Origin of the sequence: Rhodoferax sp., assembly GCF_025354435.1 — a bacterium.
GTDB lineage: Bacteria > Pseudomonadota > Gammaproteobacteria > Burkholderiales > Burkholderiaceae_C > Rhodoferax_B.
In genome coordinates this window covers 57,051-168,418 of record NZ_JANXMU010000060.1, presented here as the reverse complement: position 1 = coordinate 168,418, position 111,368 = coordinate 57,051, and the positions used below count along the sequence as shown (strand labels likewise).

The following is a 111,368-nucleotide window of genomic DNA, read 5'->3' as shown; positions in this document are numbered from 1 at the left end:
TTGCGGTGCTGGGCGAATCCCGCTTCTTGGTCGGCGGCCAGGGCCAGGGTGTGTTGCTTCATCTTTGTCGCCTTGTGAGGGATGACAATACCAATGCAAGTCACGCGCCAGGTCGGGACTTATTCAGCGTTGCCTTAATGTGAACCGCTAGATGCCCCGGTATGCGATTTTGTATGTAAAGCTGCAGGCAGGCTGTGCCGTACGGCGGGTCCGGCAAGCCCGTGTTGCTGGGTGCTTATCTTTGGCGCGACTTCATGGCCCGCTCGACTTCGCGCTTGCCTTCGCGGTCCTTGATGGTGTCGCGCTTATCGTGCTCGGCCTTGCCCTTGGCCAGAGCGATTTCGCACTTGATCTTGCCCGCCTTCCAGTGCAGATTCAGCGGCACCAGGGTGTAGCCCTTTTGCTCCACCTTAACGATCATTTTCTTGATCTGCTCTTTGTGCAGCAGCAGCTTTTTGGTACGGACCTTGTCGGGGCTGATGTGCGTGGAGGCCGAATTCAGCGGGTGGATCTGGCAGCCGATCAGAAATAATTCGCCCGCGCGCACCACCACGTAGCCGTCGGTGAGCTGCACCTTGCCTTCGCGCAGCGACTTGACCTCCCAGCCTTCCAGCACCAGACCGCACTCGATGCGTTCCTCGAAGAAATAGTTGAAAGCGGCCTTTTTGTTGTCGGCAATGCGGGCGGTAGGATCGGGTTTTTTGGCCATTAGGTACTAGAGGAGAAGAGGGCGGGAGCAGGTTCTACAATCCCGCGTAGCCTTCCATTCTATGAAAAACGTCCACAAGTCCGTCCTCATCTGGTACAGCGCCGAAGAAATGTACGCCCTGGTCACCCAGGTCGCGCTGTATCCGCAGTTTTTACCCTGGTGCGACCAAGCCGCCGTGCTCAGCGAAGAAGCCAACGGCATGACTGCCGAAGTGGGTATTGCCTTTGGCGGCATCCACCAAAAATTTGTCACCCAAAACACCCACGTGACCGGCCCGGTAGGCCGCCAAGTGCTGATGAAGCTCATCAAGGGCCCATTTTCCAACCTGGATGGCACCTGGAGCTTTACCCCCGTGGGCGACGGTAGCCAACGGGCTTGCCGTGTCGATTTGCAATTGAACTACGGTTTTGACAATATTGCGCTGTCAGCTCTGGTGGGTCCGGTGTTCGACCGCATTGCGGGCAGTCTGGTCGATGCCTTTGTAAAGCGCGCCGAGCAGATCTATGGCTGATACCGCCTTGCACATCAGCGTGGTGTGCGCCGTAGCGGCGGGACAGGTGGTCGAAGTCACGGTGGATTTGCCCCAGGGTGCCTGTGTTGCCGATGCCCTGCATGCCTGCAGTGCGCTGCCCGCTTTTGCCGGTGTGGATATGCTGGCCTTGGACAGTGGGGTGTGGGGCAAGCTAGCGGCACACACCCAGCCGTTGGCAGATGGCGACCGGGTCGAGTTGTACCGCCCACTCACCGTAGACCCCAAAGTTGCCCGCCGTACGCGCTTCACCCGCCAAGGCGCAGGCCGGGCCGGCCTGTTTACCAAGAAGCGCGCTGGGGCGAAGGCGGGGTACTAGAAGCTAATCACGGGTGCTATTTGCATTCAGAGGCGATGACATCCTGTGTGCGCTTGGTTTCTGACGCGCGGGTAGCGTCGTCCAATATCTCACGCTCGCCTTTGTCATTGATACGGGCGATCCGAATACCGGAATCAAAAGTCGCTTTCGATTGCTTTGCGCGTGCACAGTTCTCGGCGCGGGCAGCAGCAGTTTTTTCAGACTCGATTTTCTTTTTAGCTGCTTCGGCATCTTCAGCCAGCTTTTTCTTTTCTTCCAGCGCCTTGTCTACGCCACTGATCTTGGGTGCCAAAGCGGCCGATGCCGATACTGTGGGAGCCGCAACTGGCGTATTTTTGGGTGCGCCGCCAGGTTGGCGCAAAATATTTTTAGCCGGAATATCGGGCGGCGGTCCACGGTCGCTGAACACTTTGCTGCCGCTATTGTCAATCCATTGCCATTGGGCAACAGCGCCCCATGACAAGGCACATCCCAGGGCCATTGCAAGCAATTTGTACGGTTTCATGGGCGGAGTTTAGCTGTGGGCCGTGTGGTTTTGCGCGCTTTGCACAGGTACCCACGCAATTGCTTCAAGCTTGTTACAGAAATAGGGGCTCTTGCGGGCTAGTACAATCTGACTTTTGGAGCTTTCTATATGCATCTGCTAGGAAAAGCGCTCACTTTCGACGATGTGTTGTTGGTGCCAGCGTTCTCCCAAGTCCTGCCCAAGGACACGTCTCTTGCGACCCGCCTCTCCCGTAACATTACCCTGAACCTGCCCTTGGTGTCTGCCGCCATGGACACCGTCACCGAAGCCCGCTTGGCCATTGCCATGGCCCAGGAAGGCGGCATGGGTATCGTGCACAAAAACTTTACGCCCAAGCAGCAAGCTGCCGAAGTGCTCAAGGTCAAGCGCTACGAATCCGGTGTGCTGCGCGATCCCGTCATCATCACCCCCAGCCACACCGTGCGCCAGGTGATCGACATGTCAGCCCAGTTGGGCATTTCCGGTTTTCCGGTGTGCGACGGTGGCAAGGTGGTCGGTATCGTCACCAGCCGCGACTTGCGGTTTGAAACCCGCTACGACGTGCCCGTCAGCCAGATCATGACCCCGCGCGAAAAGCTGGTCACAGTTATGGAAGGTGCGTCTTTGGCCGAAGCCAAGGCGTTGCTAAATAAGTCCAAGCTGGAGCGTTTGTTGGTCATCAACGACGCGTTCGAGCTCAAGGGCCTGATCACCGTCAAGGACATCACCAAGCAAACCAGTTTCCCCAACGCGGCGCGTGATGCCCGTGGCCAGTTACGCGTTGGCGCAGCGGTCGGCGTGGGCGAGGGCACCGAAGAGCGTGTTGAAGCCCTGGTGCGTGCCGGTGTGGATGCCATCGTGGTGGACACGGCCCACGGCCACAGCAAGGGCGTGATCGACCGCGTGCGCTGGATCAAACAAAACTACCCCCATATTGACGTGATTGGCGGCAACATTGCCACCGGTGCAGCGGCCTTGGCCTTGGTCGAAGCCGGTGCGGACGCGGTCAAGGTCGGTATTGGCCCTGGCAGCATTTGCACCACCCGCATCGTGGCGGGAGTGGGTGTGCCGCAAATCATGGCCATCGACAGCGTCGCCACCGCCTTGCTGGGCAGTGGTGTACCTTTGATTGCCGATGGCGGCATCCGCTACAGCGGCGATATTGCCAAAGCCATTGCCGCCGGTGCCAGCACCGTGATGATGGGTGGCATGTTTGCCGGTACCGAAGAAGCGCCGGGCGAAGTGGTGCTGTTCCAGGGCCGCAGCTACAAGAGCTACCGGGGCATGGGCAGCATCGGTGCCATGCAACAAGGCAGTGCCGACCGCTACTTCCAGGAAGTCAGCACCGAGAACCCCAATGCCGACAAACTGGTGCCCGAAGGCATCGAAGGCCGGGTCCCTTACAAGGGTTCCATGGTCTCCATCATCTTCCAAATGGCGGGCGGTATCCGCGCCAGCATGGGCTACTGCGGTTGCGCCACCATCGAAGATATGAAAAATAAAGCCGAATTTGTGGAAATTACCTCAGCCGGCATCCGCGAAAGCCATGTGCACGACGTACAAATCACCAAAGAAGCCCCCAACTACCGGTCAGAATAGCCCTGACAGTATTTTTGCTGTTGAGTTGTATACCGTTTAAAGGAGAAATTCTATGGGCATGATTTCGTTTATCAAAGAAGCGGGTGAAAAACTGTTTGGCAGCAAACCTGAAATTGCCGCTGCAGTCGCCGAGCCAACCAACGAAGAAAAGGCCGTGGCCGCCAACGCAGTTGCGTCGGAAGCCATTGGCAAATACATCGTGGCCCAAGGCCTGTCGACCGATGGCCTGACCATCAGCTTCAGCGGTGCCGACCAAATTGTCACCGTCGCCGGTGCTGTGGCCGACCAGGAAGCCCGTGAAAAAATCATCGTCTGCTGCGGCAACGTCCATGGCGTAGCCGGTGTGGCCGATGAAATGACCTGCCCCGAAGTCCCTGAATGCACCTACCACACGGTAGTAAGCGGTGACACCCTCAGCGCGGTGGCCAAAAAGGCCTACGGCAACGCCAATCTGTACCCACAGATTTTTGAAGCCAACAAGCCCATGCTGAGCAGCCCAGACAAAATCTACCCTGGCCAAGTTCTGCGGATTCCTCCGCAATAAGACCTTTCTTTGGAACCCACCGGGCAGCCCACGCGCTGCCCGTTTTTCATTCTCAAGCCCATGTCCACCCACCAAAAAATCCTCATCCTCGACTTCGGTTCGCAAGTGACCCAGCTCATCGCCCGCCGCGTGCGCGATGCCCATGTGTTTTGCGAAGTCCATCCCTGCGATGTAACGGACGAATGGATGCGCGCCTACGCCGCCGATGGCAACCTGAAGGGCATCATCCTGTCTGGCAGCCACGCTAGCGTGACCGAGGACACCACCGACCGCGCGCCCCAGGCCGTGTTCGATCTGGGCGTGCCGGTACTGGGCATTTGCTACGGCATGCAAACCATGGCGCAGCAACTGGGCGGCAAGGTGGAAACCGGCCACACCCGTGAATTTGGCTTTGCATCGGTACGGGCCCGCGGCCACACCGCGCTGCTCAAAGACATTGCCGACTTCACCACGCCCGAAGGCGAAGGCATGCTCAACGTATGGATGAGCCACGGCGACAAGGTCACCGAACTGCCACCCGGCTTCAAGCTGATGGCCAGCACCGACAGCTGCCCCATCGCCGGTATGGCCGACGAATCGCGCCATTTCTACGCCGTGCAGTTCCACCCTGAGGTGACCCACACCGTACAAGGCCAGGCGCTACTGAACCGCTTTGTGCTCGGTATCTGCGGCACCCGGCCCGACTGGATCATGGGCGACTACATCAGCGAGGCTGTGGCCCACATCCGCGCCCAGGTGGGCGACGAAGAAGTGATTCTGGGCCTGTCCGGCGGCGTGGACTCCAGCGTGGCTGCAGCCCTGATCCACCGTGCCATTGGCGACCAACTGACCTGCGTGTTCGTGGACCATGGCCTGCTGCGCCTGAACGAGGGCGACATGGTGATGGAGATGTTTGTCGGCAAGCTGCACGCCAAAGTGATCCGTGCCGATGCCAGCGACCTGTTCCTGGGTAAGCTGGCGGGTGTGACCGACCCCGAGGCCAAGCGCAAGATCATTGGTGGCGAGTTCGTCACCGTGTTCAAGCAAGAAGCCGCCAAGCTCAAAGGCGAGGGTGCCAAGGGTGCCAAATGGCTGGCCCAGGGCACCATTTACCCCGACGTGATCGAGTCTGGCGGTGCCAAAAGCAAAAAAGCCGTCACCATCAAAAGCCACCACAACGTCGGTGGCCTGCCCGCCGAGCTGGGCCTGAAGCTACTGGAACCCCTGCGCGAACTGTTCAAAGACGAAGTGCGCGAACTCGGCGTGGCCCTGGGCCTGCCGCACGACATGGTCTACCGTCACCCGTTTCCCGGCCCTGGCCTGGGCGTGCGGATTCTGGGTGAAGTCAAAAAAGAATACGCCGACCTGCTGCGCCGTGCCGACGCGATCTTCATCGAAGAGCTGCACAATTTCAAAGACGAAGCCACCGGCAAAACCTGGTACCAGCTCACCAGCCAGGCCTTCACCGTGTTCCTGCCGGTCAAGAGCGTGGGCGTGATGGGCGATGGCCGTACCTACGACTACGTGGTGGCCCTGCGTGCCGTGCAAACCAGCGACTTCATGACTGCCGACTGGGCCGAACTGCCCTACGCGCTGCTGAAGAAGGCGTCGGGCCGCATCATCAACGAAGTGCGCGGTATCAACCGCGTAACCTACGACGTATCGAGCAAGCCGCCTGCCACCATCGAGTGGGAGTGAGAGCAGGGAAGTTACTATTAAATTAGTAGCTTCTCATGTAGAGAATATATACGCTAGAGGCACTTTTTATCTAAAAATCATGCCGTGCGTGCTGCAGGAAAGTCCGCTAGCACGGTCGGCCTGCAGCCTAAAATACCGCCCATGCACCCCACCGTTGTCGCCCCTTGAACCCGCCCTTTGACCAGTACTCCAACGGGGCCTGCCAGTTGCTGTTTGCGGCCGAACGCCTGTTCGGCCAGCACGGCGTGGAGGGGGTGACGATTCGCGAGCTGCTGAAGGCCGCCGGGCAGGCCAACAAGTCGGCGGTGCACCATTATTTTGGTTCCAAAGAAGGCCTGCTGGAGGCCGCCCGCGACATGCGCGTGCCGCAGCTGGAAAAAGCCCGCACCCTGTGGATAGAGCGCCTGCCCCAGCCCGGCCCCGACCAGGTGGCCGCTTATCTGGCCGCCCTGTTCATGCCAGTGCTGGAAATTCTGGACGACCGGGAACTGCAGTCGTTTTCGCAGTTCAACCTGCGCCTGCTGCACGCCGACGGCTCCGACCAATCCATCATGCGCCTGGCCGCGGCGTCTCCTATGACGCAGCGCATCGTGGCCGGTCTGCATGCCTGCTCCCCCGACCGGACCGAGGCCCAGTTCAAAGCCCGCTTGCGCCTGGCCGTGGGCGTGTTGCTGGGCGGCGTGGCCGAATGGCAGCGGCTCAGCGAATCCACCGACGGTGCGCCGTATCCATCAGAAGCCGTGTTCTGGACCGACATGCTGGTGGCCGTAGCGGGCGTGCTCAGCGCCCCGGCGGCCCGCGAGGCCCTGGACATCACCGCCAACCTGCAGCGCCCTAAGCTGCAGCGCAAACCGCCCGCCAAAACGGCGCGGCGCAAGCCCACCCCCCCTCTGTAACTGCGCGGTTTTTGCGCTAAAGCCGCACCTGCGTTGCGGCAGGCAGCGGTGCGCGCGCTGCATCCGGTCCAGCCGTTTTAGTACGGGTAAATCCCAGTAAATTTTTATAAGTAAAACGCCTTAAGGCAATTTACTTAAAAAGCCTGCGTGGCTTTAATTCACAGGCGCTGAAACGATCCCCGACGATGGAAAGTTTTGCAGCGAGACGGTCCCGGTTGCCGCGTATGGCGCACCCGGGGCCTACCCAACGTACCTCAGGAGACAAGCCCATGGGCGCACCACAGGAAGCCACCGTCACGCGATGTCTGGCGCTATTCCACAGCACCGACATCCCCCACATGGACCAGATTGCACCACTGTTTGCCGAGCACGCCGTCTACCAGCCGCTGGTGCCGCGTGCCACGCCCAAGCAGGGCCGCACGGCCATCATTGCCGAGCTGATGCGCCAGTTTGGCCGCTACACCGAATGCCGCTGCGAGCTGCTGGCGATGGCCTCGTCCGACACCCATGTGTTCACCGAGCGCCGCGACCACGTGACCATGCGCAATGGCCACAGCATGTTTTCCAGCGTCAACGCCGTGTTCGAGCTGGACGCCCAGCACCGCATCACCGCCTAGCGCGAGTACTGGGACGCAGGCGATGTCGCCCTGCTGCTAGACACCACCGCCGAAGAATTGCACCAACGTTTATCGGAGACCGCCCCATGATCTTGACCAGTCTGCACATCGACCCGGCCGCTTTCGCAGAACGCACCGGCTGGGCCATCAAACCGCAAGGGGCCTGCAAAGGCGAGGCCTGCGTGCCGCTGCCCGCGAACGCTCGCCAGGCCGACGGCACGCTGGATGCCCGGGTGCTGAGCGAGCGCCTCGGCATGCCACTGGTGGAAGAGGCCGGGCGCAGCCTGTGGGCGCTGGGGCCCGAGTCGGGCGTGACGGGCCGGGCCCTGACCACCGCCATCGCCCCGGAACTGGTGCTGCCCGATGTGAACGGCAAGCCGTTTCGCCTGTCCAGCCTGCGTGGCAAGAAGGTGCTGCTGACCACCTGGGCCTCCTGGTGCGGCTGCCGTACCGACTTGCCGCTGTGGCAAAAGCTGCGCGAAAAACTGTATCCCCAGGGCCTGGAGATCGTCACCGTGGCCCTCGACACCGAGGGTGCCAAGGCCGCCCGCCAGTACATCGAAGCCGCCCAGCCCGAACACCCTTCGTTGATCGACGCGGGCCATCTGGTGGACGAACTGTTTGGTGTAGTCAACGTGCCCAATGGCGTATGGATCAACGAAGAAGGCGTGATCGTGCGGCCCGCCGAACCCGCCTGGCCCGGCTACACCAAGGTCAGCGAGTGGAAAGAAGAGGGCATGAACGCCAACCAGCGCCAGATGCTGACCCATGTGCGCAAGATTCGCTACGAGACCGACCTGTACCTGGAGATGCTGCTGGACTGGGTGGCCCACGGCAGCCAAAGCCGCTATGTGCTGGCCCCGGACGAAGTGATTGCCCGGTCGCAGCCCCGTTCGGCCGACAACGCCCGCGCCGCTGCGCATTTCGAGCTGGGCTAGCACCTGCACACTGCCGATGAGCACGCCGCCGCCGTGCCGCACTGGCGCCAGGCCCACCGTCTGCAGCCCAACAACTGGACCTACAAGCGCCAGGCCTGGAGCATCGAAGACCCCGGCTCCCAGCACGACACCGATGCGTACGACAGCAACTGGCTCAAAGACGTGGAGCAGATCGGGGCCGAAAACTACTACCCCAAGATCGTTGCCTAGCAAAAAATTAAAACCGCAGAGACAAATTCCATGACCCAACGTATTTTGACCGCCAGCGCGCTGCTGGCGCTGGCCCTGCACGCCGCCGCGGGCGTGTCTGCCGACGACGCGAAACAGCTTGGCACCACCCTGACCGAGTTTGGTGCCGTCAAGGCAGGCAACAAAGAGTGCAGCATTCCGCCCTACACCGGCGGCCTGCGCAAAGCCCCGGCGGGCTTTGTCCCCGGCAGTAGCACCTGGGCCGACCCATATGCGGACGACAAACCGCTGGTGCGCATCGATGCCAAAAACCTGACCCAGTACGCCGACAAGCTCAGCGCTGGCCAGCAAAACCTGATCAAGAAGTTCCCCAACAGCTACTACATCGACCTCTACCCCAGCCACCGCACCGTCACCTACCCGGACAAAGTGCTCAAGGTCACACTGCGCAACGCCACCACCTGCCAGACGCAGAAGGACAACCTGGCCGTCGACCCCGCCTGCCGGGGCGGCATACCGTTTCCGATTCCGCGCAGCGGCTACGAGGTGATGTGGAACCAGTTGCTGCGCTACATTGGCGACACCGACGTGATCACGCCCGCGGGCCGCACCTACATCGTCGATGCCGCCGGTCGCCCCACGCTCACCTCCGAAGTGTTCAGCCGCACCGAGGTGCCTTACTACCAGGTCGATCTGGACGACCGCGACCCGCACCTGTACTGGCGCACCTATTCGGTCACCCGGGCCCCGTCGCGCAAAGCCGGCGAGGTCAGCGGCCTGATGGACTTTCTGGACCCCACCATCAAGCCGCGTCGGGCCTGGAACTACACCCCCGGTCAGCGCCGCGTGCGGCTGGCGCCGGAGTTCTCGTACGACACACAGGTGGCCTCCATCGGTGGCGAGCAGTTTTACGACGAGCTGTTTTTGTTTTCCGGCACCATGGACCGGTTTGACTTCAAGCTGGTGGGCAAAAAAGAAATCATCCTGCCCTACAACAACTACAAGCACTACTTCAACTGCCCCACCGAAGAAGAGTTCTTGCCCCAGCACGCCAACCCGTCCTGCGAGCGGTTTGAGCTGCACCGCGCCTGGGTGGTCGAGGCCACGCTCAAGCCCGACATGCGCCACGCCTACTCCAAACGCACCTACTTCCTGGACGAGGACGGCTACGGCTCCGGCATGTTCGACGCGTACGACCAGCAGGGCGGGCTCTACCGCACCTCGTTCAACATGATGGTGCAGCTCTACGACGTGGGCCACGCCTACGCGGTCAAAAACCTGACCTACGACTTCCAGAAAAACATGTACAGCATGGTGGGCGACTTGGCCAAGGGCGGGCTGGTGGTGTCTACCGGCACCGTGGCCGACCGCGACCAGAACCCGGATGCCATCGTCAGCAAGATGACCGTGCGCTGATCTTTCCCCTTGTGTCTCCCACTCGGCGGCCCGGTGCCGCCGGGCCCTAACTTTGCCCAAAGATCCTATGCACACCCCCGAAGAAATTTTGTTGGGCCATTATATCGAATCGCAGATGGGCGGGCGCGTCACCAGTCTGGTGCGCCAAACCCGCTGGCGCAAAGCCTGGTTTGCCGAGCTGGAGCGCGACGGCACAGTGGTGCCGCTGTATATCCGCGGCGACAAGCAACTGGATGCCGAACCCTTTCCCGGCCTGGCGCGCGAAGCCGCCATCCTGCGCCAGCTGGAGGCCGACGGCATCTTGGTACCGCACATCCACGGCGTATGCCCCGACCCACTGGCCATCGTGATGGACCGCACCCCCGGCGTGCGCGATGTCGCCCAGGCGGCGGACGACGCGCAGCGCCAAAGCATTGCCGAGCAGTACGTGGCCCAGCTGGCCCGCATGCATGCGCTGGACACCGCGCCCTTTGTGGCCGCCGGTATCGGCCTGCCCGCCGATGCGCGCAGCAATGTGCTGGCCTACCTGGATGCCAACCTGCCGCTGTATGCGCGGGGCAAGCGTAAACCGCAGCCATTCGTGGAATTCGCCATGCGCTGGATGCGCCGCAACGCGCCCACGGGCCGCACCCGCAGCAGCTTTATCCACTGCGATGTGGGGCAGTTTTTGTTTGTGGACGGAAAAATCACCGGCCTGTACGACTTTGAAGCCTCGCACATTGGCGACCCGCTGGCCGATCTGGCATCGCTGCGCACCCGCGACGGCTTTGAGCCCCTGGGGGCCGATGTGTCGCACCTGGTGCGCTACTACCAGCAGCTCACCGGCGAGGCCGTGGACCCCTGGGCGCTGAGCTTCCATACCGCCTGCTTCTCGCTGACCTCGGTCATGGCCTTATCGGGCCCGCTGAGCGAACCCGGCGCGCACCGTCTCGAGCTGGAGTACCTGGTCTGGGATCTGATGACCCGGCGCGCCACGGTATGGGCCATGGCCGAATGCATGGACGTTCAGATTGCGCCCAGCCCGCCGTTCCTACCCCAGCCGGGCCGCCAGGCCTTGCTGTTCAACGTGCTCGGCCAGGCCGTGGCGCGCGGGCCGATTGCCACCGACATGGACCGCCACCACCGCGACAGCGCCGCCACCCTGGCCCAGTGGGCCGGGCTGGTGGATGCCGCCGGGCCCCAGGCCGCCCAGCGCGAGCGCGACAGCCTGGCCCGGTTCATCGGCCCGGTACCGGCATCGTGGGATGCGGCGGATGCTGCCTTCGAGCAGTTTGTGCAGCAGGCCGGGCCTGAGCACGACCAGGCGCTGCTGCGCCACTTTGCCCTGCAGCTGGAGGACCAGATCGCCATGGCCCAGCCCCTGCACGCCCGGCTGGCGGGCTACGCGCTCAAGCCGGTGGTGCTGTAAGCCGCCAACAACCAACAAAGGAGACAAACCCATGCCTATCCGTACCCCCCACCGCCGCCTGACTGCCATCGTGCTGGCCATCGGCAGCCTGGCCGCGCCCAGCGCCCGCGCGTCCGAAATCGCCACCGGCAACCCAGACCTCAGCCTGCGCATGGACACCACCATCCGCTACAACCTGGGCGTGCGCGCCGACAAGCAAGACAGCCGCATCCTGGCCAACCCCACCTATGACGAATCCGACGGCAAGTTCAAACGCGGCGATGTGGTCACCAACCGGCTGGACCTGCTGGGCGAGGTGGACCTGAACTGGAAGAACCAGCTCGGCGTGCACGCCAGCGCCTCCGGCTGGTACGACAAGGCCTACGACGACCACAGCGTGCAAACCACGGTGCCCGGCTACAGCTCCAGCTACGTCAACAACACCTACAGTCCGACGGTCCGGCGCTACGTCAACGGCCCGTCGGGTGAATTTCTGGACGCCTTTGTGTGGGGCAACTTCAACCTGGGGGCCACGCCGGTCAGCCTGAAGGTGGGCCGCCACACCAACTACTGGGGCGAGGGCCTGCTGATAGGCGCGCACGCGATTTCATATTCGCAGGCCCCCACCGACGGGGCCAAGGCCGTCACCAGCCCGGGCATCGAGACCAAAGAGGTGTTTTTGCCGCTGGGCAATGTGTCGGCCCGGGCGCAGCTGAGCAACCGCCTGAGCGTGCAGGGCCAGTATTTCTTTGAATGGAAACCTACGCGCCTGCCCTACGGCGGCACCTACTTTGCCCCGGCCGACATGCTGTTTGAAGGGCCAGACCGCCTGCCCGTATCGCCCACCGGCACCGCTTTCACCCACGTGGATTCGCTCACCCCCAAGAACACGGGCAACTGGGGTGTCAGCGCCAAGTACAACGCCGAAGAGATCGAGTCCAACATCGGCCTGTACTACCGCCGCTTCAACGACTACCAGCCCTGGTTTGCCCCGCAAACGCTGGCGGCGCTGGGCCAGTACCGGCTGGTCTACCCCAAAAACGTACAACTGTTTGGTGTGAGTGCGGCCCGGGTGATCGGCCCGGTCAGCGTGGGCTCCGAGCTGTCGTACCGCATGGATGGGGCGCTGAACGCCTCGGGCATCAGCGCGGTCGACAACGAAGGCCCGCGCGGCGACACCTTCCATGCCGTGGTGAATGGCGTGTATTTGCTGCCCAAGTCGGCGCTGTCAGATACCGGCAGCCTGGTGGCCGAGCTGGCCTACAGCCAGTTGACGCGGGTGACTTCGCACCCCGAGCTGTACAAGGGCGAGGGCTATGGCAGTTGCCGTGCCGTGGCCACACCGGGGGTGGCGACATCGGGTTCCAAGGACGATGGCTGCTCCAGCAAGCAGTACCTGGGCGTGGCGCTGAACTTCACGCCCCAGTGGCTGCAGGTGCAGCCCTCGTGGGACATGGAGCTGCCGATGTCGCTCAGCTACGGCATCCACGGTAACGCCGCCAGCAGCGGCGGTGGCAGCGAGAAAAGCGCCTCCTGGGCCGTGGGCGTGAAGTTCACCTACGCGCAAACCCACGAGTTCACCCTGCGCTACGCCGACACCATCGCCGGGCCTGCCAAGTACAACGCCGCAGGCACCGCGCTGGCGGGTGGCAATGGGGGCGTGGGCAACACCGACCGGGGCTGGGTGGTGTTTACCTACAAAACCGGTTTCTGAGTGGATGGTTTACAAATACTACCAAATTTGTAGCTGCTAGCGTATATGCAATATACGCTACAGGCCTATTTTATGTATAATTTCTAGGCCACGGCCAGCAGGTGTGGCCGGCGCTCCAGCAGGGCGATGATGTTCGGCAGCAGCACCTCGGTGGCGCGCCGTCCGGCCTCCACCAGGTAGGGCATGGCGGCGGTGTCAAACAGGCTGACGCGCCGCTCCAGCTGCGGAAACACGCGCAGCAGGTGCATGCCGTCGGCTTCGGCGCTGGCCAGCCGGGCGTACATCAGGTTGTTGGTCATGGCCGAGGTCACCTGGGCCAGCAGCCGCGACGGTTTGTTGACGCGCTGCGGCATCAGGGCTTCAAAGCCCAGCGCGATCACGGCAAGGGCATCGCTAGCGGCACTGACCGGCAGCGGGTCCGACACAAAGCCGTCCACCAGCCGCCGCCCGTCCAGGTGCTGTGGCGCAAACATGAAGGGCATGGCCACGCTGGCGCGCAGGGCATCGACCACCCGGCCCCGGCGGATGACGACCGCCGCACCGGTAGCGGCATCGGTGGCCGTGATGCGCAAGGGCAGGGGCAAATCCTCCAACCGCAGGTCACCAAAGGCGGCGTGCATGCGGGCCAGGATGAGCCGGTCGTCGCGTAGGCTGAAGTTGGCATCGAAGCGGCCCCAGCGCGGCCAGACCATCTGCGGAATCGCCCGCCAGCGCGGTGTTTGGGTGATCTCGGTCGTCCACAGCGTGGTGGCGATGCGCAGTGCGTCGGCCATTGGCATCCCTAGTGCGATGGGCGTGCCAAACAAGGCCCCGGCGCTGCAGCCCACCACCAGGTCGGGCCGTATGCCTTCGCGCGCCAGCACCTCGGCCATGCCCAGTGCTGCAATGCTGCGCACGCCGCCGCTGCCCAGTACCAGCGCAAGCTTTGGCTCGGGCACGTGGGAAGAATGGGATACAGGGCTATGCACGGTGGGCTCCGGCCATGTGGCGGACCCTGGCGCTCCAGCCATGGGGCGCTGCGGGCACCTGGCTCAGGCGCAGGGCCGATTCGGCATGCACCAGCTGCGGGTCTTCGGCATCGGGCGTGCAGCAGAAGTGGCAGCGTTGCATCAGCCCCAGCATGGCCCGGTTGTCGGCCTGTACTTCGCCGTGCAGCCAGTGCAGACCAGCGTGGGCGGCGGTGTTGCCCAAAGCGCGCATGGCCCGCTCGCCCAGACCCCGGCGTTGCCAGCGGTCGTCCACCACCAGGGCGAACTCGGCACCGTCGCTGCTGTCGTCCACGCAATAGCGGGCTTCGGCCACGATCTGGAGTTGGCCCCAACGCTGGGCCGTCAGTACAAAAGCCACCTGGCCGCTGCGCTCCAGCGGCTCCAGCAGGGCAGGGCGGCTGTTGACACCGCCGTGAAAGCGGTTGTGCCGGGCGCGGGGCGACAGGCGCTCCAGCATGGCATCCAGCAGCGGGCCGTCCTGGGCTTGCATGGGTCGCAAAGTAAGCACGCTGCCGTCGCGCAAGCGCCAGGTGTCATGGGCGGGGTCTGGCGGGTGTGAAGAGGTAAACATGGCCGAAAGCTCCTGGCTGAGCGGCCATTTTTGAGGTTTTACCGGGACCGGTCTGTCCCCATCCGTAGCGACATCGCAGCCAGCACATCCTGCGCCAGGCTCCACACGGTGAGCGGTGCCGAGCCTTCGGCCTTGTTGCTGATGGTGACGAAAGCATTCTGTCCCCGACCGATGGTGCCCGCCACGGCTTTGGCCAGGGCGAGGCGGGTGTCCGGGTCGGGGTCCACGATGGCATTGAACGGAGCGTACAAATCACGCGCATCTTCGTAGCCGTAGGCACCATGCAGGCGGTTCAGGTTCCAGCGACAGACCAGCGGGCCAGGCCAGAGGGCGCGCAGCATGCCGAGTTGTTCGCGGATGGGCGGCAGCTTGGGGTGCAGGCCGAGACAATAGGTTGCGCCCGCCCCACGCAGCACGGTGACGAAATCGGGCGTGAGGAAGGCCGGGTCGCGCACTTCCACCGCAACCACACCGTCCGGCGCGGTGGGTTGTAAAGTGGGCAGGGCGGCGAGCATCCGGCCCAGCCGCGCCAGCACTTCCGGCATGCGGGCCAACAAGGTCGGTGGCAGCGGGCTGAGTTGGAACACCAGCGCGCCGACCTTGTGGCCCAGGCCTTCCAGCGCAGGCACCACGAACTCCTGCACGGCCAGTTCGGCATTCAGGAAAGCGACGTTGGTCTGCTGGCCGCGGCCGTTTTCGGCGCGCACCAGGGCATCGGTGACCAGGCTCGGCGCTTTCACCACGAAGCGAAAGTCGTCGGGTACCTGGGCTGCGTACGCTGCATATTGGCTGGCGCTGAGGGCGCGGTAGAAGTTGCGGTCCACGCTCACGGTGCGTAACAGCGGGTGCTGGGCGTAGGCCGCCAGGCCGTGTTTGGAAAGCGCGGTGTCGGCGTAGTCGCCATCCCACAGCAAGCCGGCCCAGCCGGGATAGGTCCATGACGAGGTGCCCATCCTCAGGTGGCGTGGCAGGGCTTGGGCCAGCGCGGCCCAGGCCGGGTCGGGCGGCTGAGGACGAACCGACGTGGTGCCTTTGGCCGACGGGCGCACTACCGAAGCTGGCGGCTGCTCGTTGCTGTTGTTATCGCCAAACTCGGGAAAGAGCGGGGGTTGTTGGGCCATGGGGGGTTTTGTCCGTTAAACGCTGGACCCCACCATCAACCCGGCAGGTAGCGGAAGCAGCGTTCGCTGTGGTCGTCCACCATACCCACGGCCTGCATCCAGGCGTAGATGGTCACTGCGCCGACAAACTTGAAGCCGCGCTGTTTGAGGGCTTTGGAGATATCGGCCGACAGCGGCGACTGGGTCAGCACCACACCGTTGCCCTTGATCGGCGCGCCGCCCACCATGCCCCACAGCCAGGTAGAAAAGTCCACGCCCGCCGCCTGCATGGCCAGGTAGGCCTGGGCGTTGCCAATGGTGGCCTCGATCTTGGCGCGCGAGCGCACGATGCCCGCGTCTTGCATCAACCGGTCGACATCGGCAGGCGTGAAGCGGGCCACGGCTACCGGGTCGAACTGGGCGAAGGCGGTACGAAAGCCCTCGCGCTTGCGCAAAATGATGGCCCACGACAGCCCGGCCTGGAAGCTGTCGAGCACCAGTTTCTCCCACAGCTTGCGGCTGTCGCGCTCGGGCACGCCCCATTCTTCGTCGTGGTAGGTGGCCATCAGCGGGCTGCTGTCGGCCCAGGTACAGCGGCAGAGTGGGGTGGTCATCGGTTGGGTTTCCTGTGCGGAGCTGGGTGGAGTTGGGGGGAGGACGAGTGTAAGGCGGCATCCACGGGGCGAGGTTGTGGCGGAGTAGCTTGCAAAAACCTGGCGAATGTCTGTAGCTATTCGTAGTGACAGGCGGACATATCGCCCCGTGCGCCCCGACAATGGTTCGAAACCTACCGCCCAAGCGCCATGCCCAACCCTGCCCTCTCGCCACCCATCCAGGTTGCCCTAGTCGAGGACGACGTGTTTTTTGCGCAGGCCCTGGCCGATGCCATCCAGGCCGCGGCGAGCATGGACTTGCAGGGCATGGCGGCCAACTGCCAGCAGGCCCGGCAGATGCTCACCACCCCGGCAGCCGATGTGCTGCTGGTCGATCTGGGCTTGCCGGACGGGTCGGGCCTGGACATCATCCGCGCCGCCCAGCAGCTGTGGCCGCGCTGCCTGGTGATGGTCAGCACCGTGTTTGGCGACGAAGCCCACGTGATCCAGAGCCTGGAGGCCGGGGCCAGCGGCTATTTGCTCAAAGACAGCACGCCCGCGCTCACGGTGGAAGAAATCCGCAACGTCTACGCCGGGGGCAGCCCCATCAGCCCGCTGATTGCGCGCCAGTTGCTGACCCGGTTTCGCTACGCCATGGCCAGCGAATCTGCGCCCATGCCGCTGGCTTCCAGCCTGGTGCCGCAGATGCCGCAAGAGGAGCAGGCCCGCCTGTCGCCGCGCGAGCGCCAGGTGCTGGACTACATCACCAAGGGTTTCAGCTACGAGGAAATTGGCGTGCTGATGGGAGTGTCGCGCAACTCGGTGCTGAGTTTTGTGCGGCGCATTTACGCCAAGCTCAAGGTGCGCTCGCAGCTGGAAGCCATTTATGAAGCCCGCGTCCAAGGTCTACTGGCTCCTTAGCCTGGCCACACTGGCGCTGGCCGCAGCCATGGTGCTGTGGCTGGAGCACCGGCTGGATAACACCAGCGCGCAGCATATCGAGCAGGCGCAGTGGATGACCGGCTCCGGCGGCTCGTTTGCCCCCTTGCCCCCCGAGGGCACCGTGGCGGACGGCTCCTGGCAGACCAGGGCGCTGCCCCTGACCTGGCCGCAACCCCTGCAAGCCCCGCTGGATGCCTCCCCGCGCCTCACCTGGCTGCAGGTGAATGTGGGCGATCTACCCGCCACCCCCGGTGGCCTGGTGCTGTACCTGCCGCGTTGGCAAACCATAGGCCGCATTGCGGTGTATGGCGACGACAAGCTGCTGTTTCGCTCGGTGGGCGACGCGGTCTGGAACGGCTTTAACCACCCGCTGTGGGTGCCGCTGGATGCCCACGGCACCGTGCCCGCGCCCCGGCTGCTGCGCCTGCGCATCGACAGCCTGGCCAACGCGGGCGGCACCGTGTCCAGCCTGTGGATTGGCCCGGCAGAGGCGCTGCTGCCACGCTACCGGCTGCGGCGCATGCTGCAAACCGGTCTGGCCGAGGTAATGGGCATGGCGTTTCTGGGGCTGGGCGGGTTTGCGTTTGCGGTGTGGCTGCTGCGCGAGGAACGCACCTATTTGTTGTTTGCGCTGTTCACCCTGCTGTGGGTGCTGCGCAGCCAGCGCTTCCACGTGGGGCTGGAGCCGCTGACCCTGCCCAGCGTGTGGTTTGGCTGGATGACCATCAATGCGGGTAATGCGCTGCTGGTCACCTGGTACGCCTTCATGTGCACCCTGGTGCCCACCGCGCCGCGCTGGCCACTGAAGGCGCTGCTGGGCTTGCTGCTGCTGTCCAGCGCCGTAACCTTGCCACTGCTGTCAGACACGGCCTGGCTCAACGCGCTGGCACCGTTGCCCTACCTGGTGACCAACCTGGCGGGCATTCCCGCCACGCTGTTGATGGTCTGGGCCGCCTGGCGGCACGGTGGGCGCGAGGGCATGGTGGCTGCCAGCATCGGCCTGCTGCATGTGCCGGTAGCCGTGCACGACTGGATGCTGCAAAGCTACCTGGTCAACCCCGAGCACATCTACGCCTGGCCGTTCTCCACTACCTTGCGCCTGGCCATGTTTTTGTACGTCATTCTGAACCGCTACGTGGGCGCCGTGGACACCGCCGAGCAGGCCAATCTGCGCTTGGCCCAGCGCCTGCGCGAGCGCGAGACCGAGCTGGCGGCCAGCTATGAGCAGCTACGCAGCGCACAGCAGCGCCAGGTCTTGAGCCAGGAGCGCCAGCGGCTGATGCAAGACATCCACGACGGTATGGGCTCGCAGCTGATGAGCGCGTTGAAGGTGGCCGAATCCGGCGGCCTGAGCGAGGCGCAGATGGCCCTGGTGCTGCGCGAATGCATCGACGACCTGAAGCTCACGGTGGATTCGCTGGAGCCGGTAGAGGCCGACCTGCTGCTGTTGCTGGCCACGCTGCGCTACCGGTTGGCCCCACGCCTGGAGAGTTCGGGCCTGCGCCTGCGCTGGGAGGTGGTGGACGTGCCCGCGCTCACCTGGCTGGACCCGCGCAGCGCCCTGCATGTGCTGCGCATCCTGCAAGAGGGCATTTCCAACACCTTGCAGCACGCCAGCGCCACCGAACTGCGGGTGGCGACGGGCGAGGCCGAAGGTGGCGTGTTTGTGCTGCTGGTCGACAACGGCCAGGGCTTCCAGCCCAAAGTGCACATGGGCCGCGGCTTGTCCAACATGGCGCGGCGGGCCCACGCGATTGGCGGCACGGTGGCCTGGGATGCCGTGCCGGGCGGCACGCAGTTCCGGCTCTGGCTGCCGCTGCGGATTTGCTGATTTATTTGCTGGCCTGTTGGGTGGTTTCCTTGGGCCAGTAGTCATTGACTTCTTGCACGGTGAAGTAGCGGCATTGCCCGGTAGCCGACTGCAAAAACACCTTCTGCTTGGCGTTCAGCTCAGGCGACTGGGGGTGGAAGCAATGCTCTGCGTCGCACATGATGCCGGTGGTGGGCTGGCCCACCGCCGCCATGATGATGGGCGGGCAGAAGAACACCAGTTCGTCGTCCGCCGCCATGGCGGGCAGGCAGCTGGCGATGCCAAGCAAGGCGGTCGCGAACAAAGACGTGGTTTTGGCGGTGAAATGCAACATGGTGGCTCCTTAAAAATCCATGCTGGAAGTATTGGAGATGGCCCCCAATTGGTCTGTAGCTATCCATAGCGACAGCCGAAATGGCGCCGGGCAGACCGTAAAATCTGCCCTTGTTCACCACCGGGATATGTGATGCGCGCCATCTTCAGTGTTTTGGGTTTGTTGCTCGTGGTGGTGGTCATCAGCCTGCTGGCCAAGAAGCAAATTGCCCCCATGGTGGCCACGCCGCAAGGCACGGCATCGGCCCAGCAACTTCCACAGCAAGTCAAGCAAGCGGTCGATGCTGCGCTGCAAACACCGCGTAGCATGCCGGATGAAAAACCTTAAGCTTTTTAGGCCTCTAGCGTATATTCTGCTTACGTTAGTAGCTATTATAAATATAGCAAATACCCGATGACCGATTTCGATGCCATGCAACTCGCCCTGGCCCAGGCACGCCTGGCAGCAGCAGCGGGCGAGGTGCCGGTGGGGGCCGTCATCCTGAAAGACGGCGTGGTCATCGCCACCGGCCGCAACGCCCCCATCGACGGGCACGACCCCACGGCGCATGCCGAAATCAACGCCCTGCGCGCGGCGGCCCAGGTGCTGGGCAACTACCGGCTGGAGGGCTGCGAGCTGTTCGTCACCCTGGAGCCCTGCACCATGTGCAGTGGGGCCATGCTGCATGCGCGGCTGCAGCGCGTGGTGTTTGGTGCGTCCGATGCCAAAACCGGCGCGGCCGGGTCGGTGATCAACGTGTTTGCCCAAGCGCAATTGAACCACCAGACGCAAGTGCTGGGCGGCGTACAGGCCGAAGAATGCACGGCGCTGCTGCAGGACTTCTTCCAGCAGCGCCGTGCCGACCACAAGCGCAACCACCACCCGCTGCGGGAAGACGCTTTACGCACCCCGGACACCGCTTTTGGCGCGCTGCCCCTCACCCCGTGGGCATCGCGTTTCACCAGTGACCTGCCCGCACTCGGCGGGCTGCGCATGCATTACTGGGATGAACGCCCGGCCACTGCGGCAGACCAGCCCCTGACCTATCTTTTGCTGCACGGCTTCCAGAGCTGGAGCTACGGCTACCGCGCCCTGTTTGCGGCGTTACTGCACGCCGGGCACCGCGCCGTGGCCCCCGACCTAGTGGGCTTTGGCAAAAGCGATAAGCCTAAAAAAGAAAGCTTCCACCGCTTCGCCACCCACCAGCAGATCCTGCAGGAATTCATGGTGCAACGGGATCTGCAGCAGGTGGTGTTGGTGCTGCCCGCCGACAGCGCCCGGCTGGGCCTGGCGGTGGCCATGGCCCTGCCGCAGCAAATTGCGGGCGTGCTGGCCATAGGCTGCGCGGCCCGGCAAAGTGAAGCCGACAGTGACGCCGATCGCGCGCCTTTTCCCGACAAAGGCAGCCAGGCGGGTCCGCGGGCTTTCCCGGCCATGCTGGCGCAGACGGATAAAGACTTCAGCAGCCAGGCGGTGCGCACGTTTGTGCAAGGCCTGGGGCCGGGCCGGGTACTGCGGGTGGCCGAAGCAGCCCGCCCCATGGGCCCGGCAGATATTTTTCAAGGCGCCACGCAGTGGACGCTGCCGGCATCGGCGCAGGAGCCGGGTGCAGCCATTGCCCACCGCGCGCTGGCGTTCTTTAGTAACAGTAATTTACCCAGCAAGTAGGTAGATATTAGATGAACAACCCGTTGGACGCGTAAGCGCTAGAAATCTACAGTCCCTCCATCGCCTTTTACAAGGCTTGTCAGTTGGAGAAAAAATGGCTGTTACGCATCTTACCCCGGATTCGCAGACCCTGCACCCTGCAGGGCGGCGCGGGCCACCGCAGCTGTTGCGGCTATTGCCGGGCTTGGCCTTAAGCGGGGCAATAGCCGCCGTAGCGATGGCGCTGGGCCGTGTCGACTGGCTGCAACAGCACGGCTTGAGCGCGCTGACGCTGGCCATCGTGCTGGGTATGGTGGTGGGCAACACCGCGCTGCCGCTGTTCCCCCAGATGGGCCGGGCGGTGGGGCCGGGCGTGCAGCTGTCCAAGCAAACCCTGCTGCGTTTGGGCATTGTGTTGTACGGCCTGCGGCTGACGGTGCAAGACGTGGGCCATGTGGGGCTGGCGGGTGTGGTGATCGATGCGCTGGTGCTGGGCTCCACCTTTGGCTTGGCCTGCTGGATCGGCACCCGCTGGCTCGGTCTGGACCGCACAACGGCCATGCTGATTGGCGCTGGCAGTTCGATTTGCGGAGCCGCTGCCGTGATGGCGACCGAGCCGGTGCTGCGCGCCCGGGCCGAGCAGGTGACGGTGGCGGTGGCCACGGTGGTGGTGTTTGGCACCGTGGCCATCTTTGTGTACCCGCTGCTGTTTACGCTGAACCAGCATTGGCAACTGGTCCCTGGCGGCGCGCAGGCCTTTGGGCTGTATGCGGGCTCCACTATCCACGAGGTGGCCCAGGTTGTGGCCGCGGCCCGAGCGATCGGCCCGGATGCCGCAGATGCCGCGGTGATCGCCAAGATGGTCCGGGTGATGATGCTGGCCCCGTTTTTGGTGGTACTGTCTGCCTGGTTGGCACGTGACGAGGCCCGGGCGGGCAACGCCTCTGCCAGCGCTCCCACCAAATTGGCCATGCCCTGGTTTGCCCTTGGGTTCATTGCGGTGGTGCTGTTCAATTCGCTGCACTGGCTGCCCGCACCGGTGCTGGCCGTTATCGCCGAAGTAGACACCGCGCTGCTCGCCATGGCCATGGCCGCCCTGGGCCTGGCAACCCACCTGGGTGCCATCCGCAAAGCCGGGATCAAACCGCCGCTGCTCGCGGCCATGCTGTTTGGCTGGCTGATCGCTGGGGGGGCCTTGATCAACCGCTGGGTTCCCGCTGTGCTGGGCTAAAAACCTGACCGCGATGGGATACTAGGCGCGTGACAAAACATATCTACATCTTTTCCCCCTCTGGCGCGGTTCGTGACAAAGCCGCTTTCAAACGCGGCGTGGCCCGGCTCAAAACCCTGGGCTACGCGGTCGAGATCGACCCCGATGCGCTCAAAAGCCATATGCGCTTTGCCGGTGACGATGCCACCCGCGTAGCCGCCATCCACCGGGCGGCCGCCAGCGGTGCCGACATTGCGCTTACCACCCGCGGCGGCTACGGCCTGACCCGCATTTTGGCCAGCATTGACTACCAAGCCGTGGCCAAGTCGATTGAAAAAGGCACCCAGTTCGTGGGCTACAGCGACTTTACCGCCCTGCAAAACGCCGTGCTGGCGCAAACCGGGGCCATCACCTGGGCCGGCCCGGCGTTGGGCGAGGGCTTTGGCGTAGAAGGCACACCCGACGACATCATGGAAGCCTGCTTTGACGACCTGGTGGGCGGGCAGGGCGAGGGCACGGGCTGGCGGCTAGGGCGTGAAGATGCCCAGCTTGCTATCGATTCCGTAGCTGCCAGCGCAGATGAAGTAAGCGCAGATGGCGATTTCTATTTAAAAGATGCAGTTTTGTGGGGTGGCAACCTGTCGGTACTGGTGTCCCAGCTGGGCACGCCGTACTTTCCCCACATACAGGGTGGCATTTTGTTTCTGGAAGATGTGGGCGAACACCCGTACCGCATTGAGCGCATGCTGACCCAGTTGCTCTACAGCGGGGTGCTGGCGCGCCAAAAAGCCATTGTGCTGGGCCAGTTCACCGAATTCACCAAGGTGCCGCACGACGGCACTTTCCGGCTGGCTACTGTGGTGGCGTGGCTGCGCAGCCAGCTCAAGGTGCCGGTGCTGACCAATTTGCCCTTCGGCCATGTACAGACCAAGGTGCTGCTGCCCGTGGGTGCCACGGTGGAGTTGGCGCTACAGGGCCGCGAGGCGCTGGTGGTCTGGGGCCATGTGTCGCATGGCGGTGCAGACCACCACCATGGCCACCACGATCATCATGACCACAGCGGCCATCACCACCACTGAGCACCTTTCAGCCAGAACGCAAGCCCCCCCCCCCAGAAACGCCGCAGTCTGGGGGGCTCAACGAAGTCGACTGGAGCGCGACACCAAGCCCTTGGGCAAGAGGCCCTGAAACAGCGGAGCCATCTGCTCCATCCGCGCACGGGCAGCACTTTCGCCATCGCGGTTGGCCAGCACGCCCATCAGGTCGGCACGCAGGAACCACAGGGTTTGCACGTCTTTTGCATAGGCCACGCGGTGCTGCAAGGCCGGGCCCTCAAAACCATCGACTTCGCCCAAATACGCCAGCATGGTGGAGCGTACCTGCTCCAACTGTTGCGCACGCCCGGCATCTGCCCGCGCAGTATCCACACCAATGATGTTGTAGAAGCTGTTTTTGATGGAGGTGGAGTCCCAAGCCATGGACGGATGCGTGCGTGTGTAGAAGAATGAATTAAATGCGAAACATGTGACAAATTACACATTACAGTAGCACAAGCCCCTTGTCAAAGCACCATAGACGCCGTGCTTTGGTAACTGCATGTAAATCATCCCGGAAAATTTACGGCAGAAGGAAACATTTTGAATCTGCCTTGGTACCCAAAAAATGGAGTGTCTGCCGAGTGTGTTCGTTTGCATTCATAATTTGTCTTGTAAAGCGCATGCAATCCGATAGCTTTCATCTGCAGCACTAAACTGCATTCACCATTTATCTGACCATTAACAACAAAGTCTCCAGCATGGGCGTACAGGCCACCGTCGTATTTGCCGATCTCACCGGGAGCACCGCCTTCTATGTGGCGCTTGGCAACGAAAAAGCCACCCGTGCGGTGACCCGTATCACCCAGTGGATTGGCGAGGTGTGCGAGGCCCACCAAGGCCGGGTGGTCAAAAAGCTGGGCGACGGCGTGCTCGCCGTATTTGCCGACGCAGGCAACGCCGCCAACGCAGTGATCGCCATCCAGCGTGGCCACCAGCAGCGTCTGCTGAAGTGGCCCGATGCCATCCGCATGGAAATCAAAGCCGGTATCGCCCGTGGCGAGGTGGTGGAAGTGGATGGCGATTGCTATGGCGATGCGGTCAACGTCGCCTCGCGCCTGAGCGATTTGTCCGGCGGCAACCAGATTTGGGCAACCGAATCGGTAGTGGCCGAGGTGGATGATGCGCTGGGGTTGCGCTTTATGAGCCTGGGGCCGGTTAATTTGCGGGGCCGCCATGAAGCTGTGCCGCTGTACAAGATTGAATGGCAAGAGGATGCCCGCACCGAATTTGTCACCATGCAGGCCAGCCTGGCCGACCTCGAGCGGCCTGGAGCCCACCAAGTGGGGCACATCCACCTGGCGTATCTGGATGTCAACCGCAGTTTTTCATCGCACGACATACCGGTGCACCTGGGTCGTGCCGACCAGGCCGAGTTTTTTATCAAAGACCCGCGCGTATCGCGGCTGCACGCCCGCATTGCTTGGCGCAACGGCGCATTTTTTATCACTGACCTGAGCAGCTTTGGAACCTGGGTGCGGTTTACCGGCAGCGACACCGATGTACCCCTGCGCCGCGATGAATGCCAGCTGCACGGCACCGGAGAAATTGCCCTGGGCATGCCGTTCAATGACATCAGTGCCCCTACAGTGCACTTCAGTTTTTCGCCGCAAGGGCCCTCGTTTTATGGGACTACGGGCTAGCGGGCGCATTGTGTAGGTCTGTGGGAGCTAAAATTTGCATACAGCGCCAGAAACCGTGTTTCTGAGCAACTTATGAATAAACTTGCTCCTATAGCCATGACGAAAAAATCCAATATCGACTTTGAAGACATGAACCTGCAGGTGGGTGTGCGCCTGCAGATCATGTCGAGCCAGTCGGCCAACCCCACGGTGCACTACACCACGCTGATCGGTTTTGTGCCAGGCGAGTATTTGCTGCTGAAGATTCCGCAAGAAAGTAGCGCCATGCCTGAGGGCGAAAACGTCATCATCCGAGTGTTCTCGGGGGTGTCGGTGTTTACCTTTAGTAGCAAGGTTGAGTCGGTGGTCACGGCACCGCGCGCCTTTTTGCTGCTGGCGTTTCCCAGCGCCATCCAAAAGGTGGGCCTGCGCAAGGCGGTGCGGGTCAAGGCCAATTTGCCAGTCAAGATCAAAAGCGGTCTCGACCCCAAGAACTTCAAAATGGCCACGCTGTCGGACATCAGTCTGAGCGGTGCGCTGGTATCTACTGCCCGGCCTTTGGGCACCTCGGGCGACCTGATCGACATTGAATTTACGCTGCGCGACCAGGCATCGGACCGCGACGTGACCATCACCACCACCGCCTCGATCCGCAGCGTGCAGCAGTCGGCGGGCAGCACGGCCGACGGGGCCACGTTCCACACGGTGTACTCGCACGGCATCAACTTCCATGACATCGAAGCAGCCGACCAGGTGATTCTGCAGAACTTCGTGTACGAGACTTTGCTGATCCACCGCACCTGATGTGAATTGCTATTAAATAAATAGCTAAAAGCGTAGGTGAAATATGCGCTAGAGGCCTAAAAATTATATATTTTTAGGCCTCTTTTCCTTTCTGCAAACCGTCACGTGGTTGTCATGAATTTGACATCAAAACAACGCACACTGGCTGCTACCCTTCGCTCCCGTCTGCCTGTAACCACCTGATGCCCCACCCTGATAAAAACCACAACTCCTCTCAGCCGGCGGCCGGCGTAGCGCTGCTGGACCGCGACCACAGCATCCTGGCCTTCAACGAGCGGGTGCTGGACTGGGCGGTGCGGGCCGATGTACCGCTGCTGGAGCGCCTGCGCTATTTGTGCATTGTCTCGGCCAATCTGGACGAATTCTTCGAGGTGCGCGGTGCCCCGCACTTAATTGCGGCCCACACCAACGACTACCGCGGGGTCTATACAGTCGATTCCTTCAAGGCGCTGGCCACCGCGGCACATGCGCTGGTGGCGCGCCAGTACGCGCTGTACAACGACCAGTTGCAGCCCGCGTTTGCAGAGCAGGGTTTTCAGATCATCTCGCACGGCGATCGCAATGCGGTGCAGCGGCGCTGGGTGAAAAGCTATTTTGAACGCGAAGTGCGGCCTCTGCTGGTGCCGGTGGGGCTGGACCCGTCGCACCCGTTTCCCCAGGTGGCCAACAAGTCACTGAACTTCATCGTGCGCCTCAGCGGGCAAGACGCTTTTGGCCGCGAAAACGACATCACCATCGTCAAGGTGCCCAGGGTGCTGCCGCGCTTTATCCGCCTGCCCGATGCCGTGGCAGGGGACCGCATGCTGTTTGTGTCGCTGTCCAGCGTGATCCGCGCCCATTTGCAAGAGATGTTTGCGGGCCGCCAGGTGGGGCAGTTTTCGCAGTTCCGCGTGACGCGCCACTCCGACCTTGCGGTGGACGAAGACGACGTACGCAACCTGCGTACCGCCCTGCGCCAGGGGCTGGAAGTGCGCCATTACGGCCAGGCGGTGCGGCTGGAGGTGTCGGCTGACTGCTCGGAGCATCTATCCAAATTTTTGCTCAAACAGTTTGACCTGCCCGAGCAGGCGTTGTACCGGGTGCACGGCCCGGTGAACCTGGCGCGGCTGACACAGCTGATCGACCTGGTGAACCGCCCGGCGCTGTTGTTCCCAGCCTTCCAGGCCAGCTGGCCCAAACAATTGATGCAGGGCCAGTCGTTTTTTGAACGGCTCAAGCAGGGCGACGTGCTGGTGCACCAGCCGTTTGAAAGTTTTGACGCGGTGCTGGCTTTTTTGCGCGAAGCGGTGCACGACCCCGCCGTGCTGGCCATCAAGCAGACCATCTACCGCACCGGCCCGGACTCCGAACTCATGGCCCTGCTGCGCGAAGCCGTGCGCCGGGGCAAAGAGGTGACGGTGGTGGTGGAGCTGAAGGCCCGCTTCGACGAAGAGGCCAATATCAACTGGGCCGAAATGCTGGAATCCATTGGTGCACAGGTGGTGTACGGCGTGGTGGGCCTGAAAACCCACGCCAAGATGCTGCTGGTGACGCGCCGCGAGGGCAAGCAACTGCGCCGCTACGGCCATTTGTCTACTGGTAACTACAACCCGCGCACAGCCAGGCTGTACACCGACATCAGCTACCTCACGGCCGATGCCGTGCTGACCGGCGACATGGAGCAGGTGTTCATCCACATCGCCGGACAAAGCAAACTGCCGCGTCTGCGCAGCCTGCTCCTGGCCCCGTTCCATCTACACCGCAAGTTGATCGCCAAAATCAACGCTCTGGGTAAGGCTGCCGCGCAGTGCACGCCGGGGCGCATTGTCGCCAAGATGAACGCCTTGACCGACGAGGCCATGATCGAAGCCCTGGTGCGCGCGGGCCAGCAGGGCGTACGCATCGATCTGGTGGTGCGCGGGGCGTGCATGCTGCCTGCACAGGTGCCGGGCTGGACGGACAACATCCGGGTGCGCTCGGTGGTCGGGCGGTTTCTGGAGCACTCGCGCATCTTTTACTTTGGCAGCGGCGAGCAAGAGGAGCTGTACCTGTCCAGCGCCGACTGGATGAACCGCAATATGCTGCGCCGCATCGAGCTGGCTTGGCCGGTGACCGACCCGGTGCTGCGCCAACGCGTCATCGACGAATGCCTGGTGCCTTACCTGCTGGACGGGCGCGATGCCTGGGACCTGGGCGCAGACGGTCGCTACACCCGCACCCAGACCGATGGCCACAGCGCGCAAACCGCGTTGATGAACCGCTACAGCCAGCGCCGCCGCAGGCAAGAGAGCTGATATGGATTTGATTCTTTGGCGCCACGCCGAAGCCGAGGAGGGCGGTGATGCCCTGGTCGACCTGGACCGCAGCCTGACCCCGCGCGGTACCAAGCAGGCCCAACGCATGGCCCAGTGGTTGGACCGCCATCTACCAGAAAGCACCCGTGTGCTGGCCAGTCCGGCGCGGCGTACCGAGCAGACTGTGCAGGCTTTAGGGCGCAAATTCAAGCTTCGGCCTGAGCTGGCCCCCGGTTGTACCCCCGCGCAGTTGCTGGCCGTCGCCCAGTGGCCCGACAGCAAGGCGCACGTGCTGCTGGTGGGGCACCAGCCGGTGCTGGGGGAAACCATCGCCCAGTTGCTGGGCATGGCCGAGCCCGAGTTCTCGGTGCGAAAGGGCGCTGTGTGGTGGTTGCGCCACCGCGAGCGCGAGGGTGTGGGGCAGACGGTGCTGGTGTCCGTGCAGGCCCCAGACCTGCTTTAGGCTTTTTTCACAATCTTCTTCACGGTTTTTTTAGCAGCTGGCTTGGATGCGGCTTCGGTTGCCGGGCGGCCGGTCTTGATGGTCGGCACGGCCTGCAAAGCAGCATGCAAGGCCGCGTCGGACATAGCCGCCAGGGCTTTGATGCCAGCGCGCAGCAGTTCGCTCTTCTTGGCGGGCTGGGCCAGGGCGATGGAGCGCAGCTTCAGGTCGTCCAGCACGGTGTATTCGGCCTTGGGGATAGTGAAACTGTCGCGCACCAGCTTGGGCTTTTTGACCTTGGCAGGTTTGGCCATGGGCACCGCTTTGGTTTTGACCGCAGCTGGCTTGGGCTTAGCTGCAACCGGCTTCACGACCTTCACCACTTTGGCGCGCACCGCAACTTTCTTTGGTGCAACGGGCTTGCTCGCCACGACGGCAGGTGCAGCGGCAGCAGGTGTAGCAGGGGTCGGTACGGTAGCAACTTTGGGGGCAGTGGTCATCTATAAAACTCCAATTAAACGATTTATATAGTTTATATGGTTTTATGTGTTTTTCAAAGTGGGCGACGTACATCTGGTCCGTTTTCACCGTGCTGTCATCGGCATCCCTTAGGGTCCAGGCTTTTGCCGTTCAGATGGAGTGATGCCTTGGATACTTTTGCAGTGGATATGCCAAGCTTGGCCCGCGACTACTTTCCAGGCAAGGTCCGCCACGGGGTGGGGCCGCTGGCTGATTTGATGCGCAAAAATGCGCTGAAATCGGTGTTCCAGCCCATCGTGGACTTACGCAACGGCGGCATCTACGCGCACGAAGCCCTGATTCGCGGTGTCGAGGGCACGGCTTTGTTTGGGGCCGATGCCTTGTTTAGTGCAGCCCGCAGCGAACGGCTGCTGTTTGAGTTTGAGTTGTTCTGTGCGGGTGTGGCGCTGGAGGGCTGGGGCCGGTTACAAGAGCCCGGGCGGCTGTTTGTCAATATCAGCGCCGATGCCCTGGTGGACGTAGTGCAGTGCCAAGGGTGCGCCACGCTGGTGCAATGGGTCCGCAGCTTTGGTGTCTTGCCACGCATGCTGGTGCTGGAGCTGACCGAGCACGAGCGCGTGAACAATATGGACCAGCTGATCGAGGTCGCCCGCGAGGTGCGTGCCGCGGGCCTGTCCTTGGCGTTGGACGACTTTGGCGACGGCCGTTCCAGCCTGCGGCTGTGGTCGCAGGTGAAGCCGGAGATCGTCAAGATCGACAAATACTTCACCAAGGACATCGCCCACCACGCCGACAACCTGCAAACCCTACAAGCCTTGAAGCAAATTGCCACTATTTTTGGTACCCAGTTGGTGGCCGAGGGCATTGAGACACAGGATGACCTGCGGGTGCTGCGCGATCTGGATCTGACCTACGGGCAGGGCTATTTGCTGGGCCGACCCGAACTGTCGCCCCGGATCAAGGTACACGAAGCTGCCATGGAGGTTTTGAACGATACGCTGGTGTCGATATTTCCCGCATCGGGACGGGTGTCGCGCTCGGGTGTGTTGCGTGGCCTAGCGGTGCAGCAAGCACCTTGTGCCGATTTGCACACCACCAACGACCAGCTGTCGGCCCTGTTTTTGCAGCACGCCGAGTTGCACGCGATTGCTATTGTGGACAACGGTCGCCCGCTGGCGCTGGTGAACCGGCACCAGTTCATGACCCACTACGCAACCCCGTATTACCGCGAGGTGCATGGTCGCAAGCCCTGCCTGGCCAATGCCAACCACGCGCCGCGCCTGGTGGAGCGGGACCACAACGTGGACGAGCTGGTGGGCATCCTGACCTCGCAAGACCAGCGCTACCTGACCGAGGGCTTCATCGTGACCGAAAACGGGCGCTACATCGGGCTGGGTACCGGCGACCAGCTGGTGCGTTCGGTAACCGAAGTGCGGCTGGAGGCGGCCCGCCACGCCAATCCATTGACGTTTCTGCCGGGTAATATCCCCATCAGCCAGCACATCGAGCGCCTGATGGATGCCGGAGCGGACTTCGTCGCTTGCTACGCCGACCTGAACCATTTCAAACCGTTCAATGACCATTACGGCTACTGGCGTGGTGATGAAATGATCCGCTTGGTGGCCAAGCTGGCCCTGGCCCATTGCGATGCCAAACGTGACTTTGTGGGCCACGTGGGCGGTGACGACTTTATTTTTCTGTTCCAAAGCAGCGACTGGGTGCAGCGCTGTGAAGCCATCGTGCAGGAGTTTGCCGAGCGGGCCCTGGCCTTGTTCGATGCCCCGGCGCGGCTGGAAGGGGGCATCCAAGCCGAAGATCGGCAAGGCGTACCGCGGTTTTTCCCGTTCACCACACTGTCCATTGGCGCGGTGCGCATCCATCGCGGCCAGTACGGGCACGCGGAGGAAGTGGCTAATGCCGCTGCCTTGGCCAAACACGATGCCAAGGTGCATGGTGCGGGTTTATTTATCCGGGAATCCGCCAGCGCAACACTGGCGTAAGAGTTGGAATGCACGGACCCTCGGCAGGGCCGCAAACTGCTCTATAAAATGGCCCCATGGCCACCAAAACCCCCAAAAAGCCACCGCAGCCCGTAACCCCCGCATCCACACCCGATGATGGCGGTTCGGTCGTGCTGGAGCGGCGCACTGAAAAAATCCAGCCCCCGCAAATGCACCAGGTGCTCATGCTCAATGACGACTACACCCCTATGGAATTCGTGGTGGTGGTGATCCAGGAGTTTTTCAGCAAAGACCGCGAAACGGCCACCCAGATCATGCTCAAGATTCACCTGGACGGTAAAGCCGTGTGCGGCGTGTACTCTAAAGACGTAGCCGCCACCAAGGTAGACCAAGTACTGGAGGCGGCCAAACAGAACGGACACCCTTTGCAATGCGTCAGCGAACCCGTGGGTTGATTTGCATGGCTTGAATATGGCAAAGCACAACCCATGTAGAGTGCGTAGCAAGAGAGTCACAAAGAGTTGTTAGGTGTCGAAATGAGTAAGGCAAAAAAGGAATTCACATGATTGCCCAAGAATTGGAAGTTAGTTTGCACATGGCATTTGTGGAAGCGCGCCAGCAACGCCACGAATTTATTACCGTCGAGCATCTGCTGCTGGCGTTGCTGGACAACCCCAGCGCCGCCGAAGTGCTGCGGGCCTGCTCGGCCAGCATCGATGATTTGCGCAAGTCGCTGAGCAACTTCATCAAGGACAACACGCCCCAGGTCGCCGGTACCGACGATGTCGATACCCAGCCCACGCTGGGTTTCCAGCGCGTGATCCAGCGCGCCATCATGCACGTGCAGTCCACAGGCAGCGGCAAGAAGGAAGTCACCGGCGCGAATGTACTGGTCGCCATTTTTGGCGAAAAAGACTCGCACGCTGTGTACTACCTGCACCAACAGGGCGTGACGCGCCTGGACGTGGTCAACTTTATTGCCCACGGCATCAAGAAGAGCGACCCTCCCGAGCCCGTCAAGGCTGCTGAAAACCAGGCCGAAGGCGAAGAGGGGGGCGGCGAAAAGAACGAGAAAGCATCCCCGCTGGAACAGTTCACCCAAAACCTGAACCAGTTGGCCAAAGAAGGCAAGATTGACCCGTTGATCGGCCGCGAGTACGAAGTCGAGCGCACCATCCAGATTTTGTGCCGCCGCCGCAAAAACAACCCGCTGCTGGTGGGTGAGGCCGGTGTGGGCAAGACCGCAATCGCCGAGGGCCTGGCCTGGCGCATCACGCAAAAAGAAGTGCCTGAAATTCTGGCCGAAGCCGTGGTGTATTCGCTGGACATGGGCGCGCTGCTGGCGGGCACCAAGTACCGCGGTGACTTCGAACAGCGCCTCAAGGGCGTGCTCAAGTCGCTGAAAGACCGGCCCAATGCGATTTTGTTCATCGACGAAATCCACACCTTGATCGGTGCGGGCGCAGCCTCGGGCGGCACGCTGGATGCGTCCAATCTGCTCAAGCCCGCGCTCTCCAGCGGTCAGCTCAAGTGCATTGGTGCCACCACGTTCACTGAATACCGCGGCATCTTTGAAAAAGACGCAGCCCTGTCACGCCGCTTCCAAAAGGTCGATGTGGTGGAACCCACGGTGCAGGAAACGGTGGAAATCCTCAAGGGTTTGAAGTCGCGCTTTGAAGAGCACCATGGCGTGAAATACGCCGTGGCCGCGCTGCAGGCTGCTGCCGAATTGAGCGCCAAGTACATCAACGACCGCCATTTGCCCGACAAGGCGATTGACGTGATTGACGAGGCTGGTGCCGCCCAGCGCATCCTGCCGCCCAGCAAGCGCAAGAAAACCATCACCAAGACCGAGGTGGAAGAGATCGTGGCCAAAATCGCCCGCATCCCACCCGCCAACGTGTCCAACGACGACCGCGGCAAACTCAAGACGCTGGAACGCGACCTGAAGAGTGTGGTGTTCGGCCAAGACAAGGCGCTGGACGTGCTGGCCTCGGCTGTGAAGATGGCGCGTTCGGGTCTGGGTAAGGGCGACAAGCCAATTGGCTCGTTCCTGTTCAGCGGCCCCACCGGTGTCGGCAAGACCGAAGCGGCCAAGCAACTTGCCTACATCATGGGCATCGAGCTGATCCGCTTTGACATGTCCGAGTACATGGAACGCCATGCGGTGAGCCGTCTGATCGGTGCGCCTCCGGGCTACGTTGGCTTTGACCAGGGCGGCCTGCTGACCGAGGCCGTCACCAAGAAGCCGCATTGCGTCTTGCTGCTGGACGAAATTGAAAAGGCCCACCCGGACATTTTCAATGTGCTGCTACAGGTGATGGACCACGGCACGCTGACCGACAATAACGGGCGCAAGGCCGACTTCCGCAACGTCATCATCATCATGACGACCAATGCGGGTGCCGAAACTATGAACAAGGCGACGATCGGATTCACCAATCCGCGTGAAGCTGGCGACGAGATGGCGGACATCAAACGCCTGTTCACCCCCGAGTTCCGCAACCGTCTGGACGCGACCGTGAGCTTCAAGGCGCTGGACGAAACCGTCATCCTGCGGGTGGTGGACAAGTTCCTGCTGCAACTGGAAACCCAGTTGGCCGAGAAGAAGGTGGATGTTACGTTTACCGACACCTTACGCAAGTACCTGGGCAAGAAGGGCTTCGACCCGCTGATGGGTGCGCGTCCGATGCAGCGTCTGATCCAGGACACAATCCGCCGCGCCTTGGCCGATGAGTTGCTGTTCGGTCGCCTGATCGACGGTGGCCGCCTGACGGTGGACATGAAAATCACCACCGACGAAAAGGGCGTGGAAACGGGCGAGGTCGAACTCGACATCCAGCCGCTGCCCAAGCGCGAAGGCCGGGCCAAGCCCGAGTCGGAAGAAGCCACCGCGGGCTAACTCCGTCGTTTCCCCCTGCCTCCCCACAAAAAAGGGGCAGTACCCATGCGGTACTGCCCCTTTTTTTATAGCAAACTATACAATAGGCTAGAGCGGTAGAGTATCAAAACCTGCATATGCCTTGCGCAGCCAGGTCTTGACGCGCTGGCGTTCCAATATGCCCAGGCCATCGGTTTCGCTGCGCTCGTGCACGGCGCTCCAGAAGCTGGCGCTTTGGCGGTCGATCTTGCGCATGCTGGCATCCTGCAGCTGGGGCAACTCGATCACCCGTGCGCCGTAGGCCAGGGCCTGCTGCAGGGCGGCAGACGATTGCATCAGCGAGAAATCGGACCCCCGGCCATGGTTCAGCACAATGATGTAGTTGGGCGTATTGCCCACGCTGTTCATCAGGTCGGCCAGCAGATTGACAGAATCCTTGCCTTCGTCAACAACGTGCCAGAAATTAATCGCCACACGCAGGTCACCCAGCACTTCGAACAGGTCGGAGTCGTGGATCCAGCGGGCCAACGGGGCGGCGGTTTGCGCGGCCAAGTCCACGATGACGTTTTGCTCGGGGTTGGCTTCAAACGCCTCGGCGATCACGTCCAGCCCTTCAAAGCTATCCACCACTACCGGCGACGCGAAGTCGGGGTAAAAGCGGGTGAAAGAGTTGTGCGAACGGTCGGTGTCAAAGCCGGTAAAGGCCTTGCCTGTGTCCAAAAAGTACTGTGCCAAAACGCGGGCCGTAACGGACTTGCCTACGCCGCCTTTTTCGCCGCCAATGAAATTGATTGAACTCATGGTTTTCCCTGGAATGTGAGGCATGGGGCTTACGAAGATAAGCCGTGCCAGAGATTCTACGGGGTCGGGTTCTGTCAGCCGATCGCTTTATTAAAAAATAAGCAAGAACCATGCGCAACTAAAAGAGTGCATCGGTATCTGAGCAAGTTACCTGAAGGTAAAGGCCCATGGATCGGGGTGGAAACGGTCCCTGCGCACGGCTTTCCGTCCTAAATCGGCCCTAAAATAATATCACCTTAAAAAGCCTATCTAAGTCATTGATCTTGCGTGAAGTTTTTGATTTAGATACACTTGGTCACATACGTTTATGCCCGGAGATCATCCCATGTCCTCCTCTGAAAGCCCTGTTTTGAACCGCTTGCTACAAATTGTTGCCGTATTTACCTGCTCCGTAACGTTGTTGGCGGCTCCTGCGCACGCAGCGCAGCGCAAGAAGGTTGAAATTCAAAAAACCCACACCAGCAGTGCTGTAGCCAAGCGCAGCAGTGTGAAAACAGTGCGTGTAGCCCGTGCGTCCAAGACGAAAATTAGCGCCAAGTCGCGGGCTGCCATGCGTCCTGTGGTCGCCATCATTCCGGCCAAGCCCTCGTTTGGTGAATTGGCCGGTTTGCACGGCGCACCCGATGCGCTGGCGCTCAAATCCAGCGTGGCTCTGGTGATCGACCAAGACACCCGTGAAGTGTTGTTCAGCAAAAATGACCAGGCGATATTGCCGATTGCGTCCATCACCAAGCTGATGACCGGCGTGGTGATAAACGAAGCCCATTTGCCGATGGACGAAGAGATCACTATCACCCAGGACGATGTAGATACTGAAAAACGCAGCCGTTCGCGCTTGACCGTGGGCTCCACCCTGAGCCGTGGCGAGTTGCTGCACCTGGCACTGATGTCCAGCGAAAACCGTGCTGCCCACGCCCTGGGCCGCACTTATCCTGGCGGCTTGCCCACCTTTGTGGCTCTGATGAACGCCAAGGCCAAAGGCCTGGGCATGAAAGATACGCGCTATGTCGAGCCCACCGGCTTGTCCAGCGACAACCAGTCCAGCGCACGCGATCTGGCCACCCTGGTGAATGCCGCCTACAACGAACCCACTTTGCGTGAACTCACCACGTCGCAAGGCTACCAGGTCGAAATCGGCAGCCGCATGATGCAGTTCAACAATACCAATCGCCTGGTGAAAAATCCGGATTGGGATATCGGCCTGCAAAAGACCGGCTTCATCAATGAAGCAGGCCAATGCCTGGTCTTGCAGGCCAAGGTTGCGGGCCGCAAACTGATCATGGTGTTTCTGGATTCCGCTGGCAAACTCAGCCGTATTGCCGATGCCGAGCGTGTACGCCACTGGGTCGAAGCAAACCACATGATGACCGCGCGAACCGCGGTCAAGATCGCAGGCTGATCCTGACGACCTGACCCAGCGGCTATCGGCCGCCTGGGGCTACTTTGTATCCCAAGGCTGATGAAATTGCGTTGGCCGTGGTCTGTAGTTTGGGCAGCCAGTTTTCGTCCAGCCGGTCTGCCGGGGCCGAGATAGACAATCCGGCCACTAAGCGGTTCTGGTCATCGTACAGACCCACCGCCATACAGCGCACCCCCAACTCCAGCTCTTCGTTATCACGGGCAATGCCGTATTGGCGCACCCGCGCCAGCTCGCGCTCCAGCTGGCCCAGGTCGGTCAGGCTGTTCTTGGTCTGGCCGCTAAGGCCTGTACGCGTGGCGTAGGCCCGCACGCGCTGCGGGTCGTCGATAGCCAGAAACAGCTTGCCGACCGACGTAAGGTGCAAGGGCGCGCGGCCCCCAATGGCCCGCACCACCTGCATGCCTGAGCGCTCGCTGAAGGCGCGCTCCACATACACAATTTCGTCGCCCTGGCGCAGGCTCAGGTTCACTGGCTGCTGCGTCAGGCGGTGCAGTTCGCGCATGGGGGTCAATGCGGCATCGCGCACACTCAAGCGGCCCTTGACCAAGTTGCCCAGCTCCAGCAAACGCATGCCCAGCCGGTAGCTGCCCGGCTCGGGCCGGTCCACAAAGCGGCCGGTGGCCAGATCGTTCAGGATGCGGTGAGTGGTGGACGGGTGCAGGCCGGTTTTTTCGCTGATTTCCTTGAGCGACATGGCCTCTTCGCGCGAGGCCAGTACATCGATCAGGGCGAACATCCGCTCTATCACCTGGACGGTCGGTGTGGCGGGAATACTGGGGTCGGTCGCTTTCATGGGCAGTTCTCACAAGATGTGTCGCATCTTACCTTGTGAAATACCAAATTGCATGATGTGAAATGACGGAGCTCAGCCTTCAGTCCAAACACCCTCGCGCAACACCTCGTGGGGTAAAAAACGGGCCTTGTACAGCATCTTCGGGCTCTGGGCGATCCAGTAGCCTAGGTAGACGTAGGGAAGACCCAGTTGCTCGGCCTGCTCGATCTGCCACAACACGTTGTAAGTGCCGTAGCTGGCGCGTTCTTCGGGCTCGTAGAAGGTGTAGACGGCCGACAGCCCGTCGTCCAGCACATCCAAAATCGACACCATCTTGAGCGCGCCGGGCGTGCCATCTTCCAGGGTTTCGCGGAACTCCACCAGGCGGGAGTCGACTCGGCTTTGCAGCAAAAACTGGGTGTACTGGTCGATGCTGTCTTGGTCCATGCCGCCGCCCGCGTGGCGGCCATTCTGGTAGCGCAGGTAGAGCTGGTAATGCTCGGGCATAAAACCCAGGTGCAGTACCCGGGCCTGCAGGCTGCGGTGCTGTTGTTTGGCGCGCCGCTGGCTGCGGTCGGGCTTGAAGGCAGCTACCTGCACCCGCAGCGGCATGCAGGCCTGGCAGCCGTCGCAGTAGGGGCGGTAGGTAAACAGGCCGCTACGCCGAAAGCCGCTGCGCACCAGTTCGGAATAGGTGTCGGTTTGGATCAGATGGCTGGGCGTGGCCACCTGGGAGCGGGCCTGCCGCTCGGGCAGGTAGCTGCAAGGATAGGGTGCAGTGGCATAAAACTGCAGGGTTTGTAGGGGCAGGTCGGTGAGGTGTGTCACGGGGTAGCCAGCGGTTGGGGTTGCAGAGCGGTCCAATAGTGCGGGTCAAATTGCCAAACCGGGCCTGTCAGCCTGGCATTCACCGCCACCTGCGCGCAAAACGCCGAGCGGGTAATTTCGCGCGCACCCAGCGATGCCAGATGGGATGTATTTTGCTGGCAATCCACCAGGGGGATGCCATGGACACGGCAAAAACACACCAAGGCCGCCAGCGCGATTTTGGACGCATCGGGCACGCGGGTGAACATCGACTCGCCAAACACGGCATTGCCAATCGCCACGCAGTACAGCCCGCCCACCAGTTGCCCGTCGATCCAGGTTTCTACGCTGTGCGCGTAACCCGCATGGTGCAGTGCCTCGTAGGCCTGCACCATGTCGGCCACGATCCAAGTGCCCGACTGGCCGGGCCGCAGGCTACCCGAACAGGTCCGGATCACCTCGGAAAATCTGGTATCAAATCGGACCTCAGCGCTTGTTTTAACTATAAAGTTAGCTATGGTTTTGCGCAACGAGCGGTGCAGCCGGAATGCATCCACCCGCAACACCATGCGCGGGTCGGTGCTCCACCATAGAACCGGCTGGCCCTCGCTGAACCACGGGAAAATGCCGTGCCGGTAGGCCTCCAACAAGCTGTCCACATCCAGCGAGCCGCCCGCTGCTAGCAAGCCCGGGGCCGGGTCCATTGCCCCCCAGGCCTGGCTGACCGGCGGAAACGCCTCTCCAGGTACGAGCCATGGCACGGGATTTGGGGCGTTAGACCGGGCGGAGGACATGCAACAATTTTAAAGATTTAAGGGGCCAAGCGCTCGCGCAACCAGAACGAGCTGCTATCTAAGGTGTAGCGCAACCGGTCGTGCAGGCGGCTTTTGCGGCCTTGCCAAAATTGCCAGTTGTCGGGCTGCAGGCGGTAGCCGCCCCAGTGCGGCGGGCGCGGCGGGTTGAGCAGAAATTTGGCACCGAACTTGGCTGCATTGGCCACCAGCACGCCACGGCCCGAAATCACCTGCGACTGCGGCGAGGCCCAGGCCCCGATGCGCGAATCCAGCGGGCGGCTGTGGAAGTAGGCATCGCTTTCCTCATCGCTGACCTTGGTCACCCGGCCTTCGATGCGCACCACGCGCTCCAGTTCCACCCAGTGGAACTGCAGGGCCGCAAATGGGTTGCCCGCCAACTCCTGGCCTTTACGGCTCTCAAAATTGGTGTACCAGACAATGCCGCGCGCATCAAAACCTTTGACCAGCACGATGCGGGTGGAAGGGCGCAGATCGTGGCCCACGGTGGCCAGGGTCATGGCGTTGGGTTCGGGCACCTGGGCGGCGATGGCCTCGTTCAGCCATTGGTCAAACTGCTGCAGCGGATCGCTGTGCGAGGCTTCTTCGTTCAGTTCGGCGCGTTCGTAGCTTTTGCGCAGGTCGGCAAGTGCGGTGTTGGATAGGCTCATAGCCTGATTGTGCCGCTGAACAAAGCCTGACTGGCGCGTCTGCACATTGACGAAGCGGGACATACTCCGTTAACCTAATGTTGCAATTAAAACAGTTGCATTCAATTTGCAACTGGAATGTTTCCCGGAAGGCTGGAAAACCATGACTCCTGCATCCTCGACACTGGATTCCCAGCAGGATGCGCCCATTCGTTTGCGCGAATCGCTCACCGTACGCACGTTGCTGCAGATGTCGCTGCGCATTACCACGGTGGTGCTTGCCGTTACCGTGCTGTCGTACTTCCATATCGTCCACACCCTCACCGAAGAGACGCAAGATAAGCTGCGTAAGTACATTGCCGAACGTGGCTCCAAAGAAGGTGCGGTGTTCAAGCTGGCGATGGATAACTTGGATGTGCTGAAGCAGCAGTTTTTAGAGGACTACCGTAGCATGTCGCCGGTGTCCGATGCCGACTTTGGCAAACTTTACGAGACCGTAGCCGATGGCTCCACCCGCCTGCGCCGGGCCGCGTTTGAGGGCCTGGAGCGGCCTGACGGCACCCTGAGCCGCAACATCACCGGATTTGCGGGTATTGCCCCCGAGCGCGTCGATGCTGACCTGCGCAAGCGCCTGGTGCTGTCGTGGCGGTTGCTGGACCGGTTTGGCCCGGCCTGGGTGAACCGCTTTGCCAATGTCTACGTGCATTCGCCGGAAAACTTCAACATCGTCTACTGGCCCGGCCTGCCCTGGGGCCTGAACGCCGAAGCCGGGCTGGACATGGCGCAAGAGGAGTGGATGCAGATCGCCACCCCCGCCAACGACCCCAGCCGCGCCACCGTCTGGATCGGCATGTACTTTGACCCCACGGCCAACGAGTGGATGGTTTCCGCCGAGTCACCGGTAGACCTGGACGGCCGCCACCTGGCCACCCTGGGGCAGGACATCTTGCTCAACGCCTTGTTCAAGCGGGTGTTTGACGACCATTTGAGCGGAGCCAAAAACTTCATCATCCGCCCCGATGGCCGCCTGGTGGCCCACCCCGACAAAATCCGGGAGATGGACGCGGCCAAGGGCGTGCTAGAGGTGCAAAAGCTGGGCGACCCCGTGCTGTCGAGCATGTATGCGCAGCTGCAGGCCGCGCTGCCCCCCGGCGGCCCGCGCAGCGTGCTGGTGGATGACGTTGCCAACGACGCGTTTTTGGCCGTGGACCGGCTGGACGGGCCGAACTGGTGGTTTGTTACCGTGTACCCCAAGTCACTCCTGACCACCACGGCGCGGCAAACGGCGACCTTCATTCTGGGTTTGAGCGTAGTGGCGCTGGTGCTGGAATTATTGGCCCTGTACCTGGTGTTGCGCCGCAAGGTGGTGCAGCCCCTGCAGGCCTTTGCCGAAGCTTCGCGGCGGGTGGCGGCGGGGGATTACCGCGCGGTGGCCAGCGGTGCCCTGGCATTGCCTGCAGAGCGGCGCGATGAAATCGGCATGCTGGCCCGCACCTTGCGCACCATGGCCCGCCAAGTGGACGAAAACAACGAAACCCTGGAGCGCCAGGTGGAAGCCCGCACCCGCCAATGGGCCCAGGCCACCGAAGACACCCGCAAGGCACATACCGCCAAGTCCCGTTTTCTGGCGCGCATGAGCCATGAAATCCGCACCCCCATGAACGCCGTCATGGGCATGAGCCGGCTGGCGCTGAAAACCGACCTCAACGCCAAGCAGCGCGACTACCTTGACAAGATACTCACCTCGGCCGAGTCGCTGCTGGACATCATCAATGACGTGCTGGACTTCTCGAAAATCGAAGCAGGCCGCATGACCCTGGAGCACATCCCGTTTCACCTGCGTGATGTGTTCAAAAGTGTCTCCAGTGTGGTGTCGCTGCGGGCCCAGTTCAAGGGCCTGGAGCTGCTGTTCGACGTGGCCCCCGACGTGCCCCGCCACCTGGTGGGCGATCCGCTGCGGCTGGGCCAGATCATCATCAACCTGGCCACCAACGCGGTGAAATTTACCGAGCACGGCGAAGTGCTGCTGCGCGTGCACTGCGACAACCGTACGCCCGACCAGGCCCACATGTGTTTTGCGGTAGTGGACAGCGGTGTTGGTATCGCACCAGACCGGCTAGATGCATTGTTTGAACCCTTTACCCAAGAGGACGACTCCATTTCCCGCAAATACGGCGGTACCGGCCTCGGCTTGGCCATCTGCAAAGAGCTGGTGGAAATGATGAACGGCAGCTTGCAGGTAAGCAGCGTGGTGGGGCAGGGCAGCACCTTCAGCTTTACCGTGCCGCTGGCTTTGAACACCGAAATAGAAGGCAATGCCCAGAACTGCCCCGTGGTGGATGGCCTGGACCAGGCCCGTGCGCTGGTGGTGGACGACAGCGCCATGGCCCGTGGCGTGCTCACCAGCATGCTAGCCCAAATGGGCCTGCGGCCCGACAGTGCCGCCTCCGGCGAAGAAGGCCTGGCCATGATCCGCACCGCCCAGCACAGCGCAGACCCGTACGCGCTGCTGCTGCTGGACAGCAATATGCCCGGCATGGACGGCGTGGAAACCGCTCGCCGCCTCGGCCAGGATGCCCACACCGTAGCGCCCATGGCCATTTTGATGGTCACCGCCTACAGCCATGACAGCCTGGGCACCGAAGCCGCCGCCGTGGGCATCGACCAGGTGCTGACCAAGCCAGTCAATGAATCCACCCTGAACGATGCGATTGCCGAATCCATGATGGGCAGCGAAGCCATGCGGGCACTGCGGCAAGAGCGGGCAAAGCACCTGGTCAAGCCTGTCGCACTGTTGCGCCGGCACGGTGCCCGTGTGCTGCTGGCCGAAGACAGCCCGCTGAACCGCCAGGTAGTACTGGAGTTTTTGGCCGAGGTGGGCATAACGGCCGAAGTGGCGGTAAACGGGGCTGAAGCCGTGGCCATGGTCAACGCCGGCCACTACGACCTGGTGCTGATGGACATCCAGATGCCCGAGCTGGACGGCATCAGCGCCACGCGGCTACTGCGCGCCGACCCGCTCCATGCCCAGTTGCCCATCGTCGCCATGACCGCCCACGCCATGAGTGGTGACCGCGAACTGAGCCTGCAGTCCGGCATGAACGACCACCTGACCAAACCCATCGACCCCGACCAGCTGTTTGCCGTGCTGTTGCGCTGGTTGCCGCCCGCGCCTGCCAGCGAGTCCGACAACGATTTACCTCTAACCCAGCCATCCACACTGCCCATGCCACTCCCACCACCCATCGACCCTCCATCCGACATATTTGCGCGCCTGCAGGCCTGCGGTATCAACACCGAAACGGGCCTGGCCCACCACACGCGGCGTAAACCGTTTTACCTGAGCGTGCTGCGCGGCTTTGCGGCCGAATACGGGCGCGCGCCGCTGCAAGTGCAAGAGTGGCTGGCCACGGGCAAGAGCGAAGACATCTACCGCCTGGCCCACACCCTCAAGGCCAATGCCCAAGGCATCGGCGCCCAGGCCTTGGCCGATGCCGCCCGCACCCTGGAAAAAGCGGCCAGCGTACAACTGCCCGGCCCGGCCGAAGTCACGCCCTTTCTGCAGGCTTTGGACGGGGTGCTGGTCGCCTTGAAAGAACTCGATTCCGAAGAGCCCGCCCCGGCACCCAGCACGCCTTTTGATGCCGTCCATGCATTGAAGCAACTTCTGTTGCGCCTGCAGCAAGACGATGCCTTGGCGATAGACCAGGTGCGCGTGTTGCAGCAAGGCAGCCGGGCCAGCCCCTATGCCGCGGCGGTGGCCGAGCTGGTGCGCTTGGTGGAAGAGGTCGAATACGAGCCCGCCATTGCGCGCGCGCAGGCCCTTTTGCAAAAACTGCAGGGCGAAGGTTGTCGGCCATGGTGACCGACCAGCCCAAAATTTTGGTGGTGGACGACGAGCCCAGCAACCGGGGCCTGCTGGCCGAGGTCCTCAAAGACGACTACAAAGTGATTCTGGCCAAAAGCGGCGAAATGGCGTTATCCCTGGCCTCCCGCCACCGCCCGGACATTGTGTTGCTTGACGTGGTGATGCCCGACATGGACGGCTACCAGGTGCTGCGCACCTTGAAAAGCCAGGACGAGACCCGCCACATTCCGGTGATCTTTATCTCGGCCCTGGACAGCGTGGCCGACGAAGAAAAAGGCCTGCTGCTGGGCGCGGTGGACTACATCACCAAGCCCTTTCATGCGCCCATCGTGAGGGCACGGGTGCGCAACCACGTCGAAGCCGTGTCGCACCGGCGCCTGCTGGAGCGCCTGGCCCTGGTGGATGCCCTGACCGAAATACCCAACCGCCGCCGCCTGGAGCAAGCGCTGCAACTGCGTTGGCCGCCGGGGCAGTACCTGTCGGTCATCTTGCTGGATGTGGACCACTTCAAGCTGTACAACGACCACTACGGCCACAGCGGTGGCGACCGGGTGCTGCGCCAGGTCGCCGGTGCAGTACAGAAAACATTGAAGCGCGAGACCGATCTGGTGGCCCGCTACGGCGGTGAAGAATTTGTGCTGTTTTTGCCCCACACCAACGCAGAGGGTGGCCGGGTCTGCGCTGAGCTGGCGCGCAGTGCGGTAGAAAACCTGCTCATCCCGCATGAGAAGTCGCTGGTCGGCCCGTTTTTGTCCGTCAGCCTGGGCGGTACTTCGGTGCTGCTACCGCCCGGCGGCATCGTGCCTACCCTGGTGATGGAGCAAAGCGACCAGCAACTCTACCTGGCCAAGCAGCTCGGTCGCAACCGTGTCTGCTGGGCTGCTTAATGGACCATTTTTAGGCCATTTTCTAAGATAAAAATAGTGCTTTAGCGTATGTTTTGTCTACACTAGGCGCTATGCTTATTAAACTTAAAAAGCATAGCGCCATGCCGTTTTAGAAGAAACCCAGCTTGTTCGGGCTGTAGCTGACCAGCAGGTTCTTGGTCTGTTGGTACTGGTCCAGCATCATCTTGTGGGTTTCGCGGCCTATGCCCGACTCTTTGTAGCCGCCGAAGGTGGCGTGCGCAGGGTAGGCGTGGTAGCAGTTGGTCCACACGCGCCCGGCCTTGATGCCCCGGCCCATGCGGTAGGCGACGCTGCCGTCACGGCTCCACACGCCAGCGCCCAGGCCGTAGGGCGTGTCGTTGGCCAGGGCCAGCGCTTCGGCTTCGTCCTTGAAGGTGGTCACGGCCAGCACCGGGCCAAAGATTTCCTCCTGGAAGATGCGCATCTTGTTGTGGCCCTTGAACATGGTGGGCTGCACGTAGTAGCCACCGGACAGGTCGCCCGGCAGGGTGGCGCGTTGGCCGCCGGTCAGCAGCTCGGCACCTTCGTTGAGGCCGATGTCCATGTAAGACATGATTTTGTCCAGCTGGATCTGCGAAGACTGCGCACCCATCATCGAATCGGTATCCAGCGGGCTGCCTTGCTTGATCAGCTTGACGCGGGCCAGCACGCGGGCCATGAACTTGTCGTAAATCGACTCGTGGATCAGCGCGCGCGACGGGCAGGTGCAAACCTCGCCCTGGTTGAAGGCAAACAGCACCAGGCCTTCGATGGCCTTGTCAAAAAACGCGTCGTCGGCATCGGCAATGTCGGCAAAGAAGATGTTGGGCGACTTGCCGCCCAGCTCCAGCGTGGCCGGAATCAGGTTGCTGGCCGCGGCCTGGGCAATGCTGCGGCCGGTGGCGGTGGAGCCGGTGAAGGCGATCTTGGCGATGCGCTTGCTGGTGGCCAGGGCCTTGCCCGCGTCGCGGCCATAGCCGTTAACGATGTTCAGCACGCCCGGCGGCAGCAGGTCGGCAATCATTTCCATCAACACCAAGATACTGATGGGAGTGGACTCCGCAGGCTTGAGCACCACGCAGTTGCCTGCGGCAATGGCCGGGGCCAGCTTCCAGGCGGCCATCAGGATTGGGAAGTTCCAGGGAATGATCAACCCCACCACGCCCAGCGGCTCATGAAAATGGTAAGCCACGGTGTTTTCGTCCAGTTGGCTCAAGGCACCTTCCTGCGCACGCAGGCAACCGGCGAAATAGCGGAAGTGGTCCACGGCCAGGGGAATGTCGGCGTTCAGGGTTTCGCGGATGGGTTTGCCGTTGTCCACGGTGTCGGCGTAGGCCAGTTGCTCCAGGTTCTTTTCCAGGCGGTCGGCAATGCGCAGCAGCACGTTGGAGCGATCGGCGGCGGCCGTGGCGCCCCAGCTTTCGGCGGCGGCGTGCGCGGCATCCAGCGCCAGTTCAATGTCTTCGGCACCCGAGCAGGCGGCCTGGGTGTAGACCAGGCCGGTGATGGGCGTGATCACGTCAAAGTATTCGCCTTTGACCGGGGCCACCCATTTGCCGCCGATGTAGTTGTCGTAGCGGCTTTTGAATTGCAAAGGGGCGTTGGCACTGCCGGGGTTGGGATAAAGCATAAAAGTCTCCTGTTTTGGTATGTTTGCACCGCTTGCCGGTACGGTGGCCTCATTGCACGGCGCATGCCAATCGGCAGTTACGGCCCAACAGCCCAGTTTCCGGTTCAAAAGCCGCCCGAACCGGGCCTGCGCGGCAGGCGGTGTCCGCCCGGTGTGGGACAGGTGTTCCAAAATGGAGCACACGCCCTGTGGCATCGGTTGAACTGCTTGGCACAAACAGCGTCACACACTACAGTACTTCGCTACATGACTGCCCCGACACGGACCGGGGACGGCAAGGAGACAACACATGCATTCCAACCTTCCCACGGCCAGAGCCACCCCCGTGGCGCTGCGCCAGGCCCGCCGCCAGCTGCTCGACCAGGGTGGCGTACCCACGGGCCTGCTAGACGAGCGGCTGGCCCGCTCCTGGAGCCGCAGCCTGGACTTTGGTCTGCAGGCCAGTGGCCGCACCCCCGGCGCGCCGCACGCATCCACCGCCCAACTGGCCCGCGCCCTGGAGCACCAGCGCGAACTGGTGGCCCACGCCCGCCCGGTGATGGAATTTGTGTTCGAGCAAACCCGCGACAGCGACTGCATGGTGATCCTGGCCGACAGCGGCGGCCTGCTGCTGCACACCCTGGGCGACGCCGCTTTTTTAGACCGCGCCAGCCGCGTCGCCCTGCGCCCCGGTGCCACTTGGCACGAGCAGTACCGGGGCACCAACGCCATCGGCACCGCCATGGCCGAGCAAATTCCGGTGGCCGTGCATGCCAGCGAACACTACCTGGAACGCAACGGCTTTCTGACCTGCGCCGCTGCTCCCATCCACGACCCGGCAGGCCGCTTGCTGGGCGCGCTGGATATCTCTGGCGACCACCGCGGCTACCACCCGCACACCCTGGGCCTGGCCCGGTCGGCGGCGCGGATGATCGAGCACAAGCTGTTTGAAACCCGCCACGCAGGCCACATCCGTTTGCGCTTCCACAGCCAGATCGAGGGGATTGGCAGCGTCACCGAATGCCAGCTGGCGGTGTCGCCCGAGGGCTGGCTGCTGGGTGCCAACACCGGGGCGCTGCAGTGGCTGTGCCTGGGGCGAGACAGCATTGGCCGTGTGCAGCTGGAAGCCGTGTGGCCGCTGGCCCATATGCTGGTGCTGCAGCCCGGCCCGGCCACCGTGCGCCAGGTGTTTGGCCCCAGCGGCGGCCAGGTCTGGCTGCGGGTGGACTTGGGGCGCAGCCGCGCCTTGCCGCTGCCGCGTACCGTCACCACGCCCACTGCATTTACCGAACCCGCCACCTGCGATGCTTTGGGGGCCCTGGACACGGGCGATGCCACCTTCCGCGCCGCACTGGACAAGGCCCGCCGCGTGGTCGGCAAACCCATCGCCTTGCTGCTGCAGGGCGAGTCGGGTGTAGGCAAAGAGGTGTTTGCCCGCGCCGTGCATGCCGCCGGGCCACGTAAAAACAGCCCGTTTGTGGCGGTGAACTGCGCCGCCTTGCCCGAAGCGCTGATCGAAGCTGAGCTGTTTGGCTACAGCCCCGGCGCGTTTACCGGAGCCCGGCGCGAAGGCTCGCCCGGCCGCTTGCGCGAGGCCCACGGCGGCACCTTGCTGCTGGACGAAGTGGGTGACATGCCGCTGGCCTTCCAGGCCCGGCTGCTGCGGGTGCTGCAAGAGCGCCAAGTGCAGCCCCTGGGCGGCGGCAAGACCGTGGCGCTGGACTTCTTTTTGGTCTGCGCCACCCACCGCCAACTGCGCGATGAGATGCAGGCCGGGCGCTTTCGGGAAGACCTGTATTACCGCATCAACGGTCTCACGCTGCACCTGCCACCCCTGCGGGAGCGCAGCGACCAGGGTGCGTTGATCGAGCGGCTGCTGGCCACACTGGCCCCCGGCCAGAGCCTGCAACTCGCCCCCAGCCTGGTTACCGCCTTTTTGCATTTCAACTGGCCCGGCAATGTGCGCCAACTGGCCAACGCCCTGTGCACAGCCTGCGCCTTGCTGGACGAGGGCGACAGCCTGATCGACTGGCACCACCTGCCGGACGACCTGGCCCAGGATCTGCGCAGCAACACCGTAGCTGCCGATACGGTGGCCGACACAGCAACAGAAGGCCCGCTGCGCGCGCAGTCGGTGCGCACCATGGAACGGGTCTTGTTGCAGTGCAATGGCAATGTGTCCCAGGCTGCCCGCCAACTGGGGGTGAGCCGCAACACCCTGTACCGCAAACTAGGTGGCAAATAAATTTATATATAAAAATGACCTCTAGCGCATATAGAACCTACGCTAGTAGCTATCTATTTAATAGTTTTTGACAGGCTGTTTTTACGCCCCTTCGCGGCGGTCTTTCGTACCCTACTGGTAACTCCTAAGCTGCCCACCCCTGCGGTTACGGAGTACCATTGCGGCTGTAATTTAGTTACCAAAAGACCATGACAATCCACCCCACGGTAGCGGCGGTCACAGACCGCATTCGTGCGCGTAGCGGCCCCAGCCGCAGCGCTTATCTAGAACGCCTCACGGCCGCCGCCCAGCGTAAACCGGGGGCCGAGCGCATGGGTTGCGCCAATGTAGCCCACGCGTTTGCCGGTATGCCGGTGAACGACAAGCTTAAGGTGGTGACCGAAAAGGCACTCAACATCGGCATCGTCACCGCCTACAACGACATGCTGTCGGCCCACACGCCGATGCAAACCTACCCTGACATCGTCAAAGCTGAAGCCCGCCGCCACGGTGCCACCGCCCAGGTTGCCGGTGGCGTGCCCGCGATGTGCGACGGCGTGACCCAGGGCACGCCCGGCATGGAACTCAGCCTGTTCAGCCGCGACGTGATTGCCATGGCCACCGCCGTGGCCCTGAGCCACGACATGTTCGATGCCGCCCTGATGCTGGGCGTGTGCGACAAGATTGTGCCCGGCCTGCTGATCGGCGCGCTGCAGTTCGGCCATTTGCCCACCGTGTTTGTGCCTGCGGGCCCCATGCCCACCGGTCTGTCGAACAACGCCAAATCCAAGGTGCGCGAACAAGCCGCCCAGGGTTTGGTGGGCCGTACCGAGCTGCTGCAGGCCGAATCCGCCGCCTACCATGCGCCCGGCACCTGCACCTTCTACGGCACCGCCAACAGCAACCAGATGCTGCTCGAAGCCATGGGTCTGCACGTGCCCGGCACGGCTTTTGTGGCCCCCGGTGGTGCCATGCGCGACGAACTCACCCGTGAAGCCACTCGCACCGTGCTGGCCGACGTGAAAGCCAAGCGTTACGCACCCATCGGCCATGTGGTGGACGAGCGCTGCATCGTCAACGCCATGGTTGCCTTGCTGGCCACCGGCGGCTCCACCAACCATCTGATCCACTGGGTCGCCGTGGCATCCGCCGCTGGCATCGTGATCGACTGGGATGACTTCAGCGCCTTGTCGGATGTAGTGCCCACGCTGTCGCACGTCTACCCCAACGGCAGCGCCGATGTAAACCAGTTCCAGGCTGCAGGCGGCCCCGGTTTCATCATCCGCGAGCTGCTGGACGCGGGCTTCATGCACGCCGACGTGCTGACCGTGCGCCCCGGCGGCCTGCGCGAATTTGCAGGCGAACCCGCGCTGGTGGGTGACACCCTGACCTGGAACACCGTGCTGGAGTCCAAGGACACCACCATCGTGCGCCCCGCATCCAACCCCTTCAGCCCCACCGGCGGTCTGAAGCTACTGAAAGGCAACCTGGGTCGCAGCGTGATCAAGGCATCCGCCGTGCCGGACGACCGCCACATCATCGAAGCGCCGATCCGCCTGTTCGACTCGCAAGAAGCCCTGCACGTGGCCTTCAATGCGGGTGAGCTGAACCGCGACGTGGTCTGCGTGGTGCGCTGGCAAGGCCCGCAGGCCAACGGCATGCCCGAACTGCACAAACTCACGCCCCCGCTGGCCGTGCTGCAAGGCAAGGGCTACCGCGTGGCCCTAGTCACCGATGGCCGCATGAGCGGTGCCTCGGGCAAGGTGCCCGCCGCTATCCACGTATCTCCCGAAGCCCTGGCCGGTGGCCCGCTGGCCAAGCTGCTGGACGGCGACGTGGTGCGCCTGGATGCCGTGGCCGGTACGCTGCAGGCCCTGGTGCCCGATGCCGAATGGGATGCGCGTCCCTTGGCCACCATGCCCGAAGCCCTGCGCGTCGCCAATGGCTTTGGCATGGGCCGTGAACTTTTTTCTGGCATGCGCCGCAATGCCCTCACCGCTGAACAAGGAGCTCTCTCATGGGTCTAAGCAACCACACCGGCCGCTGGACGGCCTTGCAAGTCATGCAAGACGCACCGGTGATTCCGGTCATCGTGCTCAACGATGTCGCCCACGCCGTACCGCTGGCGCGCGCCTTGGTGGCTGGCGGCATCCGCATGCTGGAAGTTACGCTGCGCACCCCGCAGGCGCTGGAATGTATTGAGCGCATCGCCAAGGAAGTGCCCGATGCCGTCATCGGTGCAGGCACCATCCGCAGCGCCGCCGACGCGCAAGCCGCGGCCAAGGCCGGAGCCCTGTTTGGCGTGAGCCCCGGCTACACCCGTACCGTCGGCCAGGCTTGCCGCGATGCAGGCTTGGCTCTGTTGCCCGGCGTGGCGACGGGTAGCGAAATCATGATGGCCCAGGAAGACGGCTTCACTGAGTTGAAGTTCTTCCCCGCCATGCAAGCCGGTGGCCCCGCCATGCTGGAGGCCTGGAGCGGCCCGTTCTTTGATGTGAAGTTCTGCCCCACCGGCGGCGTGACACTGCAAAACGCGCCTGAATTTTTGGCGCTGCCGAATGTGGTGTGCGTGGGCGGTTCGTGGATCGTGCCGGTCGATGCCATGCTGGCAGGCGACTGGGGCCGCATCACCCAGTTGTGTCTGGATACCGCGGCCTTGAAAAAGAAGGCCTAAAAAAAAAGCGCCTTTTAAGGCGCTTTTTTTCAGACCGTAAACGGCTTCTGCTTCAAAAATGGGCCTGCTTTGCCCAGTGTGAACAGGTTAGGCGACTGGGTGGGCGGCAAGCCGGCACGCACCTTGGCGTGGAACTGGCGGTAGGTGCCGGTAAACGTGCCGTTGGCCCACACCTTGAGCACTTGCTCGGTAAACGCGCCGTTGTGGTCGCCGTCCATCGAGGTCTGGTTGTCCTGGCAGCCTGATACCAATACCAAGGAGGGTTTGAACTGGCTGACCACGGCGGTCAGACGGTTGCTGACTGTCACCTGGGTCAAGGCAGTGTCAGGGTCGGCGATCTGGCCGCCTGCGGCCTTGGCTACGTCCACCTGCAGCTTGTCGTAAAACGCTTTATGGTCGCGGTTCACGCGCATGGCGACCCCCAGGGGCATAGCCCGCGAGCCAGGTTCGTTGGGCATGGCCTTGACCACCGAACCGCTATGGCAGCTGTCCGACAACACCAGTATGCGCACCCCGGCGGCAAATTGGCTGTACTCAAAGTACAGCTCGTCATCCAGGATTTGGCCATCAAACAGGCACCAGGTTTCGTCCTTTCCGTCGGGTTCATCGCTGTTGATATCGGTGACCTGCCCACCGTGGCCGGAGTAGGTCAAAAAGAACAGATCGCCTGCGACCAGCGTTTTGGCTGCACTGCGTATGGCGCTTAAAAACTTGCTGCGGGTCGCTTGTTTGGTGAGTAGTACGGTGGGCCGTATGCCCTGCGCCTTGGCAATGGCGGCCATGTCATTGGCATCGAACTCACAGGCCGCCAAAGGCCCCGTCCACCCCGAATAGGCTGCGCCGCTGACGGCATTGAGCCCCATGTGCAGCGACAGGGCCTTGGCTTTGGCGACGGCGGCAGTTGCTTTTTTGGTGGCCATGGTGTCTCCTCAAAAAGAAACCATGTTCCGCCCGGCGCTTGGGCCGTGTCAATACACCGGGCGAGCGCTTCGTCCACTAAATAGGGGACGAAGCCAGGGCATCAAATACCTGAGCCGCCCGCGTGTTCGGCGCGCTGGATCAGCTCGATCTTGTAGCCGTCCGGGTCGGTCACAAAGGCAATTACCGTGGTGCCGCCCTTGACTGGACCGGCTTCGCGCGTGACCTGGCCACCGGCAGATTTGATCTTTTCGCAGGCAGCATAGGCATCGGGCACGGCCAGGGCGATATGGCCGTAGGCGGTGCCCAGCTCGTAGCTGTCTACGCCGTGGTTGTAAGTCAGCTCCAGCTCGGCATGGTCGGGGTTGCTGCCGTAGCCCACGAAGGCCAGGGTGTACTTGTATTCGGCGTTTTCCGACATGCGCAGCAGTTGCATGCCCAGAATCTGGGTATAAAAGTCGATAGAGCGCTGCAGGTGGCCGACGCGCAGCATGGTGTGGAGAAGTCGCATGGTATTTTTTAGGAGGGAGTGGGTAGAGGGTCGATTGTAAAAATAAACGCCCATAAAAAAGGCGCATGCCGAATGCCATGCGCCAGGTAAGGAGAATTGAATGCTCCTAATTTGGTAGCTACTAGCGCATGTGCTATCTGCGCCAGAGGTCTAAAAGACTCTTAAATTAGCGTCCGAACGAACCGCGTGGGCCGCCGGGGCCACGGGAGCCGCCGCCGCTACTGCGGCCGCCGCCGAAGCCGCCGCCACCACCGTTACCGCCGCCATTGCCACCACCGTAGCCACCGCCGCCACCGCTATTGCGGTTACCGCCTCCGAAGCCGCCACGGCGACCCCGGTCGAGCATGCTGTCTACGCTGGTGCGCATGGGGTCAGGCTGGCCGCCTTGGGCAGGGCGGGGCGCAGGGCCCTGGCCACCCATCGAAGCCGAGCGGGTGTGGTCGGGCTGTGCACCGCCGCCGTAGCCGCCGCCATTTCCATTGCCACCACCGTAGCTGTTACCGCCGCCATTGCCGCCGCCGTAACCACCACCTGCATTGCCACCACCGTAGCCGCCGCCACCGGTGCGTGCACCGCCGGGGCCGCTAGGACGGCCGCCACGGCCACCCTGGGGTGGACGCGCGCCTTGGGGGCGTGGAGGAGCCATGCCGTCACCTTGTGGGGCACGGGGGCCGCCACGGGGTGCGTTGCTACGGGGGCCGCCATTGCCGCCACCGTTGTTGCCACGGCCAGCGCCGTCGCCACCATTGGCACCCTTGCTGTCGCGCACGCGCTGCAGCATTTCGGTGCGGGCTGCCTTGGCAGCGGCCTGCATCACGTCACGGCTCGGTGGCTTGCCGGCACCGCCCCAGATCGTTTGGCGACCCATGGCGATGGGTTCGGCACGCTCATTGGGTTCGGGCATGAAGCCTTCGATCACTTGCACGGCAATTTCTTGCTTGGTGAAGCGTTCGATGTCCTGCATGAAGCCTTCTTCGTCCAGGCACACCAAGTTAACGGCAGCGCCTTCGGCACCAGCACGACCGGTACGGCCGATGCGGTGCACATAGTCTTCGCAGACGTTCGGGATTTCGTAGTTGACCACGTGTGGCAGGTCGTCAATGTCGATACCGCGGGCAGCGATGTCGGTGGCCACCAGCGCGCGTACATCGCCGCTTTTGAAGCCTTGCAGGGCCTGGGTGCGGGCCGACTGGCTCTTGTTGCCGTGCAGCGCCATGGCGGTGATGCCGTTCTTTTCCAGGAATTCGGCCACGTTGTTGGCGCCGAATTTGGTGCGGGTGAACACCAGCACCTGGCTCCAGTTGTGTTCCTGGATGATGTGGGCCAGCAAGGCCTTTTTCTTGCCGCGACCAACCGGGTGGATCACCTGGGTGATGCGCTGCACGGTGGTGTTGCGCGGCGTGACTTGCACGCTTTGTGGGTTCTTCAGCAGCGTGGCGGCGAGGTCACGGATTTCATCGCTGAACGTGGCCGAGAACAGCAGGCTTTGCTTATCTTTGGGTACGGCAGCCAGCACTTTTTTCACGTCATGGATGAAGCCCATGTCGAGCATGCGGTCGGCCTCGTCCAACACCAACATTTGCACTTGGCCCAGGTCCAATACGCCTTGCTGCATCAGATCCAGCAGGCGGCCCGGGGTGGCGACCAGAATGTCCACGCCTTTTTTGACCTTGGTGATTTGCGGGTTCATGCCCACACCACCAAAGATCACGGTGGAGGTCAGCTCCAGGTATTTACCGTAGGTTTGCACCGACTCTTCCACCTGGGCGGCGAGTTCGCGGGTGGGGGTGAGCACCAGGGCGCGGATGCCTTTGCCACCAAATTTGTTGGTTGCCGGAGCGCTCTCGGTCAGGCGCTGCAGCAGGGGCAGGGTGAAAGCTGCCGTTTTGCCGGTGCCGGTTTGCGCACCGCCCAGCAGATCGTGTCCCGCCAAGACGACCGGAATGGCCTGTGCTTGGATCGGTGTGGGCTCGGTATAGCCTTGCTCTTGCACGGCCTTCAGAATGGCCGGGGCCAGATTCAGTTCTTCAAAGTTCATTTTGTTGCGCCCGTCCTGGGCGCTTGGAAGCCTGGCCTATCGCTCCAGTTGTGAACTGGGGCACCAATCAAAGGCAGACATTTTTTAAAAATGGACGCAAAACAAGAGGGTTTATCTTGGTTTTGGCCCCCAGCGAAGTGCTGGCGTTGCAGCCAATTGGAATGCCGCAACCTGTAGATTGTCGCATGCTGGGATAATCGGCGTTCGCCCGACTTGTTTCGGCAGATTTTTTGCAGCAACTTCACTCTCAAAAAGATGGCCCAGTACGTATTTACCATGAACCGCGTCGGCAAGATCGTGCCGCCCAAGCGCCACATTCTCAAAGATATTTCGCTCAGCTTCTTCCCTGGCGCCAAGATCGGCGTGCTTGGTACGAACGGCTCGGGCAAGTCCACCTTGCTCAAGATCATGGCCGGGCTGGACAAGGAAATCGAAGGCGAGGCCCAGCCCATGGCTGGCCTGAACATCGGCTACCTGCCGCAGGAACCCCAACTGGACCCCACGCAAACCGTGCGCGAAAGCGTCGAGTCCGCCATGGGCAAGGTATTCACCGCCAAGGCGCGCCTGGAAGAGGTCTACACCGCCTATGGCGAAGAGGATGCCGACTTTGACGCACTGGCCGCCGAGCAAGCCGAACTAGAAGCGATCATCGCCACCGCCGGTACCGATTCCGAGCACCAACTGGAAATCGCCGCCGACGCGTTGCGCCTGCCACCATGGGATGCCGTAGTGGGCGTGTTGTCCGGTGGTGAAAAGCGCCGCGTGGCGCTGTGCCGTCTGCTGTTGTCCAAGCCCGACATGCTGCTGCTGGATGAGCCTACCAATCACTTGGATGCCGAATCGGTGGACTGGCTGGAGCAATTTTTGCAGCGCTACTCGGGCACCGTCGTGGCTATTACTCACGATCGCTACTTTTTGGACAATGCCGCCGAATGGATTTTGGAGCTGGACCGGGGCTCCGGCATTCCGTACAAAGGCAACTACTCTGACTGGCTGACGCAAAAGGGCGCGCGCCTGGAGCAAGAGCAAAAGGGCGAAGAATCGCGTGCCAAGGCCTTGAAGAAGGAATTGGAATGGTCGCGCCAGAACCCCAAGGCCCGCCAGGCCAAGAGCAAAGCCCGTCTGGCCCGCTTTGAAGAACTGAGCGACTTTGAATACCAAAAGCGCAACGAGACGAACGAAATCTTCATCCCCGTGGCCGACCGCCTGGGCCAAGAAGTGATCGAATTCGTCAACGTCACCAAGTCTTTTGGCGACCGTGTGTTGATCGACAACCTGAGCTTCAAAGTGCCACCTGGCGCCATCGTCGGCATCATCGGCCCCAACGGTGCGGGTAAATCCACGCTATTCCGCATGATCGCCGGGCAGCAGCAGCCCGACAGCGGCACGGTGAAAATCGGCCAGACCGTCAAGATGGCGTTTGTGGACCAGAACCGTGACGATTTAGCCAATGAAAAAACCGTTTGGGAAGACGTGTCCGGTGGGCTCGACATCTTGAACGTGGGCAAGTTCCAGATGGCCAGCCGTGCCTACTGTGGCCGCTTCAACTTCAACGGCGGCGACCAGCAAAAGCGCGTCGGTTCGCTGTCCGGTGGTGAGCGTGGTCGTTTGCACTTGGCCAAGACCCTGATTGCAGGCGGCAACGTGCTGATGCTGGATGAGCCGTCTAATGACTTGGACGTGGAAACCCTGCGTGCTCTGGAAGACGCGCTGCTGGAATTCGCCGGTTCGCTGATGGTCATCAGCCATGACCGTTGGTTCCTGGACCGTATCGCCACCCACATCCTGGCCTGCGAAGGCGATAGCCAGTGGACATTCTTTGACGGTAACTACCAAGAGTACGAAGCCGACAAGAAGAAGCGTTTGGGCGAGGAGGGTGCCAAGCCTAAGCGGATGCGTTTCAAAGCATTGAAGTAAGCACACCCCCAGGCTGCAGCGCTTCGCGTCTTGCGCCGCCCCCCTTGCAGGGGGCGATACCAGTGGCCCGGCGGAGCCGGTTCCACGGTATCTCTGGAATGGAAACGGCTCGTTTATGCGGGCCGTTTTTGTTTTTGTGGGCCCTTCACGCTTCTGCTTCTGTTACTACTGGCTCGGATGCTTTGGGCCAGTTAGCCAACAGGCGCTTGCGCACGGCGTAAATGTTGTTGCGCAGGGCGTAGAGCTCGTCGGTGTACGACAAGGGCACGGTGATGCGGTGGGTCAGGCGGTCGAGTTCGTCGAGTTCGTCCAGCAGGGCATCGCGCTCGCCGGTGTGCGCATCGACCTTGGTTTCAATCTCGCGCAGCCTTGCGTACCAGCGGAAAACGCGGCTGCGTACGCGAAACTGGTACAGCGGCGGCACGATTTTGCTCAAAGGGAGCATCAACACCAACAGACCACCCAATACCAGCCACATGCGTTCGATCAGGTTACTGGCCCAGAAGGGCAGGTAGCGCTGCCAGAACGGCGGTGTGCCATTGATGGCGCGGTCACCTTCGGGGCTGACCGGCAGCTCGCTGGTGCGGGTGTTGGGGAAGTCGCGCGCACGGTTGAACCAGCCCGCGCCGCTGTGCACGGTCTGCGCGCTCTGGGCAAACAGCTGGCGCAGGGCGGGATGGGTCTGGTCGCGTGATACCAACGAAGTGGTGGCGGCCAGCATGGACACGTCGTGCGGCGGCATGTCGGCGGCCAGGTCGATCACGCCACGCGGCAGCGTCACGGCTGACAGGAAAGGAAAGCGCCGGGCGTAGGCATCGCTTTGGCCAAAGTCCATCAGCTGGATGCCACGCGTGCGCAGCAGGCGCTGCACCAGCGGCGACTGGGGTGCCGAGGCCAGCACGATCAGGTCCAGCTTGCCTGCCAGCAGCGCTTCCACGGCGGGTGCGGGCTCTAGGTTCGAAGACCGCAACGTACGGGCCTCAATGTGGTTGGCCTTGAACATCTTCTCCATGATGTCGGGCACGCCGCTGCCTTGTTTGTCGATATTGATGCGCAGCGACTTCAACTGGGGCAGGGCGGTCAGCGTGGCTGTGCCTGGGTCGATTTTGCGCGCCGCGTCGGTGCGGTAAAACAGCCACAGCGGTTCATAAAACAGGCTGCCCAGGGACATCAGGCCCGCTTCTTCGTCGGCAACCGGGTCGGCACTGCCACCGCGCACAAAGCCTGCGTCGGCCTCGCCATTGCGCAACATTTGCAGGTTGTCGGCTGCGCCGTCGGTGGCCTTCAGCACCACGTCGATGCCGTTGGTTTTGAGGGCGTTGGCGTAACGTTGGCCGAACTCGGCATAGGCGCTGCCTGCCGGGCCGGTGGCCAGGGTGACGGTTTTGGGCGGCTGTGGATCGAGGTACCAGTAGGCTGCGGCGAGTGCGCCGATCACGATGAATACGACCGGACCGGCCGAGACGACCAGGTCGCGCAGGGACAGTAGGATCAGTTTGAGGGTCTTGGGCATGGGGTCAGATTGTAGGAAAGCTCGGCGGCTGCCCTACATAGCGCTGCAGCCACTCCCCGAAAGCCTGCGCCGGAACCGGTCGGCTAAACAGGTAACCCTGGTAAGCGTCGCAGCCCTGGGCTGCAAGAAAACTGCGTTGTGCTTCGGTTTCCACACCTTCGGCGATCACCGCCAGGCCCAAGCTGTGGCCCAGTGCGATCACGGTGCGGGCGATGGCCGCATCGTTGGGGTCGGTAAGCAGGTCCCGTACAAAAGACTGGTCGATTTTCAGCTGCTCCAGCGGCAAGCGCTTCAGGTAGGACAGTGATGAATACCCGGTGCCAAAGTCATCCAGCGAGAAACCCACGCCGCTGGCCTTGAGCGCCCGCATTTTGGCGATGGTTTCCTCTACGTCATTGACCAGCAGGCTCTCGGTCAGCTCCAGTTTCAACAGGCGTGCCGCCGCGCCGGTGTTGTTCAGTACCTGCAGCACCGATGCCACAAAATCGGGCTGGCGAAATTGCCGTGCGCTGACGTTCACTGCCAGCGTCAGATGCTGGGTGGCGGCGTGCTGGCTCCAGGCGCGAAGCTGGGTGCAAGCCTGCTGCAGCACCCAGAGGCCCAGCGGCAAGATCAAACCGGTGTCCTCAGCCAGTGGAATGAAATCGTTGGGTGGCACCATGCCGCGCTGCGGGTGCGGCCAGCGCAGCAGCGCCTCGGCCCCCACGGGCAGGCCCTGAGCATCCACCTGCACCTGGTAGTACAACTGAAACTGCTGTACCAACAGGGCCCGGCGGATGTCGGCCTCCAGCGCTACGCGGGTGTTCACCACCGCCTGCATCTGCGGGTCGTAAAAACGCAGCGTGTTGCGCCCGGCCGCTTTGGCCTGGTACATGGCCAGATCGGCCTGTTTCAGCAGCTCGTCAATGCTGGCATCCATGCCTTGGTACAGGGTAATGCCAAGGCTGGCCGACAACTGGTGCTCGTGCGTTTCCAGCAGGTAAGGCTGGGTGATGGCGTGGCGCATCTTTTCGCCCACCGCTTCGGCGTGGGCGGCAGCTTCATCGCGGTCTGTGCTGAGTTGGGTCAGCAGCACCACAAATTCGTCGCCGCCCAGGCGGGCCACGGTGTCGGTAGCCCGCACGCAGGCGGCCAGCCGCGTCGCCACCTGCTGCAACAGCAAGTCGCCCATGTCGTGGCCCAGGCTGTCGTTCAGCGCCTTGAAGTTGTCCAGATCAATGAACTGCAGTGCGCCAAAGTGGTGGCTGCGTGCGCCCAGCGCCAAGGCCTGGCGCAGCCGGTCTACCAGCAGGCGGCGGTTGGGCAAGTGCGTCAGCGGGTCGTAAAACGCCAGCTGGTTGATTTCTTCTTCGGCCGCCTTGCGCTGGGTGATGTCGTTGAAGGTGTTGACGTAGTGCGTGACCTGGCCTTGGGCATCTTTGACCGCCGTGGTGCTGCGCGCATCGGGGTAAATGGCACCATTTTTGCGCCGGTTCCAGACCTCGCCACGCCAGGTGCCGGCGGTATCCACGCTTTCCCACATAGTTTGGTAGAACTCTCGCGGATGGCGGCCTGAATTGAGAATGTTCAGGCTCTGGCCCTGCACATCGGCTTCGGTGTAGCCGGTAATCTGGGTAAATGCCGAGTTGCAGCGCAAGATGCGGCGCTGGGCATCGGTCACCGCCATGCCATCCTGGGCATTGAAGGCCGTAGCGGCAATACGCAGATCCAGATCCGCTTGCACCCGCTGGGTGATGTTGCGGGCCAGCAGAATGAAGCGCGGTGCATCCGCATCGGGCATGCCAGCCGGTACGGCTTCTAGCGGCGTTTTGCGCGCCACCGAAATTTCAAACCACTGCAGCCCTTGGGCAAACGGCAGCTGCACCTGGCCCCCCTCTGAACGGCCGGTTTGCTGTGCCTCGTTCAAGGCTGCACCTACCGTGCGCGCCGCCTCTACGGGCAATACATCTTCGGCCTTGCGGCCCAGGTACTGTTCGGGCCGGATGTCCAGCAGCAGGGCAGGGGGCATGCGGCAGTCGTACACCGTGCCGTCCAGGCCGAGTTCGAACATCAGGTCGGGTATGGCATCCAGCGTGGCCTGCAGCTTGTTTTGGGTGGCCGATATCTCGTAGGTGCGCTCGACGACCTGGGCCTCCAGGTTGTGTTCTTGGCGTTTGAGTTGCATCAGCAAATGGGCCGCCCAGCCCAGCAGGGCGCTGAATAGCAGGCCCAGCGCCACTTTGAACGCCAGCCCGGCAGGGTCGCCCCAGCCCTGGATGGGCGCGCCGCTCAATACCCAGTTCCCGTTGGGTACCAGCACATCGCGGTCCACGGTATCGACCGGGGCCTGGGTACCCGACATGGCAATGCTCTGCCGTAGCTGGCTGTCGGGCCGTATGCGCCACAGCTCGTAGGCGATGCCGTGGTCGGCCAACTGCGCCACGCCGCTGCCCGCCAAAGCTTCCGGCAAGCGGATCACCACCGACACAAATCCCCAAAACCGCGGGGCAGACGGGTTCACGCCTGCCAGCGGGGAATCCTGTAAATACACCGGCAAACGGCCCACCACGCCCAAGCCACCTTGCACCAGGTTCAGCGGCCCCGCCAGCGTGAGCTTGCCGGTTTGTACGGCGCGGTTGGCTTCTTTGCTTTGCACCGGGTCTTTGAGCTGGTTAAAGCCCATGGTGGCCTCGTTGCCTGCCAGCGGTACCACCTTGCGAACAATGCCGCTCGGTGACAGGGCAAACATGGTCACCCCCGGGTACAAGGACAGCATTTCGCTGGCCACGCCTTCAAAATTCGAGAATTCCCCACCCGCTTGGTGGACCATGGCCGACAACGCGTAAGCGCTGGACAGCGCCCGCTCAATCGTGCTCTGGATGGCGTGCGCCCGGTCGGCCACGATGCTGTCGACCCTGGCGCGCTCGCTTTGCACGCGGCGCTGTTCCATGCTCCACACCAGCAGTGCCGCAGCACATGCTGTAATCACAAAAACAATACCCGCCACCACCCATGCATGGACAGCGCTGGGGTAGCGTCGGGAAGGCTTGGTTGTCATCGTGGATGGGGGTTGATTCCGTCTCTAAGTGTGTCTATTTGTTTCTTTTGGGCCGACTATAAGGCCTATGGTCTGGCCAGCTAGTCGTAACGGTCATGCGCATCGGCTGGCGTCCCCAGGGTCTCTAGCGCGGATGCCGTGGCAGGCGGGGCAGGGCGCGGGTGCGCGGGGTACAAAAATATAAATAAAAAGTGGCTCTAGCGCATATATAACCTAAGCTAGCAGCTATTATTTATATAGCTTATAACCTGAACAACCCCTCGGCGGGTGATTCGTCTCCGCGCTGCACACCCACGCCATTCTGCTGGAGCCAGGCCGTGCGGCGGGCGAAGAGACCTGGCGCCACGCGGTTGACCCTATCGATGAGGCTGCGCATGTCGGCCGTGACCAAGCGGCCATCGGCCACGCAAACCCGCCCGTTCACCATCGTCAAATCTACGTCGCCGCCCTGGACGGCGTGGACCAGGTTGTGGTGCAGGTTCAAATGCGGGCCGGTTAACAGCGGCGTCATCCGCGGCGTGCCGGTGCACACGGCAATCAGGTCGGCGGCTTTGCCCACTTCCAGCGTGCCGATTTCGTGGTCCATACCCAGCGCCCGGGCACCGGTTGCCGTGGCCATTCTGCAGATGGACCAGGCATCCAGCGCTTGCGCGTCGAGCTTGGAGAACTTGGCGAGCAAAGACGCGACCTTCATTTCCTCAAACATGTCGAGGTTGTTGTTTTCTTTCTCACCGTCCGTGCCGAGTCCGACCGCGATACCCGCGGCCAATAGTTTCTCTACCGGCGCGGCACCGCTGGCCAGCTTCATGTTGCTGACCGGGTTGTGCGCGATGCCCACGCCGCGCTCCCGCAGCAATTTGATTTCCCCGTCGGACAGCCACACACCGTGGGCCAAGAGTACGCGGTGGGCATCGAGCAAGCCAAATTTGGCCAGAGCCTCCACCGGGCGCATGCCGTAGCGGCGCTGGGTTTCCTCCACATCGAAGCGGCTTTCGTTGCTATAGGTATGCAGGCCCACACCGTATTCTTTGGACATGCGCACAGCCCGGTCCCAAGCCTGGGGCACGGCATAAAACATGTGCTCCAGGCCGACCCAAACGCTGATGCGGCCATCGGCCTTGCCGTGCCATTGCTGGATGGTGCGCTCGTTGCTGTCCAGCGTTTCGAAATAGGCGTGCTCGGGGTGCTCGGCCACATACGGAACCAGAATGGCCCGAATTCCGAGTTCTTGCGCCGCAAAGCCGCTGCCATCCATGAAGCGCCACATATCTACCACCGTGGTGGTGCCCGACAGCAGCGATTCGGCGTAGCACAGCCACGATGCAGCAGCAGCTTCCTCGGCGTTGAGCACACGGTGCATTGGATCAATGAACTGCTGCAACCAAGCCCAAACGGGCAAACCTTCTGCGGTGCCACGCAACAGCCCGGAATGGCAGTGCGTGTTGACCAGGCCCGGCATCAGCAGCCGGTCTTTGAGGTGCCGAACGCTGGCGTTGGGCGGCGCCAGCGCCAGCACATCCGCCGCCGCGCCAACGGCCGCGATCCGACCGCGACCATCCACCCACACGGCACCGTTGGTGATCACCGGGTTGCCCGGCGTCATTGGCAGCATATAGTCCGCGAAAAGCAACTGGTCGTTCATCGTGTAAGTTCGATTGGGTGGGGGGTTGGCAGCGGGTACCGTTGGTAAGCGCAGAGTTGAGTATGCCGCGTTGTGTGCCAACGGAGCTCTTTTTAGCAGTACGTATTACTTTATACGATGTATATTATGTTAAGTTAAGAAGACAGCGCAAAATTGGAAATGGCCACTTCCAAGGATTGCGTGAAAAAAAGCCCCGCTAGCGTAGGCACTACCTGCACAGCTAGCTACGGATCCGCTAGCAAGCATAAAAACCATCCCTACGGCCTTTGGCAGCGCGCCCGTAGAGATGGATGGGTTTACTCCTCGTATGCGACAACCGCCTGGGCGGCTTGCGATTGGCAGTAAGCCAAGGCCGCGTCGGTTGGGTAAAACCTGGCTTGCTCGCCCAACTGCAACACGGCCACGGCGCTGCCTTGCGCGGTTTGGCGCTGCACCGACAGGCGCACCGGCAGACCGTGCACCACATCGCCCTGCTCGGTGGTTTCGCGCTGAGGCGGGAAATCCTTCACCAGTTGGGCAATGTCCAGGCCGGAGCCGGTGGCGTTGGGCGGGAGCTGCAGACGCAGAAATTTGGCATAGCGGCAGCGCGCAGTGGCCAGATCCCAGGCTTCGGTGATGTTCATCTGCAGGCCTCCGCCACCAAAGCGGTCGGTTTGTACCCGGCCCATGGCGATGATGAGCTCGTCGTCCTTGAACAGGTTTTTGTGTGCCTGCATCAGCGCGTCGCTGACCCGCGCATCGACCATGCCGGTGCCGTCATCCAGCCGGAACAGGCCCATCTTGCCGCGCTGGCCGTTGATGACCCGCAGGTCGCTGATGATGCCCGCAAACATCACCGTGTCGCGGCTGTCCACCGCGTCGGCCAGGTCGCGCTTGGCAAAGCGGCGCACTTCCTTGCGCACCTCGTCGAACAAATGCCCCGACAGATAAAATCCCACTGCGGTTTTCTCTAGCGTCAGGCGTTCCTTGATGCCCCACATGGGGGTTTCGACCAATTCTGGCTCTTGCGTGCTGGAGCCGTGGCTGTCGTCCATGTCGAACAGGCCACCCTGGTTGGCGTTGGCCAGTGTGGCGGCGGCAAAGGCGAAGGCGCGGTCCACCGAGGCGATAAGCGCGGCGCGGTTAATCTCGATCGCGTCAAACGCCCCGGCCTTGATCAGTGCCTCGACGCTGCGTTTGTTCAGCTTGGATTTATCCACGCGCACGCAGAAGTCGAACAGGCTGGTAAACGCCCCACCCGCTTCGCGTGCCGCCACGATGGCCTCGATGGCCTGCTGGCCCGTGCCTTTGACGGCACCCAGGCCGTAGCGGATGATTTTGTCGGTAACCGGCTCAAACCGATGGCGGCCCAGGTTGACGTTGGGCGGCTCGAAGCTCAGGCCCATCTTGCCGGCATCTTCAAACAGCAGTTTGAGCTTGTCGGTGTCGTCCATTTCCACCGTCAAATTGGCGCAGAAGAATTCGGCACAGTAGTGCACCTTGAGCCAACCGGTGTGGTACGCCAGCAGCGAATAGGCGGCAGCGTGCGACTTGTTGAAACCGTAGCCCGCAAACTTTTCCATCAAGTCGAAGATTTCGTCAGCCTTGGCTTCATTGATGTCGTTCTTGGCGGCACCATCGCGGAAGATCTGGCGGTGCTCGGCCATTTCTTCCAGCTTCTTTTTACCCATGGCGCGGCGCAGCATGTCGGCACCGCCCAGCGAGTAGCCGCCCAGAACCTGCGCGGTCTGCATCACCTGCTCCTGGTAGACCATGATGCCGTAGGTCTCGCTCAGCATCTCGGCGACCAGCGGGTGCGGGTACTCCACCACTTCGCGGCCATGCTTGCGCGCCACGAAGCTGGGGATCAGGTCCATCGGGCCCGGGCGGTACAGCGCGTTCAGGGCGATCAGGTCTTCCAGGCGGGTGGGTTTGGCATCTTTCAGCATGCGCTGCATGCCGGTACTTTCAAACTGGAACACGGCCTCGGTCTTACCCTCGGAGAACAGGCGGTAGGTTTTGGCATCGTCCAGCGCGATGTTTTCGAACGCAAAGTTCTCCTGACCCTTGTGGCGGGCGACGATGAAGTCCTTGGCAATTTCCAGAATGGTCAGCGTGGCCAGGCCCAAAAAGTCGAACTTCACCAGGCCGATGGCCTCCACGTCGTCCTTGTCAAACTGGCTCACCGCCGATTCGCTGCCGGGCTGCTGGTACAGCGGGCAAAAGTCGGTCAGTTTGCCCGGCGCAATCAGCACACCCCCGGCGTGCATGCCCACGTTGCGGGTCATGCCCTCCAGCTTTTGCGCCATCTCGATCAGGGTGCGCACGTCTTCTTCGGCCTCGATGCGGGCGGCCAACACCGGCTCCATCTCGATGGCATAGTTGTTTTTGTCGCCGTCCTTCTTGGTGGCGGGTGGGTACTGCAGCGTGACCGACATGCCGGGCTTGTTGGGAATCAGCTTGCTGATGCCGTCGCAGAAGTTGTAGCTCAGGTCCAGCACCCGGCCCACGTCGCGGATGGCCGCGCGGGCCGCCATGGTGCCGAAGGTGACGATCTGGCTGACAGCGTTCTTGCCGTACTTTTCTTTCACGTAGTCGATCACCCGGTCGCGGTTGCCCTGGCAAAAGTCGATGTCAAAGTCGGGCATGGAGACGCGCTCAGGGTTCAAAAACCGCTCGAACAGCAGCTTGTACTGCAGGGGGTCCAGATCGGTGATCTTCAGCGCGTAGGCCACCAAAGAGCCCGCACCCGACCCCCGGCCCGGCCCCACCGGGCAGCCGTTCTTTTTGGCCCAGTTGATGAAGTCGCCCACGATCAAAAAGTAACCGGGGAAACCCATCTTCAAAATGGTGGTGATCTCGAATTCCAGCCGGTCGATATAGCCGGGCCGAACTTCTTCGCGCTTGGCTGCATCCGGGTACAGGTGCAGCAGGCGTTCTTTCAGGCCCTCGTGCGAGGCATAGCGGAAGTAGTCGTCAGGGCTCATGCGCACGCCATCCACTTCGGGCGTGGGAAAGTCGGGCAACTGCGGCCTGCCCAGCACCAGGGTCAGGTTGCAGCGCTTGGCGATCTCTATCGTATTGGCAATGGCCGAGGGAATATCGGCAAACAGCGCCAGCATCTGCGCGCTGGACTTGAAGTACTGCTCGCGGGTGAAGCGGCGCACACGGCGCTGGTTGCCCAAAATCTCGCCGTCAGAGATGCAAACACGCGCTTCATGCGCCTCGTAATCGGACTCTTCGGTGAACTGCACCGGGTGCGTGGCCACCACCGGCAATTGCAGACGGGCCGCGAGTTGCACGGCCACCACCACATGGGCCTCGTCGTCGGTGCGGCCCGCGCGCTGCAGCTCGATGTAGAAGCGTTGCGGAAACAAGGCCGCCAGTTGCTGCGCCATGGCATCGGCCCGCACCGTATCGCCCTGCACCAGCGCCTGACCCACCGGCCCGGCCTGGGCACCGGCCAGGCAGATCAGGCCCGCGTTGAGTTCCTGCAGCCAGGCCAACTTGATGACGGCCTGGTTTTTGACAATGTTTTGGGTAAAGCCACGGGCCAGCAGCTCCGATAAATTGAGGTAACCCTGCTTGTTCTGCACCAGCACGATGACGCGCGACAGGGCGGTGGCATCCAGGCCCTGCCCTTCCAGAAAGATTTCGGCGCCGATGACGGGTTTGACCCCCTTGCCACGGGCTTCCTTGTAAAACTTGAGTGCACCAAACAGGTTGCTCAGGTCGGTGATGGCCAGCGCGGGTTGCTGGTCTTTGGCGGCCACCTTGACGGTGTCGTCGATGCGGTTTGTGCCGTCAACGACAGAAAATTCGGTATGGAGGCGGAGGTGAACAAACATATAGCCATTTTAAGTGGCGGGGTCTGTGTTGCTGGCCCGGTACCAATCAGTGCCTGATAGACCGCAACTTAACACATAATTGAAACAATTTGTCATCAACTGTTGGCATCTTTGTGTCGGTGCCATGTGCGGTTTGCCCGTAGCCGCATGAGCGCTTCACTTCAAACCCTTGAGAGGTGCCATGATGTTCCGCTCCATCCGCAGTTCCACCCTGTTTCTGGCCGCCGTTGGCATCTTGGCCGCCCTGGTCATTGCGCTGCAGTCCTACGTGGGCTTCAACCGCCTCAACGACATCGCCAACCAGACTTTTGTGGCCAAGGACGTGGTGGCCGACATCTTGCCGCCGCCGCTGTACCTGATCGAGTTGCGGCTGGTGCTATCGCAGGCGGTGGAAGGCACCATGCCGGTGGACGAGGCGCAAAAACAGGTCACCCGCCTGGTCGGTGAGTACGAGGCGCGGGTTGCTTACTGGACGAAAAACCCGCCCTATGGTTTGGAGAAGCAACTCTTTGGCCGCCAGCACCAGGCGGCGCAGAAGTTCATCGCCGCGGCACGCGAGGGGGTCATGCCCGCCCTGGCCAAGAACGATGCGGTGGCGGCCCGCGAGCAACTGGTGCGGGCCCACGCGCTGTACCTGGAACACCGGGCCGGGGTGGACGAAACCGCGGTAGTGGGTAGCAAACTGTCTGACAGTTCAATTACCGCCTTCACCGCCACCGGCAAAGACGTGTCGCGCACTTCGTGGATCGTGCTGGTGGTGGCGCTGACGGTACTGGTGTGGGTATCGCGGCCGGTGCTGGCCAGCATCCGCAAGCCGATTGCCCACTGCACCCGTATCGCCCAGGAAGTGGCCGCAGGCAATCTTTTCTCTAACATCCAGCGCACCCGCGAAGACGAGATTGGTGCACTGCAAGAAGCCTTGGCGAGCATGCAGACCGCGCTGCGGCAGATGGTAGGCGAGGTGCGCACATCGTCCCAGGACATCAAGTATTCCAGCGCCGAAATTGCCCATGGCAGCATCGACCTGAGCGCCCGTACCGAGAGCACCGCCGCCAGCCTGGAAGAAGCCGCTGCCGCCATGGAGCAGCTCACCGCCACCGTGTCGCAAAACACCGAATCCGCCTGCCAGGCCAACCAACTGGCCGCCTCGGCCGCCACCGTGGCCGTGCGCGGCGGCCAACTGGTAGGCCAGGTGGTCACCACCATGCAGGGCATAGACGACAGCTCGCGCAAGATTGTGGACATCATCGGTGTGATCAACGGCATTGCCTTTCAGACCAATATCCTGGCCCTGAACGCTGCCGTGGAAGCCGCCCGCGCCGGTGAGCAAGGGCGTGGTTTTGCCGTGGTAGCCAGCGAGGTGCGGCTGCTGGCCCAGCGCAGCGCCGAGGCGGCCGAAGAGATCAAGGCCCTGATCGATGCCAGCGTGGGGCGGGTCGAATCGGGCAGCAAGCTGGTACAAGAAGCTGGCACCACCATGAACGAGATCGTCCACCAGGTGCAGCGCGTGAGCGACATCATTGCCGAAATCACCGCCGCGGCTTCCGAGCAAGGCCTGGGCATTGGCCAGATCAACGAAGCCGTGGCCCGGCTGGACCAGATAACGCAAGAAAACTCGGCCCTGGTGGAGGAAAGCGCGGCCTCGGCAGAGAACCTGAAGCGCTCGGCCCTCGGCTTGAACAGCATGGTCAGCGCCTTCCGCCTGGAGCCTGGCAGTCCGGTGGCGCTACCCTAACTAAAATCAGAGGGTGAACTCCATCCTCAACATCTCCGCTTACAAATTCGTCCCCCTGCCCGATGCCCCTGCCCTGCGCGATCTGCTGCACGGCTGGGCCACCGCGCTAGAGCTCAAAGGCACCATCCTGCTGGCCAGTGAGGGCATCAATCTGTTTCTGGCGGCCCCCGAGGCGGCCGTGCGCGGCTTCATCACCCGCCTGCACGGCGACCCGCGCTTTGCCGACATCGCGCCCAAAGAGAGCTGGTCGGCCAGCCAGCCATTCAAAAAGATGCTGGTGAAGGTCAAAAACGAAATCATCCGTATGGACCACCCGGCCATCCAACCCATCTCGGGTCGTGCGCCTGCGGTAGATGCCGCCACGGTCAAGCGCTGGCTAGACCAGGGCGTGGACGACCACGGCCGCCCGGTTGTCACGCTGGACACGCGTAACGCCTTCGAGGTGGACCACGGCACGTTCACCGGGGCTATCGACTGGCGCATCGACAAGTTCAGCCAGTTCCCCGCCGCCCTGCGCGAGCACAAGGCCGAGTTGCAAGGAAAAACCGTGGTCAGCTTTTGCACCGGCGGTATCCGCTGCGAAAAAGCCGCGATTTTGATGCGCGAGGAAGGGCTGGACCACGTCTACCAGCTCGAAGGCGGCATCCTCAAATACTTCGAGGAAACCGACGGCGCGCACTACCAGGGCAGTTGCTTTGTGTTTGACGAGCGCCGCACGCTGGAGGCCGATCTTTCGGCCAGTGCGCTGGATACTATGAAAAAGTGAGCTACTCGCGTAGGTAGATCCTGCGCTAAAGGCACTTTTTATACTAAAAACTCTTTGATCGCCAAAGCGGTTTTCAGCGCTGCCCCCTGGTGGGCTCCTGCGAACTGCGGCCCGGCAGCCGTGGCACAGGCCAAAGTGTCGGGCGCATTCAGCCAGGCCAGGGCCTGGACCACGGCGGCCGGCATGTCAGCCACGCAGCCGGCAGCTCCGGCGGCGATGGCCAGTTCGGCGGCTTCGGCGAAGTTGAAGGTCGATGGCCCCACCACCACCGGGCAGCCGCAGGCGGTGGCTTCGATCAGGTTCTGCCCGCCCAGCGGCGCGAAGCTGCCACCCAGCAAAGCCACATCGGCCAGGCCGTAGTACAGCGCCATCTCGCCCAGCGAGTCGCCCAGCCACACGTCGGCGGGTACGGGTTCCTCGGTCCACTGGCTGCGCCGTGACAGGCTGAATCCGTGCTCTACCACCAGGGCCGCCACGGCATCAAAGCGCTGCGGGTGGCGTGGCACGATGAGCCACTGCACGTCCATTACTCCTAATTTTGTAGCTGCTAGCGTAGATGGAGTATGCGCTAGAGGTCTAAAAGACTGTAAATATTGCAATAGCATCAGCTCTTCGCCTTCGCGGGCGCTGGCCAGCAGCGCCACCGGCCGCCCTGCCCTGCGCCATGCCTGTCCTGCGGCGAGCTGCTCGGCGTTGGGCGTGGCATCGAACTTCAGGTTGCCCAGCACCTTGGGTAGGGGGGCACCGGCCTCGGCCAGCCGCTGTGCGTCGGCAGCGGTTTGCGCCAACACCGCAGCCAGTGCACCGTAGGCTGGCCGAGACAAGGCCGACAGCCGCTGCGCCTGGCGTAGCGATTTCGCACTGAGCCGCGCGTTGGCCAGCACCACCGGCACGCCCGCCGCCTGGCAGGCCGCCAGCAGATTCGGCCAGATTTCGGTTTCCATCAGGATGCCGATACGGGGCTGGAAATGCCGCACAAAGCGCCGTACCGCACCGTGGCTGTCCCAGGGCTGCCACACCTGCACATCGCCCGGTTGCAGCAGCGCCTGCCCCTCGGCCCGCCCGGTGGCCGTGCCATGCGTCAGCAGCAGGCGCAGGCCCGGCATCTCGCGGCGCAAGGCGGCCAGCAGAATTGCCGCGGCACGGGTTTCGCCCAGCGACACGGCGTGGATCCACACAAAGCCCTGGCCGGGTGGCTGGTGGTAGTGGCCAAAGCGCTCGGGTACTGCCACGGCGTAGCCGGGCTCGGCCCGCGCGCGCGACCGCAGTTTTCGGCGCAGCAGCGGGCTGGCCAGCCAGAGCAACAGAGAATACAGTCGCAGGATCAATGCGCGGAATCTCGCAATGCGGCGAGAGCGGACGCTTGCATCCAGGCGTTCCAGACCGCATTGACGGTGGGTGCAGGTTCGGCGAACACGCTGAGCTGGTGGTCGCAGTTTTGCGGGCCGGTGCGCCACACGGTGTCGAAGTTGTAGATTTTGACCAAGGGCAGGTTCAGCGCCGCGGCGATCTGGCTGGTGCCGTTGTCAATGCCGATCACACCCAGGCATTCGCCCAAGGCATCGGTCAGCGCGCCCAAGGGCATACGGGGCCAGACGACGGCCTGGCTCAGACGATTGGCAATGCTTTCGCTGCGCCACTGCTCGTCGTCGTTGCCATGGGCAAAGGCCACGGTGTAGCCCAGGTCGTTCAGGCGGTGGCCCAGTTCCAGCCAGTGGGCTTCGGGCCAGCTTTTGTCGGCACGGGTGCTGCCATGCAAAAAGGCCACGATGGGCGTGGCTTCGACATGGCTGACATCAAAAAATTGATTTGATATCGTTTTGGTAGCGCGCCGTGCAGTATTTACATGCGCTTGCAGCCCAAAAGAGGGTTTATCTGGTAGGGCATAGACCAGGGCCCGGGCGCACATCACCCGCGCCCGGTCTACGGCGTGGATGTGCGATTCCACCGGCACGGTCACGTCGGCCGCCCAGCGGGTGGGGGCCTGGAATGCCGTGCCTTCGGCCTGGTTGTCCAAGGTGTAGCGCAGGCCGTCCGAGCCCAGGCGGGCCATCTTGGCCACCAGGGTCGATTTGCTCATGCCTTGCACGTCCAACACCGCGTCGTAGCATTCGTACTGCAGGTCGGATGAAAACGCCCGCCAGGCGTTGCGGGTGTCGGCGGTAAACACGGTTTCACGCCAACGCTTCAGGTCGCATTCAATCACCCGGTGCAAACCGGCACAGCGGCGTACCAAGGGGGCAAAGTCGGGTTCGACCACCCAGTCCACCAGGGCACCCGGAAAGGCGTGCAAGATGTCTTGGGCTGCCGGCATGGCGTGCACCACATCCCCCAGGGAAGAGAGTTTGACGATCAGAACATTCATGCAGGAATAGCTTGGGGGTTGTGGAACACGCTCCACACAGCTTGCCATGCTTGCCACACGGTGTCTACATCGGGAGCCCTTGCCCCGCCCACGGCGACCTGGTAAGGGCTACCCAGCGGACCAGCCCGCCAGATGCGCGGCTGGCTGAAAATTTGCACGTGCGGCAGGTTCAGCGCCACGGCCAGGTGGCTCAGGCCTGAATCCACCCCAACCACGCCCACACAGCCCGCCATTTGCGCGGCCAGCGCGGCTAAACCCATGCGCGGCAGCATGCGGGCTTGCGGGCCAATCTCCTGGCACAGCTGCTGGGCAAACTTTTCCTCGTAAGCGTTCGCCTGTGGCACGCTGAGCGTCAGGCCTTGGGCCACCAGGTGCTGGCCAATCTGCACCCAGTGAGCCAGCGGCCATTCGTTTTCGACCCGGGTGGTGCCGTGGACCAGCATTACGCTGCCATCGGGTTGTACCGGGGTGACCTGGAGTTCGTCGTAGGCAATGCCGTCTTCCCGCGGCGGATAGCCCAGCGCCAGCGCGGCCAGGCGGCGGTAGCGCTGCAGGGAGTGGATGCGCGGCGGCATGGGCTGGGGGCGCTGCACCATGAAGCGCACGGGCCACTCGTAGCCGCAGTCTTCGCTGCCGTTGCCGTAGGTGGCGCGCCAGCCGCTGGAGGTGAGCCGGGCCTGGCGGGCAATCAGGGCGGATTTGATCAGCCCCTGGAGGTCGATCACCACGTCGTAGGCTTCGGCCTGCAACGTCTGTATGAAGGCCGCTTTTTCGGCCCGCACACTGGCGCTAAACGGGGTTTTGCGCCAGCGCCGCTGCGCCAGCGGAATCACCCGACCCAGGCGCGGCACATGGGCCTGGAGCAGCGGGGCAAAGGCTTCTTCGACCACCCAGTCAAACGTGGCCAGGGGCAAGGCCTGGCGCATGTCGTGCAGGGTGGGCAGGGTCTGGACCACATCGCCAAAAGACGACAGCTTGACGATCAGCACCCGCATGCCCTGCCCTTTTCCAGGCAAAGACTCAGGCACAGGCATCAATGGGCGCTGGCCGCCAGCTTGGCGTCGGGTTTGGCACGGCGCAGCAGGGCCAGCATGTCGTGCTGGATACGTTCCAGGGCTTCGGGCGTGTGGCCTTCAAAACGCAGCACCAGCACCGGCGTGGTGTTGCTGGCGCGGACCAGGCCAAAGCCATCCGGCCAATCGACCCGCAGGCCGTCGATGGTGCTGACCACCGCGGGCGCAGCAAAGTCCACCATCGCCAAGGCCTTGGCCACCACTACGGGCGGCTCGCCTTCGGCACAGGCCACGTTGAGCTCGGGGGTGGAGAAACTGGTAGGCAAGGCGTGCAGCACGGCGTTGGCATCGGGCGACTGGCTGACGATTTCCAGCAAACGGCAGCCCGCGTAGGTGCCGTCGTCGAAACCAAACCAGCGCTCCTTGAAGAAGATATGGCCGCTCATTTCGCCGCCCAGCGGGGCCTGGCCACCTGCGCCTTCGATTTCTTTCATCTTGGCTTTGATCAGGGAGTGGCCGGTTTTGAACATCAGTGGGTGGCCACCGGCAGCGGCAATGGCCGGGGCCAGGCGCTGCGAGCATTTCACGTCAAACAAAATGGTGCCGCCGGGGACACGGCGCAGCACGTCTTCGGCGAAGAGCTGCATCTGGCGGTCGGGGTAGATGTTGGTGCCGTCATTGGTAACGATACCCAGGCGGTCGCCGTCACCATCAAAAGCCAGGCCCAGCTCGGCACCGCTGGTTTTCAGCGCGGCGATCAGGTCCTGCAGATTCTCGGGCTTGCTGGGGTCGGGGTGGTGGTTGGGGAAGTTACCGTCCACCTCGCTGAACAGTTCGATTACCTCGCAGCCGATGGCGCGCAGGATGTCGGGGGCCGATGCACCTGCAATGCCGTTGCCGGAATCGACCACGATCTTCATCGGGCGGGCTAGTTTGATATCCGAGACGATGCGGGCGGTGTAGGCAGGTAGCACATCCACGCTACGCACCGAACCACCGGTTTTGGGCAGCCAAGTCTCGGCTTCCATCATGCGGCGCAGGGCCTGGATTTCATCGCCATGGATGGAACGACCGCCCATGACCATCTTGAAACCGTTGTAATCCTTGGGGTTGTGGCTGCCAGTGACCTGGATGCCGCTGCGGCACAGGGTGTTGGCAGCGAAGTACAACAAGGGCGTGGTCACGGTGCCTACATCGATTACCTCGATGCCCACGGCTACCAAACCGCGGATCAGCGCGGCCACCAGCGACGGGCCGCTCAGGCGGCCATCGCGTCCCACGGCCACCGCCGTTTCACCTTCTGCCAGGGCGATCGTGCCAAAGGCCTTGCCGATGCCTTCGGCAACGGCTTCGGTCACGGTGGTGGGAACAATGCCGCGGATATCGTAGGCTTTGAAGATGGAGCTGGCGATGTGCATGGTGTGAGGGGAGTAAGTAAATCAAAAACCCGGCCATCCCTGTATAAGATGGCCGGATGGACTGCCGGAATTGTAGTCACGCCATGCGTGTATTTCCGGCAGCCCATCGCCGGTTGATTGCCCGGCACTTTTTGGCTACTTTTTGGCCTTGGCCGGGGCTTTGGCTGGCGTGCACAGTGTCTGGTACAGGGCCAGATACTGCGCGGCCGCTGCAGCCCATGAGAAGTTTTGCGCCATGCCGCGCTGCTGCAGTTGCGCCCACACGGCTGGCTGGCCAAAAGCCTGCACGGTACGGTGTACCGCCAAGGCCAGGGCCTCCTTGCTGGCCGGACCAAACATGAAGCCCGTTGAGGTGTTGTCCTGCAGGCTGGTCTCGCTGGCATCCACCACCGTGTCGATCAGCCCGCCGACGCGGCGTACCACCGGCACGGTGCCGTAGCGCAATGCGTAGAGCTGGGTCAGCCCGCAGGGTTCAAACCGAGACGGCACCAGCATGGCATCGGCTCCGGCAATCATCTGGTGGGCAAACGGCTCGTCGTAACCCAGGCGCACGGCCACCTGCCCCGGGTGCGCCGCAGCAGCCTCGGTAAAGGCTTTTTCCAGCAAAGCATCGCCACTGCCCTGCACGGCCAGTTGCGCACCGGCAGCCAACATTTCAGGAATCGCGGCCAGCACCAGGTCCAAGCCCTTTTGCTGGGTCAGGCGGCTTACAAGGGTGAACAGGGGCCGCTTGGCATCCACCTGTAGACCGAGTTCCTTTTGCAAGGCCGCTTTGCACGTGGCCTTACCCGCCAGTGCGGTGGCGGAGTACGGGGTGGTGATGTCCTTGTCGGCAGCGGGGTTCCACACTGCATCGTCTACCCCGTTCAAGATGCCAGACACGTCGGCACCGCGCGAGCGCACCACGCCGTCCAGACCACAACCAAACTCGTTGGTGGCAATCTCGGCCGCGTAGCTGGGGCTGACGGTGGTGACGCGTTGGGCATGGGTGAGCCCGGCTTTCATGAATGAGAACTTGCCGTGGTACTCCAGTCGGGTCGGGTCCATGAAACGCGCCGGCAAGCCCAGCAGATGGAAATCCTTGGCATCAAACAGGCCCTGGTAAGCCAGGTTGTGCACGGTGTAGACGGTGGCCACCGTGGCTGCCTGGTTGGAGGCCAGGTAGGCGCAAGCCATACCGGCATGCCAGTCGTGGGCGTGCAGCACGTCCGGAGTCCAGGCCGGATCCAGGCCGCCTGCGGCCACATGCGCCGCCACCCAACCCAGCAAGGCAAAGCGCTGGGCGTTGTCGGGCCATTCGAGTCCATCGGCACCCAGGTACGGGTTGCCCGTGCGCTGGTAGTAATAAGGCGCATCGACCACATAGGCCGTTATGCCACTGGCCACAATGGTGCCGCGCACCAGGCGTACCCGCGCGGCACCAAACGCCGCACCGATCTCGCAGACCACGACCGGCTTTTGCAAGCCCGTCAAAATCGCGGGAAAGCCCGGCAGCAGCAGGCGCACATCGGCACCGGCGGCCACCAGGGCCTGGGGCAAGGCCCCCAGCACATCGGCCAAGCCGCCGGTTTTGACCAGAGGAAAAACCTCGGCCCCTACTTGCAGGACTTTCATTCCGCCAGCTTTTTGAGCATGGCAGAGGTGACCAGCGTGATGCCGTTTTCGCTGCGGTGGAAGCGCTCGGCATCCAGCGCGGCATCTTCGCCGATCACCATGCCGTCAGGAATCACGCAGCCGCGATCGATCACCGCACGGTTGATGCGTGCACCCCGGCCAATCTGTACGTCGGGCAAGAGCACCGACCATTTGACCTCAGAATACGAATGCACCCGCACACTGGAAAACAGCACCGAGCGGTGCACGCTGCCCGACACAATGCAGCCGCCGGACACCATGGACTCGATCGCCATGCCGCGCCGGTCGTCGGTGTTGTGGACAAACTTGGCCGGTGGCAGCTGGGCCTGGTAGGTCCAGATGGGCCAGTGGGTGTCGTACAGGTTGAGCTTGGGCTCGGTGGCGGTCAGGTCGATGTTGGCATCCCAGTACGCGTCGATCGTGCCGACATCGCGCCAGTACGGCTCGTCTTCGGCCGCATCGGGCACGCAGCTCATGGAGAACGGGTGGGCGGTGGCCAGGCCATTGCGCACGGCGCGGGGAATGATGTCTTTGCCAAAGTCATGGCTAGACGTGGGGTCCGCCATGTCGCGCTCCAGCTCGGCATACAGGAAGGCGGCGTTAAAAATATAAATGCCCATGCTGGCCAGCGACATGTCGGGGTTACCCGGCATGGATGGTGGATCGGCAGGTTTTTCCAGGAATTCGGTGATCAGGCGGTTCTCGTCGATGGCCATCACGCCAAAAGCCGACGCTTCGGCGCGTGGTACGGCGATGCAGCCCACGGTGCATTCACGCCCTTGGGCCACGTGGTCGGCCAGCATCAGCGCGTAGTTCATCTTGTAGATGTGGTCGCCCGCCAACACCACGATGTAGTCGGCACCGTAGCTCTCCAGAATATCGTGGTTTTGGTAGACCGCGTCAGCTGTGCCCCGGTACCAGTTTTCGTTGTCGTTGCGCTGCTGTGCGGGCAACAGATCGACAAACTCGTTCATCTCGTTCTTCAAAAATGCCCAGCCGCGCTGCAAATGGCGCAGCAAACTGTGCGATTTGTACTGGGTAATGACACCAATGCGGCGGATACCGGAATTCAAACAATTGGACAGTGCAAAGTCAACAATTCGGAACTTGCCGCCAAAATACACCGCAGGCTTGGCGCGGCGGTCTGTCAAGTTCATCAATCGGCTGCCACGCCCACCGGCGAGCACCAATGCAATTGCCCGTTTGGGCAGGTCCAGTCCGAGCGCTAAGTTGTTTTGCTGCATTTTTTGTCTCCAGAGAAAGGATGAGGATTTACGCAGTACCCCCTGCAAGCCTTCTGGGCGAACAGGGGACTTACGCAAGTCCTGGGCTAATTGTTGACCGGGTTTTTTGGTTAACGCCAGCATCTTAATCCGAGGATTTAAAAAACAGTTACCGGCGGGTTACCTCGTGCGAGAATTCTGGAAATGAGCGGTGTACCCGCATTCAAAGCGCTTAGACTAGAAAAATAGCCATCCGTACATCGGATTCTGGCTTGTGCCAACCCACACAAAGGATGCCCCTGTGACCCAGCGTATTGCCCCTACAGCTACCTCCATTCAAGCCGGTATTGAACAGCATTTGCTCGACACCGTCGGTGTCAGTCCCGCAGAAGCCACCCCGAACGATTTGATGCTGGCTGTATCGCAAGTTGCGCGCCAGCAATTGTCACAACGCTGGGTGCAAACCCAGGCGCGCGACCACGCTGCCAAGGCCCGCCGTGTTGTTTATTTGTCCATGGAATTTTTGATGGGCCGCACCCTGTCCAATGCGCTGGGCGCGCTGGATATCCGTGGTGAAGCCGCCACCGGCCTGCAAAAATTCGCCCAAACCCTGGAGACCGTGGCTGACCGCGAGCCCGATGCCGCATTGGGCAACGGCGGGCTGGGCCGTCTTGCCGCCTGTTTTCTGGATTCCATGGCCACCGTCGGCCTGCCGTCTTTTGGCTACGGTATCCGCTACGAGTACGGCATGTTTGCGCAAGACATCCAGAATGGCGCGCAAATGGAATACCCCGATCCTTGGCTTGAAAACGGCACGCCCTGGGAGTTTCCCCGTGCCGACATCAGCTACCCGGTCCGCTTTGGCGGCTGGGTCGAGCAGGTCAACGGCGCGCCCGTGTGGCGCAACGCCGGTGAAGTGGCGGCCAAAGCCTACGACATGGTGGTGCCCGGCCACGGCACCGACAAGGTCAGCACCCTGCGCCTGTGGAAGGCCGTAGCGCCCGCCCACATCGACCTGAATGCCTTCAACACCGGCGACTACGCCCGTGCGGCCAGCATGAAAAACGAGTACGAGAACATTTCTTGGGTGCTCTACCCCAACGACAGCACGCCCGCCGGGCGCGAACTGCGCCTGAAGCAAGAATACTTTTTTGTGTCTGCATCGGTGCAAGACCTGGTGGTGCGCCACCTGCGCGAACACCCCACGCTGGACAACCTGGCCGAGCATGTCGCTATCCATTTGAACGACACCCACCCCGCCATTGGCGTGGCCGAACTGGTGCGGGTACTATGCGACGACCACGGCATGCCCTGGGACAAAGCCTGGGCGATTTGCTGTAAGACCTTCTCTTACACCAACCACACCCTGATGCCCGAGGCGCTGGAAACCTGGCCCGTGGGCCTGATGCAGCATGTGCTGCCGCGCCACCTGGAAATCATCTTCCGCATCAACAAGGAATTTCTGGAAATGGCGGCCCTGCACCGCCCGGGCGACAGTGCCTTCTTAGCGCGCCTGTCGCTGATTGACGAGCAAGGCGAGCGCCGCGTACGCATGGCCAACCTGTCCATCGTCGGCAGCCACAAGGTCAACGGCGTGTCGGCACTGCACTCCGAGTTGCTGGTGCAAACCATTTTTGCCGACTTCGCCGCCATCTGGCCCGGCCGCTTCACCAACATGACCAACGGCGTGACCCCGCGCCGCTGGCTGGCACAGGCCAACCCCGGCCTGTCCAACTTGCTGGACAGCACGCTGGGCAAGGGCTGGCGGCTCGATCTGGACCAGCTGCAAAAGCTCAAGGCCAAAAAAGACGATGCGGCTTTCCAAAAGTCGTTCATGGAAGTCAAGCGGGCCAACAAGGTACGTCTGGCCAACGCGATTGAGAAGAGCACCGGCATCAAGGTCAGCCCAGACAGCCTGTTTGACGTGCAGGTGAAACGTATCCACGAATACAAGCGCCAGTTGCTGAATGTTTTACACGTGGTTACCCGTTACCAGGCCATTTTGGCCAACCCGACCGCCAACTGGGTGCCGCGCACCGTGATTTTCGCGGGCAAGGCGGCGTCCAGCTACGTGACGGCCAAGTCCATCATCCGCCTGATCCACGACGTGGGTAGCGTGATCAACAACGACCCGCGTATCGGCGACAAGCTCAAACTGGTGTTCATGCCCAACTACGGCGTGTCGGTGGCCGAAATCATCATGCCGGGTGCGGACTTGTCCGAGCAAATCTCCACCGCAGGCACCGAGGCCTCGGGCACCGGCAACATGAAGCTGGCCCTGAACGGCGCGTTGACCATCGGCACCGACGATGGTGCCAACATCGAAATCCGCCAGAACGTGGGCGACGACAACATCTTCATCTTCGGTCTCAAAACTCCCGAAGTGCAGGCCTTGAAGCAAAGCGGCTACCAGCCCATGCGTTACTACGAAAGCACGCCCGCCCTCAAGGCCGTGCTGGATGCCATCTCGGGCGGCCAGTTTTCGCCCGACGAGCCCGGCCGCTACCGCGCACTGGTGGATTCGCTGCTGTGGGGCGGCGACCACTACCTGCTGCTGGCCGATTACGCCTCCTATGTGGCCACGCAATCCCTGGTAGACGACCTGTACCGCCAGCCGTCCGCCTGGTGCGCCAAGGCCATCACCAATGTGGCGGGTATGGGGGTGTTCTCCTCCGACCGCACCATCCGCGAATACGCCCAGCAAATTTGGCATATCGCGGCAGACGCTCCGAACACGCTATAACAAAAATGCGGTGACAGACAACACCGCAATAGCGCGATTCCCTCCATGTAAACCCACTCTAGATCGGTTCTTATGTTGCACGCCCATGATGTTGAGATGATTTGTGGCGCACGCCACGGAGACCCTTTTGCGGTACTTGGCCCGCACGCTCTGGCCACTGGCCCCACGTCGGTACGCTGCTTCCTTCCTGGCGCGCAAAGCGTGGTGGTGGAGTCGGCCAAGGGCATGGTGCTGGGGCCACTGGCCCTGCAAGACGAAGCCGGTTTTTTTGAGGGCGAAATCACACTGGCCCCGGGCGCTGCCTACCGCCTGCGGGTGGTCTGGGCCGATGGCCACAGCGGCACCATCGACGACCCCTACCGTTTCCCCACGGTATTGGGAGAAATGGACGTGTGGTTGATGGGCGAGGGCACGCATCTGCGCCCGTACGAGGTGCTGGGCGCACAGCCTACCGTCATGGAAGGCGTGGCAGGTACCCGGTTCGCCGTGTGGGCCCCCAATGCCAGCCGCGTCAGCGTGGTGGGCGACTTCAACTTCTGGGATGGCCGCTGCCACCCCATGCGCCTGCGTCGCGAATGCGGCGTGTGGGAATTGTTTCTGCCCGGCGTGCAAGTGGGGGCCAAATACAAATACGAGATCCGTACCCAGAGTGGCGAGGTGCTGCCCGCCCGCTCCGACCCCTACGCCCTGCAGGCCGAATTGCGCCCGGCCACGGCCAGTGTGGTGGCCAACCTACCGCCGTTTGTACCGCCATCGACCGCGCGCAAGCAAGCCAATGCGCTAGATGCGCCCATCAGTATTTACGAGGTGCATCTGGGCTCGTGGCGGCGCAATACCGATGACGGCAACCGCTGGCTGGACTGGGACGAACTGGCCGATACCCTGGTGCCCTATTCCCGCGACATGGGTTTCACCCACCTGGAGCTGATGCCCATCAGCGAGCACCCGTTTGACGGCTCCTGGGGCTACCAGCCCGTGGGCATGTACGCGCCCACCGCCCGCTTTGGCGACCCGGCAGGCTTTGCGCGCTTTGTGGCCCGCTGCCACGCCGAAGGACTCGGTTTGATTCTGGACTGGGTGCCCGCCCACTTCCCCACCGACGCGCACGGTTTGGGCAACTTTGACGGCACGCACCTGTACGAGTACGCCGACCCGCGCGAAGGCTTCCACAACGACTGGAACACCCTGATCTACAACCTGGGTCGCACCGAGGTCAGCAACTTCCTGGTGGGCAATGGCCTGTACTGGCTGGAGCGCTTTGGCGTAGACGGCCTGCGTGTGGATGCCGTGGCCTCCATGCTGTACCGCGACTACAGCCGCAAGGCCGGGGAATGGATTCCCAACGTGCACGGTGGCCGCGAAAATTTAGAGACCATCGCCTTCTTGAAGCGCATGAACGAAGTGGTCGGTGGTGAACGCCCGCAAGCCATCACCCTGGCCGAAGAGTCCACCGCCTTCCCCAGCGTATCGCGCCCTACCTACGCCGGTGGCCTGGGTTTCCACTACAAATGGAACATGGGCTGGATGCACGACACCCTGGCCTACATGGAGCGCGACCCGATCTACCGCAAGCACCACCAGGGCGAAATCAGCTTCAGCCTGGTGTATGCGTTTACCGAGAACTTCGTGCTGCCGATTTCGCACGACGAAGTGGTGCACGGCAAGGGCTCGCTGCTGAACAAGATGCCCGGCGACCGCTGGCAGCAATTTGCCAACCTGCGCGCCTTCATGGGCTATATGTTTGGCCACCCCGGCAAAAAACTGCTGTTCATGGGCTGCGAATTTGCCCAAGACCGCGAATGGAACTTCGAGCAAAGCCTGGACTGGCACCTGCTGGACCAGGCCCCGCACGCCGGCATGCAGCAACTGGTACGCGACCTGAACCAGCTCTACCGCAGCACCCCGGCGCTGTACCAGCAAGACTTTGACCCCGCCGGGTTTGAGTGGATTGAGCACAACGATGCCGAGCGCTCGGTCATCAGCTTCATCCGCCGGGGCATGGACGACAGCAGCTTCATCGTGGTGGTATGCAACTTCACACCCAACGTCTGGAATGGCTACCGGCTCGGAGTACCGCAAGCGGGTACATACTACGAAAAGCTCAATACCGACTCGGCGCACTACGGCGGCAGCAACGTCGGTACACCACTTGGCACGGCTTCTGCTGAAGCTGTATCCATGCACGGTAAACCGTATTCCGTTGTACTCAACCTGCCTCCCCTGGCCACAGTGATGCTTGAATGGAAAGTCTGACAACTGCCCCTGCCCCTACCGCGGTCCTCCCCGGCCGCCCCGCCCTGCCCGAAGTGCAAGCCGGCCAGCCCTGGCCGATGGGTGCCAGCTTTGACGGCACCGGCATCAACTTCGCGGTGTTTTCCGCCCATGCCCAGGCCATGGACGTGTGCATCTTCGACCCCAGCGGCCAGCACGAGGTCTCCCGGTTCCGGCTGCCCGCCCACACCAGCGACGTATGGCACGGCTACCTGCCGGGTGCCCAGCCCGGTTTGGTGTACGGTTTGCGGGCCCATGGCCCCTGGCGGCCTGACCGGGGGCACCGTTTTGATGCATCCAAACTGCTGCTCGACCCCTACGCCCGCGACATCGTGGGGCACTTTGAATGGCGCGACGAGCATTTTGCAGGCGACCGGCTGCACCCGCGCCACATGGACACCCGAGACAACGCCGCGCTGGCACTCAAGGCCCGCGTCACCTTCGACCAGTTTGACTGGGCGGGCGACAAGGCCCCGCGTGTGCCGCTGGCGGATTCTGTGTTCTACGAATGCCACGTCAAAGGCTTCTCCAAGCTGAACGAAAACATCCCACCCGCCCTGCGTGGCAGCTTTGCCGGGTTGGCGCACCCCGCCTCGGTCAACCACCTGAAACAGCTCGGCATTACCGCCGTCAACCTGCTGCCAGTGCAGTATTCGCTCAGCGAAGAGCGCTTGAGTGGCATGGGCCTGAGCAACTACTGGGGTTACAACACGCTGGGTTTTTTCAGCGTGGACCCGCGGCTGGCCAGCGGTGTGGACGGTATGTCGCCCCGCGACGAATTCCGCACCATGGTCAAAGCCCTGCACGCCGCCGGGCTAGAAGTGTTGCTGGACGTGGTTTACAACCACACAGCCGAAGCCGGTGACGGCGGCCCCACCATCAGTTTCCGTGGCCTGGACAACGCCAGCTATTACCGCCTACCGCCCGAAGCCCCGGCCTACTACGAAAACTATTCCGGCTGCGGCAACACCATCGACGTACGCCAGCCACGGGTGCTGCAAATGGTGCTGGATAGCCTGCGCTACTGGGTCAGTGAGATGCACGTGGACGGCTTCCGTTTCGACCTGGCCCCGGTGCTGGGCCGCACCGACACAGGTTTTGACCGCCAAAGCGCCTTCTTCACCGCCGTGGCCCAAGACCCGGTGCTGTCGCGCGTGAAGATGGTCGCCGAGCCCTGGGATATCGGCCCCGGCGGCTACCAGACCGGCAACTTCCCCCGCGGCTGGCAAGAGTGGAACGACCATTTCCGCGACAGCATGCGCGGCTTCTGGATACAAACCGCTGCCGCCTCCGGTGCGCCGGTGGCCGACAACACCCGTGCCGACATGGCCCAGCGCCTGTGCGGCTCCAGCGACATGTACCAACCGCGCCAGCGCGCCCCGGCCGAGTCGGTGAACTACGTGGTCTCGCACGACGGCTTTACCCTGCGCGATCTCGTCAGCTACAACGAACGCCACAACCTGGCCAACCTGGAAGACAACCGCGACGGCCACGGCCACAACCTCAATTTCAACTGCGGTGCCGAAGGCCTCAGCGACGACCCGCTCGTCACCAGCTTGCGCGGCAACCTGCAACGCGCCCTGCTTGCTACTACTTTACTAGCGCAAGGCACACCGCTGATATGCGCTGGGGACGAATTGGGCCATACACAAGGCGGCAACAACAACCCGTATTGCCAGGACAACCCCACCACCTGGATCGATTGGGCCGCCGCCGACGAAGATCTCATCGCGTTCACCCGACGCGTCATTGCCTTGCGCCACCAGGCCCTGCCTTTTGCCAACCACTGGTACAGCGGCGTGGCCGACGTGCTGGGCTTGCCCGATCTGTCGTGGCTGCGCGGCAGCGGCGTGCCCCTGGAAGGCGATGCCTGGCGAGACCCGCAGCACCGGGTGCTGGGCTGCCTAATCGGCAAACCTGGCAAAGCCAAGGCCCCGTTGTTATTGCTGGTCAACGCAGGCAACACCGTGGACCCCTTCCAACTGCCTGCCGGAAGCTGGCAAGTGGTGCTGGACACCACCCATCCGCGCGGCCTGGGTAGCTGGTCGGGCAAGGGCAAAGACATCTTCCCGCTGCCCGCCAACAGCCTGATCCTGCTGGCCGCCAAGGGCGCAGGTTTGTCGATTTAAAGCCGTGCGCCCTGCAAAGGGTGCCCGGCTAGACGGGTCAAGATTCCCAGCGGGCTTTGATCAGGCCGGTACTGGTGCTGGGGTGGCATAAAAAACGTCTGCTCCATCATGTACTGGCCGCCGTGCACTGCGTGCAAGGTCTGGTCCGAGAAACACACCCAGGTGCTGCCTGCGGCAAACTCGGCCACGGTTTGCGGCGCGTTCTTCTGGTAGTTCGCGTCGCGCTTGAGGTGGTCGTGCAGCTGCAGCATCATGTGGTCGTACTCGCTGCGCAGTGACTTGGTGACGCCCAGGGCGTGCAGCACGTGCGCCTCCCAGGCCCGGTACCCAGGAATCAGGGGCAAAAACTGCTGGGCCATGGCCTCGAACGGTTCGCCCACACGCCACACCCTGGGCTTCTGATGCGGGTTGACATTGCTGAACACCCGCAAAATCCGCTCGCCCCGGTTCGGCCGCGACGGAAACGCATCTACGTGCAGGCGCTTGTCGTCGGCCCGCCACGACTGGGTGCGCGTGGCCACCTCGGTCGGGCGGTAGCTGGTGGGCTCCAGCCGCAAATGGGAGCTATAGCGCGGAAACAGGCCGTGCACCAACTGCACCGCCTGGCGGCGAAAGCGCTGCATCATGCCGCTCAGGGCGGCCATTTCCTCTGGTGAGCCTACGGCCCCCTTGACGACACCGTGCGCAGGCTGGCTAATATTGCGCGATTTGGGGGCCCGCACGTCGGGGCGCAGCAGCGGCAATTCGTCTGGCGACAGCGTAAATGCCAGCGCCGGAAAATACAGCACGCCGCCGTTTTCCAGGGTGTCGGTCAGTGCTTCGACCGGCTGGCGGCCCTCCCAATCAGACCCCGTGACTTCCATGATTTGATATGACATGCCTTGATTTTCCCCGAGAACCGTGCAGCCCTTGGTAATGGCATATGAAAAACAGCAAAGCCAGCAGTACTGTGCACAGGTCCGAAAACGGCTAGTTCCCCCGCAGGCCTCGCGTACTATCCAGCCATGACACCGACTGATCTGAGCACCGATGACGCAGCCTGCTACCTGGCCCTGCAGACCCGCGATGCCCGGTTTGACGGCAGTTTCTTCACTGGCGTGACCTCCACCGGTATCTACTGCCGCCCGGTCTGCGCCGTCAAAACCCCCAAGCGCGAGAACTGCCGCTTCTTTGGCCACCCGGCGCAGGCCGAGAGCGCGGGCTTCCGGCCCTGCCTGCGCTGCCGCCCCGAGCTGGCACCGCACGCGCTGGCCTGGTCAATGCAGGACGCCACCAGCATCCTGGCCCACCAGGCTGCGCGCATGCTGGACGAGCCCGAAGCCTGGAGCGACGAGGGTGGCAGCGCCCTGCCCGCGCTGGCGGCCCGCCTGGGCGTCAGTGACCGGCATCTGCGGCGTATTTTTGAAACCCACTTCAGCGTCTCACCGCTGCAGTACCTGCAAACCCGCCGCCTGCTCACCGCCAAGCAACTGCTGGCCGACACCCAACTGCCGGTGGCGCAGATCGCGCTGGTCAGCGGCTTTGCCAGCGTGCGGCGCTTCAACACCGTGTTTGTGGAACGCTACGGGCTCAATCCCTCGCAATTGCGCCGCAGTGGCTCGGCTTTAGCCCGCGTGCAGGGCCTGGCCATCAAGCTCGGCTACCGCCCGCCTTTTGATGTGGCGGCCATGGGTGCATTTCTGGCCCAGCGCCAAGTAAATGCTATTGAATTAATAGCTACTAGCGTAGATGGAACATGCGCTAGCCGCACTTTTTCTATAAAAATAGCGGAAGTCACCCATACGGGCTGGCTGCGCGCCGAGTTCGCACCCGAGCGGCACCAGGTGCTGCTGCACGTGGCCGACAGCCTGCACGGCGTACTGCCGCTGTTGATACGCCGCGTGCGCGCCTGGCTGGACCTGGATGCCGACCCCCAAGCCATCCACCGCGTGCTGCAGCACCGCTTCCCGGAGTGTGAAGGTCTGCGCGTGCCCGGTACGCTGGACGGCTTTGAGCTGGCGGTGCGCGCCGTGCTGGGCCAGCAGATCACCGTGGCCGCGGCCCGCACCCTGGCGCAGCGGCTGGTGGATGCCTTTGGCGCGCCCATCGCCACGCCCATCCCGGAGCTGACCCGGCTGTTCCCCAGCGCCGCCGTGCTGGCGCAGCTATCGGGCGACGCGCTGGGCCAACTGGGCATTGTCAAACAGCGGCAAAACGCCATCCTGGCCTTGGCCCGCGCCGTGGACAGCGGCCAGCTCGCCCTGCACGGCGGTGTACCGGTGCACAGCACCATCGACACCCTCAAAGCCCTGCCCGGCATCGGCGACTGGACGGCTCAGTACATCGCCATGCGCGCCCTGCGCTGGCCGGATGCGTTTCCGGCCGGTGACGTAGCCCTGCACAAAGCCCTGGGCGTGCAGGATGCCCCGAATGTGCGCCTGGCCAGCCTGGCGGCCGAGGCGGCATCCCAGGCCTGGAAACCTTGGCGTAGCTACGCCGTGCTGCGCGCCTGGGCCGAATTGCCCGCCAAAACCCATACGGCCAAAGCTATTAAAAAAATAGCTACTAACGAATGATCTACCTGCGCTAACTGCCATTTTTATATGAAATTTACCACCACTCCGGATTACGTCCGCTTTGCCAGCCCGCTGGGCCCCATGCTGGCCGCCGCCACCGACTTGGGCCTGTGCGGCCTGTGGTTTGACGGCCAGCGCCACCAGCCCGACATGGCCACCTGGCACTTGGCCCCCCAACATCCGCTATTGCTGCAAACCGCGGCTTTCATGGATGCCTACTTTGCCGGTGCCACAACCCCCTTCAGCCTGCCGCTGGACCTGGTGGGTGGTTCGCCCTTTCAGCAGGCCGTGTGGCAGGCGCTGCTGCAGATCCCGCGCGGTGCCACCACCAGCTACGGTGCTTTAAGCCAGTCCCTGGGCCGCCCCAGCGCGGTGCGGGCAGTAGCCGGTGCAGTGGGGCGCAACCCCGTCAGCGTGCTGGTGCCGTGCCACAGGGTGCTGGGCATGGACGGTTCGCTCACCGGCTACGCCGGTGGGCTGGAGCGCAAAACCGCGCTGCTGCAACTGGAAGGGGTATTGATTTGAAATCACCGTCCAAGCCCTGGATTTTTGATTTTGTGCTGCTGGCCGCCGTGTGGGGCGCGTCGTTCATCTTTATGCGCACCGCCTCGATGGAGATGGGCGCCGTGCCCACGGCGGCGTTGCGGGTAGCGATTGCCGCGCTGGCCCTGCTGCCCGTGTCAGCCTGGCAGGGGCAGATGCCAGGCCTGCGCCAACACTGGAAGACGGTGCTGCTGGTCGGCGTGCTGAATTCGGGCGTGCCGTTTGCGCTGTTTTCGTTTGCGCTGCTGTCCATCACCACCGGTTTATCGTCGATTTTGAACGCCACCACGCCGCTGTTTGGCACGCTGATAGCCTGGCTCTGGCTGCGCGACCGGCCCAACGCCTCGCGCAGCCTGGGGCTGGTGATCGGCTTTGTAGGCGTGGCCCTCTTGGCCTGGGACAAAGCCAGCTTCAAGCCCGACAGCCACGGCATCGCGCCCGGCTGGGCGGTGCTGGCCTGCCTGCTAGCCGCCGCTTGCTACGGCCTCACCGGCAGCTACACCAAGCGCTTTCTGGGCAACGTGCCGCCGCTGGTGATTGCCACCGGCAGCCAGATCGGGGCCGCCCTGGGCCTGGCCCTGCCCGCCTTCTGGCTATGGCCTGCGCACTGGCCCAGCCTGCACGCCTGGGCTGCGCTGCTGGTGGTGGGCACGGTGTCCACAGCGCTGGCCTACATCATCTTTTTCCGGCTGATTGCCAACATCGGCCCGGCCAAGGCGCTGACCGTGACCTTCGTGGTGCCGGTGTTTGCCGTGCTGTACGGCGCGGTGTTTTTGGGCGAGGCGCTGACCCTGTGGATGCTGGGCTGCGGACTGGTGGTGGTGTGCGGCACGGCCCTGGCCACCGGCTTGTTGCGTTTGCCTTCCCGCCATTAGGTGCAACCCGTATTCCGCCCTGCGATGGCGACCGTACAATCCGCAGCGCCGCGCATTCAAAGCGCTTTGGAGAAATACAATGACCAGCACCTTATCCGCCCAAATGCGCCAGCTCTGGCAGCAGCTTTACCAAGACCAGTACGCCGACAAGCTGGACACTTTCCTTGCCGAATTGCAGGCCGCCGCCCATTCCGCAGCTATTGCCGCGCCGCCGCCACCCGCCACCTGGTTCAAGGAAGTGGTGGTGTATTCGCTGTACGTAGACCTCTTTAACAAAGACTTCAAAGGCCTGACGAATCGCCTGGCCTACCTGCAAGACTTGGGCGTGACCTGCCTGTGGCTGCTGCCCATCCTGGACTCGCCCATGCGCGATGCCGGCTTTGACATCAGCGACTACACCAAGATCCGCAGCGAGCTGGTGGGTGGCAGCGATGCCGCGGCCCAGGGCACGTTTGCCGAATTCCTGGCCGAGGCCCACCGCCGCAACATCCGCGTGATCTTCGACGTGGCCATGAACCACTGCTCCGACCAACACGTGTGGTTCCAGGAAGCCCGCAAAGGCCCCGACAACCCGTACCGTGACTACTTCATCTGGAGCGACACGACCGAGCGCTACAAAGAAGCCCGCATCATCTTCAAAGGCATGATGCCGAGCAACTGGCACCCGCTGCCCGAGGCTCCTGACACCTACTTTTTCCACCGCTTTTTCGACTCGCAGCCCGACCTGAACTACCGCAACCCCGAGGTGCTGCTGGCCATGTGCCGCGTGCTGCTGTTCTGGGTGGCGCAAGGGGTGGACGGCTTCCGCGCAGACGCGATTCCGTACCTGTGGAAGGAAGAAGGCACGATTTGCGAGAACCTGCCCGGCACCCACGCCATCGTCAAGTTCTTCCGCGCCGTGCTGGACAGCGTGCGCCCCGGCACCATCCTACTGGCCGAAGCCTGCCAGCCGCCCGCTGAGGTGGTCACCTATTTTGGCGACAGCGACGAGTGCCAGGCCGCCTACCATTTCCCGGTGATGCCGCGCATCTACCTGGCGCTGGCCACCCACTCGGCGAAACCGATTTTTGACACGCTCTCGACCGACTTCACGCCCGACATTCCGGATGCCTGCGGCTGGTTCTCGTTCCTGCGCTGCCACGACGAGCTGACGCTGGAGATGGTCACCCCCGAGGAGCGCAAAACCATCCACGCCGCCTACTGCCACCAGCCCGAGTGGGATTTCCGCCAGGGCGAAGGCATAGCCTCGCGCCTGGTCGATCTGTTCAAAAGCGATGCAGCGGCGGTGCAACTGGCCTTCAGCATCAGCTTCACCCTGCTGGGCACGCCGGTGATTTTCTACGGCGACGAATTTGCCAAGCCCAACGACAACCAGTTCCAGGCTGACCAGGAAGCCCTGACCGGCTACCAGGATGCGCGCTACAAGGTGCGCGGTGCCGTGGACTGGGAGAGTGTGGATCGGCAACTGGCCGATGCCACCAGCCTGCCCGCCCGCACCCACGATGCCGTGCGCACCATGCTGGCCGTGCGCCGCGCCCATCCGGCCCTGGCCGCCGGCAACTTCCAGCCACTGACCACACTGGACGACCGCATCCTGGCCTACGTGCGTGGCACCAAGGATCAGCAGGTGCTGGTGGTACAAAACCTGTCCAATGACGCAGTGAACGTCACCCTGCCCGCCGCGATTGCCGCTGCGGGCTGGAAGCGCATTTTTGGAGCCCAAGACCTGGCCCAGGGCGTGCTTGCCTTGGCCCCCAAAGGCTTTAGCTGGTTCGCTGCCTGATTTTTAAACTTTGACTGGACCCCACACTATGGCTTCTGACCTGTTGAACCAACGCACCTCGGGCGTGCTGCTGCACCCCACGTCCCTGCCCGGCCCGCACGGCTGCGGCGACTTTGGGCCGAACGCCTTCTACTTTGTGGATTGGCTGGAAACGGCGGGCCAGTCGCTGTGGCAAACCCTGCCGCTGGGCCCCATCGGTCCCGGCGATTCACCCTACATGGGCAGCTCAGCTTTTGCGGGCAACCCGCTGCTGGTCGCCTTTGAGCCGCTGGTAGAAAAGGGCTGGATCACCCAGGACGCACTGGCCACGACCTTCAACGACGAAACCATCAGCTTCGGCCAGGTCGTGCCCTGGCGCCTGCAAAAGCTGCGCGAAGCCTTCGCAGGCTTTCAGGCCAGCGCCACCCCGGAAGACCGGGCGGCGTTCGCCGCCTGGTTGCAGGCCGAACACAGCTGGGTGGGCGACTACACCTTGTTCATGGCGCTGGACCAGGCCCATACCCCTGCTCTGTGGCCCGATTGGCCCAAGCCGCTGTCGCGCCGCGAACCGGCCGCCCTGGCCGCAGCCCGCACCCAGTACGCAAATGAAATTGGTTTCTGGGGTTTTGTGCAGTGGCAATTTGACGTGCAGTGGAAGCGCCTGAAGGGCTACGCCAACGGCAAAAATATCCATCTGGTGGGCGACCTGCCGATTTTTATCGCGCACCACTCCAGCGACTGCTGGTCGCGCCCCGACCTGTACGAGCTGGATGCCGCAGGCCACCCGTTGGTCATTGCCGGGGTGCCGCCCGATTTCTTCTCGGAAACCGGTCAGCGCTGGGGCAACCCGCTTTACAACTGGTCGGCCATGAAAGCTGACGGCTACCGCTGGTGGATCGAGCGCGTGAAGCGCCAGCTCAGCCTGGCCGACGTGGTGCGTATCGACCACTTCCGCGGCTTTGTAGGCTACTGGGAGATTCCGGCCAGCGAACCCACCGCCGTCAAGGGCCGCTGGATGCCCGGCCCCGACTACGACCTGTTTGCCGCCATCGAAGCCGCTTTAGGCAAGCTGCCCATCATTGCCGAAGACCTGGGCGTGATCACCGACGAGGTGAATGCACTGCGTCTGCGGGCGGGCTTTCCGGGCATGCGGATCTTGCAGTTTGCGTTCTCGGACGACGCGGGCAACAACTTCCTGCCGCACAACTACGCGCGCGACACCGTGGTCTACAGCGGCACGCACGACAACGACACTGTGGTGGGCTGGTGGGCCGACTGCACCGACCGTGAACGCGCCTACGCGGGCGAGTACCTGCACACCGATGGCTCTGACGTGCACTGGGCCATGCTGCGCGCTTGTGCCCAGTCGGTGGCCAACCACGCGCTGTGCCAGTTCCAGGACGTGATGGGGCTGGACGGCAAGCACCGCATGAACACCCCCGGCACCATCGGCTGCTGGACCTGGCGTTTCAAGTGGGACTGGGTGACCGGCGAAGCGACGGAAAAGCTGGCCCGCATCACCGCCGCCAGCGGCCGCACGAGGTTCGACCGCTTGCCGTTGCCGGCTTATCCCGAAGGAAAAAATAAACCCTAGCACTTGGGGCACAATAGGCGAGATTACTCTATTTTTTATAGCATCCCGCGCAAGCAGAATATGCGCTAGAGGCATATTTTGCTTATATTTATTGCACAAGGTGTTCTATGACCATTACCCAAATCTTCGCTGTTGTGGCGGTTGCCCTTTGCTTTGTGGGGATGGTGCTGGCCGCCATGGCCGCGTTGATTGCCCACCGTGCCGCGCGCGCCGCCACCGCCGCCCACCACGCCACGGCACAGTTGCTGCGTGAATTTGAAGTGCGCTCGGCCGTATCCGCCGCCAGCGCCGTGCTGGCAGAAGCCACGCGTGCCCAGCAGCAGGCCAACGAGCTCAGCCGTGCCTACGGCATGCTGGCACTGTTCTCACGCACCTTCGGCGAAGCCGAAATGCAGAAATCACAAGAAATGGCCGACAGCCAAGCCGATCTGGCCGGTGCCATTGCCACCCAGGCCAAAGCCTTCGTGGCCGCCCACCGCGACGTGAGCGACCCCACCCCCGAAAACCTGGACAAAGCCGTCAACGACTTCGAGAAAGCCCTGGTCGCCGTGCGCTCCATGCGGGCCGAGGTAGAGCGCGAACTGGAAGGCGTAGAAAGCCAGCGCGGCGAATTGCGTTAAAGAACGGCTCTACGCTGCCACCACCCTAGCGCTTCGTTCGACACCAGCGCCCCCAGCACCAGGGTGCCGCCCACCAGCACCACCATACCCGGGGCTTCATTGGCTCCCAGCCAAGCCAGGGTGATGCCAAACAAGACCTCGAGAAGCTGCAGCAGCGACACCTCGGGCGCTTTGAGCACCCGGGCGCACCAGACCGACAAAATGCAGGGAATCGCCAACTGCACCGAACCCAGCATGGCCAGCAGACCCAGGTCGTGCGGCGTGGCCTGCAGCGGCAGGGCCAGGGGCAAGGTCACCAGTGACGACAACACGGCACCGATCAACACCGAAGGCACCAAATCCACATCTTTGCCCTGAGCTTGGCTGCGCTGTACCACGGTCCAGTTCACAGCGCTGGCCAGAGGCACACACAGTGCGATCAAGGTGCCCACCAGCTGGCCCGGACCACCGGCAGAACTCAGCTGGGTGCCGTACATGACGACAATGCCCGCCCCGGCCACCGCAATCGCCACCCAGGTGCGGGTCGGCAGCCGGTGGCCAATGGCAAAGCGCGCCAGCAAGGCGGTCAGCAGCGGCGCAATCGACATGGTGACCAGTACATTGGCCACGGGACTCAGGCTCAGTGCCAGCATGTAGGCGGTAAACATCACGGCCCAGCACACGCCCGACAACCACAGCGCCGAGCCGCCCTGGCGGATCTTGGCAAACACCGCCCGGCCCTGCAGCAGCGGCAGGATCACCAGCAGCGAGAGCACGGTGAAAAAGCTGCGCCAGAAGGTGATTTCGAAGCTGTGCGCCGACTCCAGATGCCGCGTGGTTACGCCGGCAATCGACCACATCAGCGTGACCAGAACCATCATGAACACGGCGCGGGAATGGGATAATTTCACAGCACGATTGTCAGGGCGAGTCAGTGGAAGATGGCGTAAAAAACCCCGGCACGCTATAAAAGCGTCCGGGGTTTCAGGGGCCAATCACCCAGCTAATACTGGGGATTGATTCCGTTTAGCGGCCAGCGCGCTTGCGTTCGCTTTCGGTCAGGTGGCGCTTGCGCAGACGGATCGACTTGGGCGTGATTTCGACCAGTTCGTCGTCCTCGATGAATTCAACGCCGTACTCCAGCGTGCATTCGATCGGTGGCGTGATCTTGATCGCGTCTTCCTTGCCGGACACGCGGAAGTTGGTCAGCTGCTTGGTACGCGTGGCGTTGACCACCAGATCGTTGTCACGGCTGTGGATGCCCACAATCATGCCTTCGTACACCGGGTCATTGGCGCGCACAAACATGCGGCCGCGGTCGTCCAGCTTGCCCAGGGCGTAGGTGAAGATTTCGCCTGCGTCCATGGAGATCAGCACGCCGTTCTTGCGGCCGCCGATGTCACCCTTGTGCGGCTCGTAGCAGTCGAAAATGTTGGCGATCAGGCCGGAGCCGCGCGTCAAATTCAAGAATTCGTTGGTGAACCCAATCAGACCACGGGCAGGAATACGGTATTCCAGACGCACACGGCCACGGCCATCCGGCTCCATGTTGACGAGTTCGCCTTTGCGTTCGCCCAAGGCTTGCATCACGCCGCCTTGGTGCTGGTCTTCGATGTCGGCGGTCACCAGTTCGATGGGCTCGTGCTTTTCGCCGTTGATTTCCTTCATCACCACGCGGGGCTTGGAAACCGCCAGCTCATAGCCTTCGCGGCGCATGTTTTCCAGCAGAATGGTCAAGTGCAGTTCGCCGCGGCCCATGACTTCAAAGATACCTTCTTCGTCGGTTTCCTTGACGCGCAACGCCACGTTATGTTGCAGTTCCTTTTGCAGGCGGTTCCAGATCTGGCGGCTGGTGACGTACTTGCCTTCGCGACCGGCCAATGGGCTGGTATTGACGCAAAAGTTCATCGTCAGGGTAGGCTCATCCACCTTCAGCATAGGCAAGGGCATCGGCGTGATCGGGTCGGTAATGGTCACGCCAATACCGATGTCGGTCAGGCCGTTGATCAGCACGATTTCGCCGGGGCCGGCTTCTAGCGCCTGCACGCGTTCCAGACCCTGGAACGTCAGCACCTGGTTGATGCGGCCTTTAACGGCTTTGCCATCCGGGCCTTCCATGACCACCACGTCCATCATCGGGCGCACGGTGCCCTGGCTGATGCGGCCAACACCAATCCGACCCACGAAGGTGGAGAAATCGAGGGCCGAAATTTGCAGTTGCAAAGGCGCTTCAGGATCACCGGTTTGGGCCGGCACATGCTGCAACACGGTGTTGAACAGGGCCGACATATCGGGGCCCCACTGCTCGCCTTGCTCGCCTTCAACCAGCGACGACCAGCCGTTGATGCCGGATGCGTAAACCACGGGGAAGTCGAGTTGTTCGTCGGTGGCACCGAGTTTGTCGAACAGATCGAAAGCGGCGTTGACCACAAAGTCAGGGCGCGCACCGGGCTTGTCCACTTTGTTGACCACCAAAATCGGCTTCAGACCCAGGGCCAAGGCCTTCTTGGTCACGAAACGCGTCTGGGGCATGGGGCCTTCTTGGGCGTCGATCAACAGCACAACACCATCGACCATCGACAGCGCACGCTCCACTTCGCCGCCGAAGTCGGCGTGGCCGGGGGTGTCGACGATGTTGATGTGCGTGCCTTCCCAGGTTACGGCGCAGTTCTTGGCCAGAATGGTAATGCCACGCTCTTTTTCAATCGCGTTGTTGTCCATCACGGTGTCCACGACTTTTTCGTGTTCGGCAAAGGTGCCGGACTGGCGCAGCAGCTGGTCGACCATGGTGGTCTTGCCATGATCGACGTGGGCGATGATGGCGATGTTACGAATTTGCTTAATGCTCATAGTTCTCTACTCCTGAATCAAAGGGTTCTCTGCTTTTTGCGCCTGGGCCTGATCCAAAATCTGGCCAATATCCAGCGGGCTTAGCAGTCGCCCTGGTATCAATTCACCGGCCTTGACCTGGGCTACACCCAGCAAGGACGGCGGCTTATCTCCGTAAACCGCAACGCGGTCATCGTCGGGCCAGTCACCCCGGCGGCGCACACCGCTGAGGAACCGCCCTGCATTCTGTTCATCCAACGTGACACGGCGGTGTTGCGCCAGCAGCGCATCCACCGGCAGCAAACATGCCAGCCGCTCGTCTTCGGTCATGGCTTCTAATGCGGCCAGCGTCACACACTGGCCAATCGCAAAGTCACCCGTAGCAATACGGCGCAAAGCCGTCAAATGCGCACCACATCCCAGGGCCTCGCCGATGTCTTCACCCAGCGTACGGATGTACGTGCCTTTGGAGCACTTTGCTACTATTTCAATAGCTTCTTGCGTAGATTCTGGCTGGGCCAGAGCCACTTTTAGTTCAAAAATCTCTACATCCCGCGCAGGCCGCTCAATCGCAATGCCGGCCCGCGCATATTCGTACAGGGGCTTGCCGTCACGCTTCAAGGCGCTGTACATCGGCGGCACCTGGCGGATCGGGCCGGTAAAACGCGGCAGCACAGCATCAATCTGCGCCTGCGTTACCGCCACAGGCCGGGTCTCAATCACATCGCCTTCGGCATCGCCGGTACTGGTCTTCAGCCCCAACCGAGCCGTAGCTAAGTAGGTTTTATCGGCATCCAAGTGCAACTGGCTGAACTTGGTAGCGGCCCCAAAACACAGGGGCAGCACACCGGTGGCTAGCGGGTCAAGCGTGCCGGTGTGGCCCGCCTTTTCGCCGCGCAGCAGCCATTTGACTTTTTGCAGCGCGTCATTGCTCGACAGGCCCAAGGGCTTGTCCAGCAGCAGCACCCCGTGCACGGGGCGCCTGGCAACCCGTACACGTGGCGTTGCGGTCATGCGGTTCAGTCTTCCTTGGCCCGAGAGGCGACAGCCCGCGCAATCAGCGCGTTCATGTCCGAGGCTTTCTCGGTGGTCCGGTCATAGTGGAAGTGCAAGGTCGGCACGGTGTGGATATGCAGCCGCTTGAACAAACCCGAGCGCAAGAAACCTGCGGCCTGGTTCAAACCTTCGGTGCATTCGTCCGGGTTACCGGTCAGCACACTGAAAAACACCTTGGCGTGCGCGTAGTCGGGCGTGACTTCCACCCCCTGTATGGTCACCATGCCCACCCGCGGGTCTTTCAACTCGCGGGCGATCAGCTCGGTCAGATCCCGTTGGATCTGGTCGGCGACTTTGAGGCTGCGGTTCGGCGCAGCGGCCTTGCGTTTGACCATTACAGCGTACGGGCGATTTCTTTGATCTCAAAGAATTCCAACTGGTCGCCGACGGCGATGTCGTTGTAGTTCTTGAGCTTGATACCGCACTCGAAGCCTTCGCGGACTTCGCGCACATCGTCCTTGACGCGCTTGAGCGAATCAATTTCACCGGTGTAGATGACGATGTTTTCGCGCAGCAAGCGGAAGCGTGCACTGCGATTGACCGAGCCGGTGGTGACCATACAGCCTGCCACCGTACCAATTTTGGACGCCACGAACACCGTGCGGATCTCGGCCATACCGATGATTTCTTCGCGCTGCTCAGGAGCTAGCATGCCGGCCATGGCGGACTTCAACTCATCGACAGCGTCGTAAATGATGTTGTAGTACTTCACGTCCACGGCATTGTTCTCGGCCAGCTTGCGGGCACCGGCATCGGCCCGCACGTTGAAACCGATCACGATGGCCTTGGATGCGATAGCCAAATTGATGTCGGACTCGCTAATCGCGCCGACCGCCGTGTAGACCATTTGCACCTTGACTTCGTCGGTCGACAGCTTGAGCAGCGACTGGGCCAAAGCCTCTTGCGAACCCTGCACGTCGGCCTTGACGATGATCGGCAACATCTTGACCTCGCCCGCCGTGATGTCGGTGAACATGGTTTCCAGCTTGGCGGCTTGCAGCTTGGCCAGCTTGGTGTTGCGGAACTTACCGGCACGGTAGGTGGCGATTTCACGGGCCCGGCGCTCATCCGGCAAGACCATGAATTCATCACCCGCTTGTGGCACTTCGGTCAGACCCTGGATTTCCACCGGGATCGACGGACCTGCGGACTTGGACGGCTTGCCGTTCTCGTCCAGCATGGCACGCACGCGGCCATAGGTAGAGCCAGCCAGCACGATGTCGCCGGTCTTCAAGGTACCCGACTGCACCAGCACGGTGGCCACCGGGCCCTTGCCCTTGTCCAGACGCGCTTCGATCACCAGACCCTTGGCCATGGCATCGACCGGTGCCTTCAGTTCCAGCACTTCGGCCTGCAACAGCACTTGTTCCAGCAACTCATCAATGCCTTGGCCGGTTTTGGCCGACACGGAGACGAAAGGCGAGCTGCCACCGAAGTCTTCGGGGATCACGTCTTCGATCACCAGCTCGTTCTTGACGCGCTCGGGGTTGGAATCGGGCTTGTCGATCTTGTTGATCGCCACCACGATGGGCACACCCGCCGCTTTCGCGTGCTTAATGGCTTCTTTGGTTTGCGGCATCACGCCGTCATCGGCCGCCACCACCAGAATCACGATGTCGGTAGCCTGGGCACCACGGGCACGCATGGCGGTAAACGCTTCGTGGCCCGGGGTATCCAGGAAGGACACCATACCGCGCGGGGTTTCCACGTGGTAGGCACCAATGTGCTGGGTAATGCCACCGGCTTCACCGGAGGCGACCTTGGCGCGACGGATGTAATCCAGCAGCGAGGTTTTACCGTGGTCGACGTGGCCCATGACGGTGACCACCGGAGCGCGCGGCAGGGATTCGGACACCTGCTGCAACACTTCTTCGGCGGTAAACGCTTCTGGATCGTCCAGCGCAGCCACAACGGCTTTGTGGCCCATTTCTTCGACCAGAATCATGGCCGTATCTTGGTCCAGCGGCTGGTTGATGGAAACCATTTGACCCAGCTTCATCAGGTGCTTGATCACCTCGGAGGCCTTGACCGCCATCTTGTGGGCGAGTTCGGCCACGGTGATGGTTTCAGGCACATGCACTTCCAAAGTGCGCGCTTCCACTGGTGCTTGCGACATGTTGTCGTCGCGCTGGTCGCGGTCATTGCTGCCACGACGGCCACGCGGACCTCCGCGCCAGTTGCCACGGCCTACGCCACCACTGGAGTCGCCACGGGTCGGCAGAGGTTTCTTCTTCGCCGGATCAGCCCAGCTGCTGGACAGCTTGGCGGATTTGACTTCTTTGCCAGCACCCGGAGCCGCTGGGGCGCCAGGAGCGGGTTTGGCCGGTGTCGCACCTGCAGCAGGCTTGTGCAGCGTGCCCTTCATGGCGGCAGCCTTGGCGGCATCGAGCACCGGCGGCTTCACGACGGGCTTGGGTTCTTCCACCTTCTTGTGCGCAACCAGCACCTTTTTGGGTGTGGACATCATCAAGCGGATGGCGGCGGCTTCGGCTTCGGCCTTGCGGCGACGGTCGCCCAAATCCACCACACGGGCGGCTTCTTCGTCGGCACGGGCCTTGGAATCAGCAGCCACTTTAGCGCGGGCATCGTTTTGTGCCTGGACTTTGGCCAATGCCGCCGCATCGGCGGCGGCATTGATGTTCTGGCCCACAGCCGACAGGCCGGGAGCCGGTGTCGATGCGGTGGGGGCAGACGCTTTTTGCTGCTCGGCCTGGGCGGCGGCGGCTTTGGCGGCAGCCTCAGCCACCTGTGCGGCTTGTTCGGCCACAGCGCGCGCGCTCGCATCGCGGGCCTCCTGCTCTTCGCGCAGACGGCGTTTTTCGATCAATTCTTCTTCCTGGCGGCGCATCAGCTCGGCTTGGCGGCGGGCTTCTTCTTCGCGGCGGGCCAATTCGGCTTCTTCCGCACCATTGCTGGCAGACACGTCGACTTCGACCTCGGATTCAGCGGAACCTTCGATCACACCGTCCATGCCATCTTCACGTTTGATGAAAGTGCGTTTTTTACGCACTTCCACCTGGATGGTGCGGGCACGGCCAGTGGAGTCGGCTTGTTTGATTTCGCTGGTGGATTTTTTCACCAGGGTGATTTTCTTGCGTTCCAGCGTAGCGGTGCCATGGCTGGCCTGCAAAAAGCCCAGCAGGCGTTGCTTGTCGGATTCACTCAGGACATCAGACGTAGCGGCTTTAGGCACACCCGCCCCCCGGAGTTGTTCCAGCAGGGTTTCGGGCGATTTTTTGAGTTCAACGGCAAACTCGGCGACGGTAGTATTGGACATGTATTGTGTGACCTTTCATGACCATTACTCTTGAGAGGCGGCGTCATTGGTAAACCAATGTGCGCGCGCCTTCATGATCAAGGTCGTGGCCTCGTCCTCAGACTGGCCGGTAATTTCGGAGAGCTCATCACCAGCCAAGTCGGCCAGATCGTCGCGTGTGTGGATGCCGCCAGCTTGCAGCTTGGCGATCAGTTCGGGGGTCAGGCCTTCGAGGTCGTTCAGGTCTTGCGAGACCGGTTCGGCCGCTTCGGCGTCTTCTTCCAGGGCAATTTCCATGGTCAGCAGCACGTCTTTGGCACGCGAACGCAGCTCATGCACGGTGTCTTCGTCGAAACTTTCGATTTCCAACATTTCCTGCAGCGGCACGTAGGCGATTTCTTCCAGGCTGGTAAAGCCTTCGTGGATCAAGATGTCGGCCATTTCTTCGTCGACATCGAGCTTTTCCATGAACAGCTTGCGGCTGGAATCGGTCTCGGTGGCCTGCTTCTGGGCCGATTCGGCCGCGTCCATGATGTTGATCTTCCAGCCGGTCAGATCGGCAGCCAGGCGCACATTTTGTCCACCGCGGCCAATCGCAATCGCCAGATTTTCTTCATCGACCACCACGTCCATGGCGTGGCGCTCTTCGTCCACCACGATGGAGGACACATTGGCCGGGGCCAAGGCACCAATCACGAACTGGGCTGGATCTTCGCTCCACAGCACGATGTCGACGCGCTCACCCGCCAGCTCGTTGGTGACGCCGTTGACACGGGTACCCCGCACGCCAACGCAGGTGCCGATAGGATCGACACGCTTGTCGTGTGACAGCACGGCGATCTTGGCGCGGGAGCCAGGGTCACGGGCGCAGGATTTGATCTCCAGCAGGCCTTGTTCGATTTCGGGCACTTCCTGGCGGAACAACTCGATCATGTAGGCAGGCGAGCTGCGCGACAGGATGATCGGTGCGCCGCGCAGGGTCAGGTCCACTTCCATGATCATGGCGCGGACGCGGTCACCGGTACGCAGATTTTCCTTGGGGATCATCTCGCTACGGCGCAGGCGGCCTTCGACGCGGCCGCTTTCGACAATGATGTCGCCCTTGTCCATGCGCTTAACGGTGCCGACAAAAATCTTGTCGCCACGGCTCATGAAGTCGTTGAGTAGCATTTCGCGCTCGGCATCGCGGATTTTTTGCAGAATGACCTGCTTGGCGGCCATGGCCCCAATCCGGCCAATCGGCAGGGACTCGATCGGTTTCTCGATGTAGTCGCCTTCTTCGATGTCAGGAATGTCGTCGCGCACGTCCGACACCAGCTCTTCTGCCTCGGGGTTTTGCAAACCGGCAGAGTCTGGCACCACCAGCCAGCGGCGGAAGGTTTCGTAGTTGCCGCTGTCACGGTCGAGGGCGACGCGGATATCCACTTCGCCCTGGTACAGCTTTTTGGTGGCCTGCGCCAAAGCCGACTCCACCGCGCCAAAAACAACATCCCGCTCCACGTTCTTCTCACGTGAAATGGCATCTACCAACATCAACATTTCGCGATTCATGTCACGAATCTCCTGAACACTTAAACCAAAAAAATCAAACCCGCCGGACTGTGCTTACGCAGCCATCACGCCGGACCATCACTCTTGCGCAACACCCGTGTCTTTTGTGTTGCGACCATTGAAACTAACGATGGGGGCCAGCCGTGCATCCCGGATTTCATCCAGGGTGAAACCCATAGCCTGTAAAGGCGCTGGAATACGCTTTTTGCTGATGCGTGCACCGGGCTTGGCCTCGGGCTCATCGCTCCAGACGATTTGCCAGCTGAGGGCGGCAGTGCCGACAGCCGCCACGGCCTCCAGCGTGCCGCGGAATTTTTTACGGTTGGCGTTGACTTTGCCTTCTGCAGCAACGCCAAGGGCCGCCTTAAGGTTTACGTCGATGACGTAACCCACGAAGCGCTCAAAATCTGTTTTGTGCCGCAAAGGGCGGTCGATACCGGGCGAAGATACTTCCAGCCGCTTGTATTCCACGCCATCGACTTCCAGTGCAAACTGAAGCTGGCGGGTGACTTTTTCGCAGTCTTCGACGTTGATAAACTGCTCAGGTGCGCCAGCGACCCAAGGATGGTCGATCGTGATGCGCAGCAAACCACCGGCAGAGCGGTCGATCTCTACGAGGTCGTAGCCGAATCCGGTTACGGTTTGTTCAACGATTTCTTGTAACGCCACGTGTGATATTAGTAGGTGCAATGACCTCAAAAGCACTTGAAAAGTCTGCTTTTTGAAGCCTGTTAAAAACAATCGACCAAAAAAAACGGGCGGTAATTACCCGCCCGTTTGGTCGTGAACTCTTATTCTAGCCCAGAAATGGGCTTATTGCACTGCTTTGTAGGGGCTTTTACGGGACTACGTGCTTGCCGCGACCAAAGTTCGTGTGTAGGGATGCTGCGGTGCGTCCAGCACCTGCGCCACCGGGCCCGATTCCACGATTTCACCGTTTTGCACAACCAGCACCTGGTGCGCCATGGCGCGGATCACATCCATGTCATGGGTAATTAGCAGGTAGGCAAGGCCGCGTTCGCGTTGCAGTCTTTGCAACAATTGCAGGACTTGTTGCTGGATGGTCACGTCCAGCGCACTGGTGGGTTCGTCCAGCACCAAGAGCTGCGGCTGCACGATCAGCGCCCGTGCAATCGCCAGGCGCTGGCGCTGCCCGCCAGAGAACGCATGCGGGTAGCGCTGCAACAGGCCGGGAAACTTCCCCTCGTCCATCCCCACGTCGGCCAGCGCCTGGAGGACCTGGCGCTGGCGTTCGGCGGCGTTGTGCTGCGGGGCGTGGACGCGCAGGCCCTCCCCCACGATTTCTTCGACCGTCAGGCGCGGCGACAGAGAGGAAAACGGGTCCTGGAACACCACCTGGATGGTGGAGCGCAGCGCTTTGTTCTTTGCGGCGTCCCTCCCCCAGGTCTGCCCGCCGAGGTGTACCGCGCCGCCGTAGGCCTGCAAACCCAGCACGGCCAAGGCCAGGGTGGACTTGCCCGAGCCCGACTCGCCCACCACGCCCAGCGTCTGGCCGGGCGGGATGGCAAAGCTCGCATCTTGCAGAGCCACAAACTCGGACTTTTGAAACCAACCCCGCATGCCCGGCAAGGCCGTGGGATAGGCTACCCGCAGCGCTTTAGCCTGCAGCATTGGCGCTGCGGAGGATTCGGGCACGACATCGCGCACCGGCTTGCTGGCGATCAGTTTGCGGGTGTAGGCGTGCTGCGGGTTCTGGAACACACCCGCCACAGCCCCGGTTTCGACAATACGGCCACGCTCCATCACCGCCACGCGGTCGGCAAACTGGCGCACCAGGTGCAGGTCGTGGGTGATTAGTAGCACGGCCATGCCGTACTGCCGCTGCAGGTCGGACAGCAGCGCCAGAATCTGGCCACGCACCGTCACATCCAGCGCCGTGGTGGGCTCATCCGCCAGCAGCAGCTTCGGCCGGCAGGCCAGTGCCATGGCAATCATGGCACGCTGGCGCTGGCCACCACTGAGCTGGTGTGGGTAACTGCCGACCCGGCGGGCCGGTTCGGTCACACCCGTGCTTGCTAGTATTTCAATAGCTGCTAGCGCAGATTGCGCCTGCGTTAGACCCTGTTTTAGCTCAAAAACTTCGGCGATCTGACGGCCGATGGTGAACAGCGGGTTCAGCGCCGTCATCGGCTCCTGGAAGATCATGGCGATGTCTTTGCCCCGGATGCCGCGCAGCGTGTGCTCGGACAGCGCCAGCAAGTCCTGCCCGCCAAACAGCGCCTTGCCCGTAGTTTGTGCATCAGCCACCAAGCGCAGCAGGCTTAAAGCGGAGATGGTTTTGCCCGATCCTGATTCGCCCACCAGCGCCAGCTTTTCGCCAGGCTGGATCTGGAAGCTGATGCAGTTCACCACGGGCTTGCCATCAAAGCTAACCGTCAAATCTTGTACGTCCAGCAAACTCATGCCTGCGCCTTCCGGGGATCAACAGGGAGTTGATCCACTTTCCGTGGGTCAAGTGCATCGCGCAATGCATCGCCCATAAACGTCAGCAGCAGCAGCGTGATCGCTAGCACCGCAAAGGTGGACAGCGAAATCCACCACGCGTCGATATTCGCCTTGCCCTGGCTCAGCAGCTCGCCCAGCGATGGCGTACCGGGCGGCACGCCCAGGCCCAGAAAGTCCAGCGAGGTCAGCGCCAGGATGGCGGCGCTCAGGCGGAACGGCAAAAAGGTCACCACCGGCGTGAGGCTATTGGGCAGGATGTGCCGCCAAATGATCTGCGCATTGCCTACGCCCAGGGCGCGCGCGGCCTTCACGTAGTCCATCTGCCTATTCCGCAGAAACTCGGCACGCACGTAATCGCTCAGGCCCATCCAGCCAAACAGGCTCAATAGCACCAGCAACAGGCTGATGCTGGGCGCGAAGATGGCGCTGAAGATGATGAGCAGGTACAGCTCGGGCATGGAGCCCCAGATTTCGATAAAGCGTTGGAACGCCAGGTCGGTCTTGCCGCCAAAAAAGCCCTGCACCGCCCCGGTCACGATGCCCAGCACCGTGCCCACTGCCGTTAACGCCAGCGCAAACAGCACGCTGACGCGAAAGCCGTAAATCAGCTGCGCCAGCAGGTCGCGCCCCCGGTCGTCCGTGCCCAGCAGGTTGGCGCGCGACGGGGCCGAGGGATTAGGAAACTGGGCGAAATAGTTCAGCGTCTTGGGGCCGTAGGGGTTGGGCGGGTAGATTGCCCAATTGCCATCTTTGGCCAACTGCGACTGAATGAACGGGTCCAGGTAGTCGGCGGGCGTGGGGAAATCGCCGCCAAAGGTGGTCTCGGCGTAGTCTTTCACCAGCGGGAAATAGGTTTGGCCCTGGTAGCGCAGCACCAACGGGCGGTCGTTGCTCAGCACCTCGGCCAGCAGACTCAAGGCCACCAGCACACAGAAAATCACCAGGCTCCAGTAGCCCAGGCGGTTGCGTTGAAAGCGCTGCCAAGCACGGCGGCCAGGGCTGGGCGAGGTGGTATTAGTCAAATCGAACCCGGGGGTCTACCCACACATAGCAAAGGTCGGAAATCAGCTTGGTCACCAGGCCGATCAGCGTAAACAGGTACAGCGTGCCCAGCACCACCGGGTAATCGCGGCGGATCACGCTCTCATAACTCAGCAGGCCCAGGCCGTCGAGCGAAAACAGGGTTTCGATCAGCAGCGAACCGGTGAAAAACGCGCCGATGAAGGCCGCCGGGAAGCCGGTGACGATGGGGATCAGCGCATTGCGCAGCACGTGCTTCCACAGTACCTGCCGCTCGCTCAAACCCTTGGCGCGGGCCGTCAGCACGTACTGCTTGCGGATTTCTTCCAGAAACGCGTTCTTGGTCAGCATGGCCGTCACGGCAAAGCTGCCCAGCACCATGGCGGTGACTGGCAGCGCGATGTGCCACAGGTAGTCCACCACCTTCGCGCCCCAGCTCAGCGTGTCCCAATTGCTGGAGGTGAGCCCGCGCAGCGGAAACCACTGCAACTGCCCGCCAAAAATCACCACCAGCGCCACGCCCAGCACAAAGCCGGGGATGGCGTAGCCCACCAGAATCAGCAGCGTGGTCACAAAGTCAAACCGCGACCCGGCGCGCACCGCCTTGGCAATGCCCAGCGGCACGGCAACCAGATAGCTCAGAAAAAAGGTCCACAGCCCCAGGCTGATGGACACCGGCAGCTTCTCTTTCACCAGCTGCCACACGTCCTTGTGCTGGTAAAAACTCTGGCCCAGGTCGAACCGGGCGAACTGGCCCAGCATCTGCCAAAAACGCTGCGGCGCAGGTTTATCAAAGCCGTAAAGCTGGCGGATTTCTTCGATCTGCTTGGCATCGATGCCCTGCCGCCCGCGGTAGCCCGCACCCGATGCCGCAGCCCGCTCGCCGCCCGAATCGCGGCCCTGCAGCTGCGACACCATCTGCTCCACCGGCCCGCCGGGCACGAACTGCACCACGGCAAAGGTCACCAGTAGCACGCCCAAGAGCGTGGGCACCATCAGCAGAATGCGTTTGAGGATGTAAGCAAGCATGGCTATTTATTGCTGGGCGAAGCCCACCAGGTGCTGCTGGCCCAGCCGTCTGCCTGGTAGTACGGCGGTGTGGTGGCGGGCAGCACGAAGGGGGTGGGCCGGTAGCCCACAAAGAAGGCGTTGCTGAACCACTGCGGTATGGAATAGTGGCCGTGGGTCAGCACCCGGTCCAGGGCGCGCATGGCGGTGGCCAGTTCGGGCCGGGTGGTGGCGGTGACGACTTTTTGCAGCAGCGCATCGACAGCAGGGTCGGCAATGCCCCAGGTGTTGCTGGAGCCGGGTGTGGCCGCCGCTTTGGAACCAAACAACTCCAGCAGCTCACCGCCGGGCGCGGTGCTGCCCACCAGGCGCACGCTGGTCATCTCGAAATCGAACGCATCCATTTTTTGCTTGGACAGTGAGAAATCCACCACCCGCAACTGCAGCGCAATGCCTAGCTTTTCCAGCGACTTTTGCAGCGGCGCAACCACCCGCGCCAGGCTGGGCTGGTCGTTTAAAAACTCGATGGTGAAAGCCTCGCCTTGGGCGTTGCGCAGCGCGCCGTCGGCGTAGTCCCAACCGGCCTCGTGCAGCAGCTTTTGCGCCTGGCGCAGGTTGTCGCGCAGGCTGCGCGGTGGCGCGGTGCTGGGCGATAGGTAGGCGGGGCCAAACACCTCGGGCCGCAGCTTTGCGCGCAGGGGTTCCAGCAGGGCCAGCTCGTCTGCGCCGGGCAGGCCCTGGGCCTGGAATTCGCTGTTGGGGAAGTAGCCGTTGACGCGCTGGTAAGCGCCGTAAAAGAGCTGGCGGTTCAGCCATTCAAAGTCCATCGCCAGGCCCAGTGCCTCGCGCACCCGCACGTCTTTGAACTTCGGGTTGCGCAGGTTCAGCACATAGCCCTGGAAGTCACCGGGGTTGCGGTTCACAAAGGTGGCTTTTTTCAAGGTGCCGTTGTCAAACTGCTTGCCCACGTACTGCCGCGCCCAGTTGCGCGAGATGAATTCGCGCATGAAGTCAAATTCCCCGGCCCGTAGCCCCTCGAATCGCGAGGTTTCGTCCAGGTAGATTTTGTAGGTGATGCGGTCGAAGTTGAACTGCCCCTTGCGTACGCCCAAGTCACGCGCCCAGTAGGCCGGGTCGCGGGTGTAGGTGATGTCCCGGCCAAGCTTCGGGCTAGTGATCTTATACGGGCCGGAGCCGATCGGCACCTGCTCCACGATCTGGTCAAACGGCACGCCCTTGCCCCAGGCGCGGCTGAACACTGGCAGGCCGGTGCCCACTACCAACGGCAGCTCGGGGTTGGGGCTGGCAAAGTCGAAGCGCACGCTGCGCTCGCCCAGTACCACCACGCCCTTGACCTCGGCAAAGATGCTGCGGTACTGCGGCGCGGCCAGCTTACTGATGAGGGTGTTGAAGGAGTACGCCACGTCGGCGGCCAGTACCGGCGTGCCGTCATGAAAACGGGCGGCGGGATGCAGTCTGAAAGTGGCACTAAGCTGGTTGGGGGCGACCTCCACGTCCTCGGCCAGCAGGCCGTAGGCGGTGGTGGGCTCTTCCATATTGCCCACCAGCAGCGTCTCCATCAGCATGCCACCGATGCCAAAAGGGGCCGTGCCTTTGAGGGTGAATGGGTTGAACTTGTCGAAGTTGGTGGGCCGGGTGGGTGGCACCATGCGGATCTCGCCGCCCTTGGGGGCGTTGGGGTTCACATAGCTGAAATGGTCGAACCCGGCGGGGTATTTCACGTCGCCAAATTGTGCGTAGGCATGCGCGCCCCAAGCGGGCACGCAGCAGCACATCCAAAGTAAAACAGCCGTAACCCGCATGCGACAATTCTGCAATACTTTTTGACACAGGCCGGACCGCAGGGAATAGCCGGTGTCGTTTACTTTTTCAGGAGATAAAAAATGGGCTTTCTGGCTGGCAAAAAACTACTCATCACCGGTGTTCTGAGCAACCGCTCCATCGCCTACGGCATTGCCAAGGCCTGCCACCGCGAAGGCGCCGAGCTGGCCTTCAGCTACGTGGGCGAGCGCTTCAAAGACCGCATCACCGAATTCGCCGCCGACTTCGACTCCAAGCTCATCTTTGATTGCGACGTGGGCGATGACTTGCAGATCGACAAGCTGTTCACCGACCTGGCCCAGACCTGGCCCACCTTCGACGGCTTCGTCCACAGCATCGGCTTTGCGCCGCGTGAAGCCATCACCGGCGACTTTTTGGAAGGCCTGAGCCGCGAAAGCTTCCGCGTGGCCCACGACATCAGCGCCTACAGCTTTCCCGCCATGGCCAAGGCCGCCCTGCCGTACCTCAGCGACAAGGCCGCCCTGCTCACCCTGACCTACCTGGGTAGCCTGCGCGTCTTGCCCAACTACAACACCATGGGCCTGGCCAAAGCCAGCCTGGAAGCCAGCGTGCGCTACTTGGCCGAGTCGGTTGGCCCCAAGGGCGTGCGCGTCAACGGCATTAGCGCCGGCCCCATCAAAACCCTGGCCGCCAGTGGTATCAAGGACTTCGGAAAGATGCTGAAAGCCACAGCCGAATGCCCGATCCGCCGCAACGTGACGATTGACGATGTCGGCAACGTGGCCGCGTTCTTGCTCAGCGATCTGGCGGCCGGTGTCAGCGCCGAGATCACCTATGTGGACGGCGGCTTCAGCCAGGTAGTGGGCGGTATCGGCGAAGCCGGCTGACCACGGCATATATCCGCAGCATTTAAAAAAAAACGACCGCTAGCGCAAATAGAACCTGCGCTAGCAGCTATTTAATCGATAGCAAACTGATTTTCAGGGTCGTGCGCCCATGGCAAGCTTGGCGGCAATGTCGTCCAGCACAGGCAGCAAATCAGCCACTGAATCAACCACGTAATGCGCTCCCGCCACCTGCAGCTTGGCGCTGGCGGCCAGCCGGCGCTGCTGCTGCTGCGTCGGGTCCAGCGCATGCCATTCGACCAGGCTCAGACCCATGGCGTTGCCGCTGACGGCCAAGCCGACGGTCCAAGTGCCGGCGTTCAGGCCTTCTTCGATGCCGACGCCGGTATCGTCCACCTTGACCACGGTGTACGGCGGCCAGACGCCGATGTCGGCAAAGGTGCGGTACATCATCAGCGGCGACGGTCGGCCGGCGGCCAGATCACCAGCGCACACCAGGTTGTCGGGCACATAGCCGCCGGCAGCGGCAATCGGCGTCACCACGTCCATGATGTGACGGTTGTAGCCCGTGGTCGAGCCGATCTTCAGGCCGCGCGCGCGCAGGGTGTTAACCATATCCACCGCGCCGGGAATGAAGTCGGCAAAGTCGGCCACCACGGCGGCATTCATCGGCGTGAAGACTTCGTACAGATGGTCCACGTCGGCATCGGTAAAGGCTTTGCCGTGTACCTGCAGCCACTGCGCGGCGATGCGCGGCAGCGCGCCCAGCGCATGGATATGGTCCCATTTGGCCACGCCCATCGGGCCACGGGCTTCCTCGATGCTGAGCTCGATGCCGAACTGTTCAAACAGGCGTACGAAAGCGCCCATCGGCGCGCAGGAGCCGAAGTCGAGGATGGTACCGGCCCAGTCGAAGACGACGGCGGTGAGTTGGGTGTGGGGTGCGGTAGTGTGGGTGGTTGTGGTCATATTTGGGCTTACCAGTTGGCAAAAACTTCTTCGGCGATGCCGAAGGCGGTGCTGGCGCCGGTGCCGCTGGTGACCAGCACCATGCGGGTGGCAGCATCGGGCTGGTCGATCAGGCAGTCGGTGCTGGCGGAAGACGGGTAGGTGCCGACCCAGCGCTCGGTAACACGCGCGTCCTTGAGCTTCAGCGTGCGCCGCATATGCTGCAGGATTAGCTCGTCCACCCGCTGGTTGGCAAATGGCTCGAGCACCGGGCCGTAGTGGTGCGAGTCGCCGACCACCAGCGAGCCATCGGCGCTTTGCACCACGATCAGGTGGATGCCGTGCGCCAGCGACTCGCCCTCTTCCGCATCCAGCTGGGTGCGCAGCGCGGCGGCCGCCGGTAGTTGGCTGTACCCGTGATAGCGCACCAGGCTCAGGTCGGCCATCACCGAACCGGGCAATTGAAAGCCGGGCTCGGGCTGCACCCGCAGCATGTGCAGCTGGCACAGGCGCAGCTGGTGCGCGGCCAGGCGTTCGGCGAATAGGCCGTTGATCTCGGTATTGGTGCAGACCGCCACACGCTCGGCATGCAGAGTGGCGCGCGCGGTGCGGACCCGCGGCGTAGCCACTTCCAGCACCGCCTCGCTGAAGCGGAACTGCACACCCAGCGTTTCGGCCAGCCAGCGCGTCAGCTGGCCAATGGCGGTGCGCGACTCGACCCGCATCTCGTGCGGGCTGTAGAGCACGGCCTGGGCGCCGTCCAGCTGCAGACTGGGGGCGCGGCGGGCAGCCTCGGCCACGTCCAGCAGCGCGCAGCCCTCGGCCATAGCCGTGGCCATGAATTGCTGCAGCACGTCCAGCGCCTTCGGGCGGAAAGCCGTCAACCACAGACCATGGTGTACTTGCGGAATGTCGGCCAGCGGCGCGACTTCACCCCATACCTCGCGGGCCCGTTTGGCGCGGCGCCAGGTGTCGCCGGCACCCTGGCCGGTGACGGTGATGAAGCCGAAATTGCGGATCGAGGCGCCGACGCATGCTGCATCACGCTCGACCACGCAGACGCGCAGGCCGCGCCGGGCGGCGGTGTAGGCATGGGCCAGGCCGACGATGCCGGCGCCGACCACGATCAGGTCAAAGTTCTGGGAGTTCTGCATAGGAGATAGGGTGAGAGTCATGGAGTCCGCGCTGCCATCAGCGTGTAGGGGTGCGCCAGGCCTGGGTGCGTTTTTCCACCAGCTTGCCCAGCGCCAGATAGAGCATGGTGACCAGCAGCGAGGCGCCGGCAATCAGCACCGCCATGGCCGCGGCCGGCCCGGTATCGCCGGCTTCGTCCAGGTTCAGGATGGCGACCGAGGCGAGCTTGGTCTCGGGCGAATACAGGAACACCACGGCCGAGATGGTGGTCATGGCATTGATAAAGAAATAGCGCGACACGTCCAGCAGAGTCGGCAGGCAGATCGGCAGGGTCACGCGGAAGAAAGTGACGTAGAACGGCACTTTTAGCGAACCGGACACCGACTCGAATTCCGCGTCGATGGCCTTCAGCGCGGTGAGCATCGTCAGGTGGCCGGTGGTATAGAAATGGACAATGGTGCACAGCACCAGCAGCGCCCCGGTCTGGTAGAGAAAATTCAGCGGATTCTGCGGCGCGTTAAAAAAGAAGATGTAGCCCAGACCCAGCACCAGGCCGGGTACCGCCATCGGCAGCATCGCCATCAGCCGGATCAGCGGCCGGGCCCAGTCTAGGCCGCGGGTTTTCTCTAGCAGATAGGCGCCGACAAATACCACCAGCGGGCCGATGACGGAGGTGCCGGCAGCCAGCTTCAGGCTGTTGACGAAAGCCTCGCCGAGTTCGGCGTCCACCAGGCCGGAGACATAGTGCACCAGGCTGGGTGCCAGCTTGTAAGGCCACAGCGTGGCGAACGAGGCAAATACGGCCATGCAGAACACCGCCAGCATCAGCGCGCAGATGGCACAGCAAAACAGCGTCATCGCCGCGTCAAAACCGGGCGACGGCCTGGGTGCCAGCGCAACGGCCCGAGCGCTGAGCATGGCGGTCTGCTTGCGCTGGACAAAATAGTCCACCATGAAGGTCAGCACCGCCGGCGTCAGCAGCAGCAGGGCCACCACCGCGCCGCGCTGGAAGTCCTGCTGGCCTATGACTAGCTTGAACACATCGGTGGCCAGCACATTGAAATTGCCACCCACCACCTTGGGGATGCCGAAGTCGGTCGCCACCAGGGTCAAACTGATCAGCGCGGCCGAAATCAGCCCGTATTTGGCGCCGGGCAAGGTGATGGTGAAGAACTTGCGCCAGGTGCTGGTGCCGAGTGCATCGGCAGCTTCGTACAGCCGGGCGTCGGCCAGAGTCAGCGCCGTGACCAACACCATCAGCACGTGCGGAAACACCGCAAAGCACTCGGCCAGCACGATACCGGACGGGCCATAGATGCCGTCAAAACCCAGCGAACGCCAGAACTCCTTGGCCACACCCTGGTTACCAAACCAATAGATCAGCGAAATCGCCGACAGCAGGGACGGCGCCAGCAGCGGCAGCAGCGTGATGGTGCGCAGCAATCCTTTGAACGGCATGCAGCTGCGTGTAATGGCGTAGGCGAAGGTAAACGCCAGTGGCAGCACGATCAGCGTCACCAGCACCGACACCCAGACGCTGTGCCACAGGCTTTGCAGCAGCGCCGGCGATGCCAGATAACGGGTGAAGTTGCCCAGGCCGCCGCGGGAGCCCTCGCCACCCAGCGCTTGCGACAGGATCAGCAGCAGCGGCGCCACCAGGCCCACTGCCAGCAGCAGCAAGATGCCGAGCAGCGCGGCCTGCGCCAGCCGGTCGCTCCAGGCGATGTGCGGCCGCGGCGCGACGGAAACAAGAACAGCAGACATGGATGGTGCAGAGTTGGTTGGCGGGTGAGCGATAAGCTCAGGCTTCGGCGGCGGGAAACACACGCACGCGGTCGGCGCGCAGCGCAAAGCGCAGGCGGCCGCCCTCGCGGATGCTGTATTCGTCCATCTGGTTCAGTGAAAACTGCAACTGCACCGGCTGGCCGGGCACCGCGTCGATCGCCATCCGCGCCAGGCAGTTGCCGCCAAGAAACTCGACATGCTCGACCGTACCGCTGCACAGGCCAGGATGGTCATCGCGCAGGCCGTCGATCGTCCGGTCTTCGGGGCGCAGATACAGATGGACGGCGTGGCCGGGCCGGAAGTCGGCGCCGCTGCCCAGTGCGCACTGCAGGCGCAACCCGCCGCAGCGAAACCAGTGGTCGCCCTCGGCCACCGCCGCCAGCTTGTTGACCTTGCCGACAAAATCGGCCACGAAGGGCGAGGCCGGTTCGCGGTAGACCTGCATTGGCGTGCCGACCTGCTCGATGACACCGTGGTTCATCACCACAATACGGTCGGCGACCGACAGCGCCTCTTCCTGGTCGTGCGTGACCATGATGGTGGTCACGCCGAGCTGGCGCTGCAGCGACCGGATTTCGTTGCGCAAATGCACCCGCACAATCGCGTCCAGCGCCGACAGCGGCTCGTCCAGCAGCAGCAGGCCTGGCGATGTGGCCAGAGCCCGTGCCAGCGCCACCCGTTGCTGCTGACCACCGGACATCTGCGCCGGGTATTTCGCGCCCTGGCCTGGCAGGCCCACCAGTTGCAGCAGTTCCTCGACCTGG

Annotated in this window: 86 protein-coding genes and 1 pseudogene (1 of these 87 only partly in view); 43 read left to right on the top strand and 44 right to left on the bottom strand. The window is 62.4% G+C overall.

Going from position 1 to position 111,368, the window contains the following annotated elements; genetic code table 11:
- Window positions 1-235: 235 nt before the first annotated feature.
- Window positions 236-709, bottom strand: a complete 474-nt coding sequence (smpB, locus tag Q0T48_RS16290; RefSeq protein ID WP_295958181.1) for an SsrA-binding protein SmpB — start codon at window positions 707-709, stop codon at window positions 236-238.
- Between the two features lie 61 nt (window positions 710-770).
- On the opposite strand from smpB, the gene Q0T48_RS16285 reads away from it, so the two are divergent.
- Together Q0T48_RS16285 and Q0T48_RS16280 are read left to right on the top strand one after the other, a co-directional pair.
- Window positions 771-1,220 (top strand): type II toxin-antitoxin system RatA family toxin, encoded by a 450-nt coding sequence (locus Q0T48_RS16285; RefSeq protein WP_295958179.1) that lies wholly within the window; start codon window positions 771-773, stop codon window positions 1,218-1,220.
- Window positions 1,213-1,557, top strand: a complete 345-nt coding sequence (locus Q0T48_RS16280) for an RnfH family protein (protein WP_295958177.1) — start codon at window positions 1,213-1,215, stop codon at window positions 1,555-1,557. The genes Q0T48_RS16285 and Q0T48_RS16280 overlap by 8 nt, the downstream gene beginning before the upstream one ends.
- 16 nt (window positions 1,558-1,573) lie before the next feature.
- Here the strand turns inward: Q0T48_RS16280 and Q0T48_RS16275 are convergent, their stop codons facing one another.
- The gene (locus tag Q0T48_RS16275; protein ID WP_295958174.1) at window positions 1,574-2,062 is read right to left on the bottom strand and encodes a DUF4124 domain-containing protein; all 489 of its coding nucleotides are present in this window, start codon (window positions 2,060-2,062) and stop codon (window positions 1,574-1,576) included.
- Window positions 2,063-2,191: 129 nt separating this feature from the next.
- Here Q0T48_RS16275 and guaB point away from each other — a divergent pair, with 129 nt between their 5' ends.
- From guaB to Q0T48_RS16230, 9 genes and pseudogenes are all read left to right on the top strand, one after another.
- Complete coding sequence (gene guaB / locus Q0T48_RS16270; RefSeq protein WP_295958173.1) at window positions 2,192-3,661, top strand: IMP dehydrogenase; 1,470 nt, start codon at window positions 2,192-2,194, stop codon at window positions 3,659-3,661.
- Window positions 3,662-3,713: 52 nt separating this feature from the next.
- Window positions 3,714-4,205: a peptidoglycan-binding protein LysM gene (gene lysM, locus Q0T48_RS16265; RefSeq protein WP_295958171.1), complete on the top strand. Its 492-nt coding sequence runs from the start codon at window positions 3,714-3,716 to the stop codon at window positions 4,203-4,205.
- A 60-nt stretch (window positions 4,206-4,265) separates the two neighbouring features.
- Window positions 4,266-5,882, top strand: coding sequence for a glutamine-hydrolyzing GMP synthase (gene guaA, locus Q0T48_RS16260; RefSeq protein WP_295958168.1), 1,617 nt, complete (start codon window positions 4,266-4,268; stop codon window positions 5,880-5,882).
- 164 nt (window positions 5,883-6,046) lie between these two features.
- A complete protein-coding gene (locus Q0T48_RS16255; RefSeq protein ID WP_295958165.1) occupies window positions 6,047-6,778 on the top strand; it encodes a TetR/AcrR family transcriptional regulator in 732 nt (243 codons plus the stop codon).
- 269 nt (window positions 6,779-7,047) lie between these two features.
- On the top strand, window positions 7,048-7,395 hold the full coding sequence (locus tag Q0T48_RS16250) for a nuclear transport factor 2 family protein (protein ID WP_295958162.1): 348 nt from the start codon (window positions 7,048-7,050) through the stop codon (window positions 7,393-7,395).
- An 86-nt stretch (window positions 7,396-7,481) separates the two neighbouring features.
- A pseudogene (locus Q0T48_RS16245) lies at window positions 7,482-8,543 on the top strand (ResA-like WAxxUGC motif-containing protein).
- Window positions 8,544-8,573: 30 nt separating this feature from the next.
- Entirely contained in the window at window positions 8,574-9,938 is a 1,365-nt protein-coding gene (locus tag Q0T48_RS16240) for a DUF1329 domain-containing protein (protein WP_295958159.1), read from the top strand.
- A gap of 67 nt (window positions 9,939-10,005) precedes the next feature.
- Window positions 10,006-11,346 carry a phosphotransferase gene (locus Q0T48_RS16235; protein WP_295958157.1) on the top strand — a complete coding sequence of 447 codons (1,341 nt, stop codon included), beginning with the start codon at window positions 10,006-10,008 and terminating at the stop codon, window positions 11,344-11,346.
- A 31-nt stretch (window positions 11,347-11,377) separates the two neighbouring features.
- The gene (locus Q0T48_RS16230; RefSeq protein ID WP_295958154.1) at window positions 11,378-13,039 is read left to right on the top strand and encodes a DUF1302 family protein; all 1,662 of its coding nucleotides are present in this window, start codon (window positions 11,378-11,380) and stop codon (window positions 13,037-13,039) included.
- An 83-nt stretch (window positions 13,040-13,122) separates the two neighbouring features.
- Here the strand turns inward: Q0T48_RS16230 and Q0T48_RS16225 are convergent, their stop codons facing one another.
- The 4 genes from Q0T48_RS16225 to Q0T48_RS16210 are packed head-to-tail and all read right to left on the bottom strand — an operon-like array spanning window position 13,123 to window position 16,313.
- Window positions 13,123-14,007, bottom strand: a complete 885-nt coding sequence (locus tag Q0T48_RS16225; RefSeq protein WP_295958151.1) for a patatin-like phospholipase family protein — start codon at window positions 14,005-14,007, stop codon at window positions 13,123-13,125.
- A complete protein-coding gene (locus Q0T48_RS16220) occupies window positions 14,000-14,599 on the bottom strand; it encodes a GNAT family N-acetyltransferase (RefSeq protein WP_295958147.1) in 600 nt (199 codons plus the stop codon). The genes Q0T48_RS16225 and Q0T48_RS16220 overlap by 8 nt, the downstream gene beginning before the upstream one ends.
- A gap of 38 nt (window positions 14,600-14,637) precedes the next feature.
- Window positions 14,638-15,720, bottom strand: coding sequence for a DUF72 domain-containing protein (locus Q0T48_RS16215; RefSeq protein WP_295958142.1), 1,083 nt, complete (start codon window positions 15,718-15,720; stop codon window positions 14,638-14,640).
- Between the two features lie 35 nt (window positions 15,721-15,755).
- A complete protein-coding gene (locus Q0T48_RS16210) occupies window positions 15,756-16,313 on the bottom strand; it encodes a DNA-3-methyladenine glycosylase I (RefSeq protein WP_295958140.1) in 558 nt (185 codons plus the stop codon).
- A 189-nt stretch (window positions 16,314-16,502) separates the two neighbouring features.
- Here Q0T48_RS16210 and Q0T48_RS16205 point away from each other — a divergent pair, with 189 nt between their 5' ends.
- Both Q0T48_RS16205 and Q0T48_RS16200 read left to right on the top strand, forming a co-directional pair.
- Entirely contained in the window at window positions 16,503-17,213 is a 711-nt protein-coding gene (locus Q0T48_RS16205) for a response regulator transcription factor (RefSeq protein WP_295958137.1), read from the top strand.
- Window positions 17,179-19,065 (top strand): ATP-binding protein, encoded by a 1,887-nt coding sequence (locus tag Q0T48_RS16200; protein ID WP_295958134.1) that lies wholly within the window; start codon window positions 17,179-17,181, stop codon window positions 19,063-19,065. The genes Q0T48_RS16205 and Q0T48_RS16200 overlap by 35 nt, the downstream gene beginning before the upstream one ends.
- A gap of 1 nt (window position 19,066) precedes the next feature.
- Here the strand turns inward: Q0T48_RS16200 and Q0T48_RS16195 are convergent, their stop codons facing one another.
- Window positions 19,067-19,378 (bottom strand): hypothetical protein, encoded by a 312-nt coding sequence (locus Q0T48_RS16195; protein ID WP_295958132.1) that lies wholly within the window; start codon window positions 19,376-19,378, stop codon window positions 19,067-19,069.
- A 132-nt stretch (window positions 19,379-19,510) separates the two neighbouring features.
- Here Q0T48_RS16195 and Q0T48_RS16190 point away from each other — a divergent pair, with 132 nt between their 5' ends.
- From Q0T48_RS16190 to Q0T48_RS16175, 4 genes are all read left to right on the top strand, one after another.
- Window positions 19,511-19,705 carry a hypothetical protein gene (locus Q0T48_RS16190; protein ID WP_295958129.1) on the top strand — a complete coding sequence of 65 codons (195 nt, stop codon included), beginning with the start codon at window positions 19,511-19,513 and terminating at the stop codon, window positions 19,703-19,705.
- 66 nt (window positions 19,706-19,771) lie between these two features.
- Window positions 19,772-21,025 carry a tRNA adenosine(34) deaminase TadA gene (gene tadA / locus Q0T48_RS16185; RefSeq protein WP_295958126.1) on the top strand — a complete coding sequence of 418 codons (1,254 nt, stop codon included), beginning with the start codon at window positions 19,772-19,774 and terminating at the stop codon, window positions 21,023-21,025.
- Window positions 21,026-21,119: 94 nt separating this feature from the next.
- A complete protein-coding gene (locus tag Q0T48_RS16180; RefSeq protein ID WP_295958123.1) occupies window positions 21,120-22,235 on the top strand; it encodes a YeiH family protein in 1,116 nt (371 codons plus the stop codon).
- Window positions 22,236-22,264: 29 nt separating this feature from the next.
- Window positions 22,265-23,293, top strand: coding sequence for an LD-carboxypeptidase (locus Q0T48_RS16175; protein WP_295958118.1), 1,029 nt, complete (start codon window positions 22,265-22,267; stop codon window positions 23,291-23,293).
- Window positions 23,294-23,350: 57 nt separating this feature from the next.
- Here the strand turns inward: Q0T48_RS16175 and Q0T48_RS16170 are convergent, their stop codons facing one another.
- Window positions 23,351-23,692, bottom strand: a complete 342-nt coding sequence (locus tag Q0T48_RS16170) for a hypothetical protein (protein ID WP_295958115.1) — start codon at window positions 23,690-23,692, stop codon at window positions 23,351-23,353.
- Between the two features lie 317 nt (window positions 23,693-24,009).
- Here Q0T48_RS16170 and Q0T48_RS16165 point away from each other — a divergent pair, with 317 nt between their 5' ends.
- The 4 genes from Q0T48_RS16165 to sixA all read left to right on the top strand — a co-directional run bounded on the left by Q0T48_RS16165 (window position 24,010) and on the right by sixA (window position 28,470).
- Window positions 24,010-24,951 carry an adenylate/guanylate cyclase domain-containing protein gene (locus tag Q0T48_RS16165; RefSeq protein ID WP_295958112.1) on the top strand — a complete coding sequence of 314 codons (942 nt, stop codon included), beginning with the start codon at window positions 24,010-24,012 and terminating at the stop codon, window positions 24,949-24,951.
- A gap of 96 nt (window positions 24,952-25,047) precedes the next feature.
- Complete coding sequence (locus Q0T48_RS16160) at window positions 25,048-25,734, top strand: flagellar brake protein (protein WP_295958110.1); 687 nt, start codon at window positions 25,048-25,050, stop codon at window positions 25,732-25,734.
- Between the two features lie 182 nt (window positions 25,735-25,916).
- Window positions 25,917-28,007, top strand: a complete 2,091-nt coding sequence (gene ppk1, locus Q0T48_RS16155; RefSeq protein WP_295958107.1) for a polyphosphate kinase 1 — start codon at window positions 25,917-25,919, stop codon at window positions 28,005-28,007.
- Window position 28,008: 1 nt separating this feature from the next.
- Entirely contained in the window at window positions 28,009-28,470 is a 462-nt protein-coding gene (gene sixA / locus Q0T48_RS16150) for a phosphohistidine phosphatase SixA (RefSeq protein WP_295958103.1), read from the top strand.
- On the opposite strand, the gene Q0T48_RS16145 is transcribed toward sixA, so the two are convergent.
- Complete coding sequence (locus tag Q0T48_RS16145) at window positions 28,467-28,949, bottom strand: hypothetical protein (protein WP_295958101.1); 483 nt, start codon at window positions 28,947-28,949, stop codon at window positions 28,467-28,469. The genes sixA and Q0T48_RS16145 overlap by 4 nt on opposite strands.
- 168 nt (window positions 28,950-29,117) lie before the next feature.
- Between Q0T48_RS16145 and Q0T48_RS16140 the strand changes: the two genes are divergently transcribed.
- From Q0T48_RS16140 to clpA, 3 genes are all read left to right on the top strand, one after another.
- Window positions 29,118-30,929, top strand: coding sequence for a GGDEF domain-containing protein (locus tag Q0T48_RS16140; RefSeq protein ID WP_295958098.1), 1,812 nt, complete (start codon window positions 29,118-29,120; stop codon window positions 30,927-30,929).
- Between the two features lie 56 nt (window positions 30,930-30,985).
- Window positions 30,986-31,345, top strand: a complete 360-nt coding sequence (gene clpS, locus Q0T48_RS16135) for an ATP-dependent Clp protease adapter ClpS (protein ID WP_295958095.1) — start codon at window positions 30,986-30,988, stop codon at window positions 31,343-31,345.
- Between the two features lie 107 nt (window positions 31,346-31,452).
- On the top strand, window positions 31,453-33,792 hold the full coding sequence (gene clpA, locus Q0T48_RS16130) for an ATP-dependent Clp protease ATP-binding subunit ClpA (RefSeq protein ID WP_295958093.1): 2,340 nt from the start codon (window positions 31,453-31,455) through the stop codon (window positions 33,790-33,792).
- 87 nt (window positions 33,793-33,879) lie between these two features.
- Here the strand turns inward: clpA and Q0T48_RS16125 are convergent, their stop codons facing one another.
- On the bottom strand, window positions 33,880-34,572 hold the full coding sequence (locus Q0T48_RS16125) for a mobilization protein (RefSeq protein WP_295958091.1): 693 nt from the start codon (window positions 34,570-34,572) through the stop codon (window positions 33,880-33,882).
- A gap of 325 nt (window positions 34,573-34,897) precedes the next feature.
- On the opposite strand from Q0T48_RS16125, the gene pbpG reads away from it, so the two are divergent.
- Window positions 34,898-35,971 (top strand): D-alanyl-D-alanine endopeptidase, encoded by a 1,074-nt coding sequence (pbpG, locus tag Q0T48_RS16120; protein ID WP_295958088.1) that lies wholly within the window; start codon window positions 34,898-34,900, stop codon window positions 35,969-35,971.
- Window positions 35,972-35,993: 22 nt separating this feature from the next.
- Here pbpG and Q0T48_RS16115 read toward each other — a convergent pair whose 3' ends face one another.
- From Q0T48_RS16115 to pdxH, 4 genes are all read right to left on the bottom strand, one after another.
- Window positions 35,994-36,785: an IclR family transcriptional regulator gene (locus Q0T48_RS16115; protein WP_295958086.1), complete on the bottom strand. Its 792-nt coding sequence runs from the start codon at window positions 36,783-36,785 to the stop codon at window positions 35,994-35,996.
- A gap of 72 nt (window positions 36,786-36,857) precedes the next feature.
- On the bottom strand, window positions 36,858-37,592 hold the full coding sequence (locus Q0T48_RS16110) for an arginyltransferase (RefSeq protein ID WP_295958083.1): 735 nt from the start codon (window positions 37,590-37,592) through the stop codon (window positions 36,858-36,860).
- Window positions 37,589-38,365, bottom strand: coding sequence for a leucyl/phenylalanyl-tRNA--protein transferase (gene aat, locus Q0T48_RS16105; protein WP_295958081.1), 777 nt, complete (start codon window positions 38,363-38,365; stop codon window positions 37,589-37,591). Before aat ends, Q0T48_RS16110 begins: the two co-directional genes overlap by 4 nt.
- 17 nt (window positions 38,366-38,382) lie before the next feature.
- The gene (gene pdxH / locus Q0T48_RS16100) at window positions 38,383-39,033 is read right to left on the bottom strand and encodes a pyridoxamine 5'-phosphate oxidase (protein ID WP_295958078.1); all 651 of its coding nucleotides are present in this window, start codon (window positions 39,031-39,033) and stop codon (window positions 38,383-38,385) included.
- A gap of 142 nt (window positions 39,034-39,175) precedes the next feature.
- On the opposite strand from pdxH, the gene Q0T48_RS16095 reads away from it, so the two are divergent.
- Both Q0T48_RS16095 and Q0T48_RS16090 read left to right on the top strand, forming a co-directional pair.
- Window positions 39,176-42,877, top strand: coding sequence for a response regulator (locus Q0T48_RS16095; RefSeq protein WP_295958075.1), 3,702 nt, complete (start codon window positions 39,176-39,178; stop codon window positions 42,875-42,877).
- Window positions 42,871-43,767, top strand: a complete 897-nt coding sequence (locus tag Q0T48_RS16090) for a diguanylate cyclase (protein ID WP_295958072.1) — start codon at window positions 42,871-42,873, stop codon at window positions 43,765-43,767. The genes Q0T48_RS16095 and Q0T48_RS16090 overlap by 7 nt, the downstream gene beginning before the upstream one ends.
- A gap of 109 nt (window positions 43,768-43,876) precedes the next feature.
- Here Q0T48_RS16090 and Q0T48_RS16085 read toward each other — a convergent pair whose 3' ends face one another.
- Window positions 43,877-45,397 (bottom strand): aldehyde dehydrogenase family protein, encoded by a 1,521-nt coding sequence (locus tag Q0T48_RS16085; protein WP_295958070.1) that lies wholly within the window; start codon window positions 45,395-45,397, stop codon window positions 43,877-43,879.
- 289 nt (window positions 45,398-45,686) lie between these two features.
- Here Q0T48_RS16085 and Q0T48_RS16080 point away from each other — a divergent pair, with 289 nt between their 5' ends.
- From Q0T48_RS16080 to eda, 3 genes are all read left to right on the top strand, one after another.
- The gene (locus Q0T48_RS16080; protein WP_295958067.1) at window positions 45,687-47,621 is read left to right on the top strand and encodes a sigma-54-dependent Fis family transcriptional regulator; all 1,935 of its coding nucleotides are present in this window, start codon (window positions 45,687-45,689) and stop codon (window positions 47,619-47,621) included.
- Between the two features lie 188 nt (window positions 47,622-47,809).
- The gene (gene edd, locus Q0T48_RS16075; protein ID WP_295958063.1) at window positions 47,810-49,627 is read left to right on the top strand and encodes a phosphogluconate dehydratase; all 1,818 of its coding nucleotides are present in this window, start codon (window positions 47,810-47,812) and stop codon (window positions 49,625-49,627) included.
- Window positions 49,618-50,274, top strand: a complete 657-nt coding sequence (eda, locus tag Q0T48_RS16070) for a bifunctional 4-hydroxy-2-oxoglutarate aldolase/2-dehydro-3-deoxy-phosphogluconate aldolase (protein ID WP_295958060.1) — start codon at window positions 49,618-49,620, stop codon at window positions 50,272-50,274. Before edd ends, eda begins: the two co-directional genes overlap by 10 nt.
- Before the next feature lie 29 nt (window positions 50,275-50,303).
- On the opposite strand, the gene Q0T48_RS16065 is transcribed toward eda, so the two are convergent.
- The 3 genes from Q0T48_RS16065 to Q0T48_RS16055 all read right to left on the bottom strand — a co-directional run bounded on the left by Q0T48_RS16065 (window position 50,304) and on the right by Q0T48_RS16055 (window position 53,741).
- Window positions 50,304-51,194 carry a caspase family protein gene (locus tag Q0T48_RS16065; RefSeq protein WP_295958057.1) on the bottom strand — a complete coding sequence of 297 codons (891 nt, stop codon included), beginning with the start codon at window positions 51,192-51,194 and terminating at the stop codon, window positions 50,304-50,306.
- A gap of 101 nt (window positions 51,195-51,295) precedes the next feature.
- Entirely contained in the window at window positions 51,296-51,703 is a 408-nt protein-coding gene (gloA, locus tag Q0T48_RS16060) for a lactoylglutathione lyase (RefSeq protein WP_295958054.1), read from the bottom strand.
- A gap of 166 nt (window positions 51,704-51,869) precedes the next feature.
- Entirely contained in the window at window positions 51,870-53,741 is a 1,872-nt protein-coding gene (locus tag Q0T48_RS16055) for a DEAD/DEAH box helicase (protein WP_295958051.1), read from the bottom strand.
- 255 nt (window positions 53,742-53,996) lie between these two features.
- Between Q0T48_RS16055 and ettA the strand changes: the two genes are divergently transcribed.
- A complete protein-coding gene (gene ettA, locus Q0T48_RS16050; RefSeq protein WP_295958048.1) occupies window positions 53,997-55,658 on the top strand; it encodes an energy-dependent translational throttle protein EttA in 1,662 nt (553 codons plus the stop codon).
- A gap of 145 nt (window positions 55,659-55,803) precedes the next feature.
- Here the strand turns inward: ettA and Q0T48_RS16045 are convergent, their stop codons facing one another.
- The 4 genes from Q0T48_RS16045 to dnaE form a co-directional block, all read right to left on the bottom strand.
- Window positions 55,804-57,171 carry a TAXI family TRAP transporter solute-binding subunit gene (locus tag Q0T48_RS16045; RefSeq protein ID WP_295958046.1) on the bottom strand — a complete coding sequence of 456 codons (1,368 nt, stop codon included), beginning with the start codon at window positions 57,169-57,171 and terminating at the stop codon, window positions 55,804-55,806.
- A 4-nt stretch (window positions 57,172-57,175) separates the two neighbouring features.
- Window positions 57,176-60,208, bottom strand: coding sequence for an EAL domain-containing protein (locus Q0T48_RS16040; RefSeq protein WP_295958044.1), 3,033 nt, complete (start codon window positions 60,206-60,208; stop codon window positions 57,176-57,178).
- 241 nt (window positions 60,209-60,449) lie between these two features.
- Complete coding sequence (locus Q0T48_RS16035) at window positions 60,450-61,850, bottom strand: amidohydrolase (protein WP_295958041.1); 1,401 nt, start codon at window positions 61,848-61,850, stop codon at window positions 60,450-60,452.
- Between the two features lie 296 nt (window positions 61,851-62,146).
- On the bottom strand, window positions 62,147-65,677 hold the full coding sequence (gene dnaE, locus Q0T48_RS16030) for a DNA polymerase III subunit alpha (RefSeq protein ID WP_295958037.1): 3,531 nt from the start codon (window positions 65,675-65,677) through the stop codon (window positions 62,147-62,149).
- Between the two features lie 181 nt (window positions 65,678-65,858).
- Between dnaE and Q0T48_RS16025 the strand changes: the two genes are divergently transcribed.
- Window positions 65,859-67,412 carry a methyl-accepting chemotaxis protein gene (locus tag Q0T48_RS16025; protein WP_295958034.1) on the top strand — a complete coding sequence of 518 codons (1,554 nt, stop codon included), beginning with the start codon at window positions 65,859-65,861 and terminating at the stop codon, window positions 67,410-67,412.
- Window positions 67,413-67,425: 13 nt separating this feature from the next.
- Window positions 67,426-68,178, top strand: a complete 753-nt coding sequence (locus Q0T48_RS16020) for a sulfurtransferase (protein WP_295958031.1) — start codon at window positions 67,426-67,428, stop codon at window positions 68,176-68,178.
- Window positions 68,179-68,216: 38 nt separating this feature from the next.
- On the opposite strand, the gene Q0T48_RS16015 is transcribed toward Q0T48_RS16020, so the two are convergent.
- The 6 genes from Q0T48_RS16015 to glgC all read right to left on the bottom strand — a co-directional run bounded on the left by Q0T48_RS16015 (window position 68,217) and on the right by glgC (window position 75,853).
- Window positions 68,217-69,506: a 3-deoxy-D-manno-octulosonic acid transferase gene (locus tag Q0T48_RS16015; protein ID WP_295958027.1), complete on the bottom strand. Its 1,290-nt coding sequence runs from the start codon at window positions 69,504-69,506 to the stop codon at window positions 68,217-68,219.
- A complete protein-coding gene (gene waaC, locus Q0T48_RS16010) occupies window positions 69,503-70,543 on the bottom strand; it encodes a lipopolysaccharide heptosyltransferase I (protein ID WP_295958024.1) in 1,041 nt (346 codons plus the stop codon). Before waaC (Q0T48_RS16010) ends, Q0T48_RS16015 begins: the two co-directional genes overlap by 4 nt.
- Entirely contained in the window at window positions 70,540-71,571 is a 1,032-nt protein-coding gene (gene waaC, locus Q0T48_RS16005) for a lipopolysaccharide heptosyltransferase I (RefSeq protein ID WP_295958021.1), read from the bottom strand. The genes waaC (Q0T48_RS16010) and waaC (Q0T48_RS16005) overlap by 4 nt, the downstream gene beginning before the upstream one ends.
- A 5-nt stretch (window positions 71,572-71,576) precedes the next feature.
- Window positions 71,577-72,974 (bottom strand): phosphomannomutase/phosphoglucomutase, encoded by a 1,398-nt coding sequence (locus tag Q0T48_RS16000; RefSeq protein WP_295958018.1) that lies wholly within the window; start codon window positions 72,972-72,974, stop codon window positions 71,577-71,579.
- A 135-nt stretch (window positions 72,975-73,109) separates the two neighbouring features.
- Entirely contained in the window at window positions 73,110-74,588 is a 1,479-nt protein-coding gene (gene glgA / locus Q0T48_RS15995) for a glycogen synthase GlgA (protein WP_295958016.1), read from the bottom strand.
- Window positions 74,585-75,853 (bottom strand): glucose-1-phosphate adenylyltransferase, encoded by a 1,269-nt coding sequence (gene glgC / locus Q0T48_RS15990; RefSeq protein ID WP_295958013.1) that lies wholly within the window; start codon window positions 75,851-75,853, stop codon window positions 74,585-74,587. Before glgC ends, glgA begins: the two co-directional genes overlap by 4 nt.
- 280 nt (window positions 75,854-76,133) lie before the next feature.
- Between glgC and Q0T48_RS15985 the strand changes: the two genes are divergently transcribed.
- From Q0T48_RS15985 to glgX, 3 genes are all read left to right on the top strand, one after another.
- Window positions 76,134-78,575, top strand: coding sequence for a glycogen/starch/alpha-glucan phosphorylase (locus tag Q0T48_RS15985; protein ID WP_295958012.1), 2,442 nt, complete (start codon window positions 76,134-76,136; stop codon window positions 78,573-78,575).
- Window positions 78,576-78,647: 72 nt separating this feature from the next.
- Window positions 78,648-80,828 carry a 1,4-alpha-glucan branching protein GlgB gene (gene glgB, locus Q0T48_RS15980; RefSeq protein WP_295958010.1) on the top strand — a complete coding sequence of 727 codons (2,181 nt, stop codon included), beginning with the start codon at window positions 78,648-78,650 and terminating at the stop codon, window positions 80,826-80,828.
- Window positions 80,816-82,975, top strand: a complete 2,160-nt coding sequence (glgX, locus tag Q0T48_RS15975) for a glycogen debranching protein GlgX (RefSeq protein ID WP_295958007.1) — start codon at window positions 80,816-80,818, stop codon at window positions 82,973-82,975. Before glgB ends, glgX begins: the two co-directional genes overlap by 13 nt.
- Here glgX and Q0T48_RS15970 read toward each other — a convergent pair.
- Entirely contained in the window at window positions 82,972-83,853 is an 882-nt protein-coding gene (locus Q0T48_RS15970) for a Kdo hydroxylase family protein (RefSeq protein ID WP_295958006.1), read from the bottom strand. The two genes, glgX and Q0T48_RS15970, sit on opposite strands and share 4 nt — an antisense overlap.
- 126 nt (window positions 83,854-83,979) lie before the next feature.
- Between Q0T48_RS15970 and Q0T48_RS15965 the strand changes: the two genes are divergently transcribed.
- The 6 genes from Q0T48_RS15965 to Q0T48_RS15940 all read left to right on the top strand — a co-directional run bounded on the left by Q0T48_RS15965 (window position 83,980) and on the right by Q0T48_RS15940 (window position 90,924).
- Window positions 83,980-85,530: an Ada metal-binding domain-containing protein gene (locus Q0T48_RS15965; protein ID WP_295958003.1), complete on the top strand. Its 1,551-nt coding sequence runs from the start codon at window positions 83,980-83,982 to the stop codon at window positions 85,528-85,530.
- A 27-nt stretch (window positions 85,531-85,557) separates the two neighbouring features.
- Window positions 85,558-86,055 carry a methylated-DNA--[protein]-cysteine S-methyltransferase gene (locus tag Q0T48_RS15960; protein WP_295958000.1) on the top strand — a complete coding sequence of 166 codons (498 nt, stop codon included), beginning with the start codon at window positions 85,558-85,560 and terminating at the stop codon, window positions 86,053-86,055.
- Window positions 86,052-86,948: a DMT family transporter gene (locus tag Q0T48_RS15955; RefSeq protein WP_295957997.1), complete on the top strand. Its 897-nt coding sequence runs from the start codon at window positions 86,052-86,054 to the stop codon at window positions 86,946-86,948. The genes Q0T48_RS15960 and Q0T48_RS15955 overlap by 4 nt, the downstream gene beginning before the upstream one ends.
- Before the next feature lie 79 nt (window positions 86,949-87,027).
- Window positions 87,028-88,731, top strand: coding sequence for an alpha-amylase family glycosyl hydrolase (locus Q0T48_RS15950; protein WP_295957994.1), 1,704 nt, complete (start codon window positions 87,028-87,030; stop codon window positions 88,729-88,731).
- Between the two features lie 28 nt (window positions 88,732-88,759).
- Window positions 88,760-90,304 carry a 4-alpha-glucanotransferase gene (gene malQ, locus Q0T48_RS15945; protein WP_295957992.1) on the top strand — a complete coding sequence of 515 codons (1,545 nt, stop codon included), beginning with the start codon at window positions 88,760-88,762 and terminating at the stop codon, window positions 90,302-90,304.
- Between the two features lie 107 nt (window positions 90,305-90,411).
- Complete coding sequence (locus Q0T48_RS15940) at window positions 90,412-90,924, top strand: hypothetical protein (protein ID WP_295957989.1); 513 nt, start codon at window positions 90,412-90,414, stop codon at window positions 90,922-90,924.
- On the opposite strand, the gene Q0T48_RS15935 is transcribed toward Q0T48_RS15940, so the two are convergent.
- The 11 genes from Q0T48_RS15935 to Q0T48_RS15885 form a co-directional block, all read right to left on the bottom strand.
- Window positions 90,921-91,814, bottom strand: a complete 894-nt coding sequence (locus Q0T48_RS15935; RefSeq protein ID WP_295957986.1) for a DMT family transporter — start codon at window positions 91,812-91,814, stop codon at window positions 90,921-90,923. The genes Q0T48_RS15940 and Q0T48_RS15935 overlap by 4 nt on opposite strands.
- 115 nt (window positions 91,815-91,929) lie before the next feature.
- Window positions 91,930-93,753, bottom strand: a complete 1,824-nt coding sequence (gene typA, locus Q0T48_RS15930; protein ID WP_295957983.1) for a translational GTPase TypA — start codon at window positions 93,751-93,753, stop codon at window positions 91,930-91,932.
- A gap of 6 nt (window positions 93,754-93,759) precedes the next feature.
- On the bottom strand, window positions 93,760-94,746 hold the full coding sequence (gene truB, locus Q0T48_RS15925) for a tRNA pseudouridine(55) synthase TruB (protein ID WP_295957981.1): 987 nt from the start codon (window positions 94,744-94,746) through the stop codon (window positions 93,760-93,762).
- Between the two features lie 5 nt (window positions 94,747-94,751).
- Entirely contained in the window at window positions 94,752-95,123 is a 372-nt protein-coding gene (gene rbfA, locus Q0T48_RS15920; RefSeq protein WP_295957978.1) for a 30S ribosome-binding factor RbfA, read from the bottom strand.
- Window positions 95,123-98,065, bottom strand: coding sequence for a translation initiation factor IF-2 (gene infB / locus Q0T48_RS15915; protein ID WP_295957975.1), 2,943 nt, complete (start codon window positions 98,063-98,065; stop codon window positions 95,123-95,125). Before infB ends, rbfA begins: the two co-directional genes overlap by 1 nt.
- Before the next feature lie 24 nt (window positions 98,066-98,089).
- The gene (gene nusA / locus Q0T48_RS15910; RefSeq protein ID WP_295957972.1) at window positions 98,090-99,595 is read right to left on the bottom strand and encodes a transcription termination factor NusA; all 1,506 of its coding nucleotides are present in this window, start codon (window positions 99,593-99,595) and stop codon (window positions 98,090-98,092) included.
- A gap of 78 nt (window positions 99,596-99,673) precedes the next feature.
- The gene (gene rimP, locus Q0T48_RS15905; protein ID WP_295957969.1) at window positions 99,674-100,264 is read right to left on the bottom strand and encodes a ribosome maturation factor RimP; all 591 of its coding nucleotides are present in this window, start codon (window positions 100,262-100,264) and stop codon (window positions 99,674-99,676) included.
- 177 nt (window positions 100,265-100,441) lie between these two features.
- Window positions 100,442-102,019 (bottom strand): ABC transporter ATP-binding protein, encoded by a 1,578-nt coding sequence (locus Q0T48_RS15900; protein WP_295957966.1) that lies wholly within the window; start codon window positions 102,017-102,019, stop codon window positions 100,442-100,444.
- On the bottom strand, window positions 102,016-103,083 hold the full coding sequence (locus tag Q0T48_RS15895) for an ABC transporter permease (RefSeq protein WP_295957963.1): 1,068 nt from the start codon (window positions 103,081-103,083) through the stop codon (window positions 102,016-102,018). The genes Q0T48_RS15900 and Q0T48_RS15895 overlap by 4 nt, the downstream gene beginning before the upstream one ends.
- Window positions 103,076-104,110, bottom strand: coding sequence for an ABC transporter permease subunit (locus tag Q0T48_RS15890; RefSeq protein WP_295957960.1), 1,035 nt, complete (start codon window positions 104,108-104,110; stop codon window positions 103,076-103,078). Before Q0T48_RS15890 ends, Q0T48_RS15895 begins: the two co-directional genes overlap by 8 nt.
- A gap of 2 nt (window positions 104,111-104,112) precedes the next feature.
- On the bottom strand, window positions 104,113-105,912 hold the full coding sequence (locus Q0T48_RS15885; RefSeq protein ID WP_295957957.1) for an extracellular solute-binding protein: 1,800 nt from the start codon (window positions 105,910-105,912) through the stop codon (window positions 104,113-104,115).
- An 81-nt stretch (window positions 105,913-105,993) separates the two neighbouring features.
- Between Q0T48_RS15885 and fabI the strand changes: the two genes are divergently transcribed.
- The gene (gene fabI / locus Q0T48_RS15880) at window positions 105,994-106,779 is read left to right on the top strand and encodes an enoyl-ACP reductase FabI (RefSeq protein WP_295957954.1); all 786 of its coding nucleotides are present in this window, start codon (window positions 105,994-105,996) and stop codon (window positions 106,777-106,779) included.
- Window positions 106,780-106,872: 93 nt separating this feature from the next.
- Here the strand turns inward: fabI and phnX are convergent, their stop codons facing one another.
- The 4 genes in view from phnX to Q0T48_RS15860 are tightly spaced (at most 37 nt apart) and all read right to left on the bottom strand, a layout consistent with a single transcriptional unit that may run on beyond the window.
- Window positions 106,873-107,706 carry a phosphonoacetaldehyde hydrolase gene (gene phnX, locus Q0T48_RS15875; RefSeq protein WP_295957951.1) on the bottom strand — a complete coding sequence of 278 codons (834 nt, stop codon included), beginning with the start codon at window positions 107,704-107,706 and terminating at the stop codon, window positions 106,873-106,875.
- Between the two features lie 8 nt (window positions 107,707-107,714).
- Window positions 107,715-108,839: a TIGR03364 family FAD-dependent oxidoreductase gene (locus tag Q0T48_RS15870; RefSeq protein ID WP_295957948.1), complete on the bottom strand. Its 1,125-nt coding sequence runs from the start codon at window positions 108,837-108,839 to the stop codon at window positions 107,715-107,717.
- Between the two features lie 37 nt (window positions 108,840-108,876).
- Window positions 108,877-110,583 carry a putative 2-aminoethylphosphonate ABC transporter permease subunit gene (locus Q0T48_RS15865; protein ID WP_295957946.1) on the bottom strand — a complete coding sequence of 569 codons (1,707 nt, stop codon included), beginning with the start codon at window positions 110,581-110,583 and terminating at the stop codon, window positions 108,877-108,879.
- Between the two features lie 37 nt (window positions 110,584-110,620).
- A protein-coding gene (locus Q0T48_RS15860; protein ID WP_295958189.1) for a putative 2-aminoethylphosphonate ABC transporter ATP-binding protein crosses the window boundary here: on the bottom strand, window positions 110,621-111,368 show its 3' portion. It continues 404 nt past the right edge of the window; the window shows 748 of its 1,152 coding nt (coding positions 405-1,152); its start codon lies beyond the right edge, outside the window; the stop codon is at window positions 110,621-110,623.

Coding starts and splice junctions, on each gene's coding strand:
- smpB (WP_295958181.1), bottom strand. CDS start 709: ATGGCCAAAAAACCCGATCCTACCGCCCGCATTGCCGACAACAAAAAG.
- Q0T48_RS16285 (WP_295958179.1), top strand. CDS start 771: ATGAAAAACGTCCACAAGTCCGTCCTCATCTGGTACAGCGCCGAAGAA.
- Q0T48_RS16280 (WP_295958177.1), top strand. CDS start 1,213: ATGGCTGATACCGCCTTGCACATCAGCGTGGTGTGCGCCGTAGCGGCG.
- Q0T48_RS16275 (WP_295958174.1), bottom strand. CDS start 2,062: ATGAAACCGTACAAATTGCTTGCAATGGCCCTGGGATGTGCCTTGTCA.
- guaB (WP_295958173.1), top strand. CDS start 2,192: ATGCATCTGCTAGGAAAAGCGCTCACTTTCGACGATGTGTTGTTGGTG.
- lysM (WP_295958171.1), top strand. CDS start 3,714: ATGGGCATGATTTCGTTTATCAAAGAAGCGGGTGAAAAACTGTTTGGC.
- guaA (WP_295958168.1), top strand. CDS start 4,266: ATGTCCACCCACCAAAAAATCCTCATCCTCGACTTCGGTTCGCAAGTG.
- Q0T48_RS16250 (WP_295958162.1), top strand. CDS start 7,048: ATGGGCGCACCACAGGAAGCCACCGTCACGCGATGTCTGGCGCTATTC.
- Q0T48_RS16240 (WP_295958159.1), top strand. CDS start 8,574: ATGACCCAACGTATTTTGACCGCCAGCGCGCTGCTGGCGCTGGCCCTG.
- Q0T48_RS16235 (WP_295958157.1), top strand. CDS start 10,006: ATGCACACCCCCGAAGAAATTTTGTTGGGCCATTATATCGAATCGCAG.
- Q0T48_RS16230 (WP_295958154.1), top strand. CDS start 11,378: ATGCCTATCCGTACCCCCCACCGCCGCCTGACTGCCATCGTGCTGGCC.
- Q0T48_RS16220 (WP_295958147.1), bottom strand. CDS start 14,599: ATGTTTACCTCTTCACACCCGCCAGACCCCGCCCATGACACCTGGCGC.
- Q0T48_RS16215 (WP_295958142.1), bottom strand. CDS start 15,720: ATGGCCCAACAACCCCCGCTCTTTCCCGAGTTTGGCGATAACAACAGC.
- Q0T48_RS16210 (WP_295958140.1), bottom strand. CDS start 16,313: ATGACCACCCCACTCTGCCGCTGTACCTGGGCCGACAGCAGCCCGCTG.
- Q0T48_RS16205 (WP_295958137.1), top strand. CDS start 16,503: ATGCCCAACCCTGCCCTCTCGCCACCCATCCAGGTTGCCCTAGTCGAG.
- Q0T48_RS16200 (WP_295958134.1), top strand. CDS start 17,179: ATGAAGCCCGCGTCCAAGGTCTACTGGCTCCTTAGCCTGGCCACACTG.
- Q0T48_RS16195 (WP_295958132.1), bottom strand. CDS start 19,378: ATGTTGCATTTCACCGCCAAAACCACGTCTTTGTTCGCGACCGCCTTG.
- Q0T48_RS16190 (WP_295958129.1), top strand. CDS start 19,511: ATGCGCGCCATCTTCAGTGTTTTGGGTTTGTTGCTCGTGGTGGTGGTC.
- tadA (WP_295958126.1), top strand. CDS start 19,772: ATGACCGATTTCGATGCCATGCAACTCGCCCTGGCCCAGGCACGCCTG.
- Q0T48_RS16180 (WP_295958123.1), top strand. CDS start 21,120: ATGGCTGTTACGCATCTTACCCCGGATTCGCAGACCCTGCACCCTGCA.
- Q0T48_RS16170 (WP_295958115.1), bottom strand. CDS start 23,692: ATGGCTTGGGACTCCACCTCCATCAAAAACAGCTTCTACAACATCATT.
- Q0T48_RS16165 (WP_295958112.1), top strand. CDS start 24,010: ATGGGCGTACAGGCCACCGTCGTATTTGCCGATCTCACCGGGAGCACC.
- Q0T48_RS16160 (WP_295958110.1), top strand. CDS start 25,048: ATGACGAAAAAATCCAATATCGACTTTGAAGACATGAACCTGCAGGTG.
- ppk1 (WP_295958107.1), top strand. CDS start 25,917: ATGCCCCACCCTGATAAAAACCACAACTCCTCTCAGCCGGCGGCCGGC.
- sixA (WP_295958103.1), top strand. CDS start 28,009: ATGGATTTGATTCTTTGGCGCCACGCCGAAGCCGAGGAGGGCGGTGAT.
- Q0T48_RS16145 (WP_295958101.1), bottom strand. CDS start 28,949: ATGACCACTGCCCCCAAAGTTGCTACCGTACCGACCCCTGCTACACCT.
- Q0T48_RS16140 (WP_295958098.1), top strand. CDS start 29,118: ATGCCAAGCTTGGCCCGCGACTACTTTCCAGGCAAGGTCCGCCACGGG.
- clpS (WP_295958095.1), top strand. CDS start 30,986: ATGGCCACCAAAACCCCCAAAAAGCCACCGCAGCCCGTAACCCCCGCA.
- clpA (WP_295958093.1), top strand. CDS start 31,453: ATGATTGCCCAAGAATTGGAAGTTAGTTTGCACATGGCATTTGTGGAA.
- Q0T48_RS16125 (WP_295958091.1), bottom strand. CDS start 34,572: ATGAGTTCAATCAATTTCATTGGCGGCGAAAAAGGCGGCGTAGGCAAG.
- pbpG (WP_295958088.1), top strand. CDS start 34,898: ATGTCCTCCTCTGAAAGCCCTGTTTTGAACCGCTTGCTACAAATTGTT.
- Q0T48_RS16115 (WP_295958086.1), bottom strand. CDS start 36,785: ATGAAAGCGACCGACCCCAGTATTCCCGCCACACCGACCGTCCAGGTG.
- aat (WP_295958081.1), bottom strand. CDS start 38,365: ATGTCCTCCGCCCGGTCTAACGCCCCAAATCCCGTGCCATGGCTCGTA.
- pdxH (WP_295958078.1), bottom strand. CDS start 39,033: ATGAGCCTATCCAACACCGCACTTGCCGACCTGCGCAAAAGCTACGAA.
- Q0T48_RS16095 (WP_295958075.1), top strand. CDS start 39,176: ATGACTCCTGCATCCTCGACACTGGATTCCCAGCAGGATGCGCCCATT.
- Q0T48_RS16090 (WP_295958072.1), top strand. CDS start 42,871: ATGGTGACCGACCAGCCCAAAATTTTGGTGGTGGACGACGAGCCCAGC.
- Q0T48_RS16085 (WP_295958070.1), bottom strand. CDS start 45,397: ATGCTTTATCCCAACCCCGGCAGTGCCAACGCCCCTTTGCAATTCAAA.
- Q0T48_RS16080 (WP_295958067.1), top strand. CDS start 45,687: ATGCATTCCAACCTTCCCACGGCCAGAGCCACCCCCGTGGCGCTGCGC.
- edd (WP_295958063.1), top strand. CDS start 47,810: ATGACAATCCACCCCACGGTAGCGGCGGTCACAGACCGCATTCGTGCG.
- eda (WP_295958060.1), top strand. CDS start 49,618: ATGGGTCTAAGCAACCACACCGGCCGCTGGACGGCCTTGCAAGTCATG.
- Q0T48_RS16065 (WP_295958057.1), bottom strand. CDS start 51,194: ATGGCCACCAAAAAAGCAACTGCCGCCGTCGCCAAAGCCAAGGCCCTG.
- gloA (WP_295958054.1), bottom strand. CDS start 51,703: ATGCGACTTCTCCACACCATGCTGCGCGTCGGCCACCTGCAGCGCTCT.
- Q0T48_RS16055 (WP_295958051.1), bottom strand. CDS start 53,741: ATGAACTTTGAAGAACTGAATCTGGCCCCGGCCATTCTGAAGGCCGTG.
- ettA (WP_295958048.1), top strand. CDS start 53,997: ATGGCCCAGTACGTATTTACCATGAACCGCGTCGGCAAGATCGTGCCG.
- Q0T48_RS16045 (WP_295958046.1), bottom strand. CDS start 57,171: ATGCCCAAGACCCTCAAACTGATCCTACTGTCCCTGCGCGACCTGGTC.
- Q0T48_RS16040 (WP_295958044.1), bottom strand. CDS start 60,208: ATGACAACCAAGCCTTCCCGACGCTACCCCAGCGCTGTCCATGCATGG.
- Q0T48_RS16035 (WP_295958041.1), bottom strand. CDS start 61,850: ATGAACGACCAGTTGCTTTTCGCGGACTATATGCTGCCAATGACGCCG.
- dnaE (WP_295958037.1), bottom strand. CDS start 65,677: ATGTTTGTTCACCTCCGCCTCCATACCGAATTTTCTGTCGTTGACGGC.
- Q0T48_RS16025 (WP_295958034.1), top strand. CDS start 65,859: ATGATGTTCCGCTCCATCCGCAGTTCCACCCTGTTTCTGGCCGCCGTT.
- waaC (WP_295958024.1), bottom strand. CDS start 70,543: ATGAATGTTCTGATCGTCAAACTCTCTTCCCTGGGGGATGTGGTGCAC.
- Q0T48_RS16000 (WP_295958018.1), bottom strand. CDS start 72,974: ATGCACATCGCCAGCTCCATCTTCAAAGCCTACGATATCCGCGGCATT.
- glgA (WP_295958016.1), bottom strand. CDS start 74,588: ATGAAAGTCCTGCAAGTAGGGGCCGAGGTTTTTCCTCTGGTCAAAACC.
- glgC (WP_295958013.1), bottom strand. CDS start 75,853: ATGCAGCAAAACAACTTAGCGCTCGGACTGGACCTGCCCAAACGGGCA.
- glgB (WP_295958010.1), top strand. CDS start 78,648: ATGTTGCACGCCCATGATGTTGAGATGATTTGTGGCGCACGCCACGGA.
- glgX (WP_295958007.1), top strand. CDS start 80,816: ATGGAAAGTCTGACAACTGCCCCTGCCCCTACCGCGGTCCTCCCCGGC.
- Q0T48_RS15970 (WP_295958006.1), bottom strand. CDS start 83,853: ATGTCATATCAAATCATGGAAGTCACGGGGTCTGATTGGGAGGGCCGC.
- Q0T48_RS15965 (WP_295958003.1), top strand. CDS start 83,980: ATGACACCGACTGATCTGAGCACCGATGACGCAGCCTGCTACCTGGCC.
- Q0T48_RS15960 (WP_295958000.1), top strand. CDS start 85,558: ATGAAATTTACCACCACTCCGGATTACGTCCGCTTTGCCAGCCCGCTG.
- Q0T48_RS15950 (WP_295957994.1), top strand. CDS start 87,028: ATGACCAGCACCTTATCCGCCCAAATGCGCCAGCTCTGGCAGCAGCTT.
- malQ (WP_295957992.1), top strand. CDS start 88,760: ATGGCTTCTGACCTGTTGAACCAACGCACCTCGGGCGTGCTGCTGCAC.
- Q0T48_RS15940 (WP_295957989.1), top strand. CDS start 90,412: ATGACCATTACCCAAATCTTCGCTGTTGTGGCGGTTGCCCTTTGCTTT.
- typA (WP_295957983.1), bottom strand. CDS start 93,753: ATGAGCATTAAGCAAATTCGTAACATCGCCATCATCGCCCACGTCGAT.
- truB (WP_295957981.1), bottom strand. CDS start 94,746: ATGACCGCAACGCCACGTGTACGGGTTGCCAGGCGCCCCGTGCACGGG.
- rbfA (WP_295957978.1), bottom strand. CDS start 95,123: ATGGTCAAACGCAAGGCCGCTGCGCCGAACCGCAGCCTCAAAGTCGCC.
- infB (WP_295957975.1), bottom strand. CDS start 98,065: ATGTCCAATACTACCGTCGCCGAGTTTGCCGTTGAACTCAAAAAATCG.
- nusA (WP_295957972.1), bottom strand. CDS start 99,595: ATGAATCGCGAAATGTTGATGTTGGTAGATGCCATTTCACGTGAGAAG.
- Q0T48_RS15900 (WP_295957966.1), bottom strand. CDS start 102,019: ATGAGTTTGCTGGACGTACAAGATTTGACGGTTAGCTTTGATGGCAAG.
- Q0T48_RS15890 (WP_295957960.1), bottom strand. CDS start 104,110: ATGCTTGCTTACATCCTCAAACGCATTCTGCTGATGGTGCCCACGCTC.
- Q0T48_RS15885 (WP_295957957.1), bottom strand. CDS start 105,912: ATGCGGGTTACGGCTGTTTTACTTTGGATGTGCTGCTGCGTGCCCGCT.
- fabI (WP_295957954.1), top strand. CDS start 105,994: ATGGGCTTTCTGGCTGGCAAAAAACTACTCATCACCGGTGTTCTGAGC.
- phnX (WP_295957951.1), bottom strand. CDS start 107,706: ATGACCACAACCACCCACACTACCGCACCCCACACCCAACTCACCGCC.
- Q0T48_RS15870 (WP_295957948.1), bottom strand. CDS start 108,839: ATGCAGAACTCCCAGAACTTTGACCTGATCGTGGTCGGCGCCGGCATC.
- Q0T48_RS15865 (WP_295957946.1), bottom strand. CDS start 110,583: ATGTCTGCTGTTCTTGTTTCCGTCGCGCCGCGGCCGCACATCGCCTGG.